This is a genomic window from Luteibacter sp. RCC_6_2 (assembly GCF_041360655.1).
Classification (GTDB): domain Bacteria; phylum Pseudomonadota; class Gammaproteobacteria; order Xanthomonadales; family Rhodanobacteraceae; genus Luteibacter.
Genome location: NZ_JBFUPQ010000005.1, coordinates 115,343 through 230,685, shown reverse-complemented (window position 1 = coordinate 230,685; position 115,343 = coordinate 115,343). Strand labels below are relative to the sequence as shown.

The 115,343-nt window shown below is 65.0% G+C and carries 97 protein-coding genes and 1 tRNA gene (1 of these 98 cut by a window edge); 70 read left to right on the top strand and 28 right to left on the bottom strand.

Annotated elements, in window-relative coordinates:
• The first annotated feature begins 193 nt into the window (after positions 1 to 193).
• From AB6730_RS07310 to AB6730_RS07240, 15 genes are all read left to right on the top strand, one after another.
• A complete protein-coding gene (locus AB6730_RS07310; RefSeq protein ID WP_371022993.1) occupies positions 194 to 550 on the top strand; it encodes an NADH-quinone oxidoreductase subunit A in 357 nt (118 codons plus the stop codon).
• Positions 541 to 1,095: an NADH-quinone oxidoreductase subunit B family protein gene (locus AB6730_RS07305; protein WP_072321341.1), complete on the top strand. Its 555-nt coding sequence runs from the start codon at positions 541 to 543 to the stop codon at positions 1,093 to 1,095. Before AB6730_RS07310 ends, AB6730_RS07305 begins: the two co-directional genes overlap by 10 nt.
• A gap of 13 nt (positions 1,096 to 1,108) precedes the next feature.
• Positions 1,109 to 1,837, top strand: a complete 729-nt coding sequence (locus tag AB6730_RS07300) for an NADH-quinone oxidoreductase subunit C (protein WP_371022992.1) — start codon at positions 1,109 to 1,111, stop codon at positions 1,835 to 1,837.
• Positions 1,838 to 1,864: 27 nt separating this feature from the next.
• Positions 1,865 to 3,094: an NADH-quinone oxidoreductase subunit D gene (locus AB6730_RS07295; protein ID WP_371023071.1), complete on the top strand. Its 1,230-nt coding sequence runs from the start codon at positions 1,865 to 1,867 to the stop codon at positions 3,092 to 3,094.
• Positions 3,095 to 3,115: 21 nt separating this feature from the next.
• Positions 3,116 to 3,643 (top strand): NADH-quinone oxidoreductase subunit NuoE, encoded by a 528-nt coding sequence (nuoE, locus tag AB6730_RS07290; RefSeq protein ID WP_371022991.1) that lies wholly within the window; start codon positions 3,116 to 3,118, stop codon positions 3,641 to 3,643.
• A 10-nt stretch (positions 3,644 to 3,653) separates the two neighbouring features.
• Entirely contained in the window at positions 3,654 to 4,997 is a 1,344-nt protein-coding gene (gene nuoF / locus AB6730_RS07285) for an NADH-quinone oxidoreductase subunit NuoF (protein ID WP_371022990.1), read from the top strand.
• Positions 4,994 to 7,306, top strand: coding sequence for an NADH-quinone oxidoreductase subunit NuoG (gene nuoG / locus AB6730_RS07280; RefSeq protein ID WP_371022989.1), 2,313 nt, complete (start codon positions 4,994 to 4,996; stop codon positions 7,304 to 7,306). Before nuoF ends, nuoG begins: the two co-directional genes overlap by 4 nt.
• A gap of 3 nt (positions 7,307 to 7,309) precedes the next feature.
• On the top strand, positions 7,310 to 8,332 hold the full coding sequence (gene nuoH, locus AB6730_RS07275) for an NADH-quinone oxidoreductase subunit NuoH (RefSeq protein WP_371022988.1): 1,023 nt from the start codon (positions 7,310 to 7,312) through the stop codon (positions 8,330 to 8,332).
• A 5-nt stretch (positions 8,333 to 8,337) separates the two neighbouring features.
• Positions 8,338 to 8,829 (top strand): NADH-quinone oxidoreductase subunit NuoI, encoded by a 492-nt coding sequence (nuoI, locus tag AB6730_RS07270; RefSeq protein WP_306847390.1) that lies wholly within the window; start codon positions 8,338 to 8,340, stop codon positions 8,827 to 8,829.
• A gap of 20 nt (positions 8,830 to 8,849) precedes the next feature.
• Positions 8,850 to 9,503, top strand: coding sequence for an NADH-quinone oxidoreductase subunit J (locus AB6730_RS07265; RefSeq protein WP_371022987.1), 654 nt, complete (start codon positions 8,850 to 8,852; stop codon positions 9,501 to 9,503).
• Entirely contained in the window at positions 9,500 to 9,805 is a 306-nt protein-coding gene (gene nuoK / locus AB6730_RS07260; RefSeq protein ID WP_036112219.1) for an NADH-quinone oxidoreductase subunit NuoK, read from the top strand. Before AB6730_RS07265 ends, nuoK begins: the two co-directional genes overlap by 4 nt.
• A gap of 4 nt (positions 9,806 to 9,809) precedes the next feature.
• The gene (gene nuoL / locus AB6730_RS07255; RefSeq protein WP_371022986.1) at positions 9,810 to 11,867 is read left to right on the top strand and encodes an NADH-quinone oxidoreductase subunit L; all 2,058 of its coding nucleotides are present in this window, start codon (positions 9,810 to 9,812) and stop codon (positions 11,865 to 11,867) included.
• A gap of 14 nt (positions 11,868 to 11,881) precedes the next feature.
• The gene (locus AB6730_RS07250) at positions 11,882 to 13,393 is read left to right on the top strand and encodes an NADH-quinone oxidoreductase subunit M (protein ID WP_371022985.1); all 1,512 of its coding nucleotides are present in this window, start codon (positions 11,882 to 11,884) and stop codon (positions 13,391 to 13,393) included.
• 13 nt (positions 13,394 to 13,406) lie between these two features.
• Positions 13,407 to 14,867, top strand: coding sequence for an NADH-quinone oxidoreductase subunit NuoN (gene nuoN / locus AB6730_RS07245; protein ID WP_371022984.1), 1,461 nt, complete (start codon positions 13,407 to 13,409; stop codon positions 14,865 to 14,867).
• A 273-nt stretch (positions 14,868 to 15,140) separates the two neighbouring features.
• A tRNA-Met gene (locus AB6730_RS07240) sits at positions 15,141 to 15,217 on the top strand.
• Here AB6730_RS07240 and AB6730_RS07235 read toward each other — a convergent pair.
• The 4 genes from AB6730_RS07235 to AB6730_RS07220 all read right to left on the bottom strand — a co-directional run bounded on the left by AB6730_RS07235 (position 15,174) and on the right by AB6730_RS07220 (position 19,920).
• A complete protein-coding gene (locus AB6730_RS07235; RefSeq protein WP_371023070.1) occupies positions 15,174 to 16,718 on the bottom strand; it encodes a recombinase family protein in 1,545 nt (514 codons plus the stop codon). The genes AB6730_RS07240 and AB6730_RS07235 overlap by 44 nt on opposite strands.
• A 168-nt stretch (positions 16,719 to 16,886) precedes the next feature.
• On the bottom strand, positions 16,887 to 19,070 hold the full coding sequence (locus tag AB6730_RS07230; protein ID WP_371022983.1) for a bifunctional DNA primase/polymerase: 2,184 nt from the start codon (positions 19,068 to 19,070) through the stop codon (positions 16,887 to 16,889).
• On the bottom strand, positions 19,067 to 19,678 hold the full coding sequence (locus AB6730_RS07225; RefSeq protein WP_371022982.1) for a hypothetical protein: 612 nt from the start codon (positions 19,676 to 19,678) through the stop codon (positions 19,067 to 19,069). The genes AB6730_RS07230 and AB6730_RS07225 overlap by 4 nt, the downstream gene beginning before the upstream one ends.
• On the bottom strand, positions 19,675 to 19,920 hold the full coding sequence (locus tag AB6730_RS07220) for a helix-turn-helix transcriptional regulator (RefSeq protein ID WP_371022981.1): 246 nt from the start codon (positions 19,918 to 19,920) through the stop codon (positions 19,675 to 19,677). Before AB6730_RS07220 ends, AB6730_RS07225 begins: the two co-directional genes overlap by 4 nt.
• A gap of 810 nt (positions 19,921 to 20,730) precedes the next feature.
• Between AB6730_RS07220 and AB6730_RS07215 the strand changes: the two genes are divergently transcribed.
• The 11 genes from AB6730_RS07215 (at position 20,731) to AB6730_RS07165 (ending at position 29,198) form a co-directional block, all read left to right on the top strand.
• Positions 20,731 to 20,979, top strand: coding sequence for a hypothetical protein (locus tag AB6730_RS07215; protein ID WP_371022980.1), 249 nt, complete (start codon positions 20,731 to 20,733; stop codon positions 20,977 to 20,979).
• The gene (locus AB6730_RS07210) at positions 20,976 to 21,164 is read left to right on the top strand and encodes a helix-turn-helix domain-containing protein (RefSeq protein ID WP_371022979.1); all 189 of its coding nucleotides are present in this window, start codon (positions 20,976 to 20,978) and stop codon (positions 21,162 to 21,164) included. Before AB6730_RS07215 ends, AB6730_RS07210 begins: the two co-directional genes overlap by 4 nt.
• 8 nt (positions 21,165 to 21,172) lie before the next feature.
• Positions 21,173 to 21,358, top strand: coding sequence for a helix-turn-helix domain-containing protein (locus tag AB6730_RS07205; protein WP_371022978.1), 186 nt, complete (start codon positions 21,173 to 21,175; stop codon positions 21,356 to 21,358).
• 176 nt (positions 21,359 to 21,534) lie between these two features.
• Positions 21,535 to 22,080, top strand: a complete 546-nt coding sequence (locus AB6730_RS07200; protein ID WP_371022977.1) for a terminase small subunit — start codon at positions 21,535 to 21,537, stop codon at positions 22,078 to 22,080.
• A 171-nt stretch (positions 22,081 to 22,251) separates the two neighbouring features.
• Positions 22,252 to 22,884, top strand: a complete 633-nt coding sequence (locus tag AB6730_RS07195; RefSeq protein WP_371022976.1) for a hypothetical protein — start codon at positions 22,252 to 22,254, stop codon at positions 22,882 to 22,884.
• Positions 22,881 to 23,504, top strand: coding sequence for a hypothetical protein (locus AB6730_RS07190; RefSeq protein ID WP_371022975.1), 624 nt, complete (start codon positions 22,881 to 22,883; stop codon positions 23,502 to 23,504). The genes AB6730_RS07195 and AB6730_RS07190 overlap by 4 nt, the downstream gene beginning before the upstream one ends.
• A complete protein-coding gene (locus AB6730_RS07185; protein WP_371022974.1) occupies positions 23,501 to 23,830 on the top strand; it encodes a hypothetical protein in 330 nt (109 codons plus the stop codon). Before AB6730_RS07190 ends, AB6730_RS07185 begins: the two co-directional genes overlap by 4 nt.
• 9 nt (positions 23,831 to 23,839) lie before the next feature.
• Positions 23,840 to 25,489 carry a hypothetical protein gene (locus AB6730_RS07180; RefSeq protein WP_371022973.1) on the top strand — a complete coding sequence of 550 codons (1,650 nt, stop codon included), beginning with the start codon at positions 23,840 to 23,842 and terminating at the stop codon, positions 25,487 to 25,489.
• 21 nt (positions 25,490 to 25,510) lie between these two features.
• Positions 25,511 to 25,666: a hypothetical protein gene (locus AB6730_RS07175; RefSeq protein ID WP_371022972.1), complete on the top strand. Its 156-nt coding sequence runs from the start codon at positions 25,511 to 25,513 to the stop codon at positions 25,664 to 25,666.
• Positions 25,666 to 25,911, top strand: a complete 246-nt coding sequence (locus AB6730_RS07170; protein WP_371022971.1) for a hypothetical protein — start codon at positions 25,666 to 25,668, stop codon at positions 25,909 to 25,911. Before AB6730_RS07175 ends, AB6730_RS07170 begins: the two co-directional genes overlap by 1 nt.
• On the top strand, positions 25,908 to 29,198 hold the full coding sequence (locus AB6730_RS07165; protein ID WP_371022970.1) for a hypothetical protein: 3,291 nt from the start codon (positions 25,908 to 25,910) through the stop codon (positions 29,196 to 29,198). Before AB6730_RS07170 ends, AB6730_RS07165 begins: the two co-directional genes overlap by 4 nt.
• 94 nt (positions 29,199 to 29,292) lie before the next feature.
• Here AB6730_RS07165 and AB6730_RS07160 read toward each other — a convergent pair whose 3' ends face one another.
• Together AB6730_RS07160 and AB6730_RS07155 are read right to left on the bottom strand one after the other, a co-directional pair.
• Positions 29,293 to 29,574 carry a hypothetical protein gene (locus tag AB6730_RS07160; RefSeq protein WP_371022969.1) on the bottom strand — a complete coding sequence of 94 codons (282 nt, stop codon included), beginning with the start codon at positions 29,572 to 29,574 and terminating at the stop codon, positions 29,293 to 29,295.
• Positions 29,561 to 30,325 (bottom strand): hypothetical protein, encoded by a 765-nt coding sequence (locus AB6730_RS07155; RefSeq protein ID WP_371022968.1) that lies wholly within the window; start codon positions 30,323 to 30,325, stop codon positions 29,561 to 29,563. Before AB6730_RS07155 ends, AB6730_RS07160 begins: the two co-directional genes overlap by 14 nt.
• Positions 30,326 to 30,996: 671 nt before the next feature.
• Between AB6730_RS07155 and AB6730_RS07150 the strand changes: the two genes are divergently transcribed.
• A complete protein-coding gene (locus tag AB6730_RS07150) occupies positions 30,997 to 31,458 on the top strand; it encodes a YccF domain-containing protein (RefSeq protein WP_371022967.1) in 462 nt (153 codons plus the stop codon).
• 1 nt (position 31,459) lies between these two features.
• Here AB6730_RS07150 and AB6730_RS07145 read toward each other — a convergent pair whose 3' ends face one another.
• Both AB6730_RS07145 and AB6730_RS07140 read right to left on the bottom strand, forming a co-directional pair.
• Positions 31,460 to 32,944, bottom strand: coding sequence for a diguanylate cyclase (locus AB6730_RS07145; protein WP_371022966.1), 1,485 nt, complete (start codon positions 32,942 to 32,944; stop codon positions 31,460 to 31,462).
• A gap of 79 nt (positions 32,945 to 33,023) precedes the next feature.
• Entirely contained in the window at positions 33,024 to 34,871 is a 1,848-nt protein-coding gene (locus AB6730_RS07140) for a beta-galactosidase (RefSeq protein WP_371022965.1), read from the bottom strand.
• A 178-nt stretch (positions 34,872 to 35,049) separates the two neighbouring features.
• Between AB6730_RS07140 and AB6730_RS07135 the strand changes: the two genes are divergently transcribed.
• From AB6730_RS07135 to AB6730_RS07115, 5 genes are all read left to right on the top strand, one after another.
• Positions 35,050 to 35,538: an antitoxin Xre-like helix-turn-helix domain-containing protein gene (locus AB6730_RS07135; protein WP_371022964.1), complete on the top strand. Its 489-nt coding sequence runs from the start codon at positions 35,050 to 35,052 to the stop codon at positions 35,536 to 35,538.
• Positions 35,539 to 35,895: 357 nt separating this feature from the next.
• Complete coding sequence (locus AB6730_RS07130) at positions 35,896 to 38,112, top strand: protease pro-enzyme activation domain-containing protein (RefSeq protein WP_371022963.1); 2,217 nt, start codon at positions 35,896 to 35,898, stop codon at positions 38,110 to 38,112.
• Between the two features lie 193 nt (positions 38,113 to 38,305).
• Positions 38,306 to 38,869, top strand: a complete 564-nt coding sequence (locus tag AB6730_RS07125) for an isochorismatase family protein (protein ID WP_371022962.1) — start codon at positions 38,306 to 38,308, stop codon at positions 38,867 to 38,869.
• Positions 38,870 to 38,907: 38 nt separating this feature from the next.
• Complete coding sequence (locus AB6730_RS07120) at positions 38,908 to 39,867, top strand: GlxA family transcriptional regulator (RefSeq protein WP_371022961.1); 960 nt, start codon at positions 38,908 to 38,910, stop codon at positions 39,865 to 39,867.
• A gap of 58 nt (positions 39,868 to 39,925) precedes the next feature.
• Positions 39,926 to 40,360: a 2'-5' RNA ligase family protein gene (locus tag AB6730_RS07115; protein ID WP_371022960.1), complete on the top strand. Its 435-nt coding sequence runs from the start codon at positions 39,926 to 39,928 to the stop codon at positions 40,358 to 40,360.
• A 12-nt stretch (positions 40,361 to 40,372) separates the two neighbouring features.
• On the opposite strand, the gene AB6730_RS07110 is transcribed toward AB6730_RS07115, so the two are convergent.
• Complete coding sequence (locus AB6730_RS07110) at positions 40,373 to 41,524, bottom strand: GGDEF domain-containing protein (protein ID WP_371022959.1); 1,152 nt, start codon at positions 41,522 to 41,524, stop codon at positions 40,373 to 40,375.
• A gap of 46 nt (positions 41,525 to 41,570) precedes the next feature.
• Positions 41,571 to 42,212 (bottom strand): GIY-YIG nuclease family protein, encoded by a 642-nt coding sequence (locus AB6730_RS07105; protein ID WP_371022958.1) that lies wholly within the window; start codon positions 42,210 to 42,212, stop codon positions 41,571 to 41,573.
• A gap of 329 nt (positions 42,213 to 42,541) precedes the next feature.
• Here AB6730_RS07105 and rimP point away from each other — a divergent pair, with 329 nt between their 5' ends.
• The 14 genes from rimP to gyrA all read left to right on the top strand — a co-directional run bounded on the left by rimP (position 42,542) and on the right by gyrA (position 61,395).
• Positions 42,542 to 43,057, top strand: coding sequence for a ribosome maturation factor RimP (gene rimP / locus AB6730_RS07100; protein WP_371022957.1), 516 nt, complete (start codon positions 42,542 to 42,544; stop codon positions 43,055 to 43,057).
• Between the two features lie 45 nt (positions 43,058 to 43,102).
• Positions 43,103 to 44,617 carry a transcription termination factor NusA gene (gene nusA, locus AB6730_RS07095; protein WP_306847367.1) on the top strand — a complete coding sequence of 505 codons (1,515 nt, stop codon included), beginning with the start codon at positions 43,103 to 43,105 and terminating at the stop codon, positions 44,615 to 44,617.
• Positions 44,618 to 44,750: 133 nt separating this feature from the next.
• Positions 44,751 to 47,639, top strand: coding sequence for a translation initiation factor IF-2 (gene infB, locus AB6730_RS07090; RefSeq protein WP_371022956.1), 2,889 nt, complete (start codon positions 44,751 to 44,753; stop codon positions 47,637 to 47,639).
• Positions 47,640 to 47,716: 77 nt separating this feature from the next.
• Positions 47,717 to 48,097 (top strand): 30S ribosome-binding factor RbfA, encoded by a 381-nt coding sequence (gene rbfA / locus AB6730_RS07085; protein WP_371022955.1) that lies wholly within the window; start codon positions 47,717 to 47,719, stop codon positions 48,095 to 48,097.
• Positions 48,098 to 48,289: 192 nt separating this feature from the next.
• Positions 48,290 to 49,207: a tRNA pseudouridine(55) synthase TruB gene (gene truB / locus AB6730_RS07080; protein ID WP_371022954.1), complete on the top strand. Its 918-nt coding sequence runs from the start codon at positions 48,290 to 48,292 to the stop codon at positions 49,205 to 49,207.
• Positions 49,208 to 49,349: 142 nt separating this feature from the next.
• A complete protein-coding gene (gene rpsO, locus AB6730_RS07075) occupies positions 49,350 to 49,619 on the top strand; it encodes a 30S ribosomal protein S15 (protein WP_371022953.1) in 270 nt (89 codons plus the stop codon).
• A 30-nt stretch (positions 49,620 to 49,649) separates the two neighbouring features.
• Entirely contained in the window at positions 49,650 to 51,755 is a 2,106-nt protein-coding gene (pnp, locus tag AB6730_RS07070; RefSeq protein WP_371022952.1) for a polyribonucleotide nucleotidyltransferase, read from the top strand.
• Positions 51,756 to 52,092: 337 nt separating this feature from the next.
• Entirely contained in the window at positions 52,093 to 54,462 is a 2,370-nt protein-coding gene (gene bglX / locus AB6730_RS07065) for a beta-glucosidase BglX (RefSeq protein WP_371022951.1), read from the top strand.
• 17 nt (positions 54,463 to 54,479) lie between these two features.
• Positions 54,480 to 55,418 (top strand): poly(R)-hydroxyalkanoic acid synthase subunit PhaE, encoded by a 939-nt coding sequence (locus tag AB6730_RS07060; RefSeq protein WP_371022950.1) that lies wholly within the window; start codon positions 54,480 to 54,482, stop codon positions 55,416 to 55,418.
• A 2-nt stretch (positions 55,419 to 55,420) separates the two neighbouring features.
• Positions 55,421 to 56,482 (top strand): class III poly(R)-hydroxyalkanoic acid synthase subunit PhaC, encoded by a 1,062-nt coding sequence (locus AB6730_RS07055; protein ID WP_371023069.1) that lies wholly within the window; start codon positions 55,421 to 55,423, stop codon positions 56,480 to 56,482.
• Positions 56,479 to 56,985, top strand: a complete 507-nt coding sequence (locus AB6730_RS07050) for a DUF2165 family protein (protein WP_371022949.1) — start codon at positions 56,479 to 56,481, stop codon at positions 56,983 to 56,985. Before AB6730_RS07055 ends, AB6730_RS07050 begins: the two co-directional genes overlap by 4 nt.
• 204 nt (positions 56,986 to 57,189) lie before the next feature.
• Positions 57,190 to 58,203, top strand: coding sequence for an S-methyl-5-thioribose-1-phosphate isomerase (gene mtnA, locus AB6730_RS07045; RefSeq protein WP_371022948.1), 1,014 nt, complete (start codon positions 57,190 to 57,192; stop codon positions 58,201 to 58,203).
• Positions 58,200 to 58,613 carry a GtrA family protein gene (locus AB6730_RS07040; RefSeq protein WP_371022947.1) on the top strand — a complete coding sequence of 138 codons (414 nt, stop codon included), beginning with the start codon at positions 58,200 to 58,202 and terminating at the stop codon, positions 58,611 to 58,613. The genes mtnA and AB6730_RS07040 overlap by 4 nt, the downstream gene beginning before the upstream one ends.
• A gap of 139 nt (positions 58,614 to 58,752) precedes the next feature.
• Positions 58,753 to 61,395: a DNA gyrase subunit A gene (gyrA, locus tag AB6730_RS07035; RefSeq protein WP_371022946.1), complete on the top strand. Its 2,643-nt coding sequence runs from the start codon at positions 58,753 to 58,755 to the stop codon at positions 61,393 to 61,395.
• A 331-nt stretch (positions 61,396 to 61,726) separates the two neighbouring features.
• On the opposite strand, the gene AB6730_RS07030 is transcribed toward gyrA, so the two are convergent.
• On the bottom strand, positions 61,727 to 62,209 hold the full coding sequence (locus tag AB6730_RS07030; protein ID WP_371022945.1) for a peroxiredoxin: 483 nt from the start codon (positions 62,207 to 62,209) through the stop codon (positions 61,727 to 61,729).
• Positions 62,210 to 62,365: 156 nt separating this feature from the next.
• Here AB6730_RS07030 and AB6730_RS07025 point away from each other — a divergent pair, with 156 nt between their 5' ends.
• On the top strand, positions 62,366 to 62,818 hold the full coding sequence (locus tag AB6730_RS07025) for an Hsp20/alpha crystallin family protein (protein ID WP_371022944.1): 453 nt from the start codon (positions 62,366 to 62,368) through the stop codon (positions 62,816 to 62,818).
• Positions 62,819 to 62,909: 91 nt separating this feature from the next.
• Complete coding sequence (locus AB6730_RS07020) at positions 62,910 to 63,824, top strand: DnaJ C-terminal domain-containing protein (RefSeq protein ID WP_371022943.1); 915 nt, start codon at positions 62,910 to 62,912, stop codon at positions 63,822 to 63,824.
• 254 nt (positions 63,825 to 64,078) lie between these two features.
• On the opposite strand, the gene pilH is transcribed toward AB6730_RS07020, so the two are convergent.
• The 9 genes from pilH to purB all read right to left on the bottom strand — a co-directional run bounded on the left by pilH (position 64,079) and on the right by purB (position 75,315).
• Positions 64,079 to 64,444, bottom strand: a complete 366-nt coding sequence (gene pilH, locus AB6730_RS07015; RefSeq protein WP_167023678.1) for a twitching motility response regulator PilH — start codon at positions 64,442 to 64,444, stop codon at positions 64,079 to 64,081.
• A 182-nt stretch (positions 64,445 to 64,626) separates the two neighbouring features.
• Entirely contained in the window at positions 64,627 to 65,619 is a 993-nt protein-coding gene (locus AB6730_RS07010) for an acryloyl-CoA reductase (RefSeq protein ID WP_371022942.1), read from the bottom strand.
• Positions 65,620 to 65,643: 24 nt separating this feature from the next.
• Positions 65,644 to 66,246 carry a TIGR00730 family Rossman fold protein gene (locus tag AB6730_RS07005; protein WP_371022941.1) on the bottom strand — a complete coding sequence of 201 codons (603 nt, stop codon included), beginning with the start codon at positions 66,244 to 66,246 and terminating at the stop codon, positions 65,644 to 65,646.
• Between the two features lie 82 nt (positions 66,247 to 66,328).
• Complete coding sequence (gene lpdA, locus AB6730_RS07000) at positions 66,329 to 67,756, bottom strand: dihydrolipoyl dehydrogenase (RefSeq protein WP_371022940.1); 1,428 nt, start codon at positions 67,754 to 67,756, stop codon at positions 66,329 to 66,331.
• A 108-nt stretch (positions 67,757 to 67,864) separates the two neighbouring features.
• Positions 67,865 to 69,073 carry a 2-oxoglutarate dehydrogenase complex dihydrolipoyllysine-residue succinyltransferase gene (gene odhB / locus AB6730_RS06995; protein WP_371022939.1) on the bottom strand — a complete coding sequence of 403 codons (1,209 nt, stop codon included), beginning with the start codon at positions 69,071 to 69,073 and terminating at the stop codon, positions 67,865 to 67,867.
• Positions 69,074 to 69,080: 7 nt separating this feature from the next.
• Positions 69,081 to 71,933, bottom strand: a complete 2,853-nt coding sequence (locus AB6730_RS06990) for a 2-oxoglutarate dehydrogenase E1 component (RefSeq protein WP_371022938.1) — start codon at positions 71,931 to 71,933, stop codon at positions 69,081 to 69,083.
• Positions 71,934 to 72,065: 132 nt separating this feature from the next.
• Entirely contained in the window at positions 72,066 to 72,560 is a 495-nt protein-coding gene (locus AB6730_RS06985; RefSeq protein WP_371022937.1) for a hypothetical protein, read from the bottom strand.
• Positions 72,557 to 73,768 carry a JmjC domain-containing protein gene (locus tag AB6730_RS06980; RefSeq protein WP_371023068.1) on the bottom strand — a complete coding sequence of 404 codons (1,212 nt, stop codon included), beginning with the start codon at positions 73,766 to 73,768 and terminating at the stop codon, positions 72,557 to 72,559. The genes AB6730_RS06985 and AB6730_RS06980 overlap by 4 nt, the downstream gene beginning before the upstream one ends.
• A gap of 179 nt (positions 73,769 to 73,947) precedes the next feature.
• Complete coding sequence (purB, locus tag AB6730_RS06975; protein WP_371022936.1) at positions 73,948 to 75,315, bottom strand: adenylosuccinate lyase; 1,368 nt, start codon at positions 75,313 to 75,315, stop codon at positions 73,948 to 73,950.
• Positions 75,316 to 75,439: 124 nt separating this feature from the next.
• On the opposite strand from purB, the gene AB6730_RS06970 reads away from it, so the two are divergent.
• Positions 75,440 to 76,837 carry a class II fumarate hydratase gene (locus AB6730_RS06970; RefSeq protein ID WP_371022935.1) on the top strand — a complete coding sequence of 466 codons (1,398 nt, stop codon included), beginning with the start codon at positions 75,440 to 75,442 and terminating at the stop codon, positions 76,835 to 76,837.
• Positions 76,838 to 76,848: 11 nt separating this feature from the next.
• Here AB6730_RS06970 and AB6730_RS06965 read toward each other — a convergent pair whose 3' ends face one another.
• The 3 genes from AB6730_RS06965 to AB6730_RS06955 all read right to left on the bottom strand — a co-directional run bounded on the left by AB6730_RS06965 (position 76,849) and on the right by AB6730_RS06955 (position 78,727).
• A complete protein-coding gene (locus AB6730_RS06965) occupies positions 76,849 to 77,742 on the bottom strand; it encodes an RNA polymerase sigma-70 factor (RefSeq protein WP_371022934.1) in 894 nt (297 codons plus the stop codon).
• A gap of 69 nt (positions 77,743 to 77,811) precedes the next feature.
• Complete coding sequence (locus AB6730_RS06960; RefSeq protein WP_371022933.1) at positions 77,812 to 78,216, bottom strand: cupin domain-containing protein; 405 nt, start codon at positions 78,214 to 78,216, stop codon at positions 77,812 to 77,814.
• Between the two features lie 10 nt (positions 78,217 to 78,226).
• Positions 78,227 to 78,727 carry a carboxymuconolactone decarboxylase family protein gene (locus tag AB6730_RS06955; protein ID WP_371022932.1) on the bottom strand — a complete coding sequence of 167 codons (501 nt, stop codon included), beginning with the start codon at positions 78,725 to 78,727 and terminating at the stop codon, positions 78,227 to 78,229.
• A gap of 145 nt (positions 78,728 to 78,872) precedes the next feature.
• Here AB6730_RS06955 and AB6730_RS06950 point away from each other — a divergent pair, with 145 nt between their 5' ends.
• From AB6730_RS06950 to AB6730_RS06925, 6 genes are all read left to right on the top strand, one after another.
• Positions 78,873 to 79,139: a sigma factor-like helix-turn-helix DNA-binding protein gene (locus AB6730_RS06950; protein ID WP_371022931.1), complete on the top strand. Its 267-nt coding sequence runs from the start codon at positions 78,873 to 78,875 to the stop codon at positions 79,137 to 79,139.
• Between the two features lie 10 nt (positions 79,140 to 79,149).
• Positions 79,150 to 80,151, top strand: a complete 1,002-nt coding sequence (locus tag AB6730_RS06945) for a LysR family transcriptional regulator (protein WP_371022930.1) — start codon at positions 79,150 to 79,152, stop codon at positions 80,149 to 80,151.
• A 78-nt stretch (positions 80,152 to 80,229) separates the two neighbouring features.
• Positions 80,230 to 81,006 (top strand): SDR family oxidoreductase, encoded by a 777-nt coding sequence (locus AB6730_RS06940; protein ID WP_371022929.1) that lies wholly within the window; start codon positions 80,230 to 80,232, stop codon positions 81,004 to 81,006.
• A 15-nt stretch (positions 81,007 to 81,021) separates the two neighbouring features.
• Positions 81,022 to 81,516 (top strand): Ohr family peroxiredoxin, encoded by a 495-nt coding sequence (locus tag AB6730_RS06935; protein WP_371022928.1) that lies wholly within the window; start codon positions 81,022 to 81,024, stop codon positions 81,514 to 81,516.
• A 185-nt stretch (positions 81,517 to 81,701) separates the two neighbouring features.
• Positions 81,702 to 82,013, top strand: a complete 312-nt coding sequence (locus tag AB6730_RS06930) for a hypothetical protein (protein ID WP_371022927.1) — start codon at positions 81,702 to 81,704, stop codon at positions 82,011 to 82,013.
• Between the two features lie 4 nt (positions 82,014 to 82,017).
• Entirely contained in the window at positions 82,018 to 83,814 is a 1,797-nt protein-coding gene (locus AB6730_RS06925) for a GGDEF domain-containing protein (RefSeq protein ID WP_371022926.1), read from the top strand.
• 382 nt (positions 83,815 to 84,196) lie between these two features.
• On the opposite strand, the gene ykgO is transcribed toward AB6730_RS06925, so the two are convergent.
• From ykgO to AB6730_RS06905, 4 genes are all read right to left on the bottom strand, one after another.
• Entirely contained in the window at positions 84,197 to 84,322 is a 126-nt protein-coding gene (ykgO, locus tag AB6730_RS06920; RefSeq protein ID WP_029213509.1) for a type B 50S ribosomal protein L36, read from the bottom strand.
• A gap of 88 nt (positions 84,323 to 84,410) precedes the next feature.
• Complete coding sequence (locus AB6730_RS06915; protein WP_371022925.1) at positions 84,411 to 85,325, bottom strand: LysR substrate-binding domain-containing protein; 915 nt, start codon at positions 85,323 to 85,325, stop codon at positions 84,411 to 84,413.
• Between the two features lie 453 nt (positions 85,326 to 85,778).
• Complete coding sequence (locus AB6730_RS06910) at positions 85,779 to 86,414, bottom strand: 3-oxoacid CoA-transferase subunit B (RefSeq protein WP_371022924.1); 636 nt, start codon at positions 86,412 to 86,414, stop codon at positions 85,779 to 85,781.
• 11 nt (positions 86,415 to 86,425) lie between these two features.
• Entirely contained in the window at positions 86,426 to 87,145 is a 720-nt protein-coding gene (locus AB6730_RS06905; protein WP_371022923.1) for a CoA transferase subunit A, read from the bottom strand.
• Between the two features lie 226 nt (positions 87,146 to 87,371).
• Here AB6730_RS06905 and gndA point away from each other — a divergent pair, with 226 nt between their 5' ends.
• Positions 87,372 to 88,784, top strand: coding sequence for an NADP-dependent phosphogluconate dehydrogenase (gene gndA / locus AB6730_RS06900; protein WP_371022922.1), 1,413 nt, complete (start codon positions 87,372 to 87,374; stop codon positions 88,782 to 88,784).
• A 190-nt stretch (positions 88,785 to 88,974) separates the two neighbouring features.
• Positions 88,975 to 91,305, top strand: a complete 2,331-nt coding sequence (gene gspD, locus AB6730_RS06895; RefSeq protein WP_371022921.1) for a type II secretion system secretin GspD — start codon at positions 88,975 to 88,977, stop codon at positions 91,303 to 91,305.
• Between the two features lie 18 nt (positions 91,306 to 91,323).
• Here the strand turns inward: gspD and AB6730_RS06890 are convergent, their stop codons facing one another.
• Complete coding sequence (locus tag AB6730_RS06890; RefSeq protein WP_371022920.1) at positions 91,324 to 91,683, bottom strand: hypothetical protein; 360 nt, start codon at positions 91,681 to 91,683, stop codon at positions 91,324 to 91,326.
• 189 nt (positions 91,684 to 91,872) lie between these two features.
• Between AB6730_RS06890 and AB6730_RS06885 the strand changes: the two genes are divergently transcribed.
• The 13 genes from AB6730_RS06885 to AB6730_RS06825 all read left to right on the top strand — a co-directional run.
• Positions 91,873 to 92,583, top strand: coding sequence for an STN domain-containing protein (locus AB6730_RS06885; RefSeq protein WP_371022919.1), 711 nt, complete (start codon positions 91,873 to 91,875; stop codon positions 92,581 to 92,583).
• A gap of 2 nt (positions 92,584 to 92,585) precedes the next feature.
• Positions 92,586 to 93,122, top strand: a complete 537-nt coding sequence (locus AB6730_RS06880; protein WP_371022918.1) for an RNA polymerase sigma factor — start codon at positions 92,586 to 92,588, stop codon at positions 93,120 to 93,122.
• Positions 93,123 to 93,127: 5 nt separating this feature from the next.
• Positions 93,128 to 94,096 carry a FecR domain-containing protein gene (locus AB6730_RS06875; protein WP_371023067.1) on the top strand — a complete coding sequence of 323 codons (969 nt, stop codon included), beginning with the start codon at positions 93,128 to 93,130 and terminating at the stop codon, positions 94,094 to 94,096.
• A gap of 140 nt (positions 94,097 to 94,236) precedes the next feature.
• The gene (locus AB6730_RS06870) at positions 94,237 to 95,847 is read left to right on the top strand and encodes a ShlB/FhaC/HecB family hemolysin secretion/activation protein (RefSeq protein ID WP_371022917.1); all 1,611 of its coding nucleotides are present in this window, start codon (positions 94,237 to 94,239) and stop codon (positions 95,845 to 95,847) included.
• A gap of 37 nt (positions 95,848 to 95,884) precedes the next feature.
• Positions 95,885 to 97,660 carry a DUF2341 domain-containing protein gene (locus tag AB6730_RS06865; protein WP_371022916.1) on the top strand — a complete coding sequence of 592 codons (1,776 nt, stop codon included), beginning with the start codon at positions 95,885 to 95,887 and terminating at the stop codon, positions 97,658 to 97,660.
• A gap of 10 nt (positions 97,661 to 97,670) precedes the next feature.
• Positions 97,671 to 98,078 (top strand): ExbD/TolR family protein, encoded by a 408-nt coding sequence (locus tag AB6730_RS06860; protein ID WP_371022915.1) that lies wholly within the window; start codon positions 97,671 to 97,673, stop codon positions 98,076 to 98,078.
• Positions 98,079 to 98,082: 4 nt separating this feature from the next.
• Positions 98,083 to 98,766, top strand: a complete 684-nt coding sequence (locus AB6730_RS06855; protein WP_371022914.1) for an energy transducer TonB — start codon at positions 98,083 to 98,085, stop codon at positions 98,764 to 98,766.
• A 29-nt stretch (positions 98,767 to 98,795) separates the two neighbouring features.
• Positions 98,796 to 100,502 carry a putative porin gene (locus AB6730_RS06850; protein ID WP_371022913.1) on the top strand — a complete coding sequence of 569 codons (1,707 nt, stop codon included), beginning with the start codon at positions 98,796 to 98,798 and terminating at the stop codon, positions 100,500 to 100,502.
• 9 nt (positions 100,503 to 100,511) lie between these two features.
• Entirely contained in the window at positions 100,512 to 101,135 is a 624-nt protein-coding gene (locus AB6730_RS06845; protein WP_371022912.1) for a hypothetical protein, read from the top strand.
• Positions 101,136 to 101,156: 21 nt separating this feature from the next.
• Entirely contained in the window at positions 101,157 to 101,633 is a 477-nt protein-coding gene (locus tag AB6730_RS06840; RefSeq protein WP_371022911.1) for a hypothetical protein, read from the top strand.
• Entirely contained in the window at positions 101,630 to 113,689 is a 12,060-nt protein-coding gene (locus tag AB6730_RS06835) for a filamentous haemagglutinin family protein (RefSeq protein ID WP_371022910.1), read from the top strand. The genes AB6730_RS06840 and AB6730_RS06835 overlap by 4 nt, the downstream gene beginning before the upstream one ends.
• A 267-nt stretch (positions 113,690 to 113,956) precedes the next feature.
• On the top strand, positions 113,957 to 115,237 hold the full coding sequence (locus AB6730_RS06830) for a substrate-binding domain-containing protein (RefSeq protein ID WP_371022909.1): 1,281 nt from the start codon (positions 113,957 to 113,959) through the stop codon (positions 115,235 to 115,237).
• Positions 115,238 to 115,329: 92 nt separating this feature from the next.
• Positions 115,330 to 115,343: the 5' end (the start) of a beta-propeller fold lactonase family protein gene (locus AB6730_RS06825; RefSeq protein ID WP_371022908.1), read on the top strand. It continues 994 nt past the right edge of the window; the window shows 14 of its 1,008 coding nt (coding positions 1-14); it begins with the start codon at positions 115,330 to 115,332; its stop codon lies beyond the right edge, outside the window.

Sequence of the window (115,343 nt, the reverse complement as noted above, 5' to 3'; positions counted from 1 at the left end):
CACGCACTGGTACAATAGATCGGTTCCCCAACGTGAGATTGTGGATATCCGGAGTCGTTGGCGCGCCCGCCGCGCCGGCACGGGTCGTTCCGTTTGGATCGATTCGAAAAAAGCTCCGGCGACACTAGCCGGACCGCTCGTCCCCGTCGACGGTCACTGATGCGCCCAGCGAGGCGCGGAGGTACGCAGCATCGTGCTTGCCCAATATTGGCCCGTCCTGTTGTTCATCGCCGTCGCCATCGGCCTTGGCAGCGTCCTTCTGGTGGTCGGCATACTCGCCGGGCCGCGGCGTCCGGAATCGGAGAAGCTGTCGCCCTACGAGTGCGGCTTCGAAGCCTTCGAGGACGCGCGCATGAAGTTCGACGTGCGCTATTACCTCATCGCCATCCTCTTCATCATCTTCGACCTCGAAATCGCCTTCCTTTTTCCGTGGGCGGTGGTGTTCGACAAGATCGGCGCCATCGCGCTGATCGAAATGGCGCTGTTCCTCGCGCTGCTCGTGGTCGGTTTCGCTTACGTCTGGAAGAAGGGAGCGCTCGAATGGGAGTGATGACCAGCATCGACCGGGTGATGCACAACCCGGAACCGCTGAACCTCGTCGACGACATCCTCCGTCCGAACGGCGACGCGCCGGTCGTGAACCGTGGTTTCGGCGTCACCAGCATCGACGCCTTGATGAACTGGGCGCGCACCGGCTCGATGTGGCCGATGACCTTCGGCCTGGCCTGCTGCGCCGTCGAGATGATGCACGCGGGTGCCGCGCGCCTCGACCTCGACCGTTACGGCGTCATCTTCCGTCCCAGCCCGCGCCAGTCCGACGTGATGATCGTCGCCGGCACGCTGGTCAACAAGATGGCCCCGGCGCTGCGCAAGGTCTACGACCAGATGCCCGATCCGAAGTGGGTCATCTCGATGGGCTCCTGCGCCAACGGCGGTGGCTATTACCACTATTCCTATTCGGTCGTGCGTGGCTGCGATCGCATCGTTCCGGTCGATATCTACGTGCCGGGTTGCCCGCCGACGGCCGAAGCGCTGATCCACGGCATCCTGCAGTTGCAGAAGAAGATCCGCCGCACCCACACGATCGCGCGTTAACAGGGCATCGCACATGAGCGTTACTAACGAGACCTCGCTGGTCGAACGGCTCGCCGCGCGCTTCGGCGACATGCTGGCGGTGAAGGTCGAGCGCAACGAGGTCACCGCCGAGGTGGCACCGCGCGACCTCATCTCCGTCGCCACGGCGCTGCGCGACGAGGCCGGCTTCCGTTTCACCACCGTCATCGACGTCTGCGGTGTGGATTACCTCAGCTACGGCCAGACCGAATGGGACACCGACACCGCGCAGGGCGAGAGCTTCTCGCGCGGCGTGGAAGGACAGTCGGCCGGCCGCTTCACCTGGGCCGAGCGTCCGCGTGCCGTCGAGCTGCCGCGCCGCTACGCCGCCGTCATCCACCTGCTGTCGATCGAACTCAACCAGCGCATCCGCCTGCGCGCGTTCTGCGAGGACGACGCGTTTCCCGTCGTGCCGTCGATCACGCCGGTGTGGCCGGGCGCGGACTGGTTCGAGCGCGAGACGTTCGACCTGTTCGGCATCATCTTCGACGGCCATCCCGATCTTCGCCGCATCCTCACCGACTACGGCTTCGTGGGCCATCCGTTCCGCAAGGATTTCCCGCTGATCGGCAATGTCGAGGTCCGCTACGACCCCGAGCAGAAGCGTGTCGTCTACGAACCGGTCTCGATCGAGCCGCGCGTGCTGGTGCCGCGCACGATCCGCAACGACGCCGACCTCGATCAGGCCAGGGCGGAATCCGCCGATCACTGGCGGGAGAATTAAGCCGTGGAAGAAATCCGCAATTACACGATGAACTTCGGCCCGCAGCATCCCGCTGCGCATGGCGTGCTGCGCCTGGTGCTGGAGATGGACGGCGAGACGATCGTCCGTGCCGACCCGCATATCGGCCTGCTGCACCGTGGCACCGAGAAGCTGGCCGAATCCAAGCCGTTCAACCAGTCGATCGGCTACATGGACCGTCTCGACTACGTGTCGATGATGTGCAACGAGCACGCCTACGTGCGCGCCATCGAAAACCTGCTCGGTATCGAGGCGCCGGTCCGCGCGCAGTACATCCGCACGATGTTCGACGAGATCACGCGCATCCTGAACCACCTGATGTGGGTCGGTTCCAACGCGCTCGATCTCGGCGCCATGGCCGTGTTCCTCTACGCGTTCCGCGAGCGTGAGGAACTGATGGACGTCTACGAGGCGGTGTCGGGCGCGCGCATGCACGCCACGTACTACCGCCCCGGCGGCGTCTACCGCGACCTGCCCGAGCAGATGTCGAAGTACCGCGAGTCGCCGTGGCACAAGGGCAGCGATCTCAAGCGCCTGAACGCCTGGCGCGAGGGCTCGATGCTGGATTACCTCACCGAGTTCACCAACGATTTCCCGGCCCGCGTCGACGAATACGAGTCGCTGCTGACCAACAACCGCATCTGGAAGCAGCGCACGGTCGGCATCGGTGTCATCCCGCCCGAGAAGGCCCAGGCCTGGGGCATGACCGGTGCGATGTTGCGTGGCTCGGGCATTGCCTGGGACCTGCGCAAGAAGCAGCCGTACGCGGCCTACGCCGACATGGATTTCGACATCCCGGTGGGCGTCAACGGCGATTGCTACGACCGCTACCTGGTTCGCGTCGAGGAAATGCGCCAGTCGAACAACATCATCAAGCAGTGCGTGGCGTGGCTGAAGGCCAACCCGGGCCCGGTTATGACGCAGAACTACAAGGTCGCGCCGCCCAGTCGTGAAGAAATGAAAAGCGACATGGAAGCGCTCATCCACCACTTCAAGCTCTTCACCGAGGGCTATGGCGTGCCGGCGGGTGAGACCTACGCCGCGGTCGAGGCACCCAAGGGTGAATTCGGCTGCTACCTCGTGTCCGACGGTGCGAACAAGCCTTTCCGCGTGCACCTGCGCGCGCCGGGCTTCGCGCACCTGTCTTCCATGGACGCGATCGTTAGGGGCCACATGCTCGCCGACGTCGTCGCGATGATCGGCACCTACGATCTCGTCTTCGGCGAAGTCGACCGCTAAGTCGACGGAGTGAACTGAATCATGAAAGCCACCGGTCATTTCGAGCAGGTGAAGGACGTCGATCCTCTCGTCGTGCTCAACGATCACACCCGTGCCCATATCGATCACTGGGTGTCGAAGTTCCCGCCGGACCGCAAGCGTTCGGCGCTGATCCAGTCGCTGATGGGCGCGCAGGAACAGAACCAGGGTTACCTCACGGACGAACTGATCACCGCGGTCGCGAAGTACCTCGACCTGCCGGCGATCTGGGCCTACGAAGTGGCGAGCTTCTACTCGATGTTCGAGACCTCGCCCGTCGGCCGCAACAACGTCGCCATCTGCACCAACATCTCCTGCTGGTTGAACGGTGCCGAAGGCCTCGTTCGTCATTGCGAGAAGAAACTCGGCATCAAGACCGGCGAGAGCACGGCCGACGGCCGTATCTATCTCAAGCAGGAAGAGGAATGCCTGGCCGCATGCGCCGGCGCCCCGATGATGGTCGTCAACGGTCACTACCACGAGAAGCTGACGGCCGAATCGGTCGACGCCATTCTCGACGGTCTGAAGTGAGGTAAGGGCAATGGCTAGCAGCACTGGTCCGGTCGGACCCGCACCGCAGGAACACCAGGTCGTCTACACGACCCTGCATTTCGAAAAGCCCTGGGCCCTCGATAGCTACGAGAAGGTCGATGGTTACAAGGCGTGGCGCAAGATCCTGGCAGAGAAGCCCGATCCGGCCGCGCTGATCGAAGAAATCAAGAAGAGCGCGCTGCGCGGTCGCGGCGGCGCCGGCTTCCCCACGGGCCTGAAGTGGTCGTTTATGCCGCGCACGGCGCCCGGCCAGAAGTACATCCTGTGCAACTCCGACGAATCCGAGCCGGGTACCTGCAAGGACCGTGACATCCTGCGCTTCAACCCGCATGCCGTCATCGAAGGCCTGGCGATCGCCTGCTACTGCACCGGTTCCACCGTCGCCTACAACTACCTGCGTGGCGAGTTCCATCACGAGCCGTTCGAACACATCGAAGAGGCGTTGAAGGAAGCCTACGCGGCGGGCCTGCTCGGCAAGGACATCGCCGGTTCGGGCATCGACGTGGATATCTATAACGCCCTCGGCGCCGGCGCCTACATCTGCGGCGAAGAGACCGCGCTGATGGAATCGCTGGAAGGCAAGAAGGGCCAGCCGCGCTTCAAGCCGCCGTTCCCGGCCGGTTTCGGCCTGTACGGCCGTCCGACCACGATCAACAACACCGAAACCTACGCCTCGGTGCCGGCGATCCTGCGCAACGGCGCGGAGTGGTTCCTCAACATCGGCAAGCCGAACAACGGTGGTCCGAAGATCTTCTCGGTGTCCGGCCACGTGGCCAATCCGGGTAACTTCGAGATCAAGCTCGGCACGCCGTTCTCCGAACTTCTGCAGATGGCCGGCGGTATCCGCGGCGGCAAGAAGCTCAAGGCATGCATTCCCGGCGGTTCCTCGATGAAGGTGCTGCCGGCCGAGAAGGTCATGGAATGCACCATGGACTACGACTCGCTGCAGAAGGCGGGGTCGGGCCTGGGTTCGGGCGCCGTGATCGTGATGGACGAGACCACCTGCATGGTCCGCGCCTGCCACCGCATCGCTCGCTTCTACAAGGCCGAGTCGTGTGGCCAGTGCACGCCGTGCCGCGAAGGCACCGGCTGGATGTACCGCGTGCTGTCGCGCATCGTCGAAGGCAAGGGCACGCAGGACGACCTGCATCGCCTGAAGGCCGTCGCCGGCCAGATCGAAGGGCACACCATCTGCGCCTTCGGCGAAGCCGCCGCGTGGCCGGTGCAGGGTTTCCTGTACCACTTCTGGCACGAATTCGAATACTACGTGGAGCATGGCCGTTCGATCGTCGACGGTCCGGCTGACACGGTCACCACTGGAGTCGCTGCATGAGTGCGCAGCCCGTAGCCAATGCCGCGCCGGACCTCGTCAACATCGAGATCGACGGCGTTCCGGTGCAGGTAGCCAAGGGGTCGATGATCATCCAGGCGGCCGATGCCGTCGGTATCCCCATCCCGCGCTTCTGCTATCACCGCAAGCTCGCGATCGCCGCCAACTGCCGCATGTGCCTGGTGGAAATCGAGAAGATGCCGAAGCCGGCGCCGGCCTGCGCCACGCCGGTGGGCGAGGGCATGAAGGTCTTCACGCGTTCGGACAAGGCGCTCAAGTCGCAGCGCAACGTGATGGAGTTCCTGCTCATCAACCATCCGCTCGACTGCCCGATCTGCGACCAGGGCGGCGAGTGCGAACTGCAGGACGTCTCCCTCGGCTACGGCCGCTCGGTGTCGCGCTTCAACGAGCGCAAGCGCACCGTGGCCGACGAGAACCTCGGCCCGCTGATCGCCACCGAGATGACCCGCTGCATCCAGTGCACGCGCTGCGTCCGCTTCACCAGCGAGATCGCCGGCACGTACGAACTCGGCGGCATGAGCCGCGGCGAGAACCTGGAGATCGGCACCTATATCGGCAAGACGATCGAGAGCGAACTGTCGGGCAACATCATCGACGTCTGCCCGGTCGGCGCGCTGACCAATAAGCCGTTCCAGTTCCAGGCGCGCGCCTGGGAACTGATCGCGCGCCCGTCCATCGGTTACCACGATGCGCTGGGCTCGAACCTGTGGATGCACACGCGCCGCGGCGAAGTGCTGCGCAACGTGCCACGCGACAACGAGACGATCAACGAGTGCTGGCTCTCCGACCGTGACCGCTACAGCCACCAGGGCCTGTACGCGGCGGATCGCGTGAAGTCGCCGATGGTCAAGCGCAACGGCCAGTGGTCGGCGACGACGTGGGACGACGCGCTGTCCGTCGCCCGCGAGTCGCTGAAGAGCGTTCCCGGTTCCGACCTCGGCGTGCTCGTGCACGGCGCCACCTCGAACGAGGAAGGCGAGTTGCTCGTCCGCCTCGCCCGCGGCCTGGGCAGCGCCCATGTCGATCACCGCCTGCGCCAGCTCGACTTCGCCGACAACGCCTTCGCCAAGCCGTTCGCCTCGTCCATCGCTTCGTTCGAGAAGGTGAAGGCCGCGCTGCTGGTCGGTTCGGACCTGCGCCACGAAGTGCCGCTGCTCAACCACCGCATCCGCCAGGCGGTGAAGAAGGGCGCCAAGGTGTACGCGGTCAATCCGGCCCACTTCAACTTCAATTACCCGCTGGCCGGCGAGTCCGTCGCCGCGCCGCACGCGCTGGTGAACGAACTGCTGGTGCTGGCCAAGGCCGCCGCCGAGGGTGGCGCCAGCGTGCCGGAGGCGATCGCGCCGGCACTGAACGGCGTGGAGACCACCGACGCGCATCGCGACGCGTTCAAGGCGCTGTCGGACGAAGCCGTGGTGATCCTCGGCCATGCCGCCGCGACGCATCCGGAAGCCTCCTGGCTGCGTGCGATCGCGCGCTTCATCGCGCAGGCCGCGGGTGCCGCGTTCAACGAGATCCCGCTCGCCGCCAACGCGATCGGCCTGTCCTCGGTGGGCGTGCTGCCGACCGCCGGTGGGCTCGATGCGCGCGCCATGCTGGCCCAGCCACGCAAGGGCTACGTGCTCTACAACGTCGAGCCGCCGCACGATTTCGCCGACGGCGCGCTCGCCTTGCAGGCGATGCATTCGGCGCAGACCGTGGTGGCCTTCGCCGCCTACGCCAGCGATGCGCTGAAGGACTCGGCGGACGTCATCCTGCCGATCGGCCTCACGCCGGAAGTCGACGCGAGCCTGGTCAACGTGGAAGGCAACACCCAGACGATGCTCGCCGGCGCCAAGGCACCGGGCGACGCCCGTCCGGGCTGGAAGGTCCTGCGTGCCCTCGGCGGCCTGCTCGGCCTGCCGGGCTTCGAGTTCGACGACCTGGCCGGACTCCGCGACGGGCTCACCGAGCGCGCGTCGGAGGTTCGCCACGCGCTTGCGCCGCGTTCGTCGGGCGTGACTTTCTCGCGCCTGGCCACCACGCCGATCTACCGCGTGGACGCCGTGCTCCGCCGCGCGGGTGCCCTTAACGCGCATCCGCTGAACCGCCCGGCCGCCATCCGCATCAACGCGGACGAGGCCGGCAAGCTGGGCCTGGCCGAGGGGGGCAACGCCCGCATCGGCGATGCCGTGCTGCCGGTGGCGATCGATGCCGCCGTGCCCGCGGGCGCCGCGTGGATCGAAGCCGCGCATTCCGAAACCGCCATGCTGCCCCCGTACGGCGCGGCCATCACTTTGAGCAAGGCATAAACCATGGGTCAGCAACTCTGGGACCACCTGTTGATGCCCGTGCTGTTCATCGTGGCGATCGTCCTGCCGCTGATTATCGCGGTGGCGATGTTCGTCTACTGGGAACGCAAGGTCATCGGTTGGATGCACGTTCGCATGGGGCCGAACAAGGTCGGCCCGCTCGGCCTGCTGCAGGCCTTCGCGGACGTGGTCAAGCTCCTGATCAAGGAAGTGATCCTTCCGACCAACGCGAACAAGTTCCTCTACTACCTGGCACCGATGCTGGCCCTGGTGCCCGCGCTGGCCGCCTGGGCGGTGGTGCCGTTCGGTCCGGAGACCGTGCTCGCCAACGTCAACGCCGGCGTGCTGTACCTGCTCGCGATGACCTCGATGGGCGTGTACGGCATCATCCTGGCCGGCTGGTCGTCGAACTCGCGCTACGCGATGCTCGGCGCCATGCGCGCTGCGGCGCAGGTCATCTCGTACGAACTGGCGATGGGCATGTCCATCGTCTGCGTGCTGGTGCTGACCGGCAGCCTCAACCTCACGGCGATCGTCAACGGGCAGTCGGGCAACTTCTTCGACTGGTACTGGCTGCCGTTGCTGCCGGTGTTCGTCATCTACTTCGTCTCGGGCGTGGCCGAAACCAACCGCGCGCCGTTCGACGTCGCGGAAGGCGAATCGGAAATCGTCGCGGGCTTCCACGTCGAATACTCCGGTTCCGCGTTCGCCATCTTCTTCCTGGCCGAATACGCCAACATGATCCTGGTGAGCTTCCTCACCTCGATCCTGTTCATGGGCGGCTGGCTGTCGCCGTTCCCCGAGTCGTGGGGCGTGGTCGGCCACGGTGGCTTCCACTGGCTGTTCATCAAGGCCTTCATCTTCGCCTTCCTGTTCCTGTGGTTCCGCGCCAGCTTCCCGCGCTACCGCTATGACCAGATCATGCGCCTCGGCTGGAAGGTCTTCATCCCCATCACCATCGTCTGGGTCCTTGTCGCCGGCTGCATGAAGTATTTCGGCTGGGTCCACATCGGCACGGGAGCCTGAAAGCCATGACCCGCGTTACCCACTATTTCAAGAGCCTGCTGCTCATCGAGCTGTTCCAGGGCATGGCGCTGACCATGCGCTACATGTTCAAGCCGAAGTACACGATGCGCTACCCGATGGAGCACATCCCCAAGTCGAACCGCTTCCGCGGCCTGCACGCCTTGCGCCGTTACGCCAACGGTGAAGAGCGCTGCATCGCGTGCAAGCTGTGCGAGGCGGTATGCCCGGCACTGGCGATCACGATCGATTCGGCGCCGCGCGCGGAAGACGGCCAGCGCCGCACCACGCGCTACGACATCGACCTGTTCAAGTGCATCTTCTGTGGTTTCTGCGAAGAGAGCTGCCCGGTGGATTCGATCGTCGAGACGCACGTGCACGAGTATCACTTCGAGCATCGTGGCGAGAACGTGGTGACCAAGGGCCAGCTGCTGGCCATCGGTGACCGTTTCGAGCAGGACATCGCTGCCGCCCGCGCTCAGGACGCGGCTTACCGCTGAGCGCCGAAGAGACCTATGCGATGAATAACGATCTGCTCCAACTCATCTGTTTCTACCTCTTCGCGGCCGTATCTGTCATCGGCGCGCTGATGGTCATCACCGTGAGGAACTCGGTCCACGCCGTGCTCTCGCTGGTGCTGACCTTCTTCAGCATGGCCTGCGTCTGGCTGCTGGCCGAAGCGGAGTTCCTCGCCATCGCCCTCGTCGTGGTCTACGTCGGCGCGGTGATGGTGCTGTTCCTCTTCGTCGTCATGATGCTCGACATCAAGCAGGAGCAGGTCCGCGAGGGCTTCATCCGCTACCTGCCGGTGGGCATCGTCGTGGCCCTGGTCATGCTGGTCGAAATGCTGGCGATGATCGGCGTCAAGGCCATGCACGCCCATACGCTCGGTCCCAACCCGGCCGGTGAGTCGAACGTCGCGTGGCTGGGCCAGGCCCTGTACACCGAGTTCCTGCTGCCGTTCGAGATCGCCGCGCTGATCCTCACCGTGGGTATCGTGGCCGCCGTGGCCCTGACCCTGCGCCAGCGCGCGGGTGTACGCCATCAGACCGCCGCGCAGCAGGTGGCCGTCAACGCCGTCGACCGCGTCCGCGTGGTCAAGGTGGCCAGCGAACAGATGGCTTCCGTCAGCCCGGCCCCGGTCGTCGTGCCGCCGCAGGAGAACACCCCGTGATCACGCTTTCCCATTACATCGTCCTCGGCGCGATCCTCTTCTGTATCGCCGTCGCCGGCTTGTTCATCAACCGCAAGAACGTGATCGTGCTGCTCATGGCGATCGAGTTGATGCTCCTGGCGGTGAACACCAACTTCGTGGCCTTCTCGCGCTTCTTCGGCGACGTGGGCGGCCAGGTGTTCGTGTTCTTCATCCTCACCGTGGCCGCGGCGGAATCCGCCATCGGCCTGGCGATCCTGGTCCTGCTGTTCCGTAACCGCAGCACGATCAATGTCGCCGAAATCGACAGCATGAAGGGTTGATCCGATGAGTCTCTCGCTTTCAATCCTGCTGACGATCGCCCTCGCGCCGCTGGTGGGTTCGATCCTGGCCGGCCTGTTCGGCAAGGTGATCGGCCGGGCAGGGGCGCACACCGCCACGCTGCTCGGCGTGGCGATCGCCTGCGGCCTGTCGTTCTACGTGCTCTACCAGCTGGTCTGGGGCGGCGCGCAGAACTTCAACCAGGACATCTACACCTGGTTCCAGATCGGCCAGTACCACGCCTCGGTGGGCTTCATGGTCGACCGCCTCACCGCCATGATGATGGTGGTGGTGACCTTCGTCTCGCTGCTGGTGCACCTGTACACCATCGGTTACATGGCGGACGACCCGGGCTACCAGCGCTTCTTCAGCTACATTTCCCTGTTCACCTTCTCCATGTTGATGCTCGTCATGAGCAACAACTTCATGCAGCTGTTCTTTGGCTGGGAAGCGGTGGGCCTGGTCTCGTACCTGCTGATCGGCTTCTGGTACAAGCGCCCGACGGCGATCTTCGCCAACCTCAAGGCCTTCCTGGTCAACCGCGTGGGCGACTTCGGTTTCCTGCTCGGCATCTCGGCGATCTTGTATTTCATGGGCACGCTGGACTACCAGACGGCCTTCGACCACGCTCCGGAGCTGGTCGGCAAGACCTTGCAGATCACGCAGAACCACGCGTGGGACGCCGCCACGGTGATCGGCATCCTGCTGTTCATCGGTGCCATGGGCAAGTCGGCCCAGGTGCCGCTGCACGTGTGGCTGCCGGACTCGATGGAAGGCCCCACGCCGATCTCGGCGCTGATCCACGCGGCCACCATGGTGACCGCGGGTATCTTCATGGTCGCCCGCATGTCGCCGCTGTTCGAGCTGACCGACGCCGCGCTGTCCTTCATTCTGGTGATCGGTTCGACCACGGCCCTGTTCACCGGCCTGATCGGTATCGTGCAGAACGACATCAAGCGCGTGATCGCGTACTCGACGCTCTCGCAGCTGGGCTACATGACCGTCGCGCTGGGCGTGTCCGCGTATAGCGGCGCCGTTTTCCACCTGATGACCCACGCCTTCTTCAAGGCGCTGCTGTTCCTCGGCGCCGGCTCGGTCATCATCGGCATGCACCACGAGCAGGACATGCGCTACATGGGCGGCCTGCGCAAGTACATGCCGGTCACCTGGATCACGATGTGGATCGGCTCGCTGGCCCTGGCCGGCACGCCGTTCTTCTCGGGTTTCTATTCGAAGGACGCCATCATCGAGGCCGTCGGCGAGTCGCATCGCTGGGGCGCGGGCTACGCTTACTTCTGCGTGCTGGCCGGCGTGTTCGTCACCTCGCTGTACAGCTTCCGCTTGCTCTACATGACCTTCCACGGCAAGGAGCGCTTCACGGTCGCCCATGGCCACGCCCATCACGATGCGCATGCGTCGCACGACGACGCGCATGGCGATACGCACAAGGAAGACCCGCATCACGAGCCAGGCATCCTGGAACATGCGCCGCACGAATCGCCGTGGGTCGTCACCGTGCCGCTCGTGCTGCTGGCCATCCCCTCGATCCTGATCGGCTTCTTCACCGTCGGCCCGATGCTGTTCGGCGACTGGTTCGGCAAGGCGATCCACGTGAACGAGGCGAACAACGTCCTCGGCGAACTCGCGCATGAATTCCACGGCGCGCTGAACATGGCGTTCCACGGTTTCACGGCCGCGCCGTTCTGGCTGGCCTTCGCGGGCTTCGCCGTGGCCACCTACGTCTACCTGTTCAACCCGTCCGTCGCCGACAAGGCGAAGAGCGCGCTGAAGCCGGTGTACGAGCTGCTCAACCACAAGTACTGGATCGATGAACTCTACTTCGCGGTGTTCGCGAAGGGTGGCGTGAAGCTGGGTGAAGGCCTGTCGAAGGTGGGCGATGCCGCCATCATCGACGGCGCCATCGTGAACGGCTCGGCCGGCCTCGTGCAGCGCATCGCCAGCGGCACCCGCCGCCTGCAATCCGGATTCCTCTTCCACTACGCGTTCGCCATGATCCTCGGTCTTATCCTGCTCCTCGGCGGGTACTGGCTGATCGGGCAATAAGGGAAACGAGCTCTATGTCGAATCACTTGCTCAGCCTGCTGATCTGGCTCCCGGTCGTCGGCGCCATCCCGGTGCTGCTGGCCGGCTCCGGTCGCCCAGGCCTCGCCCGCTGGATCTCGCTGCTGGTCGCGGTCGCCACCTTCGCCGCCAGCCTGGCCCTCCTGCCTGCCTACGATGCCTCCACGGGTACCCTCCAGCTCGGCGAATCGATGAGCTGGATTCCGTCGCTGGGCATCAACTACTCGCTGGCGGTCGACGGTATCTCCGTCGCCCTGATCATCCTCACCACCTTCGTCCAGATCCTCGTGATCGTGGGTGCGTGGGAGATCATCCAGAACAAGCCGCACCAGTACATGGCGGCGATGCTGATCCTCGAAGGCATGATGATCGGCGTGTTCTGCGCCACGGACGCGTTGCTGTTCTACGTGTTCTTCGAGGCCATGCTGATCCCGATGTTCGTCCTCATCGGTATCTGGGGTGGCCCGCGCCGCGTCTACGCCACGCTGAAGTTCTTCATCTACACGTTCTTCGGCTCGATCTTCATGTTGATCGGCCTGATCTACCTGTATCACAAGACCGGCGGCAGCTTCGCCATCGCCGACATGGCCAACGTCCACCTGACGATGACCGAGCAGAGCTGGCTGTTCTTCGCCTTCCTGCTGGGCTTCGCGATCAAGGTGCCTATGGTGCCGGTGCACACCTGGTTGCCGGATGCCCACGTGGAAGCGCCTACCGGCGGTTCGGTGGTGCTGGCGGCGGTGATGCTGAAGATCGGCGGCTACGGTTTCCTCCGCTTCAGCCTGCCGATCACGCCGGACGCCTCGCATCACTTCGCCTGGCTGGTCATCGTGCTCAGCCTCATCGCGGTCTGCTACATCGGTTACGTGGCGCTGGTCCAGCAGGACATGAAGAAACTGGTGGCGTATTCGTCCATCGCGCACATGGGCTTCGTCACCCTGGGCATCTTCATCGCCTTCCTGCTGGTTCGCGAGACGAACAACCCCGAGGCCGCGCGCCTGGGCATGCAGGGCGCGATGGTGCAGATGATCTCGCACGGCTTCATCTCCGGCGCGATGTTCAGCTGCATCGGCGTGCTCTACGACCGCATGCACACGCGCCAGATCAAGGACTACGGCGGCGTCATCAACGTGATGCCGATCTTCGCCCCGTTCTACGTGCTGTTCGCCATGGCCAACAGCGGCCTGCCGGGCACCAGCGGCTTCGTCGGCGAGTTCATGGTCATCCTGGCTTCGTTCAGCGCCAATCCCTGGATCGCGTTGTTCGCCGCGTTCACCCTGATCATCGGCGCCGCGTACACGCTGTGGATGGTCAAGCGCGTGCTCTGGGGCGATGTCACGAACAAGCACGTCGCGGAACTGACGGACGTCAACGGTCGCGAGATCTTCATGCTGAGCGCGTTCGCCGCCGGTGTGCTGATCCTCGGCATCTGGCCGGAGCCGCTGGTCCACCTGATGGATGCCTCGGTCGCTCGTATCGTCGAGCAACTGGCCATCACCAAAGTCTGAGCGGGAACTATCCATGCCGAGTATCAACGACATCCTGATCCTGCTTCCCGAGGTCTACCTCGTGGTCGCGGCTTGCGTGCTGCTCCTTCTGGACGCGTACCTCAAGCCGGGCCAGAAGGGCACGGTCCATTGGCTTTCCATCCTGGTCCTGCTGATCGGCGCCTACCTCGTCGTCAGCGGCCAGCCCGCGTCGCCGGTCACGGCCTTCAGCGGCATGTTCGTCCGCGACGGCGTGGCCGAGGTCCTGAAGCTGTTCTCGCTGCTGATCACGGCGGTGATCTTCGTCTACGCGCGTCCCTACCTGAAGGAAAGGGCGATTCCGTTCGGCGAGTTCTACACGCTGACGATCTTCGCCACCGTCGGCATCATGTTCCTGGTGTCGGCCGGTAGCCTGGTCACCGTCTACCTCGGCCTCGAACTGCTGACGTTGTCGTCCTACGCGCTGGTGGCGTTGAACCGCGATTCGCAGCTTTCCTCGGAAGCGGCGATCAAGTATTTCGTCCTGGGCGCGCTGGCCTCGGGCATGCTGCTGTACGGCATGTCCATGGTTTACGGCGCCACGCACAGCCTCGACCTGCACACGATCCATGCGGCCATCGTCGGCACGGAGTGGAAGACCCTGCTGCTGTTCGGCCTGGTCTTCATGATCGTCGGCATCGGCTTCAAGCTGGGCGCCGCTCCGTTCCATATGTGGATTCCGGACGTCTACCAGGGCTCGCCGACGGCCGTGACCGTGTTCATCGGTTCGGCGCAGAAGCTGGCCGCGTTCGGCATGGCCTATCGCCTGCTGTCCACGGGCATGGGCGATGCCGCGGGTGGCGCGACCGGCCTGGCCTCGCAGTGGCAGCTGATGCTCGCCGTACTGGCGGTGCTTTCGCTGGCGATCGGTAACCTCGTCGCCATCGTGCAGACCAACCTCAAGCGCCTGCTGGCTTATTCGACCATCTCGCACATGGGCTACCTGCTGCTCGGCCTGGTGAACGCCGGTCCGGAAGGCTATTCCGCATCGATGTTCTACGCGGTGAGCTACGCACTGACCAGCGCCGCGGCCTTCGGCATGATCCTCGTGCTGTCGCGCTCGGGCTTCGAGTGCGAAGAGATCGACGACCTGCGCGGCCTCAACCAGCGTTCGCCGTGGTTCGCCTTCCTGATGCTGCTGGTGATGTTCTCGCTGGCCGGCGTGCCGCCGTTGTTCGGCTTCTTCGGCAAGCTGCTGGTGCTGAAGGCGGCCGTCGACGCGGGCATGCTCTGGCTCGCCCTGGTGGGTGCGGTCTTCGCGATCATCGGCCTGTACTACTACCTGCGCGTGGTGAAGGTCATGTACTTCGACCAGCCCGCCGAAGGCACCGACGTCCGCGCCACCGCCGACGCACCGGCCCGCTGGGTGCTGTCGATCAACGCGCTCGCGCTGCTGGTCCTCGGCTTCACCTGGGCACCGCTGCTGGCATGGTGCCAGCGAGCCTTCGCCGGCTGATCCCGCGGGGCAGGGGAAAGATCGAAGGGCGCCGATAACCCGGCGCCCTTTCTTTTTTGTGGAGGCAGGAGGCTTTGGTGGGAGCCGACCCTGTCGGCGATGCCGCAGGAGCTGTTGTGGGAGCCGACCTTGTCGGCGATGGGTGCTTGCCGAAACTTGGCCCGCTGCCGCGGGATCGCCGACAAGGTCGGCTCCCACAGAACCTTTTTTCACACGAACGTAAGAAAAGGGCTTGCAAGAATCCGGCCACATCCATATACTTGCTGACTCTGATGCGGGGTGGAGCAGTCTGGCAGCTCGTCGGGCTCATAACCCGAAGGTCGTAGGTTCGAATCCTACCCCCGCTACCAGGTTTATCTGAGACGGCGTGATCTTTCCAAGGATCGCGCCGTTTTCTTTTGTGACGTGCACGGATTCGCCGATCAACTCGATCAGAGCCTCCCGTGCCAGGCGCGCGTCGCCGCCGTCCGCTAGATCGGTTGCAAGCCGGCGCCAAGTCTCCCGCGCACGCGGCAATATCTGCGTTGGCTGGAACGCCGTAACGGTCGCGAGGTCAGCGCGTGCTACCTCGACTTCCCTTTCCGCCCGGACAAGTTCTTCTCGTGTGCTCTGGGTGAGAACCCCGGCTTTTATCGCGGCCATGATGTTCGCCTGAATCTTTTCGACCTCAGCGAGCCGACGCTTCGCGCCCTCGGTATCCGGCGCCGCCCGCTTTAGCTCGGCGATGACCGCCGCGGCGAATCGCTTGTACGCTTCCTCGGTAAGCAGCTCCGCTTGCACGGCGGCTAACAGGGCGCGTTCTGCAGGCTCACGTGGCACTTTGAGCGTGCTTGAGCATGCCGAGGCCCCTCGGTCCTTGGCAACCGAGCAGCCGTAGCGGTAGCGGTCCACGATAACCATCGGGGCACCGCACTGCCCGCAGCGTAGGATGCCGCTAAGCAAGTGGCGCATAGGGCGGCCCGGCCCTCCTTGCCGCATCCCAGGCTTAGGTCCGCGGGGAGCTGCTCGAGACGCACGAGCTTGGGCGGCGTCCCAAATAGCGGAATCGACGATCGCCAGGTCGGGGCGTTCCGTGATTACCCATTCCGTCTCGGGGCGAGACTGGCGCAAGCGGCGGCCACTGTCGGGGTGCTTCACGAAGTGGCTGCGGTTCCATATCTGTCGGCCTGCGTAGATGGGGTTCGCGAGGATGCCTATGCCGCGCTTTCGGTCGGGGAAGACAGCCGACACGTACCAGTCGCCGCCGCGGGAGGAGGGGATCTTGTCGCGGTTGAGCCCGGTGACGATCTCCCGCGGGCTGGCGCCCGCGATGTACTCGGCGTATATGCGGCGGACGACGGCTGCCTGGTCCTCGTCAATCGCCCTTTGGCCCACGGCGGTGACCCGATAACCGTACGGCAGGCCGCCCGCGCTCGCGCCCGAGAGCGCGCGCCCCGTGAGCCCGCGGTGGACCTTGTCGGCGAGATCGTCCAGGTACATTTCCGACATCAGTCCGCGCAGGCCGACGTCAGCCTTGTGGGACTTCCGCTGCGTGTCTACGCCATCGCTTACGCCGATTAGCCTGACGCCCGCGAAGGTTAGGCGCCGGATGGTCATGGTCAGCTCGGCACTGTCCCGGCCGAACCGGGAGAGATCGTCGACCAGCAGCACGTCGAAGCGGTGGGCATCGGCCAGCAGGCGCTGGTAGGCCTCCCGATCAAGCCGCGCGCCACTGACCGCGGCGTCTGTGTAGACGACTGGTTCGGGCCAGCCCATGCGCGCGCAATAGGCTCGGCAGTTGCGCAACTGGTCTTCCAGGCTAGCATCGCGCTGGTTATCGCTGCTGTAGCGGGCGTAGGCGGCTGTCTTCATCGAGCGGACTCTAGGAGGCGAAGCGTGGTGACAACAAGAGAGGACGATTTGTCACCACCTCCCCGAAAGCCCGCCGGGCCTCGGCTTGCGCTGTCAGATAATCCTGTACGGCACGCCGGGCAAGCGCTTCGATCAAGGCGACGAGGGCAGGACAAAGGGGGGCGGCCATCAGCTGTCACCCCAAAGCAGCCCGGGGGTGCCGTGGAAGTCCTCGAAGGCTTTACGCACATCAGCGAGCGGCGGGAAAATCCGGGCCCTCGGCCGACCTTCTCCCGCAAGGCGCACTTTGGGAAACTCCCCCTTGATGATTTCAGTGAGCACCTGCCAGAACTTCGACTCCTGCACCGGACGGTATTCCCGCATTTCCTTCGCGTAGGTGCTGTACGCAATGTAGGCTTCTGAGTTCTGTACGCGAACAGGCTCGTCATCCCAGCTGTGACCGGCAAGCCATCCGTTGCACAGGGCAGAGTAAAGCCAGCGCGACGGCCCCTTCAGACTGGATATTTTCTGATCAGCCGTGGCGGCGGTTTGCGGGAACTTGACCGGGCGAAACTCAGAAATATCCCTGCGCAGAAGGTCGTGCAGCATTCCCGCCGTACCCCCGGCCTCCCTCATCTGGGCGAAGATCGGATCGAAATAGAGGGCGTCGTTCTTATACCTGTCTGACACGTCGATTACGCAGTATCGGCGCTGGTCGTGTGATGCCGGCACGATCCAGTCATCGTTACTAGCCATGATGACGTGCGCACAGTTGCGAATCTGGACGGCATCGAAACCCTTTGCTTCCATGAGGAAGGTTTCTTCGGTCAGCATGGCCTTTAGTGCTGGCTCAGCTTCGCGATCACCCACGAAGAAGGCTTCATCCGCATAGACCAGCACTTTGCACGCTAGATGGCTATTGAATTTGCCGGTCAAGTGATCGCCCTTTTGCAAGGGCAAATAGTGCTCGCCGAACATATCGCCCAGAATCTTGGCGAACACACCCTTGCCCGATCCCTGTCGACCGCGCAGGATGATCGCGACGCCCGGCGGCTGATGCGGCTTCTGAACTAGGTGCGCGAGCCAGTTCATTACGTACTCGTCGACGGCGGAATCACCGCCGCAGACGTTGTCCCGGATGTGCGTCCGGAATAGGGACCAGTCGCCCGGTTCATCTCGAACTGCGAAACCGCCCCAGAGGTTTAGCACGCCGTCGGCAACAGACTGCCCCGGCGCAAATTCGAGTCCACGATTGTACTCACGGCGTAGCGGCCACTCCTTCCACTCCTTGGAGAGAGGCTTGCCGTCGAGCTTTTTCGACTGCAAGGCCAGCTCGAAACTCCCCGCCTTCATTGGGAAATAGCAGTGTTGGCCGTTGTCCTGCACTTGCTCACGGTAAATGTTCACCTGGCCGCGGTGGCTGACGAGTGCGTAGTGGCGATTGAGTTCGTGGAGCGGGGGGAGCTTCCGCGCGTCGTCATGGGAATCATCGATCTCAACGGGTTCAAACTGTGCTTCCGGCGCTTTACAGCCGTGTTCGTTATGACCGTGTCGGTATGCATTTCCGACGATCGTCTCGAGCTCCTCGACAGTCCAGCCGCAGCCGTCGTGCCACTCCTCGGTCATCAGCTCGGCCGCGACCTCCGGCGTCACGCCGAGATCCTTGAGCTCGGCCGCGACAAAGAATGTCGTGTTGTTGCCGCCAGCGCCGCTAATGGCCTCGGGGGCTTCGAAACGCAGCCAATCTCTGGCGCGTTTGCGCGCTCGGTCGACGTCGACTCGAGGATTTACCCCGCGGTATTTTGACCTTGCACGCACTTCGCCGCACTTGGCGACGATCCATTCTGGCGCGATCTGCGGCCGGCTAGGACGATCCACGAAGTACTTGCCCGCAAAGGTGCCGGTGGCTTCATCCTCAACTGTTACCGAGCCTGGCGCGACGATGTACCCTCCATGACTTCGGATGTCAATGGATGGTCCCAGGACGTCAACGCCTTGGCGGACAGGACGATCAACGCGATAAACCAGGTGACGACCACCGGACGGCGTGACGCATTCGAGAGTGTTCGGGAAATCGAACCCGTCCAGCTCCAAGGCCAGGACAGAGTGGTTGCCGTGCTTGGCCCTCTTGCCGAATCGCTCCGGCTTAATGTCCACGTCAACCACGATGAGCGCGGCATCGTCGCCGTACTTGCCTGTGAAAATGCCCCAATTGCAGCCAGCATGCTGGGCGGCCCAGCGCTTGATCTTCGCAGGATCGCGTGACGCCAGCCGTTGCCACGCGCGGATGGCTGGCGTCTTGGCGCCCGGGGAAAGCGGAAACATGTGAAAACCCTGACGTGCGAGCGCAAGGACGTCGCTGATGTCCGTCATTCCTGTTCCACTCCTCGATACTGCACTGTGATTTCCACCCAATCGCCGAACTCGAAACCGCGCATGCCGTCGAGCCAGGTGACGTTCTCCTTCCCGTTGGGCCAATCTTCCCTGGCCTCGGCCCGATCGCACGCCCGGACTGCGTAAGCGTCTTCGCGAATCAATTGGCGGCGGCGTTGCGCGAGCTGCTGGCGAAGCTCGCCAAGATCGTACGCGTCGTACTCGCGATAATAGGATTCGTCAGCATTGAGGCCGTGATGCTCGCAGGCTTCAACGAGACGACTGAAGTTCGACTTTCGCGAGAGGGATTGAGGTTCGACGATCTCAATGAAATACCGAAGGTCACAGTCTTCGCGTTCCTCCGTCATGCAGAAGATACGGTGGCCTTCCGGCATGCATTCTTGCTTGCCGCTCTTGGTGACGTATTCACGTGGGAGTAGATCGAGCCGCACGCCGGCGCGCCCGTCCGGTTCCTCGAGCACGTCAAAGAACAGGCGGACCGCGTAGAGCATGCCGGGCTTATCTGATATGCGAGTCGGGCCGCCGTCGCTCCAAGCGTGGACGCCGGGTGCGGCCTCAATCAGTCGAGCCAGCAGGACCGTGCTCATTCGCGCACCTCGGCGGGAGGCGTGTTCCGGGAAGCGATGCGCTTGTTAAGGTATTCCACGAGCTCGCCGTGGAGCCAAGCGCAGGTCCTCGAGGAGAGCATAAAGCGCCTCGGGAACTCGCCACGGCGCTCAAGATCGAGAATGTGCCAGCGGCTGAAGGGGATTCCGTAATCCCGCTTAAGTGCTGGGAACGTGACCGGGCGGTCGAACTGCACGAGGGAGGGCGGAGCTTGGTGGGTCATGGTCGGCACCTTGAGTGGGGCAGGTGACCGATTGATCCAGGCGGGGAACGCCTCGATCAATCGGCCGAAGGAGAAACAAACCAACGATCACCCCGTCCGGACATCGAACGGGACAACGGTTTGCTGTTTGGATATCTCAGTCGGTTAACGATTGATCGAGGCGACTACTGCTTCGACTTAGGAGGCGGTGACCCCGCGGGCCGCACGATTAAAGCCTCGGTCGTTCAGCAGACACCCGCGAGTAGAAAAGAAGATGGCCGCGGGGCCGGATAGCGAGGACATTATATCACCAGTTCCCGCGTTCACCACCCAAAAACGCGGGGTGTATCCGGGAATAGACGTCCACACGCAGGCTAGGTATGCGTCAACCCGGCGGGTTGGGAGTCCGGCCACCCGTGGACGGGTGGGACTTCGAACGATCCCGCGTCCCGTTGTGCCGCAAGGGCTGGCCGGGAGGTCCAGGGGGGCCGCCGTGTTTTGGCATTCGCCGCAGCAGTGTTGGCCGGCAGTCTCCGCAAGGTCCTCGCTCAAGCCAGCGCAGAGTGAGTCCGGCTTTCATCCCATAACTTTATTTTAGGGTGGACCTCCTGGACCTCCTGGACTAAGTGTTGTGCGCCAATGGGTCTAGCCAGTCCACTCTATACGCCTCGGTCCACGCACATCCGGACCCCCATCTAACGAGGTGAGAAAATGTCACCGGAAAGGCTTTTAAGGAAGGCGTTTTGTTGATATTTCAGGGGGCTTGTGGTCACCGGGATGTCAACACTAGCTTGTACCTGCGGACCACTCCGCGTACCGAGGGATACCGTCATGTACACGCTCACCATCAACCTCACTAAAACGCTAGTCGCTGATTGGGCATTCTCCAATCAGAGTGATTTCGAACGCGCAGGTACTGCCGCGCGCGTCGCCCTTACCGCCCGTCCAATGGTCGACGTCGGCGATCTCCAGGCGCTGATGGACGCGACGCTCGCTCCCTTCGACGAGGAGCCGGCAGCTGGCGAAATCACTTTCGACCTACACGGCCTTCCCGTAATGGCTTCTGCGGTAGCTGTATGAGCAAGGAGCTTTACTACACCACCAAGGAAGCGGCGGCGATGCTGAAGCTGTCGCCGCACACCCTGGAGAAATGGCGCAACCTGCGGCAAGGCCCGACCTTCCTTAAGTTCGGCTCGCGCGTGTTGTACTCGTCGGAGGCGTTGTCGGCCTTCGCGGCGGCCAACACGATCAGGTGTGTGTCGTGAGTGCAGTCATGTATTACAACACCAAAGAGGTCGCCGACATGCTCCGGATCTCGCCACGCACCTTAGAGAACTGGCGGAATCTTCGGCAAGGGCCGGCGTTCACCAAGTTCGGCAGCCGCGTGCTGTACTCGTCGGAAGCACTTGCCGAGTACACGGCAAAGCACACGATCGGCGCAACGCGGGCGCGATATTAAAAACGGTGCGGATACCCAGCTAACTACCGACCCCTCGTGCGCGCACGAGGGCTTCGGTGCGCACGGCGATCGAAGCATGATGCCTTAAAAAGCCTGTATAATCATAGTCATACCGACATGTACCGACCTGCAAGTATCGGTGGTTATCGGTGAGTAACCAAGGTTATTGGGTGACTATGCCGCGTGATTTGAACCCCAAGCAGCGCAAATTTATTGCCGCACTCGTGTCCGGGAAGCCTGGAACCGAGGCGGCCATCGCGGCTGGATACCCCGCAAGGTCCGCGAAGCACGCCGCCTACCAGCTCACCCACGAGAACCAGGCGGTGCGCGCCGAGCTACAGCGCATCGCTGCAGCGTTGTGCCAGGAAGCCGATTACGGGGCGCGTACAGCAGTTGTGGAGCTTGACGCAAAGATTGTGGCGGCTGAGGGCGTAAAGCAGTTCGGCGCGGTGGCTAAGTTCCTCGAGCTGAAGATGCGTGTGTTCGGCCTACTGCGCGACAAGCTGGACATCACCGTGGAGCGCGTGGACATCAATGGTGCGCTCACCGATGCACGCAATCGCGTCTCGCAGCGACCCATGCGCGACCTACCCATCACGATCGAAGCCGATGCCGTTGGCGCACAAGCGCTGCGCATCGTTGGGCCCATTGATAACAAATCAATCGACCCTTCCGGGCACACGTATCAAGGCCCTTTCGGCGCGTTGAACATGAACGAGTGACGCAGTTTTTCCGCAGTCGTGGGTCCCCTTTTCGGGAGGGGGAGGGGTGCCAGGCGGGGGTGGGGTCGGCGATTGGCCGCGCCTGTTCCACCCGGGGCCAGCTCAGAAACAAACGCTGAAATTTTTTGAATTGAATTTTCCAGATCGCGGGCCTTGCCAACGGAGCCACACATGTTCGAAAGCCTGACCAATTCCTCGAAGACCCTTCCCGACGCGCTGCGGGCAAAGCTCGCAACGCTGACCGAGGAGGAAGACAAGCTGACCCGCGAGTATCAGGATCTCGCCGTGGCCGCTGCCGATGGCTCGCGCCCGCAGTCCGACGCCGACAAGGCTCACGCGGCGCTAGTGAAACACCGTGACGTCGTGCAGCGCGCCGAGCTGGCGTTGGACGGCATCCTGCGCCGCGACGCCAAGGCTCAAGAAGACCTGGCACGTGGTGTCGCGGACACAGCCTGGCGCCACTGTATCGAAGCCTCCAAGGCGCGCGAGTCGGTGGCTCTCAAGCTCGAGAACAAGCTCGCCGAACTCGGCCCGCTCTATGCGCAGCTGTGCGCCGCGACCGCGGAAGTATGCCGCCTGATCCCGCCCGGGTACCCGCGGCACGATACCGCCGCGGCGTTCGCGATCGGCGAGAAGGTCGCTGCCGACCTCGTGAAACACGGATATTCCCGCAACGGCCTCCCCGGCGGCCCGCCCCTGACGTATAGCGAAAGCCCGATCACCATCGGGAAGCGCTATGCAGATTCGACTGCCTGCATTATCCAGGCGCGTGACACCGTGCTTGTTACCGGTGGCAACGCATGAGCGAGCAGGCGTACGCCTCCACCGAAAGCATCATGGCGGAGGCCCTGGCCGCCAAAGGTGTTCCCGTTACCCCCGATGCTCCGGCGAATACCAGCGGCCTGATGGGCGCGCCGGCCCCGACTGAAGCGGAAGGAATGGTCCGCAGCGGCGCATACAGCAGCTCTCTTACCGAGGACATCATGGCATCGGCGCTGGCTGACGCCGGAAAACTGCCGTCGACGGACGGCGCAACGGAAGCGACGCCTTCGCCGATCGAGGTGAACCCGGGACGCACCGCGCAGGAAGCCGAGGCCTTCGCCGTTGGGGCTGGCATTGAACCGGGCCTCGCCAAGTTCTACAGCGGGCGCATTGAGAAAGCACTCCGCGAGCCGGCGATGGCACCCGATGCGCAACGCCAAGCAACGGCAGACACGCACGCCGCCATGGTGCGTGAATTCGGGGACGACGCCGAAGGATATGGCCGCGTGGCGCGCCGCGAGTTCGCCCTCCTCGCCCGTGACCACCCGAACCTGCCGGCGATTCTCGAGCGGACGAACCTGGGCAACGACATGCACCTCATCAAATCGCTGATCGCGCGCGCCGCCGATCGCGAGCTGAAGGCGCGGGGGTACAAGAAATGAGCGGCTACGATCGTCGATCCAACGGCGAGCGTATCGCCACCTTCGCCGCCGTGCGCGCGAGCCTGACACCGCTCGGGTACCAACGCGTCTCAATCGGCACTGGCGCGCCCTCCGGCCTGACGCCACCTGTCGGAGCACGCCTCGCGACCATCCAAGCCGAGGGCGCAAATATTCGCTATCGCGACTTTGGCGGCGCGCCCACCGCATCTATCGGCATGAGGCTCCTGAGCACCAGCACAACTCAGGAATACGTCGGAACGCTATCCGCCGTGCAGTTCATCGCGGAAGGCGCTGGCGCGTTCCTCAACATCGCGTACTACGGCTAAGGACTACTCATGACCGTCAACACCACTACGTCCACCGCCAGTTACGCAGGGAATGGAGCCACCCAGGTGTTCCCAATCCCGTTCTATTTCCTCCTAGACACGGATCTGAAGGTTTCCTACAAAGTCGCGGCGACGGGCGTGACATCAGTTCTCACCTTGAACTCACAGTACACCGTCAGCGGCGCGGGCAACCAGCTTGGCGGCACGCTCAACATGAGCACGCCCCCTGCGAGCGATGACCAGCTGTACATCGAGCGAAACCTCGCATTCATCCAGCAAACCGCATATCCCGAGAACAACCGATTTCCCTCGGCGAGCCACGAGAAAGCACTCGATCGCAACGCGATGGGGTTGCAGCAGTTGGACACGAGGCTCGGCCGCGCGCTCGTGCGAGACGCGCTGGGCATCTCATTCGACCTTGCGGGAAACCGGCTCGTCAACGCTGGCGCGGCAGTAAACGGGACAGACATGCCTACCCTCGACCAAGTGTCGACGATCGCCGCGGGCGTGTCGTCCGGGCTGGCCCCGGACGCACTGGTCACGAAAACGAATCTCGCGAGCACGTCCCCGGGGACAGGTGCCGCCTTGATCGGGTGGCCGGCCGGATACGGTGTCAGCCAGGCACCCACCAATCAATTCTTCGCGCAAAACGGCGCCGGAATTCATCGCTTCAACGACCGAGTGTTAATTGCGGGTGCGACGAAGGTCGACGGCCGGTTCCCGCAGGTGAGCAACGACTGGTTTTCCGACTTCCAGAACGCGAATGGCTACACGGGTGCGACACTCAACGGCAACCTGGTCGTCCTGAATAATGACAACTCTAACGCGGGCATTTCGTTCATCACTGGCGCCCGCAGCAAGAACTTCACCAACGCCGGAACCTCGGCCATCGGTGGGTTCTCTATTGCGGTCAACGATAATCCGACGCTGTCGACCCTCGCCTGGGGCCATTACGTCGAAGCCCACCGCATGGGTGCCAACAACTCGGGCACCTACGGCATCGAAATTGATGTGCGTACGCTGGCCTCCGATCTTGCCTCGCCCAATCCCTACCAGCAGCCGATCGTAAACGGCCTTCAGATCGCATGCGGCGCCGAGATGCCAGCTGCCGGACAGTTTGATGCTGGCGCGGCGATCAACATTCAATCGAACCCCAAGTCGTTCAAACTCGGCCTGAACTTCGGTGCGACCTCCATCGTCGGCACCAACGGAGTGACCGGAGCGGGCACGGCCATCGCCTTCGCACGCGGGCATCGGATGGTTTGGTACAACTCCGCTGGCAACATCACCTCAGTGATCGACGGAAGCGTGTCTACGGCTTCGCTGGGCACGCAGCTGCGCTTTACGGACAGCGGCGCCTCCCTCGCGGACGTCAACGGAAATCCCATCATCCAGGCCGGCTCGGGCGTCAGCGCGACGGCGAACTTTCTGTATGTCCTCGGGAGCACTTCGGGTCAGGGCAAGGTGCAGCTCTCCGGCGCTGGCTCCGATACGAATATCGACATCAAGCTCACGCCGAAAGGTACGGGCCGTGTGCAATTCGATTACGCCGTCGCAACTGCGACAACGCCATCGGCTTTCTCGGCGACGCGAATTTTGGCAATCAAGGATTCGAGCGGCAACCAATTTTACGTTCCCTGCGCCACCTCCGGCTGGTAAGCCGATCACCAAGGAGTCCCAATGACCTTCGACAAGCCCGAACACCAAGACATCGTCGCGCAGCTGATTCAGCACGCGTCATTTCCCGGACACGTCATCGAACTGGCGGTCGAGCTGAAAGCGGCCGTCACTAACGCGAACATTTCGGGGTCCACCGACCTGTCGGGTCGTCAGTGATGGAGGTCGACGCGGTGGAAGTCAGCTCAGTCTCTCATCCTTCTCGGCTCGCGACGTCGCTCGGCGATCGTCTCGACCAGCTCGAGCGCAAAGTGGGTGACGCTCGCCGGAGCATCGGGATGCTTCGCCTCGCGACATCGAACGGCGCGGATTTCGCCCTTGCGGAAGTCCGGCGCGCACTCTCGAAGTTGGCCGACCTCGCTGACGATGTGTATCGCTTCGCCCGCACCGGCGGTGCCGCATGAAGCCGGCATGCGCGCAGGCGATTGAACAGGCCCTTGGCCGTAAGCCGACCAAGGGTGAATTGGATTCTATTGAGACGCGGATTTTCTCGTCTATGCAGGAATTGCAGGCTAAGGACCCCGGCCGCTGGCGCATGCTGTCTCGCGATCAGCGCCTGCAGGAGGGCGCCAAGCTCGCCCGACAGAAGACGCTGGAGGACGTGACGCGCGCTCAGTCGAACACGATCCGGGACATGGAGATCAAGGCCGACCAATTGCGCCGGCTGGAATCGTTCAAGCCCGGAACCGGCAAGGGGGAGGGACAACTCGCGGCATTGCGTCAGCGCGCGGTGTACGACGCGGAGGCGCGCGGAGGCGACCTCTCCGTGGAGACGAAGCGTAAGGCGGTATTCCGCGACCTCGTGCGCCGTCTGGAAGACATCGGCGGTCGCGGCAAGTTTTGGGGCATGGTGCAAGATCCGTTGGAACAGCGCGACCTGATGAAGGCGATCCGTGACGAACCGACAGGCAAGCCGCAGGTCGACCAGGCGGGAGCCACGGTGCGCAAAGTGCTGGACGAAGCGCTGCAGCAGATGCAGGATGCTGGCATCAACATCAACCGCCTGGATGACTGGCATACGCCGCAGCCGTGGGCGTGGGAAAAGGTAGGCGCTGACCGCGAGCAGTTCGTCAAAGACGCCCTGGACGCGATCGATCCTGACCGCTATATCAATCAGGATGGCTCGCCGATGGCGGCCGCCGAGCGCGAGAAGCTGGTCCGCGCCTCGGCTGAAACCCTCGGTACGAACGGCGCCAATAAGCGCGCCGAGAAGCAAGGCACCGGGTTCTCCGGCACAGTAGGCGGCAGCCGAAATGCTCCGCGCCAGCTGTTCTTCAAAAGCGCCGAAGCCTATTCGTCGATGATGGATAAGTACGGTTCGGCCGATAACGTGCACGCCATGCTGCTGCATCACCTCAACGGTGTGTCTCGCGACATTGCGGCGGTGCGCTCGTTCGGTCGGGACGCCGACAACTTCTTCCCCCAAATGGTCGAGAAGGCGTTCGCCAATGATGCCAAGGCCGTGAAGGGCGCGACGCCGGAGAAGCGCGAGAAGGCGCTACAGAAGCTGGAGAAACTGAAGAAGCGCACCCTCAAGGAATGGCAGGCCATGCGCCAGCCCGACCATCCAGGCTCGATGCCCGGCTGGGTGAAGGTGTCGCAGGCGATTCGCGGGTTGGCGGGCTCGACTCTGTTGGGCTCATCTACCTTGTCCGCGATCCCCGATTTGCAGATGGCGGTGGGCTACAGCCGGCTGCAAGGCGTGGCCCGGTCCAAGGTGCTCGGCAATATCGGTGAGGGCCTGAACCCGGCAAATCGCAAGACAATTTCCCGCCTCGGCATCGTGGTCGACGGGCTGGAGTCGGCAGCCAACCGCTTCGGCAGCGAGGAACTGGGACCGCACGGCATCCGGTTCCTGAACCACGTTGTGCACGTCGGCTCCGGCCTGCGAATGTGGGACCGTGGCATGGCGCACGGCGTCAGCGCCAGCATCATGGACATGCTGGGCGATCACGTCAGTAAGACCGACTACGCGGCGCTGGACCCGAAGACCGCGCAATACGTGCAGAAGCGCGGCATCACATCCGACATCTGGAACACCTGGAAGCTGGCCGACCTCGACACCGGGGAAAGTGGCAACCACACGATGCTGACGCCAGATGCGATTTACGACATCCCCGACGCGAAGCTTCGATCCCTGGCCGAGCAGCGCACCAGCGGCATCAACAAGCAGTTCGAGGCCGATGCCGCCGCGCGCGACGCCCGTACCCAGCAGGAAATCGAATGGGTGCGGGGCAAGACGGAGAAGTTCGACGCCCTGAAACAGAAGACCAAAGAAACGTTAGATGCCATGAAGGCGCGCGCGTCGGTGAAGGACGGCCACGCGCAGGGCGTCCTCGATGCTCGAGCTGAACAGGTTCGGGCACAGGTAGCCCGCGCTGAGGTGCACACGGACATCGCGCGTTACCTGTCGACGGCGGATACGCAGATCCGCGCCCGGGACTTTCTCGAAGCGGTGCAGGAAGGTGCCGACATTGAGCGCGGCGTCATCAAGCAGCGAACGCACCCAGATCGCAAGTCAGATTCCGTCGTCGAGAACTTTGCTGCGACACCAGGCGTCGGCGAGAAAATGGACCGTCTCGTCCAGCGGTATGGCCGCGGCGTGGCGGACAAGGCCGAAGCCCTCGGCCGCCGGCAGGCTGCGGCTGAGGCTCGGATCGAAGCGGCACAGAAGACCGCAGACCTCGCCGCAAAGGAACGCCAAGGGGCTATCGACGATAAGTCCAAGACGTTTGCCAAGCGCCTGGACGATCACCTCACGGCGCTGGACGAATTCAGCGTGCAGATGCGTGAGAACGCCGGCAAGCGCCGCGAGTTGAACGATGCGTTTCAAGATCGCTATGGACAGGAAGTGCAGCGCGAGATCCGCAACCTCCGCGCCGAAGCTGCCCAGCACCTGATCGGCACGGCGCTGCACGAGGTGCAGGCTGGCGCCCGCGGCGGCGCTGGCGCGACCGTGGCGGATCAGGTAGGCATGGGGCTCGACCCGAGCGACCGCGGCACCCTGCGCCACGAGTTGTTCTCGTGGCTCCTGTTCCTGAAGCAGACGCCGCTGGGCATCTTCAAGACCCACATGTTCGACGTGCCGCGCGGTCTGGACGACTGGAAATCAGCAATGGCCTACCGGGCCAAGTTCATGGCGGGCTCGGCGGCGTTGGGCGCGCTGTCCCTGGAAGTGAAGAACATCGTCAACGGACAAGACCCCGAGGACCTGGTGACCCGCAAGGGGCTGGGCAAGATCCTCGTGGCGTCCGGCGGCCTGGGTATGTACGGCGATTTCATGTTCGGCGACAAGGGCGATCACCAGAACGGCGCACTCGCCAAGCTGCTTGGGCCGGGCGCGACGATGATCGAAGACGCGATAAATATCTTCCACAATGGCATCTCGACCGCATCCGGTGCGGCCGGCCTGGAAGCGGAGCCGGGCGAGCAGACCGTACGTCCTGACCAGTTCGGTGCCCAGGGCCTGCGTTTCACCCGGAACTACATGGCCCCCTTGACGCGCATCTGGTACGCCAAGGCCGCATTCAACCACCTCGTCTATAACAACATCATGGAAAATCTATCGCCCGGTTATCGCGATCGCGTGCAGCAGCGCATGGCTCAGCGGAACCAGTCGAGTTGGTGGAGTCCCACCGAGAATACCCCCGGCCGTGCGCCTGATTTCTCCGCGGTGTTCGGCGGTCAGTAGCCCTGAAGGCCTACTGATCGCAGTTCCGCCCCCGTGGCCGGTCATCCTCGGGAGCGTTGGCGGCGTCGGCATTCTTGGAGCCGGCGCCGCCTTTTTACAGTGGGTCGAATCCGATTTTGTCGAGTTCGCCCGCCACCCTAAGCATGCCCACGCCGTATCCGTCTCGCGGGGTACTGCCCATCGGCCCCAGGCGGTCCATTGTGTAGGCGGCGGCCAGGACAACGTCCAGGTATCCAGCTGCGTCGGCCTTCGCGACGATCAGCTGGACACGGAACCGAGCCTCGTCGAAGTCGCCGGCGAGCGCGGCTTCGTTCATAGCGGCCGAGTCGCGCACGATTTCGGCAACAGTAAGGATCGTTTCATCACGATTCCTCATCTGATTTCGTAATCATTGTTCGTAGTGCGTCGACATTAAACTTTGCTGCATCTACAAGGGCGTTGTGCATTGTCAAGAATGCAGCAGAATCGAATTTGTGGCCGAGTTCCTCTCGCATGGCCCCTATCACTTCCGTCCAGCAGCCCCCCGAGCTTTGCAGCTTTTTCATTAAAGATTCGCCGGCGAGCAATACCAGTTCTCGTACCTTCAAACGCCCAGTTTGCGCTTTGTCAACAAAATGCTGTCGCTGCCCCTCTTGAAACTTGAGATTGTTCGAAAGGACTTCCCATCGCCGCGCATCATTCGTACCTTCCACGTTGTAGCGAGTGCGCTCAGCCAGGATAGCGTCGATTTCCGGATTGATTCGCGCGAGCATCATCTCGGCTGCCATGATCTGTGCCTCCCAGGGCGTCATGGCCATCCGGTAGGACATGGCCTCTGCTTGTGTCTTGCTCAGCAACTCACCCATGTTCATGATGGCCTTGGAGAGACGCGAGCCAGCCACTACGTGTGCCTTCACCGGCGCGTCCGCCGTCTCTACGAATTGGGCAGTTGCCTCGTGCATCGGGACGTTCGGGTCAATGAAGGTCGCGATTACGCGGATGCCTTTCGAGAAGGCAACGGCGACGTCCATGTAAATATCGCGCTTCGTCTGAAGCCAATGCATGCGACGACTGACAATGTATGCACCAAAGCCCGCAATAATTGCCGCTATGAGCGTACCGAGGAAAGGTACATAAATCGCTTGCATTGAGTCAGTACCTCTGCCAGCCATTCGTCGGGTCGTACGATGGCCGGACCCTCGACGTGAGGATGCCAATCCAACCAGAGCGGGCATCGCCGGGCAAGGTCTCGGCTAACACACCCGAGTATTCGAAAGCCCTCCACGTCGCCATGTCACCACTGGAGAGCGGGCTTCCAAGATCGGAGAGAATCACGGCGAAAGCGGTGAAAGGACCGTCTTCGTCGGCGATCAGGACCTTGTAGAAACGCTCTTGCGCTTCGTCTCCGGGTTCAACGATCAGCGCTAGATGCTGGGTTCCCACCTGTACGCGGGTACCGGTGTACTTGCACTCCATTTCGAAAGCAGCTTTATTCGAGCGGAAATGCAGGGGACCTCCTGCGGAGGATAGTTCAGCCTTTTTGCCGAATATGTGCCGTAGCATAAACTTTGCCCCTGACAGTAGTAGGGGGCAGGGTAAAAGAGTTTGCGACCGGCAGCTACGAATTGGGCGCCCCGTCGAGAGGAATACGTAGTGATTCTGTCAGATAAAGCCCGAATCCTACCCCCGCTACCAGTTTTCCAAAGGCGCGAACTCCGGTTCGCGCCTTTTCTTTTGCTTGTTCGTCTAGGTATTCCGACACTTATCCCACCGGCTTTTCGCGATTACGTTTCACACCAAGTCACCAAAGGAGCAAGGCATGAGAGCGATAGGAAACGTGTTGTGGTTCGTGATGGGCGGGTTCGTCATGGGCCTGGGATGGTGGGTGGCGGGGATTCTCTGCTTCCTGACCATCGTCGGTATCCCGTGGGGCCGCGCTTGCTTCGTGATCGGGCAGTTCGCCTTCCTGCCGTTCGGCCGTGAAGCGATCAGCCGCCGCGAGCTTTCGGGACGCGGCGACATCGGTACGAGCGGCCTCGGCACGATCGGCAATATCGTCTGGTTCGTCTTCGCCGGCATCTGGCTGGCTATCGGCCACGTGTGTTCGGCGATCGCCTGCTTCGTGACGATCATCGGCATTCCCTTCGGCATCCAGCACCTCAAGTTGGCCGGCATCGCGCTGGCACCGATCGGCAAGACCATCGTCAGCAAGGAAGTGGCGGAAGCCTCGCGCCGCATGGGCGCGGAAGCGGCCGTGTTGAAGGCTCGCGGAGCGATCTGATTCAGCCGGGTTCGAGGGCTTCGCTACCCGAGACGTAGCGGTTACGTCCGGAACCCTTCGCGGCATACAGGGCCTGGTCCGCCTCGCGTACCAGGTTCTGCACACCTGGTGGCCATCCCGTTGCCACCCCGATACTGACCGTCACCCGGCCGTCGATGCCATGCGCGTGCTCGAGTTGGGCGTCGTAGATGGCGCGATTCATCCGGCGTGCGACGACTTGTGCTCCGAGCCGGTCGGCACCTGGCAGCAGGGCGACGAATTCCTCGCCGCCATAACGGGCGATGAAATCCGTTGGGCGCCTCAGCGTACCGGCGAGCAGGCGCGCCACGGCGCGGAGCGCCACATCCCCCTCGGGGTGACCACGCGTGTCGTTGAACGTCTTGAACAGATCCACGTCGATCATCAGCGCGCTCACTGGCTTGCCTTCTCGTGCCGCTTCCTTCGTGCGCTCGACGAAGGCCTGATCGAAGGCGCGACGGTTGGGAATGCCGGTCAATTCGTCCAGTAGCGATACGCGTTCCACCGCTGCCAGGGCTTCGGACAACATGTCGCGTGTGCGCGCAAACCAGAACTGGGTCTGCGTCACGCGGACGACATAGGCAAGCATCGCCAACGCAAGCACGACGCGGCCGAATGTTCCCTGGGTCTCTCTGATGCCGAGGCTCAGCGCGAAGATCGCCGCGAGCAGCAGGCCCGGCGCGAGACTCATCGACAACTGACGTGCCCAGCGGTGTCGCGTCGGTTCGAAGGGGCGGCCATGGCGCTGCGCATGCAACAGGCAGACGAGCGCCATGAAGGGTACGGTGGGCAACACGTCCGCCAGTTGCTGGAAGACGGGAAGGTTGGGATGGAGCTCGTCGTGGTTATGGATGCCGGCGGCGAGCGCATAGAGAGCCAGGAAGACCGTGGTCAGCCTGAAGAATCGGTGCTCCCGCTCCTCCGTGGCCGTCAGGCTGCGAACCAGGAAGGTGAGAAACAGGAAGACGTTTTCGACGTCGAAGGCGATGACCACCCAGACCATGTCTTCGTTCTTGAGGAAACCATTGGCATCGCGCAGGTCACGCACACCCAGGTAGCAGAGGATGACCAGCAGGACGAGCAATGAGCCGTCGACGATCCTCCGTGAGAGCATGGACGGTTCGTCGCGGGTCGAGACGGCGGCATAGAGCAAAGGCACGCCGTAACTGACGAACAGTACGTACGTGGATATCAGGTTTTCGTCGGTTCCCGAGCGGGCGATGGCATAGGCCATGCCTACGAACCAGCAGGCCAGGCCCAGGGCCAGGCAAACCATGGTACGACGCTCGTAGGTAGGTACACGCAGGCAGACGAGTGCGGCCAGGCATGCCGCGCCGGATGCGAACAGCATGAGGTAGTAGGCGAGCTCCGGCAGTTCGCGCCCGGCGAGTGCCGGGACGACGATCTGCGCGACGGGCAGCGCGAAGCAGGCCGCCATGTAACCGAGATAACGCCCCGCCTTCTCCATGCCGCGCTTCCTCCCCCGAAAGCCATGCGTGCCGAGGCCATCCTGCCACGCCTGGAGTACGGCGGCTATGTCATTCCGGTCACTTCGGGGCGCTGCCGAAAGCAGGGTCCGCGAGCCCGGCGATCGCATGCGTGCCCCCGGGCTGCATCTCGAGGACGACGATGTCGTTGCGTCCTTCGTGCAGCCATGACGGTGGCACGTAGAGCGTCTGCTGGGGCCCGATGTTCCAGAAACGCCCGAGGTGATGTCCGTTCACCCAGGCGTTGCCCTTGTTCCAGCCGCGCATGTCGAGGAAGGTGCCCGCGACCTTGCTTACGTTGAAGCTGCCGTGCCAGAACGCGGGCCCTTGCGACGGCGTGCCTGCCTTGAACGTCAGGCCCGAGAGATCCTCGAGGGGCAGGGGATAGACGGTCCAGTTCGTGAGGTCGTTTCCGGCGACCTGCACGGACAAGGTGATGCCCTTGTAGTCCTCTTCCATGCCGGTGCCGATGTTGATCCGGCCCATGTTCTCCACGACGAGGTCGAGGGTGTCGCCGGTCTTCAGGTCCACGGGCAATTCGTGTTCGAGCTTGCGCCGGTCGAGCGTGCCGGTGGGGCGGCCATCGACCAGGATCGTCGCATAGTCGTGCACGTCGTTGACGTCGAGCTTGCCCTTGGCGTCGGCATCGAGCTTCTTGCGATAGAGGATCAGGCCATAGTCCTGGCCATAGGTTTCCATGCCGTGCGGCGTCAGGCTCGTTTGTGCCTTCGACAACAGGGGCAGGGCGTCGAGCAGGCTCACCGATTCGTTCAACTCGAAGCGAGGAATGGCGACGGTCGGCGACGACGGGGGTACCTTGGGCAACGACTCGCCCTTGGGAAGGTGGGCGGCGATGACCTTGCGCAGCGCCTGGTATTTGGGCGTGATCCGGCCGGCTTCGTCGATCGGCGAATCGTAGTCGTAGCTGGTGGTGACGGGCAGGTACTTGCCGTCCTCGTTGTTCGCGCCGTTCATCCAGCCGAAGTTCGTGCCGCCATCGACCATGTAGAGGTTGAACGAGATGCCGTGATCGAGCATCCAGCCGACGGCACCGGCCACTTCGTTGGCCGTGCGCGTGTTGTGCGGCTCGCTCCAGCGGTCGTACCAACCACTCCAGTACTCGCCGGCCATCCTGGGCATGCCTTGCATGAGAGGCTCGGAACGATGGAACGCGCGTTCGGTCTTCGCCGCGTCGCCGGTGAAGTTGATGACCGATAGCATGCCGGGCAACGTTCCCCGCGCCATCCAGGTGGGGCCCGGACCATTCGACATGAATAGCGGCAGGTCGAAACCGGCATCGATCATCTGCCGGCGGATCGCTTCCATGTAGTCGCGATCGTTACCGACGTAACCGTATTCGTTCTCCACCTGCATCATGAGGATAGGGCCGCCATGGGTGCTCATCAGCGGCGCGAGTTCCTTCCCAAGGCGCTTGAACCATGCCGCGCTCGCCTGCAGGAAGCGCGGGTCCAGGGAGCGGACACGCAGCCCCGGTGTTCGCAGCAACCAGGCGGGGAATCCACCGAACTCCCATTCCGCACATACGAAGGGACCGGGGCGCACGATCACGTTGAGCCCTTCTTCCTGCGCGGTACGCACGAAGGCCGCGATGTCGTTGTCGCCGCTGAAATTGAACTTGCCCGGCTCCGGCTCGCTGGCGTTCCAGAACGCATAGGTGGTGATGGTGTTCAGACCCATCGCCCGCGCCTTGCGCAGGCGGTCGCGCCATTCGGTGTGGGGAATGCGCGGGTAATGCATCTCGCCGGAGCGGATGACGTAGGGCTTGCCATCGAGCAGGAAGTGGTCGCCTTCGATGGCGAAATGCGGCGGCGTGGCGGCCAGGGCGGAGGAGGACAGGGCCGCCGAAGCGACGAGGCAGGTCGAGAGGAACAGGCTCAGACGCTTCACGGAGGGCCTCCATCTTGGGAATCGCCCGACGTTACACAGCACGTCGTTCCCGCGGCAAGGGACGGGGTCACATTCCCGATGGGGGCCTTGAGCAAGGTTCGTTCGGTCGTCCGCAATTCTCACGAGTCCCCTCACGCGGTGTGCCACCGTGTGCCTCGTGGGTTCAACGGAGAAGGCGATGATGGGTACCAGGGAAGGCAACGAGCTGGTGAAGGCTTTTTGCCTCGACGTGGCGTGTGCGGCGCCCATGGAGCGGATCGACCGGGTACGCCGCGGTATCGCACCGGTGTGGGTGAGCCGCCTGGCCAGGGCCATGCGTATCGCGGACGAGCATCTCGTGCTGTACCTCGGCCTGGATCGACGGGCGATGGCAAGGCGGATGGCCGGGGGCGAGCGCCTTGATCCTCACGACTCCGAAGCCATCGTGGCGACGGCGAAACTCCTGGGCGATACCTTCGTGGCGCTGGCCGCGGGTGGCCAGGCCGTGCAGGAAGTCCACATCGCCCGGCAACTCGGCATGTGGTTGCGCACCCCCACGCCGGACCTGGATCACCAGGCGCCGATCCAGTACCTCGACGTGACCGAGGGGCGTGAGCTGGTCGCCCGCTTGTGGATCGGGCGCTACACCTCCGCCGGCCATGGCAAGTCCGTCGAGCCGGCGGCCTGACGATTTTTTCCGCAGCAAATTACGAACAGCCGCCGCTAGGACGGGCAGGTCGTCGCGCATGCACCCGACGTGTCGTGGCCTCGTTTCTCATCCCATTCTGTGGGTCACGTCACGGACAGGCCTGTCCGTGACGCCTGCCGGGGCGCGTGGAAAGCCTGACGAAAGCTCCTTCACCCCATTGCTCGACCCCGCAGGGGGAGTAACGGGCGGGACGGTGGGGGAATTCGCGATTTCCTGCGATGCACGCAGCAGGGGTCCGTCGGACCGGCGGGGAAGGTGCCGCTTAGCCATAACGCCAGCAGTGTCAGGGCTTCCGCCATGGCGGAAGCAATCTACGGGCTAATGGAAGGATCAATCATGAAGATCGATGCATTTGCTTCAGGGATCACGCGCAAGACGGTACTGACGATGGCGATCGCGCTGGCGATGTCGTCCCTTTCCGCGCATGCGGAGGACGCGTGGGTATCCACGCATACGAGGGCGGCGATGCTGCCGGCGGCGGCGTCATCGACGGCGGCCACCGGTTACTCACTCAACATGACGGGGTCTCCGCATATCGATGGCGCGGCGGTGACGGCGATGGCGGCCGACCAGCCGTTGCACGTCACGGTCAGCCTCAAGTTGCGTAATCCCGATCAGCTGCAGACTTTCCTGGCCGGCGTCACCACGCCGGGCAACCCGCTGTATGGCAAGTTCCTCACGCCGGATCAGTTCAAGGCGCGTTTCGCGCCGACCCAGGCGCAGGTCGACGCGGTCGTCGCGCACCTGCGGCAGGCCGGCTTCACCAACATCGATGTCGCCCCCAACAACCTGCTGGTCTCCGCCGACGGCACCGCGGGTACGGCGGCCAATGGCTTCCATACGTCGATCAAGCGCTTCAACGCGAAAGGACGTGAGTTCTTCGCCAACGACACACCCGCGCTGGTTCCCGCCGCGCTCGGCGATTCGGTCGATGCCGTGCTGGGCTTGCAGAACGTGTCGGTCAAACACACGCTGCACCACGTGTACAAGCCCGAGAACGTGACGGTGCCCGGACCGGCAACCAGCACGCTGGCCACCGCGGCCGTCACTTCCCACAACCCGCAGGACTTCGCCGCCATCTACGGCGGTTCCAGCGTGCCGGCGGCGACCAACACCGCCGTGGGCATCATCACCTGGGGTTCGATCACGCAGACGGTCGCCGATCTCAACAGCTTCACGTCCAGTGCTGGCCTCGCCACGGTGAACTCCACCATCACCAAGGTCGGCAGCGGCACGTTCGCCAACGATCCCGATTCGAACGGCGAATGGTCGCTCGACAGCCAGGACATCGTCGGCATCGCCGGTGGCGTGAAACAGTTGATCTTCTATACCTCGGCCAACGGTGACTCGAGTTCCAGCGGCATCACGAACGCGGGCATCACGGCGACGTTCAACCGTGCCGTGACCGACAACATCGCGAAGCTGATCAACGTCTCGCTCGGCGAAGACGAAACGGCCGCGGAGCAATCGGGTACGCAGGCCGCCGACGATGCCATCTTCCAGCAGGCCGTGGCACAGGGGCAGACGTTCTCGGTGGCGGCCGGCGATGCGGGCGTATACCAGTGGTCGTCCGACCCCGTGTCGGGTTCCCCGGGTTACGTGGCCAATTCCGCGGGCACCGTGAAGATCGACCTCACCCATTACTCGGTGAGCGAGCCGGCCAGTTCGCCCTATGTGATCCAGGTGGGCGGCACGCAGCTGTCCACCAGCGGCACGACGTGGAGCGGCGAAACGGTGTGGAACGAAGGCCTGTCCGCCATCGCGCCGAGCCAGGGCGACAACAACCAGCGCCTGTGGGCGACCGGTGGTGGCACCAGCCTGTTCGAGACGGCGCCGTCGTGGCAGTCCTCGGTCACCAGCTCGACCAAGCGTGTCGGTCCCGACATATCGTTCGACGCGGCGTCGTCCTCCGGTGCGTTGATCGTCGTGAACGGGTCGACGGAGCAGGTGGGCGGCACCAGCCTTGCCTCGCCGTTGTTCGTCGGTGCGTTCGCGCGCATCGAATCGGTGGCGAACAACGCCATCGGCTTCCCGGCCTCGAAGTTCTACCAGGCCTTCCCGACGCAGACCTCGTTGTTGCACGACGTGACTTCCGGTAACAACGGCTACCAGAGCCATGGTTATACCGCGGCCACCGGCTTCGACGAGGCGACCGGCTTCGGCAGCTTCGACATCGGCAAGCTGAACACCTACGCCCAGGCCAATTGGGTGAGCGGTGGCGGGACGACTCCGCCGCCCACCAACGTGTTGCAGAACGGCGTGGCGGTGACGGGCCTGGCGGCGGCGCAGAACGGCAAGCTCAACTTCACCGTGGCGATTCCCTCGGGCGCGACCAACCTGAAGATCGCGATCTCGGGCGGCACGGGCGACGCCGACCTGTACGTGAAGTTCGGCTCGGCACCCACCACGTCGAGCTACAACTGCCGCCCGTACGTCACGGGCAACACGGAAAGCTGCTCGTTCGCCTCGCCGCAAACCGGCACCTACTACGTGATGCTCAACGGCTACGCCGCGTTCTCGGGCGTGACGTTGAAGGCGACGTGGACGAACTGATCGACGTGTAGTCGACGCTGTGAAGCAGGCGCCCGCTCGAAAGAGCGGGCGCTTTTTTGTGGAGGGTTTTCTTCGCCGCTTCCCACCCGGTTACCTGGTATGGCGTGAATTGTCCGGTGCGTGTCCGCGCTTGGCCTGTCGGGCTGGTTCGGCGGAGCGGAAACTGGCGTTCTCTTCCCGAAGGAATGCCGCCATGTCCGTTACCGACGCCGCCTTGATCGTCATCGACGCGCAGGAGTCCTTTCGACAGCGCCCGTACTGGCGCGATGAGGATGTAGCTGATTATATTGAGAGGCAACAGGCCCTCGTCGATGGGGCGAAGCGAAATGGGATTCCCGTCGTGCAGATTTTCCATGTGGAAGAGAGCGGGGTGTTTTCCGAAGCGTCGGGTTTCGTGACCACCCTGGCGCCGCTTCGTGTCCAGGCCGACGCCACGTTCCGCAAGCGCCGCCACAGCGCGTTGGTGGGTTCGGGCCTCGATGTGTGGCTGACGATGCACGGTATCCGGCGAGTGATCGTTTCCGGCGTGCGCACCGAACAATGCTGCGAGACCACTACCCGTCATGCTTCCGACCTCGGTTACGACGTCGACTACGTGGGTGAAGCGACGCTCACGTTTCCGATGGTCGACGTGGAGGGTCGCGAGTGGAGCGCGGCGGAGATCCGGGCTCGTACGGAACTGGTGCTTGCCGATCGGTTCGCCCGGATCGCCACGGTGGACGAGGCGTTGGCGGGGCCGCCGCGTGTGATGTCCTGATGCCGAAGGCTTCGCCGCGATCGATACCGGTTTACGTGGTGGTCCCGCCACGAGTGCTGTTGCTCGATGTCGCGGGACCGATCGAAGTGTTGCGCAGGGCGAATGTGGAACAGGCGCTCGTTCGCTTCGATGTCGTCTACCTCGGCCCGATGCGAAAGGTCGGCAGTTCGGTCGGCCTGGACGTCGCGGGAATCTTGCCCTTGCCCGCTCGCATTCCGGAAGGAGCCATCATCCTGGTTCCTGGGGCGGCCGATGTTCCGCTGGGTATGGCCCGGACGACGGCGGCCGAGGACGATGCGGGTGAGGTCGCGATCGTCGCCTGGCTGCGCAAGGTGGTGCGACCGGGCATGCGCGTGATCTCGATCTGTTCCGGCGCCTTGCTGGTCGCCCGCGCGGGCTTGCTCGACGGCTACGAGTGCACGACGCATCACGGCTGCACCGCGCAACTGACGCGGGCCGCGCCGGCCGCACGGGTGCGGGAGAACCGTCTGTATGTAGAGGATGGCGAGCGTCTCACCAGCGCGGGGATCACAGCGGGGGTCGACCTCATGTTGCATCTGGTGGCCACTCTCGTGGGGCCGCCGGTGGCGCTCGCCGTCGCCCGTTTCCTGGTGGTCTATCTGCGCAGGGCGGGTGGCGATCCCCAGCTGTCGCCGTGGTTGGAGGGACGCAATCATATGCATGCCGCGGTCCATCGCGCGCAGGACGCGGTGGCGGCCGATCCGGCACGTGACTGGTCGGTCGGCTCGCTGGCGCGCGTGGCGGCGTCGAGTCCGCGAAACCTCTCGCGTCTTTTCAACGAACACACGGGCATGAGCGTCACCGACTACGTGAACCGCATGCGGGTCGCCCTTGCCCGCGAGTTGCTCACGGGGTCGCGCCTGGATGTCGAGACCGTGGCGGAGCGTTCCGGTTTCGGCTCGTCCCGTCAGTTGCGTCGCGCATGGGCGCGCGTGAACGACCTGCCGCCAAGCCGGATGCGCGAGGCCGAGGTATAAAATGCATCCATGAGCCGCACCTTGCTTGCGCTGATGGTCCCTGAGGCCGAACCCCTGGTTGGCGACCTGCGCGCACATCACGCTCGTCTATCCGTTTGTCGATAGCGAGGCCATCGATGAAGTGGCGATCGAACGGTTGCACGAGGTGGCGCGAGCCCATGCTCCGCCCTCGTTCCGCCTGGACTCGGTGCAGGCGTTTCCCTCCACCGTCTGGCTGAAACCATCGCCCGGCGATGCCATCGTGGCGCTTGCCGCGGCCCTGGAGACCGCATTTCCCGAGCGGCCGCGCGACGGCAGGGCGTTTCCCGACTATGTGCCGCATCTGTCGGTGGCCAGGAATGTTCGCGGCGACCGTGCCGTCATCGTGACGACCTTGGAAGACCGTTTGCATGCGAGCGGGCCGATTCCATGCACGTGCCACCACGTCCACGTCATGGAGCGTGCCGCGCGTGCATGGCGCAGTTTGCTGTCGGTTCCCCTCGGACCATCCTGACCGCCGCTGCGGTCACGCCATCTCGACGCGGTTGCGGCCGGCGTTCTTCGCCCGGTAAAGCGCTTCGTCCGCCGCCTGGATCAACTGGTGCACGCGCGTGTCGCTGGAGGCGCACACGCCCACGCTGGTGGTGAAGGCGATGCTTGCATCGAAGTATGGCGCGGGGGCATCGGCCACGCGCAGCCGTAGCGTTTCGGCGAGGCCGGCGGCGTCACCGGGATCCATGCCGGGAACCAGCAGCAGGAACTCCTCGCCGCCGTAGCGCGAGAAAAGCGCATGCGCGGGCAGCCCACCCGAGCGGATGATCTCGGCGAAATGCTTCAGCACCGCGTCGCCGCCGGCGTGGCCCCAGTGGTCGTTGATGGCCTTGAAGTTGTCCAGGTCGAAAAGCAGTGCGGCATTCGGATAGCCCCGGGCCGATTCCAGTTGCCGGCTGGATTCCTTGAGCAGGGCGGAGCGATTCAGCAGCCCGGTCAGTCCATCGACCTCCGCGGCGCGGCGCAGGTCGTGGACCAGACGCTGGGCCAGCATCAAGGTGAACCCGGTGCTGAGCAGGAAGGTGCAGAGGATGCCGAAGAGGTAGTTCGAGGTGGTCAGCACGGTCGCGAGGAGGGCGTGGGAATCCATGTCCGGGTGCAATGAAACCGCACCGCGTGCCAGGTAGAAGAGCGAATCGATGATGAAGATCATCGCGGTGAACGCCGCGCTGGTACGCAATTCCCGCGGCGCGCGGAAGAGCAGCAGCCAGACCATCCATGCATCCCATACGATGCTCTTGGCACCGAACACAGCCGCCTCCACCGCCTGTGGCGGGGGTGCCAGGAGGAAGCCGACCTGGACAGCCAGGAAGAGGAGGATGACCAGTGCCGGCCAGCGCCAGCGCAGCGGCTGCCCGATATGAATGGCTATGCCAAGCACCATCGCACCGTTGGCAAGGGCGATCAGGACACTGCCGACGATGGCGGACAGGAAGGTCGACTTCTCGTCGTAGCCCTCGGCAAGGCCCGCCGCGGTGAGCATCCAGAAAGCCGCTGCCCAGATATGTAGCGCGAGCATCCCGCGCAGCACCAGGCTGAGCAGGGTGAAACTCAATGCGATGGTCACCCCCACCGCCAAGCCGATGACGCCCAGTGTGTGGACGTCCAGCCCCGATACGTCGTCCATCCCCGATCCCCCGTTCACCCCGCGGCCATTCTAGGCCCAGAAGGCGTCAGCCGCTGTCGTCCCCGAAGAGGCGCCGGTGCTCGCCGTGGTCGTACCAGTGGTTCACGGACGCCGGGACCAGCGAGCGCATGTCGATCCCGGCCGCCTCGAACATGGCCCAGGTATCCAGCAAGGCTTGGCGGAGGCGTACCGCACCCGGATCGCCCGGGGCATTGTGACGGGCCCAGTCGAGCATATCGACGATGCGCAGCGACCAGTCGTGGAGCAGGTCCGCGCGGGTCATGAGATGGGCGCGAAGCCAGGGCCGCAGGCCTTCCTGCAACGCCAGGCCTTCCTCCGTCGCGATGCGCCGTAGCAGGCCGGCCACCTCGGGGTGGGCTCCCCGATACCACTCCGTATGTCCGCCCGCCGTGGCCGGCACCACCAGCGGGGCCATGGCGTGATAGTCCGTGAAGGCATCGATCAGGCTGCGCTCGATCCGCCGCGCGGCTGCGACACGCTCGGTATCCACCAGCAGGCCCCGGTCGAGGTCGAAGAACTCGAAGAAGCGCCGGTGCAGGGTGCTGAACCGGGTGAAGGGATCGCGCGAGAAGCCCAGCTTGAGCAGGTCCTCGTCTCGGCACGGGACCACATAGACGTAGGCGCGGCCTCGGGAGGCGAATCGGGGGTAGGGCGGTTCATCCGTCATCGTGAAAGTATCCCCGGAAGAGGGGTAGGCCAACTTGCATGAACGGACAAAAATGCGATAGAATTCGTGAATCTTAAGTGGCGTTGACGGCGGTTTCGGCCTTTCGTCGAGCGACGCTTCAAGGAACTTTCTTTTTACAAGAAAGCCTCCTCGTGAGGCTTTTTTGTTGGGCGCAAGGAGGCTCCCTGCGACACACTGTGAGCGCCGTCAGGGCATCGCGGAGGGCGCTGGAGGAGAGTGTCGGGATACATCGGCGACGAAAGGAATGGGCCGTTCGCGCCCTTTTTTTGTTTCTGGCGACCGGAAAAACCGCAAAAACCGCAGGTAACGTGGATACCAACGCACTTTCACAGCGATTCTCGGACATCGTGGCCGATCTCGGTCTAGAGGTCCTCGGCATCGAATTCATCCCGTCCGGCGGGCAGAGCACCCTGCGCGTCTATCTCGACGTGCCCGGTGGCGAGCGCGAGGTCACCGTGGAGGACTGCGAGGCCGCGAGCCGCGAGTTCTCGGCCTTCCTGGACGTTGAAGATCCGATCCCCGGCAACTATGTACTGGAGGTCTCCTCCCCTGGCATCGACCGCCCCCTGTTCACGGCCGGGCAGTTCGCCCGCGTGGCCGGCCAGGAGGTCAAGGTGCTGCTGAAGGCCCCGATCGAGGGGCGTCGGCGACTCAAGGGCAACGTCGTTGAAGTAAACGGCGAGCAGATTGTGGTCGAGGGCGAGGCCGGCAGATTCGAATTCGAGCATGCGGACGTCGAAAGCGCCCGCGTGGTTCCCGACTGGGTGGCCCTCGGCTATGCGCCGCAGCCGAAGCCCACGCCGGGCGGAAAGAAACCCAAATAACGAAACGACGGGGTGCCGCGGGGCATCCTTACGGGAGTAGCGGCAATGAGCAAAGAACTTTTGCTGGTAGTTGACGCGGTCGCCAACGAAAAGGGCGTACCGCGCGAAGTCATTTTCGAAGCCATGGAAGCGGCGCTGGCCTCGGCTGCCAAGAAGCGCTACCCCGATGAGGATCCCGACATCCGCGTCGAGATCGATCGCAACACGGGCGACTACGAGACCTTCCGTCGCTGGGAGATCATCGCGGACGACGGCGAGATGGAGGACCCGTCCTTCCAGATCCGCCTGATGGACGCGCAGGACGAGGCGGGCGAAGACGAAGTGGCCGAGGTCGGTGGCTGGATCGAGCACCAGATCGAGAACGCCGAGTTCGGCCGCATCGCGGCCCAGGCGGCCAAGCAGGTGATCGTGCAGCGCGTCCGCGAAGCCGAGCGGCAGCAGGTGGTCGACGCCTTCGCCGACCGCGTGGGCGAGCTGGTCACGGGTATCGTCAAGCGCGTCGAGCGCGGCAACGTCTACCTCGACCTGGGCAGCAACGCCGAGGCGTTCATCCCGCGCGACAAGACCATTCCCCGTGAGTCGGCCCGCGTGGGCGACCGCGTGCGTGGTTACCTCTATGAAGTGAAGTCGGAAATCCGCGGTCCGCAGCTGTTCGTTTCGCGCAGCGCGCCGGAATTCATGATCGAACTGTTCAAGCTCGAAGTGCCGGAAGTCGGCCAGGGGCTGGTGGAAATCAAGGGCTGCGCCCGCGATCCGGGCGATCGCGCCAAGATCGCCGTGGTGGCGCACGACAGCCGTACCGATCCCATCGGTGCGTGCATCGGCATGCGTGGTTCGCGCGTGCAGGCCGTGTCGAACGAACTCAATGGCGAGCGCGTCGACATCATCCTGTGGCACGAGAACCAGGCCCAGTACGTCATCAACGCGATGGCGCCGGCCGAAGTGCAGTCGATCATCATGGATGAAGAGAAGCACTCGATGGACATCGCGGTGGCCGAGGACAAGCTGTCCCAGGCGATCGGCCGCGGTGGCCAGAACGTGCGCCTCGCCAGCAAGCTCACCGGCTGGCAGCTCAACGTGATGACGCAGGACCAAGTCACCGCCAAGAGCGAGGCCGAGCAGGCCGCCGCCCTGGCGCTGTTCCAGGACAAGTTGGAAGTGGACGAGGAAATCGCCAGCATCCTTGTGCAGGAAGGCTTCTCGTCCGTGGAAGAAATCGCGTACGTGCCGAGTGCCGAGTTGCTGGCGGTCGAAGGTTTCGACGAGGACATCGTCGAGGAACTTCGCGCCCGTGCTCGCGACGCCCTGCTGACCGAGGCGCTCGCCGCCGAGGAAGGCGTGGAGGAAAACGCTCCGTCCGAGGAACTGCTCGGAATGGACGGCATGGACGAAGCGACCGCCTTCGCGCTGGCGGATCGTGGTGTGAAGACGCTCGACGACCTGGGCGACCTCGCCGTCGACGAGCTCATCGATATCGAAGGCATGACCGAGGAGCGCGCATCGCAGCTGATCATGGCTGCGCGCGCACCGATGATCGCCCGCCTGGAGAAAGGTGGCTGAGCGCGAGACCGGAAGCGTCCTGGACGGGCGCCTCGAGGGAGGCCATGAGGTCTCCCGCCATGGATGGAGGCAGCCGTACGGGTCATCGTCGGCACGTAGGGTTACGCGCGGGAACGGCGGAGAATAAATAACGATGTCGGACGTCACTATCAAACAACTCGCCCAGCAACTGGGTTTGCCGGTCGACAAGCTGCTTGGGCAGCTTGGCGAAGCCGGAATGAAATTCTCCGATGCGGAGCAAGTCATCAGCAGCACTGAAAAGTTCAAGCTGCTTGGCTTCCTGCGTCGCACGCATGGCAAGAACGACGCCGCTCCTGAAGCGGACGAGTCGGCGCCGCGCCAGATCACGCTCAAGCGCCGCACCGTTGGCGAGCTGAAAGTGAACTCCGGCACGGGCCGTGGCGCTGGTGCCGCCAAGACGGTCAACGTCGAGGTCCGCACCAAGCGCACGTACGTCAAGCGCAGCGCGATCGCGGAAGATGCCGCGCACGAGCCGGAGCGCGAGGAAGCCGCGCGCAAGCTGGCCGAGTCGCACGCCCAGCGCGAGCACGAGGAATCGGCCCGCCGCGAGGAAGCCGAGCGCCGTGAACAGGCCGAGGCGGCCCGTCGCGAAGCCGAGGCCGAAGCGCGTCGCCAGGAAGAGGCCGCCGCGGAAGCGCGTCGCCATGCCGAGGCCGAACAGGCCGCGGCGGAACGTGCACGCGCCGAGCAGGCGCAGGCCCCCGCGGACGCTCCGGCGGCGGTCGAGGCATCCACGCCGGCACCGGCAGTCGCCGCGTCCGGCAACGACGATGGCGTGACCCACCAGACCGGCAAGCTCGATACGCGCTCGCTCGGCATGATCCTGCCGCGCATCCACGAGCCGCGTAAGCGCGAGCGCGTGATCGCCAAGCCGGCACCCGCTCCGGTTCCGCCGCCGGCACCCGCGCCGGCCCCGGCACCCGCACCGGCTCCGGCCGCCGCGCGTCCCGCGGCGTCCGCGCCCGCTTCCCGCCCGGCACCGGGCGCGGTCGCTGCCGCCAACGATTCGCGCGGCAACGCGCGTCCGAAGCAGGGCGGCGGTGGTGGCGGCGGTGGCCGCGATCGCGAGGCGGGTGGCAAGCGTTTTGCCGCCGGCGAACTGCACCTCTCCGACGCCGATCGCGCGCGCCGTTCCAGTGGCAACCGCCGTGGCGGCAAGGCCAAGGGCCGTGCCGAGGCACCGCGTGGCGGCGCTTCGTCGGGCGGTCCGCACGGCTTCACGCGGCCGACCGTCGCCGTGGTTCGTGACGTGGTGATCGGCGATAACAACCTCGTCGCCGAACTGGCGCAGAAGATGGCCGTGAAGGGCGCCGAGGTCGTCAAGGCGCTGTTCAAGATGGGCGTCATGGCGACCATCAACCAGACGATCGATCACGACACCGCGGCGCTCGTCGTCGAGGAACTGGGCCACAACCCGGTCCGCGCGACCGAGAACGACGCGGAAGCCGCGCTGGCCTCGCACACCCAGAGCGTCGAGCTCGAGGGCGAGAAGGTCACGCGTCCGCCGGTGGTCACGATCATGGGTCACGTCGACCATGGCAAGACCTCGCTGCTGGATTACATCCGCCGAACCAAGGTCGCCTCGGGCGAAGCTGGTGGCATCACGCAGCACATCGGCGCGTACCATGTCGAAACCAGCCGCGGCGTGATCACCTTCCTCGACACCCCGGGCCATGCCGCGTTCACCTCGATGCGCGCACGCGGTGCGCAGTCCACGGATATCGTGGTGCTCGTGGTCGCCGCGGACGACGGCGTCATGCCGCAGACGCAGGAAGCCGTACGTCACGCGCGCGCCGCCAAGGTGCCGTTGATCGTCGCGGTCAACAAGATGGACAAGTCCGACGCCAATCCGGACAACGTGAAGCAAGGCCTCGCGAACCTCGAAGTCATCCCGGAAGAGTGGGGCGGCGACACGCCGTTCGTGCCGCTTTCGGCGAAGACCGGCGACGGTGTCGAAGCGCTGCTCGACGCGATCTCGATCCAGGCGGAGATCATGGAACTCAAGGCGGTGGCCGATGGCCGTGCCTCGGGTGTCGTGATCGAATCCAGCCTCGACCGTGGCCGCGGTCCGGTGGCGACGGTGCTGGTCCAGCAGGGCACGCTGAAGAAGGGCGATTTCGTCGTCTGCGGTATCGAATACGGCCGCATGCGTGCGCTCGTGGACGAGACCGGCAAGCAGGTGAACGAGGCCGGCCCGTCGATTCCCGTGCAGGTGCTGGGCTTGTCCGGCGTGCCGGAGTCGGGTGACGACTTCGTCGCGGTCGAGGACGAGCGCCTCGCCCGCCAGGTGGCCGCCGAGCGTCAGCAGAAGCGTCGCGAGAACCGCCTCGTTTCGAAGTCGAACCGTCTCGAAGACATCATGGCCCAGATGGGCCAGGGCGAAGGCCAGCAGACCCTCAACATCCTGGTCAAGGCCGATGTGCAGGGTTCGGTCGAAGCGCTGCGCGATTCGCTCACCCAGATCGGCAACGACCTGGTGAAGGTGAACGTGATCTCGTCCGGCGTGGGCGGCATCACCGAGTCGGAAGCCACGCTGGCGGCGGCCTCCAAGGCGCTGATCATCGGCTTCAACGTCCGTGCCGACGCGTCGGCACGCAAGGTGATCGACACCAACGGCCTCGATGTCCGTTACTTCTCGATCATCTACGACGTCATCGACCAGGTGAAGCAGGCGGCATCGGGTCTTCTCGGCGTGGAAATCCGCGAAGAGATCATCGGTATCGCGCAGGTCCGCGACGTGTTCCGTTCGTCGAAGTTCGGCGCGGTGGCGGGTTGCATGGTCACCGAGGGCTTCGTCAAGCGGTCCAAGCCGATCCGCGTGCTGCGCGACAACGTCGTCGTGTTCCAGGGCGAGCTGGAGTCGCTCCGCCGCTTCAAGGAACTGGTGGACGAGGTTCGCAACGGCATGGAATGCGGTATCGCCGTGAAGCAGTACAACGACGTGAAGGTCGGCGACCAGATCGAGTGCTTCGAGCGCATCGAAGTCGCCCGCACGCTGTAACCGCGGGCAATGCGCCTCCCCGGCATGCGCCGGGGAGGCTTTATTCGTTATTGCACCCCTAAAAACTGGAGGCGGATATGCCGTCCCGTGATTTCAAGCGCACCGACCGCGTCTCCGCCGAACTCCGGCGCGAGATCGGCCTCCTGGTGCATGCCGCGGTACGCGATCACGCGTTGCCGTCGGTCAGCGTGTCCGACGTGGAAGTGACCAGGGACCTGGATTGGGCCACGGTGTGGGTCACCGCGCTGATGCCCGAGCAGTCGGTCGTCGCGGTCAAGGCATTGAAGGAACTGGCCCCGGAATTCCGCCGCGCGCTGTCGCGTTCCATGCGCCTTCGCCGCGTGCCCGAGTTGAAGTTCAAGTACGACGAATCCGTGGACACCGGCGAGCGGATCGAGCGCCTGTTGCGCGAGAACCCGGTTCCCCCGGCCGAACCCGAATCGTCGGACGAAAGCTGAGTGGTCTTAAGAGACCTGAAGTGGTCTTAAGAGACCGGAGCCATGGGCTCCTGTGGGAGCCGCTTCAGCGGCGATAGGGTGCTCGCGACAAGATTGCCCGCTGCCACGGGATCGCCGGCATAGCCGGCTCCCACAAGAGCATCGCCGACAAGGTCGGCTCCACCTGGGCACCGCCCCCTGTTTCCGATACCCATGAACCGCCGAACCTTCCGCGACATCCACGGCATCCTCCTGCTCGACAAGCCGCTGGGCCTGAGTTCCAACCAGGCCTTGCAGACGGCACGACGGCTCGTGGGCGCGGCCAAGGGCGGACATACGGGCAGCCTCGATCCGCTGGCGACGGGGTTGTTGCCGCTCTGCTTCGGCGAGGCCACCAAGATCGCCGGCTGGCTGCTGGGTTCACGCAAGGCCTATGAAGCCGAGGTGCGCCTGGGCGTCACCACCACCACGGCCGACCTGGAAGGCGAGATGGTCGAGACGCGTCCGGTCCCGTCACTGGACGACGCCACCATCGAGGCCGCCCTGGCGCCTCTGCGCGGCCACATCGTCCAGGTCCCGCCCGCCTATTCGGCGATCAAGCAGGATGGCGTGCCGCTGTATGTCCGTGCCCGCCGCGGCGAGGCCGTGGACGTGCCCGCCCGTGAAGTCGATGTCTACCGACTGGAGGTGCTGGACCGCGAGGGCGACACCGTGCGCCTGTTCGTCGAGTGTGGCTCGGGCACCTACGTGCGCAGCCTGGCGGTCGACTTCGGCGCGAACCTGGGGTGCGGTGCCCACCTGACCGGCCTGCGCCGGCTCTGGGTCGAACCCTTCATGGCGCCCGCCATGGTCACGCTCGAGCAGTTGCACGAGGCCGCCGAGACGGGTCCGGACCAGCTCGAGGCCTGCCTCCTGCCCGTGGAAGCGGGCCTGGCCCATATCCCCCGGGTGGATCTCGATCCGGACCAGACCCGGGTGCTGGGATTCGGCCAGCCCGTGCCGCTGGGGCAGGGCGCGGTCCCGGGCCGGTGCGGGGTCCGGGGTGCCGACGGGCGCCTGATGGCCTTGGGAGAGGTCGGTGAAGACGGTATCCTTCGCGTCCTCAGGGGATTCAACCTGCCGCCCGTCTGACCGGGCTTGTTGCCACTACGCGCAGGACGTTACAATTACGTGCTCGTTTAACGGCTTTCATCAAAAGCGAGGCTTGCGCAACTTCATCGGTAGTCGTTGAGGTTGCGCAAGTCTCGCACCCGCTTTTAAGGAATCGATACACATGTCGCTCACCGTCGAACAGACCAGCCAGATCATCAAGGACTACGGTCGCAAGGAAAACGACACCGGCTCGACCGAAGTCCAGGTCGCGCTGCTGTCCGCGAACATCACCGCGCTGCAGGATCACTTCCAGGCGCACAAGCAGGACCACCACTCGCGTCGCGGCCTGATCAGCATGGTCAACCGTCGCAAGAAGCTCCTGCAGTACCTCAAGGGGAATGACCTCGCTCGCTACCAGACCCTGATCGAACGCCTCGGCCTGCGCCGCTAAACCACCGGAACAGGACGAGGAGAGATCGAAGTGGCGAAAGTAACCAAGTCATTCCAGTACGGTAGTCACGAAGTCACACTGGAGACGGGCGAAATCGCCCGGCAGGCCTCCGGTGCGGTCATGGTCAGCATGGGCGGCACGGTCGTCCTGGTGACGGTCGTCGCGGCCCCCAAGGCACGCGAGGGCCAGGACTTCTTCCCCCTCACGGTCGACTACATGGAGAAGTTCTACTCCGCGGGTCGCATCCCGGGTGGCTTCTTCAAGCGTGAAGGCCGTCCGACCGAGAAGGAGACGCTGACCTCGCGCCTCATCGATCGTCCGCTCCGTCCGCTGTTCCCGGAAGAGTTCCGCAACGAGATCCAGGTCATCGCACAGGTCGTGTCGCTGAACCCGGAAGTCGACGGTGACATCCCGGCACTGATCGGCGCCTCGGCCGCCATGACGCTCGCCGGCGTGCCCTTCAAGGGCCCGATCGGCGCTGCCCGCGTCGGTTACGCCAACGGTCAGTACATCCTGAACCCGACGGCCGCCCAGCTGAAGACCTCCGACCTCGACCTCGTCGTCGCCGGTACGGCCAAGGCCGTGCTGATGGTGGAATCGGAAGCCAAGCTGCTCAGCGAAGACGTCATGCTCGGCGCGGTGGTCTTCGGCCACCAGCAGATGCAGGCCGCCATCGACACGATCAACGCCTTCGTCGCCGAAGCCGGCGCCAAGTCGTTCAAGTGGGAAGCCCCGGCCGCCAAGACGGCGCTGTACGACGCGGTCAAGGCCGTTGTCGGCAACCGTTTCGCCGAAGCCTTCCAGATCCGCGACAAGCTGGCTCGCCGCGACGTCATCAGCGCGCTGAAGACCGAGGTGAAGGCCGCGCTCGCCGCCCAGTCCGAAGCCAACGGCTGGACCGATGGCGACATCGGCGCCGCCTTCGGTGAGGTCGAGTACCGCACCCTGCGCGACGGCGTGCTGTCCACCAAGGTCCGCATCGACGGCCGCCAGCTCGACGACATCCGCCCGATCTCGGTGCGCGTCGGCGTCCTGCCGCGCACGCACGGCTCGGCGTTGTTCACCCGCGGCGAGACGCAGGCCCTGGTCGTCGCCACGCTCGGCACCACCCGCGACTCGCAGATCATCGACGCGCCGGAAGGCGAGTGGAAGGACACGTTCCTCTTCCACTACAACTTCCCTCCGTTCTCGGTCGGCGAAACCGGTCGCGTCGGCAGCCCGAAGCGTCGCGAGATCGGCCACGGCCGCCTCGCCAAGCGCGGCGTGCAGGCCGTCAAGCCGACGATTGAAGAGTTCCCGTACGTCGTTCGCGTCGTCTCGGAAATCACCGAGTCGAACGGTTCCTCGTCGATGGCCTCGGTCTGCGGTTCCTCGCTGGCCATGATGGACGCGGGTGTCCCGCTGAAGTCGCCGGTCGCCGGTATCGCGATGGGCCTGGTGAAGGAAGGCGACGATTTTGTCGTGCTCTCCGACATCCTGGGTGACGAAGACCACCTCGGCGACATGGACTTCAAGGTGGCCGGTACCGCCGATGGCGTGTCCGCGCTGCAGATGGACATCAAGATCGAAGGCATCACCGAAGAGATCATGCGCACGGCGCTGGCCCAGGCCAAGCGCGGTCGCGTGCACATCCTCGGTGAGATGGCCAAGGTGATGAGCACGGCCCGTTCGGAAATGAGCGAGTTCGCGCCGCGCCTGCTGACGATCAAGATCCACCCGGACAAGATCCGCGAAGTGATCGGCAAGGGTGGCGCCACCATCCGTTCGATCACCGAAGAGACCGGCACCACCATCGACATCACCGACGATGGCAATGTCGTGATCGCGTCGGTCAACCGCGAAGCCGCCGAAGCCGCGCGCAAGCGCATCGAGCAGATCGTGTCCGACGTCGAGCCGGGCCGCATCTACGAAGGCAAGGTCGCCAAGCTGATGGACTTCGGCGCGTTCGTCACGATCATGCCGGGCAAGGATGGTCTGGTCCACGTGTCGCAGATCTCCAGCGAGCGCGTCGAGAAGGTGTCCGACAAGCTCAAGGAAGGCGACCTGGTCAAGGTCAAGGTCCTGGAAGTCGACAAGCAGGGCCGTATCCGCCTGTCGATGAAGGCCGTCACCGAAGACGAAAACGTCACCGGCTGATCCCCGGCTTTCGCGTTGAACAAGAAACCCGGCATCGCGAGATGCCGGGTTTTTTTGTGTGGTATCGGGTGGCTCGGCTTCGCCATCGTGTTGGTTCTTTGCGTCGAGGAAGGGGGAGCCGTGGGCTGCCATTCTCGTCGCTAAGTCCTCGTCCTGCCTTCGCCTCCCTGCGGAATCGCTCCGAGAACGACAGCCCACGGCTCCCCTCCGACCGCACGGCGACTTGAGTGAGAGCAATGCGAAGGCGATCCAGCAAGGTTTACCTAGGCTGCCGCAAACGTTTACATTCCGGAGTCATCCTGTCGTCCTCAGCTGGCGACGCCTCCCCGGAGAATGCATGAGCTTCCGACCCCGTTCCCGTCTGTCCACGCGCATGCTCTTGCTCGGTGCGTCGCTCGCCCTGGCCGGTGCCGCGTGCGCCACGTCGGCGGGTGATGCCGCCGTCGTTCCCGCGTCTAACGCGCAGCTGGTTTCGCCGGAGATCGAGCGGAAGGTGGACGCGCTGCTGGCGCGGATGACCCTGGCCGAGAAGATCGGCCAACTCGTGCAGTACGGCGCGAGCGGTGCGGCCACGCCTGCCGACGGCAATGCGGTTGCCGTCAATCCGGAGACGCTTACACAGGTCGACGCGATGGCGTTGGCGCGGAAGGGCGAGTTGGGTTCGATGCTCAACGTCGTCGGTGCCGCGAAGACCCGGCCGTTCCAGGAAGCGGCGCTTGGTAGCCGCCTGGGTATTCCCCTGCTGTTCGGTGCCGACATCATCCACGGATACCGCACCATCTATCCCGTCCCGCTGGGCCTCTCCGCGACGTGGGACCCGGCGCTGGTGCAGGAGCTTTCGCACATGGCCGCCGTGGAGGCGACGACCGGCGGCGTGAAGTGGTTCTACTCGCCGATGGTCGACATCTCGCGTGATGCGCGGTGGGGGCGTTCGACCGAAGGCGCGGGAGAAGATGCCTATCTCGGCGCGGCCATGGCGCGCGCCTACATTCGTGGATACCAGGGAACGAGCCTCGCGGACCCGGAAAGCGTGGCGGCATCGGTCAAGCATTTCGCGGCGTATGGCGCGGCCGAGGCAGGTCGCGAGTACAACACGACGGACATGTCGGACGTCCGTTTGCGCCAGGTGTACCTGCCGCCGTACCGGGCGGCTGTCGAAGCCGGCGCGGCGACGATGATGAGCGCGTTCAACGCGCTCAATGGCGTGCCCGCCACCGCCAGTCCATATCTGATGACGGACATCCTGCGCAAGGAGTGGGGCTTCGACGGTTTCGTGGTGAGCGACTTCACCGCCGTGATGGAGTTGACCCATCATGGCATCGCGCTGGACGCCGCCACGGCGACACGAAAAGCACTGGAGGCTGGCGTGGAGGTGGACATGATGAGTCACTTCTACGATACGCAGATTCCGAAGCTGCTGGAGGAAGGCAAGCTGTCGATGGCGACCGTGGATGAAGCGGTACGGCGGGTGCTGCGGGTGAAATTCGCGCTGGGATTGTTCGAGCACCCCTATGCTCGTGGCACCGAGGTGGTGCAGGCCGTCGACGCGCATCGTCCCCTCGTGCGGCGCGCCGCCGAAGAATCCTTCGTGCTGCTCAAAAATGGCGGACAGGGCACGGCGCCGGTGCTGCCACTCGACCGTCGCATGAAGACGCTGGCACTGATCGGCCCGCTCGCCGATGCGGCCAGCGAGATGCAGGGCGCCTGGGGTGGCGCCCAACACTTCCCCGACGTGGTCACGCTGCGCGGCGGGCTGGCGGCGCGCATGAAAAAACAAGGCGGGGAGCTGCTGTACGCGAAGGGCACCGACATCGAAACGGATTCCGAAGCGGGCTTCGCCGAGGCCATGGACGCGGCGGCCAAGGCCGATGTGGTGGTGATGGCGCTGGGCGAATCGTCGCGCATGAGTGGCGAGGCCGGTTCGCGCGCGCACCTGGATCTTCCCGGCAACCAGCAGGCCTTGCTCCAGCGGATCGTCGCGACCGGTAAGCCGGTGGTGCTGCTGGTGTTCTCAGGCCGTCCCCTGGTGCTCGATTGGGCCGATCGCAACGTCCCCGCGATCATGGCCATGTGGTTTCCCGGCACGGAAGCCGGCAACGCGGTGGCGGACGTGCTGTTCGGTGACGTCGCCCCCAGCGGCAAGCTGACGATGAGTTTCCCCCGCGCGGTCGGCCAGGAGCCGCTCTACTACAACCAGTTCCCGACCGGCCGCCCGCCGGGCGATGCGGATCTCTCGAAGCCGCCATCGCGTGGCACGGCGTTCATCTCGCGCTACATCGACGTGCCCAACGACGCGCTGTATGCCTTCGGCCATGGCTTGTCCTACACCACATTCGGCTATTCGGACGTGCAGGTGTCCCGTAACCGCGTGCCGCTGGCGGAAGCGAACCGCAAAGGCGCGAAGGACCTGGTCACCGTGACCGCCACGGTGAAGAACACCGGGCGCCGCGCCGGCACCGAGGTAGTGCAACTCTACGTACGCAACCTGGGTGCGAGCGTCGAGCAGCCGGTTCGCAGCCTGCAGGGGTTCCAGCGCGTGGCCTTGAAGCCGGGTGAGTCGAGGCGCGTGATCTTCCAGCTCGGCTTTCCGGAACTGTCGTTCTGGAACGCGAAAAGCGAGGAGGTGGTCGAACCGGCACGGTACACCGTCTGGGTCGGCGGCAGTTCGAAGGCCGGCCAGCAGGCGGCGTTCGAGATCGCGCCCTGACGGCGTACCATACGCGCATGGCAGATAAACCGACCGATTTCATCGAACAGTACCAGGCCTTCGTCCGCCAGGGCGTCGAGGCCTGGGCGAAACAGCTCGATCCGAAGGCCGCTCCCGCGGAGAGTTCGCCGGTGACCGATGTCATGGGGCGGCTGTTCGCCGGCCTTGGCGGGTTCGGCGATTGGATGCGATCCATCGCCGGTGGCGAAACGCCTGGTGCGGGCTTCTCCGGCGGCATGCCGCCGTTCGGGCATGGGCCTGGCGTGCCTCCCGACTTCGACGAGTGGGCGCGGGTCGCCAACGATACGCTGTCGATGCCGGCCTTCGGCCTGACCCGCGAACAGCAGGAAGAGCAGCAGGCGCTTCTTCGCGCATGGATCGACTACGCCGGGCACTACCAGCGTTACCAGGCGCTGCTGCAAGGCGTGCACGAGCGGGCGAACGCGGCGCTGCGTGAACAGGCGCCGCCCACGGACGCCGACTCCATGCGTTCGGTCTACGACCGCTGGGTGAACCTCGCCGAGGAAAGCTATGCCGAGGCCGCACTGTCGGAGGAGTTTCGCGAGGTTTATGCCGCGCTGGTGAACGCGCAGATGCGCCTGCGGATGCTCCAGCAGCGGCAGGTCGAGCGGATGGCCGTGCAGGCGGGCATGCCCACGCGCAAGGAAGTGGACAGCCTGGGCGAGCGCCTGCAGGCCGCTCGCCGCGACCTGCGTCATCTGCAGGGCCTGGCCGCCGAGGTCGCCGCCCTGAAGGACGAGGTGGTCAAACTTCGTGGCGCCGGGGTGGACGTAAAGACGGCCGGACCGAACCGCGTGAAAAAGAAACCCGCGGCGACGGCGAAGAAGGTGGCCGCGGCCGCGAATCGCGCCGGCGGCATGAAGGCCGTGGCGAAGACGAAGCCTACCTCGACGCCGGGCAAGCGCGCCGCGACGACCAAGGGCCGGGCACGATGAACATGCCTCCGTTCCCGTTCGACCCGGAACGGGCCCACGCCGAAGTCGAGGCGTTCCGGCGCAAGCTCGAGGCCGGACTGGAGACACTCAAGCGAGTCGGTCCGATTGAGCTCGGCATCACGCCGCGCGAGGCGGTCTACACCGAAGACAAGCTGACACTCTGGCATTTCAAGGGCGAGAAAACGCCTACGGCGAAGGTCCCCTTGTTGATCTGCTATGCGCTGGTCAACACGCCGTGGATGATCGACCTGCAGGAAGACCGGTCGATGGTGCGCAACCTGCTCGAACAGGGCGAGGACGTCTACCTGGTCGATTGGGGTTATCCCGATGGTGCGGACCGCTGGCTGACGCTGGAAGACTATATCGACGGCTACCTCGACCGTTGCATGGACGTGGTGCGTGAACGCCACGGCCTGGATGCCGTGAACCTGCTCGGCATCTGCCAGGGCGGCGTGTTCTCGCTCTGCTACGCGGCGCTGCATCCGGAGAAGGTGCGCAACCTCGTCACCATGGTGACGCCGGTGGATTTCCACACCCCCGACAACATGCTTTCGCACTGGGCGCGCAACGTGGACATCGACCTGTTCGTCGACGCCACCGGCAACGTACCTGCCGACGTCATGAACTTCGCGTATCTCACGTTGAAGCCGCTGCGCCTGAACCAGCAGAAGTACATCGGCCTGGTCGACATCCTCGACAACCCGAAGGAAGTGGAGAACTTCCTGCGCATGGAGAAGTGGATCTTCGATTCACCCGACCAGGCGGGCGAGGCGTTCCGGGAGTTCGCCCGCGACTTCTTCCAGAAGAACCTGCTGATCAAGGGCGAGGCACGCATCGGCGCACGCCGGGTGGACCTCAAGAACATCACCCAGCCGGTGCTGAACATCTACGCGGAGCAGGATCACCTGGTTCCGCCCGCGGCGTCGGCTCCCTTGGGCAAGGCCGTGAGTAGCGACGACTACACCGCGCTGGCTTTCCAGGGTGGGCATATCGGCATCTACGTCTCCGGACGTGCGCAGAAACAGGTGCCGCCGGCGATCCACGCATGGCTTGCCGATCGATGACGGTTCGGCTGGCGAAGATCCTGCTCACCCTGGCGCTCGCTGCCTTCGCCTTCGTGGTGACCTACGACAACCTGGTCGACTACGGTTCGAATTTCGCCTTCGTGCGGCATGTGTTGTCGATGGACACCACATTCCCGGGGAACGCGCTGATGGGGCGTGCCATCACCACTCCGGCCCTGTGGCATGTCGGCTATGGGCTGATCATCGCGGCCGAGGGCGTGACGTGCGTGCTGTTGTCGCTGGGCGCGGTGACGCTCTGGCGTGCCCGGCGCGCGAGTGGCGTGCGGTTCGATGCGGCCAAGCGTTGGGTTGTCGCTGGCTGCGCGCTGGGCTTCCTCGTCTGGTTCTTCGGCTTCATGGTCGTCGGCGGCGAGTGGTTCGCCATGTGGCAGTCGAAGGTCTGGAACGGGCAGGAGGGGGCGTTCCGGTTTTACATGGCGTTGCTGGGTGTGTTGATCTTCGTGAACCAGCGTGACGGCGACCTGGAAGAGCATCGCCGCTGAAGCGGCTTCCCACCCGGGCGGAGAGCATCGCCGCTGAAGCGGCTTCCCACCCGGTCGAAATGCGTCGCCGCTGAAGCGGCTCCCACAATGGGTGTGGGAGCTGCTTCTGGTGTGGGAGCCGCTTCAGCGGCGATGGGTGCCTGGTGGAGCCGACCCTGTCGGCGATAGCTCTCCCACAGTCACACCCCATGCGATAATCCCCGCATGAACTCCCACGCCTCCCACGATTCCATCCGTGCCGTGCAGTGGCACGGCGACCGCCTGCGCCTGCTCGACCAGCGCCGTCTCCCCGCCGAGGAGACCTGGTTCGATTGCACCACCTCCGACGATGTCACGCGTGCGATCCGCGACCTCGCGGTGCGCGGTGCGCCGGCCATCGGCATCGCGGCGGCCTGGGGCGTGGTGCTCGCGGCGAAGGCCGGCGTGGACCTGCCCGTGGCCATGTCCACGCTGCGTGCGGCGCGTCCCACCGCGGTGAACCTGATGTGGGCGCTGGATCGCATGAACCTGCGCATCCTCGAAGGCGCCGATGCCGCCGCGCTCGAACGCGAAGCGCAGGCGATCCAGGAGGAAGACCTCGCCGCCAACCAGCACATGGGGCAGTTGGGCGCCGCCTTGATCGAGACGGGCTCGCACGTTCTCACGCATTGCAATACCGGCTCGCTCGCCACGGCCGGCTACGGCACGGCGCTGGGTGTGATCCGCGCCGGCGTCGCCTCGGGACACATCGAGCAGGTATATGCCGGGGAAACGCGCCCCTGGCAGCAGGGCGCGCGGCTCACGATGTGGGAACTGGTGCGCGACGGCATTCCGGCGAAGCTCATCGCCGACTCGGCGGCCTCGCACCTGATGAAGGACGGCAAGGTGAAGTGGGTGATCGTCGGCGCCGACCGCATCGCCGCCAACGGCGACACCGCGAACAAGATCGGTACCTACCAGCTCGCCATCGCCGCGCGGCACCATGGCGTGAAGTTCATGGTCGTCGCGCCGTCCACCACGGTGGACATGGCGACCGCGACGGGTGCCGACATCGAGATCGAATTGCGCGACGCCGCGGAATTGTTGTCGGTATCGGGTACGCGCACGGTGATCGACGGCGCGGACGCCTGGAATCCCGTCTTCGACGTGACACCGGCGGACTTGATCGACGCGATCGTGACCGAGCGTGGCGTGATCCTCCGTCCCGACGAAGAGCAGATGCGGATTCTTTTTCCGTGACACGGCTGCGCCGCGAGGTCGCGCTGTTCGCGGTCGGCGGCATCCTCGGGCTGGCCGTCGACGCCGGCATCGCGCAATCGCTCGTTGGCCTGGCGGGATGGAACGTCTACACCGCGCGTGTCGTTTCCTTCCTCAGCGCCGCCACCGTGACCTGGTGGTGGAACCGCACGCACACCTTCGCCCACCGCGATTCCGGTCGCGGCCACCGCGCCGAATGGCTGCACTGGATGGGGCTGATGGCGCTCGGCGCGGTGATCAACAACGGCCTCTACGTGCTGGCCTTCAAGGTGTTTCCCGCCTTGCACGCGTGGCCCGCGGTGGCCGTGGCGATGGGCTCGGCGGCGGGTGCCATCGCCAATTTCCTGCTGGCCCGCGCGGTGCTTTTCCGTACCGCCAAGACGTCGATATAAGTCATTGAATCTGCGTGGTTTTTTGCTGTCATTTCCACGCCCGATGTGATATGATTCCCGGGTTGAGCCGACGGCATCGCGCGAGCGCGATACATAGGGCCGGCGGGGGTATTTTCACGGACATCCAGGAAGCCGATTGATGGCAGAACTCGCCAAAGAAGTCATCCGCGTCAACATCGAAGACGAGATGCGCCAGAGCTATCTCGACTACGCGATGAGCGTCATCGTGGGGCGTGCGCTACCCGATGTTCGCGACGGCCTGAAGCCGGTGCATCGCCGCGTGCTGTTCGCGATGAACGAACTGGGCAATGCCTGGAACAAGCCGTACAAGAAGTCGGCCCGCGTGGTCGGTGACGTGATCGGTAAGTACCATCCGCATGGCGATGCGTCGGTCTACGACACCATCGTCCGCATGGCGCAGCCGTTCTCGCTGCGCTACATGCTGGTCGACGGCCAGGGCAACTTCGGTTCGGTCGACGGCGACAACGCGGCGGCCATGCGATACACCGAGGTGCGCATGGCGCGCCTCACGCACGAGTTGATGGCGGACATCGACAAGGAAACCGTCGACTTCGGTCCCAACTACGACGAAAGCGAGCACGAGCCGCTGGTCCTGCCGACCCGCGTGCCGAACCTGCTCGTCAACGGTTCCGCCGGCATCGCCGTGGGTATGGCGACCAACATCCCGCCGCACAACATGACCGAGGTCATCAACGCCACGCTGGCGCTGATCGAGGATGCCTCGCTCGGCGTCGATGATCTGATGACGTATATCCCGGGTCCGGATTTCCCGACCGCGGGCATCATCAACGGTTCATCGGGCATCGTCGAGGCCTATCGCACCGGCCGCGGCCGTATCCTCGTCCGCGCGCGGACCGAGATCGAGACCGAGGCCAACGGCCGCGAGACGATCCTGATCCACGAGCTGCCGTACCAGGTGAACAAGGCCCGCCTGATCGAGAAGATCGCCGAGCTGGTCAAGGAAAAGAAGCTCGAGGGCATCAGCGAACTGCGCGACGAGTCCGACAAGGACGGCATGCGCGTCGTGATCGAGATCCGTCGCGACGCGATGGCCGACGTGGTGCTGAACAACCTGTTCCAGCAGACCCAGTTGCAGGTCACCTTCGGCATCAACATGGTGGCCTTGCTCGATGGCCAGCCGAAGCTGCTGAACCTCAAGGACATTCTCGAGGCCTTCATCCGCCACCGTCGCGAGGTGGTCACCCGCCGCACCATCTTCGAGCTGCGCAAGGCACGCCAGCGCGCGCATATCCTCGAAGGCCTCACGGTCGCGCTCGCCAACATCGACGAGATGATCGAGCTGATCCGCACCTCCGCGTCCTCGGCCGAGGCGCGCGAGCGCATGGTCGCGCGCCGCTGGGAGCCGGGCCTGGTGAAGGCCTTGCTCGCCGCCACCGGCTCGGCCGCGTCGCGTCCGGAAGACATGGACCCGCGCGATGGCCTCCGCGAAGATGGCTACCAGCTGTCCGAAGCGCAGGCGACCGAGATCCTGCAGATGCGCCTGCACCGCCTCACGGGGTTGGAGCAGGAGAAGCTCTCCGACGAATACCGCGAGATCCTCGATACGATCCGCGGTCTCATCGAGATCCTCGAGAACCCGAACCGCCTGCTCGAAGTCATCCGCGAGGAACTCGAACAGATCCGTACCGACTACGGCGACGCACGGCGCACCGAGATCCAGCATTCGCAGGAAGACCTCAACGTCCTCGACCTCATCGCGCCGGAAGACGTGGTGGTCACGCTCTCGCACACCGGCTACATCAAGCGTCAGCCGGCCAGCCTCTACCGCGCGCAGAAGCGCGGTGGCAAGGGCCGTTCGGCGTCGGCGTTGAAGGACGAAGACGTCGTGCAGCAGCTGTGGGTGGTGAACACCCACGACACGCTGCTCACCTTCACCAGCACCGGCCGCGTCTACTGGCTCAAGGTCTACCAGATGCCGGAGGCGGGTCCGGGTGCACGTGGCAAGCCCATCGTCAACCTGTTGCCGCTGGGCGAGGGCGAGAAGGTGCAGGCGCTGCTGCCGGTACGCGATTACGATCCGACCTGCTTCGTGTTCTTCGCCACCCGCAAGGGCACGGTGAAGAAGACGCCGCTGACCGAGTTCGCCTTCCAGCTGCAGAAGGGCAAGGCGGCCATCAACCTCGACGAGGGCGATGCGCTGGTCGACGTGGCGATGACCGCCGGCGAGAGCGACGTGCTGCTGTTCGCCTCGAACGGCAAGTCGGTGCGCTTCGATGAAGGCAGCGTACGCTCCATGGGCCGTACGGCCACCGGCGTGCGCGGCATGCGTCTTGCCGAGGATGCCGAAGTGGTGTCGCTGATCGTGGCGGCGGGCGAGGGCGATATCCTCACGGCCACCGCGCGCGGCTACGGCAAGCGCACGGCACTCGCGGAATTCCCGAAGAAGGGCCGCGGCACGCAGGGCGTCATCGCCATCCAGTGCTCCGAGCGCAACGGCAACCTTGTCGCCGCCGAGCAGGTCACGGAAACGCAGCAGCTGATGCTCATCTCCGACCAGGGCACCCTGGTGCGCACGCGTGTCTCCGAGGTGTCCCAGCTCAGCCGTAACACGCAGGGCGTCACCCTGATCAAGCTGCCGAAGGACGAGACGCTGATCGGTGTCGTCCGCCTGGAGGCCGAGGAAGAGATCGAAGGTGAAGGCGAAGGCGAGACGCCCGATGGCGAAGCCGCCGCCGATATGCCGCCGATCGAGAGCGGTCCCACGGGGGACGGCGATCCAGCCGAGTCTGGCGAAGCGTAAAAAAGAAAAACCCGCGGCGACGCGGGTTTTTCTTTGCGCTCACCGTTCCGTTCGTGCGTGCCATGCCGAGTGCCGAAACCGGGTGGGAAGCGGACTGGTCCGCGAGTCCTCGAACTATCCGGTGGCGAAAGAGGCTTTGCCGTGATCGGGCGAGGCTTTCCACCGCTCGCCCGAATGCGACGCATCGCCTCGTTCGCTCGAAACAGGTTGACGGTTCGCGGACGAGTCCGCTTCCCACCACGGTGGGGAGTTCCCACCACGGTGAGGAGTTCCCACCACGGTGAGGAAGTCCCACACCGGTGAGGATATCCTGCACCGGGCGGCGGCGATGTCAGGCGTCGATGGCTTCCAGTATCGCCTCGGCCGTCGACACGCGGAACTCGCCCGGTGCCTCGACCTGGATCGCCTTCACCACGCCATCTTCGGCATATAGCGCGAAGCGCTTGGCGCGAATGCCCATGCCATTCTTCGTCCCGTCGAGCTCCAGTCCCAATGCCTTGGCGAAGGTAGCGTTACCATCCGCCAGCATCAGGAGCTCCTTGGGCACGCCCTGCGACTCACCCCAGGCATGCATCACGAAGGCGTCGTTCACCGACATGCAGGCGACCTTGATCCCCCGCTGCCGGAAATCATCCATGTGCTGCACGAAGCCCGGCAGGTGCTTGTTTGAGCAGGTGGGCGTGAAGGCACCCGGCACGGCGAAAAGCACGACCTTGCCTACGCCGAGAACGTCGGTGCTGGTCACGGTCTTGATGCCATCTTCGTAGATGGCGAGGGTCGCTTCCGGAAGTCGTTCGCCGACTGCGATGGTCATGGGACTGCCTCCTCGTGGAAAACGCCGAGTGTACGTCAAGGCTCGTAGAGCTGAAGAAACGGCAACCGGTATGGCCTCGCTCTTGAATTGTCCGTGGCCGGTCATATCTTTCACGTCAGACGGCCACGGGGCCGAAACTTCTTTGGAGTCAAACAGATGAACCAGCTTCGTCAGGTATCGTTTCGCCGTGCGCCGGTGTTCGGCAGCGATGTCCGCAATGTGTTCGAGCACTTCTTCGGCGGCGACATCGCCGTGCCGGCCAGCACCGTTTCCAGTGCCTGGGCGCCGCGCGTGGACATCCGTGAAGAGAACGGACGTTTCCTGATCCTGGCCGATGTGCCGGGCGTGGACCTGGCCGACATCGAGATCCAGATGGAAAAGAACGTGCTCAGCATCAAGGGTGAGCGGAAGCCGTTTGCCAGCGAGACCGAGGGCAAGTTCAGCCGCGTGGAACGCGCGGCCGGTGCGTTCAAGCGTAGCTTCACGTTGCCCGAGAGCGCCGATGCCGACGGGATCACCGCGTCGGGTGCCCATGGCGTGCTCGAGATCGCGATTCCGAAAAAGGCGCAGAGCGCACCGCGCCGTATCGCCATTAACGCTGCGGGCTAAAACGGCCTAAGCTTAGCTGTCTGGCCCGCGGCGGACCCTGTCCGCCGCGGGTGCTTCGTTTTTGGTTTTCGACACAAGCCCGGGAGAGCCTGTGGAGTTCAAGGATTATTACGAGACACTAGGGGTCAAGCCCGACGCGACCGACGCGGAGATCAAGGCCGCGTACCGGAAGCTTGCCCGCAAGTACCATCCCGACAAGAACAAGGAAGCCGGTGCCGAAGAGAAGTTCAAGGCGGTCAACGAGGCCAACGAGGCCCTGAAAGACCCCGAGAAGCGCCGCGCCTACGACCAGTTCCGCGCTGGCGGCTACCGCCAGGGCGAGCAGTTCCGTCCGCCGCCGGGTTGGGGCCAGCAGGGCAACGGCTTCGATTTCGGTGACATGGGTGGCCGCGGTGGCGGCGATTTCAGCGACTTCTTCGAGAGCCTGTTCGGTGGCGGCGGCCGTGCCCGCGGCCAGCAGCCGCAGGCGCGTCGCGGGCGGGATATCCAGGCCAGGATCGAGACCGACCTGCAGACGGCCTACAACGGCGGCAAGACGCGCGTGGTGCTGAACGATTCCTCGGGCGGCGAACGCGTGCTCGAGGTGAAGATTCCCGCCGGCATCACGTCCGGACAGACGATCCGGCTTGCCGGGCAGGGACATGCCGGCTCGTCCGGTGGTCCCTCGGGCGACCTGTTGCTCGAGATCGCCATCCGGGACGATGCGCGCTTTCGGCTGGACGGACGCACGGTGACCCATGTGCTGCCGATCACGCCCTGGGAAGCCGCGCTCGGGGCCACGGTGCCCGTGCCGACGCTCGGTGGGCATGTCGACCTGCGTATTCCGGCGGGCTCGCAATCGGGGCGGAAGCTGCGGCTGAAGGGGCGTGGCCTGCCGGGTTCGGAACCGGGCGACCAGATCGTCGTGCTGGAGATCCGCGTGCCGGTGCCCGAGACCCACGAGGAGCAGGCGGCGTACGCGGAGTTCAAGGATGCGTTCGCGGGGTTCGATCCGCGGCGGGGGTGAGGGCTGGAGGCGGTGGGAGGTCAGGGAGAATCTGGCCGCGCTGCGCGCGGATCGCCGCTGAAGCGGCTCCCACCCAGCCGCGGCATTTCCCATGGCCACGGTACTTGCCATCCTGCCGAAGCACTCTGTGGGAGCCGCTTCAGCGGCGATCTCCTCAGCGCTTCGGTGGGAGCCGACCCTGTCGGCGATGGCCTCGCCCCAGGGCCTGAAGACCCTCGGCCCGGCAAGTATTCCTCGCCCCGGCAGATAGTTCCTCAGCCCGGCAGGTGTTCCTTCAACGCCGCGACCAGTTCCTCTTCCTTGATCGGCTTGACCACATAGGCCTTCGCGCCCTGGCGCAGGCCCCACACCTTGTCCGTGTCCTGGTCCTTCGTGGTCACCAGGATGATCGGGATGTGCTTGGTGGTTTCTTCCTTGCTGATCGTGCGCGTGGCCTGGAACCCGTTGAGATTCGGCATCACCACGTCCATCAGGATGAGGTCGGGGATCTCGCGCTTGGCCACCTCGACGCCCTGGGCGCCGTCTTCGGCGGTGATGGCCTCATGGCCCAGTTTCTCGACGATGCGCTTGATGCCAAGCAACTGAGACGGCGAATCGTCGACGATCAGGATACGAGCCATTCACTTTCCCCCGGGCCGATGCCCGATGTGTTCTCTTTGGTGACGCCGGCCATCCCGGCTGGCGTCTCGGACCCGCGGTGACGAGAAAACGTCACGCGTGGCGCCTCTGGCGAGGGGTCATTCTACCGGCCGCCGCGCGGGTATCAATGGTGGGAAGCACAGATGGCGGTCCCAGCAGGCTTTTACGAGCCGATACGGACGACGGTACGGCCGAACGATCCGCCTTCGAGCATCGTGCCGAAGACGCTGGCCACGTCTTCCAGTGCCACTTCCTTCGTGCAGATCGCGTCGAGGTGACGTGGCCTCCACTCGCCGGAGAGGCGCTTCCACACCTCGTCGCGAACGTCGCGCGCGGTGCCTGCCGAAGCCACGCCGAGCACGCTCACGCCGCGGATGATGAAGGGCATCACCGAGGTCGACAACTCCGGACTCCCCGCCAGACCGCAGATGGCGGCGTTGCCGTAGGGGGCGATCAGCGGCAGGAAACCCGCCAGCGTCTTGCCGCCGACGTTGTCGAGCATGCCGCCGTATGTCGCGGAATCCATCGGCTTGCCGCTGAAAGCGAGCTGGTGGCGATCCACGCATTCGCTGGCGCCGAGCATGCGCAGGAAGTCGAAGCGGTCGGCCTTGCCGCTGATGGCATGCACTTCGTAGCCGGCGCGGCTGAAGATGTCGATGCCGAGCATGCCCACGCCACCCGTGGCACCGGTGATGGCGATCGGGCCGAGCGCGGGTGTCTGGCGGTTGTCGGTCATGCGCAGCAGGGCCAGCGCGGCGGTGAAGCCGGCCGTGCCGATGATCATCGCTTCGCGCGTACTCAGCGAGGCAGGCAGGGCGACCGTCCATTCGGCGGGCAGGCGCACGTATTCGCCGTAGCCGCCGTCGCGGGTCTCGGAGAGGCCGCTCCCGGTGGCGAGCACCTTGTCGCCTTCCTTGAAGGCCGGACTGGTCGACGCGACCACGGTGCCAGCCACGTCGATGCCGCCGTTCAAGGGGAAGGTCCGCAGGATCTTGCCCTTGCCGGTGCCGGCCAACGCATCCTTGTAGTTCACGGACGACCATTCGGCCTTGACCAGGACCTCGCCCGGGGCGAGGGCGTCGGTGTCCATGGTCTCGATGCCGGCGTGATAGCCGGCGTCGTCCTGGCGGATACGGAACGCGCGGAAATTCGTCATGCGTGTGTCCTTGGGCGGAAGCGATCAGTCGATGCTATCGACAGACGTACCCGTGATCCACTTCGGCGTGTAAGTGGATTCGTAGTGTTTCATCCAGTCGAACAACTGGTCGATGTCGTCGCCGAACCACACCTGCTCGCGCTGGTTCTGCTTCACGAAGCCTTCGGCGACCATGTGGTCCATGCTCGCGGACAGGCCGCGGTAGAAGCCGCGCACGTCGAGGAAGGCGCAGGGATAGCTGTGCAGGCCTAGCTGCGCCCAGGTGAGCATCTCGAACATCTCGTCCATCGTGCCGAAGCCGCCGGGCAGGGCCACGAACGCATCGGCGATCTCGTACATGCGTGTCTTGCGCTGGTGCATGGTCTCGACGACCTGCAGTTCCGACAGTCCGGTATGGGCGACTTCCTTCTCGACCAGCTGGCGTGGGATGACGCCGATGACACGTCCGCCGGCGGCGAGCGTGGCATCGGCGACGGTGCCCATCAGCCCGACCTTGCCGCCGCCGTAGACCAGCGCGATGCCTTCTTTCGCCAGCCGCGTGCCAAAGGCCCTGGCGGCTTCGGTGTATTCCGGATGCGAACCGCTGCTGGAGCCGCAGTAGACGCAAAGGGATGTGATCTCACGCATGTTCAAGTTCTCCACGTTCCCCGAAACGACGAAGCCCGCCCATGCGTTGCGGCAGGGGCGGGCTCCGGTGACACAGGGACGATCAGTTGCCCTTGTGGATGGCGCGCTTGTCGACCGAGAGTGCCGCCTCGTGCACCACTTCCGACAGCGCCGGGTGGGCATGGACGATGCGGGCGAGGTCTTCCGACGAGCCCTTGAACTCCATCGCCACGACGCACTCGTGGATCAGCTCGGAAACGACCGGGCCGACCATGTGCACGCCGAGGATGCGATCGGTTTCGGCGTGGGCGATCATCTTCACCTGGCCGATGCCTTCGTTCATCGCCACGGCACGGCCGTTGGCGGCGAACGGGAAGGAGCCCGTGCGGTACGGAACGCCTTCTTCCTTCAGCTGCTCTTCGGTCTTGCCGACCCAGGCGATTTCCGGCTCGGTGTAGATGACCCAGGGCACGGTGTCGAGGTTGACGTGGCCCGGCTTGCCGGCGATCAACTCGGCGACCATGACGCCTTCCTCGGAACCCTTGTGCGCGAGCATCGGGCCACGCACGGCGTCGCCGATCGCCCAGACGCCATCGACGCCGGTGTGGTTGTGCTCGTCGACGACGATGCGGCCGCGCTCGTCGAGCTTCACGCCCGTGTCGTCGGCCAGCAGGCCCGCGGTGTAGGCGCGGCGGCCCACGGCCACCAGCAGCTTGTCGACGACCAGCGACTGCGCGTTGCCATCCTTGTCGGTGTAGCCGACATGGACTTCGTCGCCCTTGACCTCGGCGGAGGTGACCTTGGCGTTGACCTTGATGTCGAGGCCCTGCTTGGCGAACTCGCGGGCGGCCAGCTTGGCGATGTCCTGGTCGGCCACGGCGAGGAACTTCGGCAGCGCTTCCAGCACCGTCACGTCGGAACCGAGGCGCTTCCACACGCTGCCGAGCTCGAGGCCGATCACGCCGGCGCCGATCACGCCCATGCGCTTGGGCACCTCGGTGAGGTCGAGCGCGCCGGTGTTGTCGATGATGTGCTTGCCGTCGAACTTCGCGAACGGCAGTTCGATGGGCACCGAGCCCGAGGCGAGGATGACGTTGGTCGCCGAGATGGTCTGGACGCTGCCGTCGTTGCCCGTGACTTCGACCTGGTTGCCCTTGAGCAGCTTGCCCTTGCCGAAGTACGAGGTGACCTTGTTCGCCTTGAACAGCATCGTCACGCCGCCGGTGAACTGCTTGACGATCTTGTCCTTGCGGCCGATGAACGTGCCGATGTCGATCTTCGGGTTCTCGGCGGTGATGCCGTGATCCTTGAAGTTGTGCGTGAGGTTGTGGAACTGCTTGGAGGAATCCAGTAGCGCCTTGGACGGGATGCAGCCCACGTTGAGGCAGGTGCCGCCGAGGGCGGCCTTGCCGTCCTTGCCGACGAAGGCGTCGACCACGGCGGTCTTCAGGCCCAGCTGCGCGGCGCGGATCGCGGCCACATAGCCCGCGGGGCCGGCACCGATGACGATGACGTCGAACTTGTCGCTCATTGCTTAGCTCCGGATGTCACTGCGGTATCTGCTACCGCCAATATGGGGGCGGAACATGAAAACGGGAGTCTTTCGACTCCCGCCTTCACGTTTCGGCTCAACCGGCCATCACAGGCCGAGCAGCATCCGCTGCGGGTTTTCGAGCTGGTTCTTGATGTCGACGAGGAACAGCACGGCGTCGCGGCCGTCGATGATGCGGTGGTCGTACGACAGCGCGATGTACATCATCGGGGCGGCGATCACCTGGCCGTTCTCGACCACCGGGCGCTCCTTGATCGTGTGCATGCCGAGGATGGCGCTCTGCGGCGGGTTCACGATCGGGGTGGAGAGCAGCGAACCGAAGGTGCCGCCGTTGGTGATGGTGAAGGTGCCGCCCTGGAGGTCGTCCAGGCCGAGCTTGCCGTCACGCGCCTTCTTGGCGTAACCGATGATGCCCTTCTCGACGTCGGCGAAGGACATGTCCTGCACGTCGCGCAGCACCGGCGTGACCAGGCCCTTGTCGGTCGACACGGCGATCGAGATGTCCTGGTAGCCGTGATAGATGATGTCGTTGCCGTCGACCGAGGCGTTGACCACCGGGTAGCGCTTGAGCGCTTCGGTCGCCGCCTTGACGAAGAAGCTCATGAAGCCGAGCTTGACGCCGTTGGCCTTCTCGAACTGCTCGCCCAGGGACTTGCGCAGCTTCACCACCTCGGCGAGGTTCACCTCGTTGAACGAGGTGAGCATCGCGATGGAGTTCTTCGACTGCATCAGGCGCTCGGCGATGCGGGTGCGGATGCGGGTCATCGGCACGCGCTCTTCCGGGCGGCTGCCCGGGGTCGGCTTGGCGGCCGGAGCGGCAGGTGCGGCCGGAGCGGAACCGCCCTTGCCGGCGTTGACCAGGTCTTCCTTCGTCACGCGGCCATCGCGGCCGGTGCCGGCGACCTTGGACGGGTCGATGTTTTCCTCGACGGCGACGCGGCGGCCGGCCGGGGACAATTCATCGACGCCCTTGGGCGCGGCAGGTGCGTCGGCCTTGGTGGCCTTCGGCGCTTCGGCGGCGGCGGGCGCGGCGGCCGGGGCAGGCGCGGCAGCGGCGGCGCCTTCCTCGATCACGGCGATCACCTGGCTGCTGGTGACCGTGGAGCCTTCCTCGAACTTGATTTCCTTCAACACGCCGTCGACCGGCGCCGGGACTTCGAGGACGACCTTGTCGGTCTCGAGGTCGAGCAGGTTCTCGTCGCGCTTGACCGCATCACCGGCTTTCTTGTGCCAGGTGGCGATGAGCGCGTCGGAGACCGACTCGGGCAGGACCGGGACTTTGACTTCGATGGACATGCTTGTCTTACTCCGCTGCGTGATCGGTGCCGACGGGCGCGACCAGCGCCTGTTCGACGAGCGCCGTCTGTTCGGCGACATGGGTGTTGAGGTGACCCGCGGCCGGTGCCGGCGAACGAGCGCGTCCCGCATAGGACAGGCTGTGCTTCGGCCCCACGCTGGCCTGCAGGTGGTGACGGATCTGGAACCAGGCGCCCTGGTTCATCGGTTCTTCCTGGCACCACACCACTTCCTTGGCGGAAGGGTACTTTTCCAGTTCGGCCGAGACTTCCGGGCGCGGGAACGGGTAGAGCTGCTCGACGCGCACGATGGCGACGTCGGTGAGCTGGCGCTTCTCCGCGTCTTCGAGCAGGTCGTAGTAGACCTTGCCCGAGCAGAGCACCACGCGCTTGACCTTCTTCGCCTGCAGGTCGCGATGCTCGCCGATCACCAGCTGGAACTTGCCGTTGGCCAGTTCGTCGAGCGAGGACACGGCCAGCTTGTGGCGCAGCAGCGACTTCGGCGTCATCACGATCAGCGGCTTGCGCACCGGGCGCACCTGCTGGCGGCGGATCATGTGGAAGGCCTGGGCCGGCGTGGTGGGCACGCAGACCTGCATGTTGTCCAGCGCGCACAGCTGCAGGAAGCGCTCCAGGCGGGCGGAGGAATGCTCCGGGCCCTGGCCTTCGTAGCCGTGCGGGAGGAACAGCGCGAGGCCGCAGAGGCGGTCCCACTTGGCCTCGCCCGAGCTGATGAACTGGTCGATCACGACCTGGGCGCCGTTGGCGAAATCGCCGAACTGGCCTTCCCAGATGGTGAGCTGGTCCGGCGAGGTGGTGGCTTCGCCGTACTCGAAGGCCATCACGGCTTCTTCGGACAGGAGCGAGTCGATGACCTCGACGCGGGCGTCCGCACGCACCCTGGACAGGGGCATGTAGGTGTCGTCGCTCTTCTGGTCGTGCAGGACCGCATGGCGATGGAAGAACGTGCCGCGGCCGGCGTCCTGGCCGACCACGCGGAGGTCGTTGCCCTCGGCGATGAGCGTGCCGTAGGCGAGGTTCTCCGCGAAGCCCCAGTCGCCCGGGAGTTCGCCGGCGGCCATCTTGCGGCGGTCTTCGTAGATCTTGGCGACGCGCGGGTGCAGCGTGACATCCGACGGAACGTCGAGGATGACGTCGAGCACCTTGCCCAACTGGTCGCGCGACACGCCCGTGTCCACTTCCATCGACAGCTTGTTCTTCTGGAAACGGGTCCAGTCGACCGGGATGTCGCGGGTGGGGTTGGGGTCGATCGCGATCAGCGGCTCGCCCTTTTCGAGGCGGGCGCGGTAATCGTCGAGCATCTTCTGGCCGTCGTCGGCGCCGATGGCCGATTCCTTCACCAGTTGCTGCGCGTAGAGGTCGCGCGTGGTGGGACGCTTGCGGATGACCTGGTACATCAGCGGCTGCGTCGCGGCCGGCTCATCGGCCTCGTTATGGCCGTGGCGGCGGTAGCAGACGAGGTCGATGACCACGTCCTTCTTGAACTGCTTGCGGAACTCGTAGGCCAGGCGGGTGACCTGGATCACGGCTTCCGGGTCGTCGCCGTTCACGTGGAACACCGGCGCGTTGACCATCTTGGCCAGATCGGTGCAGTACAGCGTGGAACGGGCGTCTTCGCGCTTGGACGTGGTGAAGCCGACCTGGTTGTTGACCACGATGTGCAGCGTGCCGCCGATGGCGAAGCCACGGGCCTGCGACATCTGCATGAGTTCCATGTTGACGCCCTGGCCCGCGAAGGCGGCGTCGCCATGGATCAGCACCGCGATCGACTTGTCGCGGGCGGTGTCGCGGCGGCGCGACTGGCGCGCGTGCACGGAACCGGCGACCACCGGGTTGACGATTTCCAGGTGCGACGGGTTGAAGGCCAGCGCGACGTGCACGCCGCCATTCGGCGTCTTGACGTCGGCCGAGAAGCCCATGTGGTACTTCACGTCACCCGAGTGGATCGGGCTGTCGTCGTGCTCGAACTTGCCTTCGAACTCGTTGAAGAGCTGCGAGGGCGCCTTGCCGAGGATGTTCACCAGCACGTTCAGGCGGCCGCGGTGGGCCATGCCGATGACGAGTTCCTTCACGCCGTTGTCGCCGGCCGCGCGGACCACGTCGTCGACCATCGGGATGAGGCTGTCGCCGCCTTCGAGCGAGAAGCGCTTCTGGCCGACGTACTTGGTGTGCAGGTAGCGCTCCAGGCCCTCGGCGGCGGTAAGCGCCTCGAGGACGCGGACCTTGGCGGCCTTCTGCAAGCCCGCGGACCCGGCGGCCTTTTCCAGCCGCGAATAGATCCAGGCGCGCTGGTCGTAGTCGGAGATGTACATGAACTCGGCACCGATGGTGCCGGTGTAGATGTGCTTCAGCTTCGCGAGGAGGTCGCGCAGCTTCATGCGCTGGCCACCGCCGGCGAAGGTGCCCGCGTCGAACTCGGTGTCGAGGTCGGCGTCGGAGAGGCCGTGGAAGGCGAGGCCGAGGTCGGGGGTGTCGATGTCCGGGACGGTCAGGCCGAGCGGATCGAGCTGGGCGGCGATGTGGCCGCGCGAACGGTAGGCCGTGAGCAGGCGGAGGACACCGGCCTGTTTCTGGGCGTAGGCGTTGTCGGCGGAGCCGGCAGCGGGCGCGGCGGCCGCGGTGCGGCGCTGCTTCTGTGCCGCCTCGATGCGGGCGATGGCACCGGAATGGGCGACATCACCGGCCTCGCGGCCCTTGAAGGATTTGAAATACCCGTCCCATTCGGCCGGGACGGAGCCGGGATCGGCTAGCCAGGCTTCGTAGACTTGCTCTACGTAATCGGCGTTGCCGCCGGCGAGTTGGGAGGATTCGGAAAACTCGCGGATCAGGTTTGCGCTCACGTCACCACCGGCACACACGAAAAGGACGGGCTGCCGCGCGGCATGTGGGGAGCGCCTGCGGCATAAGAATCCGTTAATTATAGCCCCGTGCTGCTGCGCTGCGCCAACCCATTCATGCGCTTCCGGCGAAGCTCAGATTCCGAGTGGTCTTATCTGCCATGCGGGCTCGGCCCGCTCCCAGACTTCGTCGAAATAAGCCGTCAGGCGAGAGGTCTCACCTGGTTCGTCGAGGTCACCCCGGGCCTCGAAGCGCCCGGCCACGGGCCTGAACAGAAAGCCACCGGTGTGATCGGTGGTGAAGGCCGATCCGTAGCGAAGATGGGCTTCCTCGGTGGGAACGCGGACACCGATCGCCGTGGGAAGGCGCTGGGCGAGGGCGAGCAGGCGGTGGCCGTCGCGATGACCACGTTCGGCATCGTGGGTGAGGATGCGGATCTGCGCCTGCCGGCCGCTGGTGGCGATCCGGCGCAACTCGGCATGCACGGCGTCACTGTCGAGCACGCCGGGTTCCAACAGGGGCAGGTAGATCGAGACCCGGTGGCGTGCGCCCGCCAGCAGGCGCAGGTGGGCGGCTTCGAGACCGGCACGGTCTTCCGCCGCCAGGATCGAGTCCGCCCTGCCGTTCACCGGCGCCGGCCCTTGCGCACGCCGAGCTGTCCATCGTTGACGAGCGTAAGCAGCACCTGCTTTTCCACCGCCGAAGGACGGCGGTCGAAGGCGAGTTCGCGCTCGGCGGCCAGGCGCTCGGCCAGCGCCGCCGGGCATTCGTAGGCGTTGCCGCTGACGAAGAGGGTGGCCTCCTTCTTCCCCTTGACCCAGGCGATCCGGGCGTAGGGATGGCGGACCAGGGTCGCTCCGCCGTCGAGGGCCTTGTCGAACGCGGCCTCGGTAGTGGCCTTCGGCGGCGCGGCGGCGACCTGGGCGTTGCGATAGCGGGTGATGAAACGGCCGAACCAGTCGGCCAGCAGGTCGCGGTCGAGTGCCGCCGCGAAGGGCAGGGCCTGGCGCAGGCGGTTCAGGGCCGCCGTGTCGATATCGCCAGCGCGTTTCGCCGGGACGAGGTCGGGGTCGGCATAGCGCAGTTCCTCGGGCATCCGCTCGGCGAGGAAGTCGGCGAGGTCGCCGGTCAGTTCGGCCTGCGAGGGCGCGCGCATGCCGATCGAGATCGTCATGCAGTTGCCGATCGCCACGCCGTCGTGGGGCACGCCGGGCGGCAGGTAGAGCATGTCGCCGGGGCCGAGCAGCCACTCGTGGGTCGGCTCGAAGACCTGCAACTGCTTCAGTTCCACGTCGTTGCGGAAGTCGAGCGGCGCGTCCGGATCGTCGCTGATCGCCCAGTGGCGCTCGCCGATGCCTTGCAGCAGGAAGACGTCGTACTGGTCGACATGGGCGCCCACGCCGCCGCCATCCTCGGCATAGGAAATCATGATGTCGTCGAGGCGCCAGCTCGGCAGGAAGGTGAAGTGGTCGAGCAGGGCGGCCACGTCGGCGTCCCACTTGTCGACGTCCTGCACCAGCAAGGTCCAGTCGCGCTTCGGGGTCTTGCCGAACTCGGCCTCCTCGAACGGTCCGTTCTTCACCGTCCAGCGATCGCGCTTTTCATCGTGGATGATGAGACGGGCGAGCGCGCCTTCCTCGCAGGCGAGGCCGGCGAGGTCGTCGGGCTCGATCGGCGCCTGGAAATCCGGGAAGGCGTTGCGGATGAGCAGCGGGCGCTTCTGCCAGTAATCGCGCAGGAACTGCGTGGCGCTCATGCCCAGCGGCTGGCTGGCGCTACCGCGCACTTCGATCGGGAGGGGCTTACGGGTGGGGTTCTGGATGGCCATGCGCGGCATTGTAATGGCTGCAAGCCATGCCTTGGTGGGAGCGATGCCCTGGTGGGAGCCGACCTTGTCGGCGATCCCGCGGCAGCGGGCCAGGCCGAGGCGAGCACCCATCGCCGCTGAAGCGGCTTCCCACCGAAGCAGACTCCCACCAAGGCACGGGATCGCCGGCAGGGTCGGCTCCTATCGGATCAGATCGCGCGGGCGAGCTTGTCGGCCAGGCCGATGTACGAGGCGGGGGTCAGTTCGGTCAGGGCCTTCTTCGCGTCGGCCGGGAGGTCGAGGCCATCGATGAAGGCGCGCATCGAGTCCTTCGTGATGCCCTGGCCGCGGGTCAGCGCCTTGAGCTGCTCGTAAGGCTCCGGCAAGCCGAAGCGGCGCATCACCGTCTGCACGGCTTCGGCGAGCACTTCCCAGCTGGCGTCGAGGTCGGCGGCGATGCGCTCGGCGTTGACGTTGAGCTTGCCCAGGCCCTTCATCAGCGATTCCAGCGCGACCAGCGAATGGCCGAAGGCGGTGCCCAGGGCGCGCAGCACGGTGGAGTCGGTGAGGTCGCGCTGCCAGCGGCTAATCGGCAGCTTCTCGGCGAAGTGTCCGAGCAGGGCGTTGGCGAGGCCGAAGTTGCCTTCGGCGTTCTCGAAGTCGATCGGGTTGACCTTGTGTGGCATGGTCGAGGAGCCGACTTCACCGGCTTTCAGCGCCTGGCGGAAATAGCCCAGCGAAATGTAGCCCCAGACGTCGCGGGCGAGGTCGATGAGGATGATGTTGATCCGGCGCAGCACGTCGGCGAACTCGGCGATGCCGTCGTGTGGCTCGATCTGCGTGGTGTACGGATTGAAGACCAGGCCCAGGCCGTCGACGAAGCCGGCCGCCAGCGCGGGCCAGTCCACGCCGGGATAGGAGATGACGTGCGCGTTGTAGTTGCCCACCGCGCCGTTGATCTTGCCCGGGACCTCGATGGCGACCAGCTGGCGGCGCTGGCGCTCCAGTCGGGCGACCACGTTGGCGATCTCCTTGCCCATGGTGCTGGGCGAGGCGGTCTGGCCGTGCGTGCGCGAGAGCAGCGACAGGCCCGCATGCTCGTGGGCGAGGGCGCGCAGCGTCGCGATGACCTGGTCCAACGCGGGAAGCAGCACCGATTCGCGCGCGTCGCGCAGCATCAGCGAATAGGCGAGGTTGTTGATGTCTTCACTGGTGCAGGCGAAGTGGACGAATTCCTTGGCCTGGGCGAGGGTGGGATCGTTGCCGATCTTTTCCTTGATGAAGTATTCGACCGCCTTGACGTCGTGGTTCGTGGTCGCCTCGATCGCCTTGATCCGCTCGCCGTCTTCCGCCGAGAAGCCGTCGGCGATGGCGAGCAGGCGCGTGACCGCCTCGGCGGGAAAGGCCGGGAGCTCGACGATGCCGGGGTGCGCGGCGAGGGCAAGCAACCAATGGATCTCCACGTGTACCCGTCGATGCATCAGCCCGAACTCGCTGAAGATCGGGCGCAGCGAACCCACTTTCGCGGCGTAGCGGCCGTCCAGGGGCGAGAGGGCGGTCAGCGTGGCGTGGGACATGGTCGTTCCTGGAGGCGTGGCGGGTGCAGCCCGCGATTATAGCGCCCCATCGCCGACAGGGTCGGCTCCCCCCGGGGCCGCGAGGGCGGGTACTGTATGTAAATCCCCCACCCGGAGTTCCCGCATGAGCAAGTTCCGCACAGAACGCGACAGCATGGGCGAGTTGAAGGTACCGGCGAAGGCGCTCTATGGGGCGCAGACCCAGCGCGCGGTCGATAACTTCCCCATCTCCGGCCTGACCATGCCGCGTGAGTTCATCCGGGCGCTCGGCCTCATCAAGGCGGCCGCGGCCGAAGCCAATGTCAAGCTCGGCCACCTGGACAAGGCCTCGGCCAAGGCCATCCGCGCGGCAGCCGAAAAGGTCGCCGCCGGCGAGGTCGACGAGCACTTCCCCATCGACGTCTTCCAGACCGGCTCGGGCACCAGTTCCAACATGAACGCCAACGAGGTGATCGCGCACCTCGCCGAGGCCGCGGGCAGCAAGGTGCACCCGAACGACCATGTGAACGCCGGCCAGAGTTCGAACGACGTGATCCCCACGGCGATCCTGGTGAGCGCGACGCTGGCCACCAGCGAAAAGCTGCTGCCGGCCCTCAAGCACCTGCGCAAGACGATCGACGTCCGTGGCAGGGAATTGAAGAAGGTCGTCAAGACGGGCCGCACCCACCTGATGGACGCGATGCCGATCACCTTCGGCCAGGAACTGTCCGGCTGGTCGGCGCAAGTCGGCGACGCGGCCGAACGCATCACGGACACGCTCAAGCGCACCCGGCGGTTGCCCCAGGGGGGCAGCGCCGTGGGCACGGGCATCAATGCCGACCCGAAGTTCGGCCCCACGGTCGCGGCCGAACTGTCGAAGCTGACGGGAGTGAAGTTCGAATCGGCGGATAACTATTTCGCGGGGATGGCGGCGCAGGACGCGCCGGTTGAACTCTCCGGCCAGCTACGCGCGCTCGCGGTCGGCGTGATGAAGATCGCCAACGACCTGCGCTGGATGAATTCCGGTCCGTTGGCGGGCCTGGGCGAGATCGAGCTGCCGGCGTTGCAACCGGGGTCGTCGATCATGCCGGGCAAGGTCAACCCGGTGATTCCCGAGGCGGCCGCCATGGTCGCCGCGCAGGTCATCGGCAACGACGCGACGATCGCCGTGGCGGGGCAGTCGGGCAATTTCCAGCTCAACGTGATGCTGCCCGTGATCGCGTACAACCTGTTGCAGTCGATCGAGATCCTCGCCAACGTCGTCACGCTGCTCGCGGACAAGGCGATCGCCGGTTTCAAGGTCAACGAGGAACATATCCGCGAGGCGCTGGACAAGAACCCGATCCTCGTCACCGCCCTCAATCCGGTGATCGGTTACGAGAAGGGCGCGGCCACCGCGAAGCAGGCATACAAGGAGAAGCGTCCCATCATGGACGTGGCGCTGGAAACCACGGGCTTGTCCAGGGCCGAGCTGGCGAAGCTGCTCGACCCCGCGGCGTTGACCAAGGGCGGCATCCACGGCGGTGGCGGTGGCGGCGGCTGAGTCCGGGTCGCCTAGGCGGCGAATCCCTGCAGGCCCTGCTCGATTCGCCGCAGTTTGTCCGGGTTCCGCTGCACGTGGATGCTCAGGATCTTCTCGCCATCCGTCACGAAGGTCTGCACGGACTCCAGCTGGCCTTCGATGTAACGCAGGAAAGCCCATTCGCCGTTGATGCGCGTCAGCCGTACTTCCACGGCGGCGCCGTAACGCAGGTACGAGGCATAGAAGAGCTGCGCGATGCGTTGGCCGCCGAGCATGGGCTTGGGGAAGCTGGTGACCTTGCCGCCACCGTCGCCGGTGAGGTCGGCATCCACGGCGAGCATGGAGCGGATGGCCGGGAAGTCGCCGTTCGCCAACGCCTCCGCGAAGCGCCGCATGAGCGCCAGGTGCGCCTCGCGCGGAGCCGCGTGGCGGGGGCGCTCGTCGCGTAGCTGGTCTTTGGCGCGATGCACGAGCTGGCGGCACGCGGCCTCGCTCTTGCCGATGGTGTCCGCGATCTCGGCGTAATCGATATCGAAGACCTCGCGAAGCAGGAAGGCGGCGCGGGCTTCGGGAGATAGCCGCTCAAGCAGCAGCAGGAACGCGACGGACACGTCGCCCGCCAGTTCCTGCACGTCCTCGGGCGAGGCGCCATGGTCGGTGAGGACGGGCTCGGGCAGCCAGATGCCGACGTATTCCTCGCGCCGGACCTTCGCCGCCCTGAGCCGGTCGATCGCGCGACGCGTCGTGGCGGCGACCAGCCACGCCTCCGCGTTCTCGATAGCCGTGTGCTCGGCGGCGTTCCAGCTGAGCCAGATGTCCTGCACCACGTCCTCGGACTCCGCCACCGAACCGAGCATGCGGTAAGCGATCCCGTGCAGGCGAGGCCGCAAGGCGGAGAAGGTGGCCGTGGCTTCGTTCATACCCATGGAGACGATCTTGCCAGTTCCCCTGTGACAGGTCCTTGCAAAATCGTCTCACATGGTGGTTTTTTCGTCTCAGTGGACGAGGGTCAGCACCGGGTTCTTCTTGTCCTTCAGCAGGAACACGACGAACTTGGCCGGCGCGGTCTTGCTGGCGTTGCGACCGATCGTGTGCACGTCGTCCGGGCCCTCATAGAACGTCTGCCCGGCCTTGAGCGTCTGTTCGGGCTGCCCGCGCACGCCCATCACGATGCTTCCTTCCAGCACATAGACGATCGCGTGGGCATCGTGGCGATGCACCGGGTCGACGGCACCGGGCGGGTAATCGACGTTGATCAGGGTGATCTCCTTGCCGGGGTAGTCCTTCAGGGCCTTGGTCATGAGATCGGAGACGGTGGCGTGGGGTGCCCCGGCATCCTGGGCGAGTGCGAGGCCGGGCGAAAGGGCCAGCAAGAAGGCGAGTGTCTTCGAGATACGCATGGCAGGTTCCTCAGGCGGCGGTGGCGACGGGCTCGGAAAGACCGGCCTTGTCGAGGCCCCAGGCCTTGTCCATGGTGCCGGGGACGTTGCGGAAGGCCACGTTCATGCGGTTCCACGCATTGATGGCGGCGACGACGAAGGTCAGGTCGGAGACTTCTTTCTCGGAGAGCTGGCCGCGGACGCGCTCGTAAAGGTCGTCCGGCACGCCTTGCGCCGGGATCTGCGTGAGCGCTTCCGTCCAGGCCAGGCTGGCGCGCTCGCGCGGCGAGAACAGGTTCGATTCGCGCCAGATGGCGATGTGGTGCAGGCGCAGCGGACGCTCGCCGTGGATGACCGCCTGCTTGACGTGCATGTCGACGCAGAACGCGCAGCCATTGATCTGCGAGGCGCGAATGTGGACCAGGTGGCGGATCGACTCTTCGATCGCGCACTTGGCCTCCGCCATGCTGACTTCCATGAGCTTCTTGGTCAGCTCGGGCGATTGCTGCTGGTAATCGAGACGCTGGGTCATGGTGGTTCCTCGTTCGGGAGTGATTACCCGCCGTAGCCTAGGTCCGCGTAACAGACGGCCGGTAGATCCGTATGCGGGATCACCGTGTTGTGCGGCGTGCACCAATCGCATGTCACAAACCGCGGGATGCCCTCGTCTATGAGATATGGACCCGATCACTCGCACTTATGAATGGCTGCGCAGACAGCTGTCGACACGACATACGGTCGATGCCGTGTGGGCGGGATTCCTGGATGCGCTCGACGAGCTGCCGGCAGAGGCCCGGGTCGCCTTCCTGATGAGTGACATCTTCGATGCGAGCATCGACGAGGTGGCCATGCTGCTGCGCAAGGACGCGGCGGCATGCCATGCCCTGGTCGAGTTGGCTCGCGCACACATACAAGCGGCCGGCCCACGCCGCGCCGTGGAATGAGGACCTGCCCATGACTCACTGTTTATCGTCGCCGGTGGAAACCGTCGATACCCTCGCCACCTCGTTCTCCGCCAGTTATGCCGGCGTGATCGCCTTTATCGCCGTGGTGTCCGAGGGCAGCTTCGCCAGGGCGGCGGATCGCCTCGGCATCGGTCGCTCCGCCGTGAGTCGCAGCGTGCAGAAGCTCGAACAGCAAGTGGGCGCGCGGCTGTTTTCCCGAACCACGCGCAGCACCGCGCTCACGCGGGAAGGCGAGATCTTCTTCGAGAACTGCCATCCCGGCGTGGAACGCATCGCCCAGGCGCTGGACGACATGCGCGAGCTTCGGGACGGGCCTCCGCGCGGACGCCTGTGCATCGGCGCGCCCGTCGGTTTTGGCCGCAATGTGGTGGCTCCGCTGTTGAAACGATTCCGCGACACCTTTCCGGAGATCGCGGTCGACCTCGTCCTGGACGACCACCCCGTCGATTTCACCGCCGACCGCGTGGACGTGTCATTCCGCAACGGACGGCTGGAGGACAGCCAGGTCGTCGCCCGGCAGGTCGTTCCCATGCAGACGTTCGTGTGCGCCACGCCGGACTACCTGCTTGCCCATGGCGCCATCGAGAAGATCGAGGATCTCGCCGCGCATCGCGCCATCCATTTCCGGCTGGCTTCGGGCCGCGTCGACGAATGGGAATTCAAGGTCGACGGCAGGCCCTACAAGACCTTGCCGCCGGCGATGGACGCCTTCAACGACCCCGACCTGGTGTTGCAGGCGGTGCTGGATGGCCGGGGGATCGCCCAACTCGCGGGGTACCAGGTATGCGCGCACCTCCGGGCCGGGCGCCTCGTCGCTTGCCTGCCGCAGTACGCACCCGACGACCGCGGCCATTACATCTGTTACCAGAGCCGGCAGCAGTTGCCTTCGCGTATCCGCGTATTCATCGACTTCATGGTTCCCGCCATCCGCGCGCTGGACCTGGAGTGCGGCAGCACCCTGCCGATTGGTGCATCGACGGCAACATCGTGATCCCGCGCGCGGTCCTACCGGTGCCCACGCCCGCCTCCTACGATCCAGTCACGTCCAAAGCAAGATAGGTATCCCATCATGAAATTCCTGGTCATCGGCGGCTCCGGCCTCATCGGCAGCAAGGTCGTGCAGCGCCTGCGCGCAAAGGGTCACGAGGCGATCGCCGCATCGCCCTCGTCAGGCGTGAACACGCTCACCGGCGAAGGACTGGACGAGGCCATGGCCGGTGTCGACACGGTCATCGACCTGGCCAATTCCCCCTCGTTCGAAGACAAGGCGGTACTGGATTTCTTCCAGACCTCCGGTCGCAACCTCGTCGCGGCGGAGCGGCGCGCGGGCATCGCCCACCACGTGGCCTTGTCGATCGTCGGAACCGACCGCGTCGCGGCCGCCGGCAGCGGCTACATGCGCGCGAAGGTCGCGCAGGAGACGATCGTCCGCGAATCGGGCGTGCCGTACACCATCATCCATTCCACGCAGTTCTTCGAGTTCCTGGCCGGCATCGCGAAGTCGGCCGCCGGCGGCGACACCATCACCTTGTCGACGGGCTACATCCAGCCGATCGCCTCGGACGACGTGGCCGATGCCGTGGTGAGGACCGTGCTGGGCAAGCCCGTCAACGGTGTGGTCGAGATCGCGGGGCCCGACAAGGTGCGCATGTCCGACCTCGTCGGCCGGTTCCTGTCGATCATCAACGATCCGCACCACGTGGTCGGCGACGCCAAGGCCCCGTATTTCGGTGCCGTGCTGGCCGACGACAGCTTGTTGCCGGGGCCCGACGCGACGCTGGGCAAGATCGATTTCCATGCCTGGCTGAAGTCGTCCCAGTACGCCAGCTTCGCTTCCGCGGCCTGACTCGACGGGTCCATCGTGAAACCGACGCCACCACCGGTCTCGTTCCTCGACCGGTACGACGGAGACGAATTCGCTCCGTTGTACACGGGTACCGTCACGGTGACCGGCGGCGAGGCGGCGCATGGCCGCGCTTCGGGTGCCGCCCGCTCCAACGACGGCAATCTCGACGTGTCCCTGCGCCTGCCCCCGGAGATGGGCGGTCCCGGGGGAGGAAGCAATCCGGAACAGCTGTTCGCGGCGGGATTCGCCGCCTGCTTCCATGGGGCGCTCTGCCTGCTGGCGATGCGTGAGCGCATCGCCGTTCCCGCCGACGCGGCGGTGACCGCCGCCGTGACCTTCGGCCGCGACCCGGCCGACGGGTTGTTCACGCTCGTCGCCCACATACGTATCGCCTTGCCTGGCGTGGCGCGTCACATCGCGGAGGCCCTGGTCCGCAATACCGAACGCTTGTGTCCCTACGCGAAGATGGCGCGGCAGGGTATCGAGTGCATCGTGCAGTTGGCGGACTGATCGCGCGAAAACATTGCCTGTCACGCCAGGTATCTGATCCTGCGTCACATTTCCTTTGGTCCAAGCCAGGTGGCCTACTACTCCGCCGTGGCGCATGGGGCTATGATCCGATCCGCGAGTGACCTCGAGGGGAGGATCGCCGTGAGGGCCGGGGGTGACATTCCCTGGGCCGGGGAACGGGAAGCATGGGGAAGGTCATCGAGTTTCTCGCGCGCGTCGGAGGCGACGCGTCGTTGCGGCACGCGTCGACGGACACCGTCGATGCCGCCTTGCGGGAGGCCGGTGTCGACGACGATGATCTTCGTGATGCGTTCAGTGCGAAGGATGGCGATGCCGTTCGGTTGCTGCTCGGCCAGCGCGCGTATTTTTCGACGCAGATGCCGATAGCCCCCGAGCACGAGGAACAGGAGGATCCGCTCGATGGCGAGGATGAGGATGGAGACGGCGAGCCGGACGATACGGTCGCATACATGCCGCCCACGGGCACGCACCGCTGAGACCGTGAAGCGCCTGCGGCATGCGTTCGCGACACTGGCGGCTTGTCTGCTGGTGTTCGTCGCGGTGGTGCACGCGGCACCGGAGAATGCCGGAAATCCCTCGTCAGCCGAGGCGATCCTCGCGCGCGCCGATACGATCAAGGCCACCGATTTCGTCGCGTTCGGCCACCTGATCGACGATCTCACGCGATTCGAAGCGAAACTCGCGCCTGCAGAGCGGTGGAAACTGCGTTTCCTTCAAGGCTGGCGGGCCACCTGGATAGGCGATTACGAAGCCGGCCGGAAGGCGCTGGAGGATGTGGCGGACAACGCCAACGACAACGTCTTGCGGCTGCGCGCGACCGCGACCCTGATCAACCTGCTCGGCATCGGCCACCGTTACCAGGACGCCTTCATGCGGCTGAACCAGTTGCAGGAGTTGATGCCGTCCATCCGCGACCGGAAAGCACGTTTCCAGGGCCTGGGCGAGGCGTCGCAGTTGCTCAGCTCCGCCGGCCAGTTCGAGCAGGCCGAGGCGTATGCCCGGGAAATGATGGAGAACCCGCCGCCGGGCGAGACGATCTGCAAGGGGGCGCAGCACCTGCTGCGCGCGCGTCGTGAGGCCAACCGGCTGGAGACGCTGGACCCGATGTACCTGCGCGCGATCGAAACCTGCGACGCGGCGGGCGACGATGTATTCGCCGACAGCATGCGCTCGGACATCGCGGCATTCCATCTCGCCCATGGGCGTCCCGCCGAGGCGGTGAAGATACTCGCGGAAACACGCGACCGGGCGCGCTCGCTGAATTATCCGGCGTTGCTGGCGGAATACGATGCGACCCTCGCGCAGGCGTACCTCAAGCTGGGCGACCTGGCCAACGCGCGCCGCTTCGGCCTGTCCGCCGTGGCCGGTTCGATCCGCGACGAATTCACCGATCCGCGCCGCGTGGGCTACGGCGTGCTTTACCAGGTGGAGCAACAATTAGGCAACGCGGCCGCGGCCCTGGCGTACCACGAGAAGTTCATGGTCGCCGACAAGGCCTACCTGGACGACGTGGGCGCGCGCAGCCTGGCTTTCCAGATCGTCGACCAGCAGTTGCTCGCGCGCAAAGCCGAGGTCGAGGCGCTGAACAAGCAGAACGAGATCCTCCGCTTGACGGGAGCGCTCGACCGCAAGGAAGTCGAGACGGGCCGCCTGTATATCTTCGTCCTGCTTGCCGGGCTGGCCGCCATCGCCTGGCTGGTGCTCTGGTTGCGCCGCTCGCAGTTGCGTTTCATGAAACTGGCGCGCCGCGACGGCCTCACCGGTATCTGCAACCGCGAGCATTTCGTCGAACAGGCCGAGCGCGTGCTGGCCTACGGCGCGCGCTCGGATCGCGGCGCGTGCCTGATCCTTTTCGACCTCGACCACTTCAAGAACGTCAACGATACCTATGGTCATGCCGTGGGTGACGAGGTGCTGAAGCGCGCGGTGGACGTCTGCCGCCGGGCCTTGCATGCCTGCGATGTATTCGGCCGCCTGGGTGGCGAGGAGTTCGCGGTACTGTTGCCCGATTGCAGCCCAGCGCAGGCGCGTGCACGCGCGGAGCAGCTGCGGCTATCGATCGCGGCGACGTCGGCCACGCAGATCCGTCCGAACATGGTGGTGACGGCGAGCTTCGGCATCGGCGGCACGATGCAGTGCGGCTTCGAGTTGCATCGCCTGCTGGTGGTGGCCGATGCGGCACTTTACCGAGCCAAGCGGGCAGGCCGGAACTGCGTCTTCATGGGAGACACCGGCGACATCCCCGACTCACCGTACTTGAGCGAGGCGCGCGGCTAGGGCGATCCGCCCGGTAGAAAAAACTCATCCGGTAGAAAACCCCACCCAGTAGAAGAACCCTGGTGGGAGCCGACTTGTCGGCGATCCCGCGGCAGCGGGCCAGGGTGAGGCCAGCCCTATCGCCGCTGAAGCGGCTCCCACAACAGCATCGGGTAGACCGGTCAGGAACAGACCGGTAGGAACAGACCGGTAGGAACAGCAGACCTGTGGGAGCCGACCTTGTCGGCGATCCCGCGGCAGCGGGCCAGATCTCGGCAAGCACCCATCGTCGCTGAAGCGGCTCCCACAGGTCTGCTCCTGCGGCCAGATTCCTGCCACCTGGGTCCAAAACAAAAAAAAGGCCGCTTTCGCGGCCTTTCTTTCTAAACCCGTCGCAGCTGGATCAGCGCTGACGAGCCTTGAAACGGGGGTTGCTCTTGCAGATCACGAACACTTTGCCGCGACGGCGAACGACTTTGCAGTCACGGTGACGCGACTTCGCGGACTTCAAAGAGGAAAGCACCTTCACGGCCAGCTCCTGAAACTTTACGGACAAGGAAAAACGGGATTGTAACGATCCGGCCTTCGTTACGCAAGCGCCGGGAAGCATTCGTCTTTCAGCCGAGCCCCAGCTTCGCCCGGGCCTCGCGGACGGTGCGCAGGAAACTCTCCAGCACCGGGGACGTATTGTCCACGCGCGACGCCACTGCGAGCAACAGGTAGGCCTCCGGATCGTCAACGGGAACGAAGCTGACGCCATCCAGGTGGACCGCGCGTAGCGAGGCCGGAACCAGGGCCACGCCGAGCCCCGCGGCCACGAGCGGCAGCAACGAAGGGATCTGCTGCGCTTCCTGGCGGACGTTGGGGCGGAAGCCTGCCTTGTTGGCGAGCAGGGTCAGCCGGTCGGTCAGGGTCGTGGCCTGCGCGCGTGGCGGGGCGACGAATCGCTCCCCGGCCAGGGCCTCCATGCGCAAGCTGGGCTGCTTCGACAGCCGGTGACGGGCGGGAAGGGCGATCACCAGCGGCTCGTGATCGATCACCTCCACGTTCAGCTGGCGGGCGTTCGCGACGCCCTCGGGGTGCGCCCGCAGCAGGCCCACGTCGATCTGGCCGGAAAGGAGGGCATCGTATTGGGCGCCAGTGAGCATCTCGCCGAGGTGCAGGCTCACTCCCGCCGCCGCGTGCGAAAAGCGCAGCAAGGTTTCCGGCAGGGCGGGATGGAAGGACACGGAAACCGCATAAGCCAGCCGGAGCTGACCCGTGAAGCCGGCGGCGGCCTCCGCCACGACCGTCCGCGCGCTTTCCGCCCGTGCGAGGATCGCCTTGGCCTCGACCAGGAAGATCCGGCCGGGCTCCGTCAGAGCGACGCGGCGCCGGTTGCGGTCGAGCAGGCGCACACCTAAATCGGCTTCAAGTGACTGGATCTGCTGGGAAAGCGGCGGCTGGGAAATGTGCAGGCGCTGCGCGGCCTGGGTGAAGCTGAGGGTCTCAGCCACCTCGACGAAATAGCGCAGTTGGCGCAGGTCGAACATAGTCGTTTTTCGAATAAGTGGGCGCTGAAAGATATATTGGCCGGAATTTCCTAGGAAATCTATGATTCGTCTCGGCCTACCACCAACCCCTCCCCCTGGGTCGGTAGGTCCCTCGCCTCGCAGCGACGCTAATTACCGGCATCTGGCCTACCTCCCCCCCGAGGCCCATGCTGAGGCGTCTCCTGCGGGGCGACTTTCTTTGTGGCGTTTGGAAAGTGGTGTGGGTGTTCGGAAGTAGGGGACGCCTATCGCCGACAAGTCGGCTCCCACAAAGTACCAGGCCAGTCCCCATCGATACGGACCAGCCCACCAGCTTCGTGGGGTCAGCCCCATCAGCTGTGGGTCAGCCCCACCAGCTTGGGCCAGTCCCACCAGCTTGGCATTGCCCGGTGGGAGCCGACCCTGTCGGCGATGCTCTCGCCTTCTGTGGGAGCCGACTTGTCGGCGATGCCCTCAGAGCTTCGAAACGAACCCACACCCCGTGCCGGCCTTGATCGCCGCCTCGTCCACGCCGGGCGCCATCTCGATCAGTTCCAGCCCGCCAGGCGTCACGTCGAACACCGCCAGGTCGGTGATGATCCGGTCGACCACGCCCTTGCCGGTCAGCGGCAGGGTGCATTCGGTGAGGATCTTCGGCGAACCGTCTTTCGCGGTGTGTTCCATCACCACGACGACGCGCTTCACGCCGGCGACGAGATCCATGGCGCCGCCCATGCCCTTGACCATCTTGCCGGGCACCATCCAGTTGGCGATGTCGCCCTCGCAGGTCACCTGCATGGCACCGAGGATGGAGATATCCACGTGGCCGCCGCGAATCATCGCGAACGAATCCGCGCTGGAGAAGAACGACGAGCCGGCGCGGGCGGTCACCGTCTGCTTGCCGGCGTTGATGAGGTCGGCGTCCACCTCGTCCTCGGTGGGGAAGGGGCCGATGCCGAGCAGGCCATTTTCGGATTGCAGCCAGACATCGACGCCGTCGGGCAGGTGGTTGGCCACCAGCGTGGGCAAGCCGATGCCGAGGTTCACGTAATCGCCGTCGGAGAGTTCCAGGGCGGCGCGCTGCGCCATCTGTTCACGGGTCCAGGCCATGGTCTTCTCCTTCAGGCGCGCACGGTGCGCTGTTCGATGCGCTTGGACGGCGCGGGATTGTGCACGATGCGGTCGACATAGATGCCCGGCGTGTGGACCTGGTCCGGGTCGAGTTCGCCCACTTCCACCATGATCTCCACTTCGGCGATGCAGACCTTGCCGGCGGTGGCGACCATGGGATTGAAGTTGCGTGCGGTCTTGCGATAGACGAGGTTGCCAGACGGGTCGGCCTTCCACGCCTTGACCAGCGCCACGTCGGCGACGATCGAGCGTTCCATCACGTACATGTTGCCGTCGAACTCGCGCACTTCCTTGCCTTCGGCGACCTGGGTGCCGTAGCCGGTGCGGGTGAAGAAGGCGGGGATGCCCGCGCCACCGGCACGCAGCTTCTCGGCGAGCGTGCCCTGCGGGGTGAACTCCACTTCGAGCTCGCCGGCCAGGAACTGCCGCTCGAACTCTTTGTTCTCGCCGACATAGGACGAAACCATCTTGCGGATCTGGCGGGTCTGCAACAGCAGGCCCAGGCCCACGCCGTCGATGCCGGCGTTATTGGAGACCGCGGTGAGGCCGGTGACGCCGGAATCGCGCAGCGCCTCGATCAGGAGTTCGGGAATACCGCAGAGGCCGAAACCGCCCACGGCGACGGTCTGTCCGTCGGCGACCAGACCGGCCAGTGCCTCACGGGCGGAGGCGACACGTTTGTCGCGCGAGTGCGACTTCACCTGGTTCATGCGTCATCGATTCCATCCGGACGGTCCCGCCGCCGGTTCGCCGCCCATGATAGCCGAGCGCCGCGCCCGCCCGTGGTTGCCCTTTGGTCCAATCCCGCCGGGCCTTCAGGCCGGTCTTCATTCCCTACACCCGTTTCTTGCAAGCATTGGCACCGTGTACGGGGCTTTGATCGGAAGTCGTTCATCCTCATGTCCCTCGAAGCCCAGCGCGCCCGGAGAAGCCAACGTGAGCAAACAGAAGATCGGTGTCATCGGCATGGCCGTGATGGGCCGCAACCTCGCCTGGAACATCGAGAGCCGCGGCCATGCGGTATCCATCTTCAACCGGAGCAAGGAAAAGACCGACGAGGTCATGGCCCAGAGCCAGGGAAAGAAGCTGGTGCCCAGCTACACCCTGGAGGATTTCGTCGACTCGCTCGAAAAACCGCGCCGCATCCTGCTCATGGTGCAGGCGGGCAAGGGCACCGACGCCGTGATCGAGCAACTACGCCCCTTGCTGGACAAGGGCGACATCCTCATCGACGGCGGCAACACGTACTACAAGGACACCGTGCGCCGGGGCGACGAACTGGCCAAGGACGGATTGCATTTCATCGGCACGGGCGTCTCGGGTGGCGAGGAGGGTGCCTTGAAGGGTCCGTCGATCATGCCCGGCGGCCCACGCGATGCCTATGATCTGGTCGCTCCCATCCTGACCGAGATAGCGGCCAAGGCGCCCGACGGCGAACCGTGCGTGGTTTATATCGGCCCGGGCGGGGCGGGTCACTACGTGAAAATGGTGCACAACGGCATCGAGTACGGCGACATGCAGCTCATCGCGGAAAGCTATGCCGTGCTGAAGCATGTCGTGGGCCTGTCGAACGAGGAACTGGCCGACGTCTACCGTGAATGGAACGAAGGGGAACTCGACAGTTTCCTCATCGAGATCACCTCGAAGATCTTCCGCAGGAAGGACGACAAGAGCGGCAAGATGCTGGTGGACGTGATCCTCGACCGTGCCGCGCAGAAAGGCACGGGCAAGTGGACCAGCCAGAGCGCGCTCGACCTCGGCGTCCCGCTCACCCTGATCACCGAGTCGGTGTTCGCCCGCGTCCTGTCGTCCATGAAGGACGAGCGGGTCGAAGCCAGCAAGCGGTTGGCCGGCCCGAAAGCCGAGGCGTTCAACGGCGATCGCAAGGCCTTCGTCGAGTCGGTGCGGCGCGCCCTGTACATGAGCAAGATCATCTCCTACGCCCAGGGTTTCGCCCAACTGCGCGCGGCCTCGGACGAGAACCAATGGAACCTCGACTACGGCGCGATCGCGAAGATCTTCCGTGCCGGCTGCATCATCCGCGCCCGCTTCCTGCAGAAGATCACCGATGCCTACCGGGCGGACGGCGCGGTGAAGAACCTCCTGCTCGATCCGTACTTCCGCGACATCGCCCAGGAGTACCAGGCGGCCTTGCGCGAGGTCGTGGGCGAGGCGGTGCGCGTGGGTGTGCCGGTGCCCGGCTTCTCCGCGGCCATCGCCTACTACGACAGTTATCGGGCGGAGACGCTTCCGGCCAACCTGATTCAGGCGCAGCGCGACTATTTCGGGGCGCACACCTTCGAACGCCTGGATGAGAAAGGCAGCTTCCACGCCGAATGGGTGGAATGACGGACTGAAGGGCCATCCGGCCCTCGCCGGGCCGGAGCGACCTTCGGCGGACGCCGACGGCGCGGACCTGTGACGCAGGCCCGCCGCCGGGTGCTGGCGCTGTAGGAACCCTCCCTTTAGAGTTGTCGGATCGGCAGCACACCAGGCGTCGGTGTATCGTGCCGTGTCCAACGAGGGAGTACGTTGTTTCATGCTGAGAAGTTCCCTGATCGGCGCCACGGCGCTGGCGGTAGCGCTTGCCGGATGCTCGACGCTGCCGCAACCGCGCGACGATGGATCGCTCCAGCGGGAAGCGCTGGCCGGCACGGAGAAGCCGGTACCCAAGCCGTTGTCGGTAGGCACCGCCAATCCTCCCGTTCCGGCGGCCACGCAGCCCGACATCACCACGGGCACGGGGGAATTCGTGAAGGCCGTGGGCTTGCCCAAGCCGAAGCCGGTGACGGCGGGTGCGGGCACGGTGACCTTCAATTTCGAGAACCAGCCGGTCGAGTCGGTGGTGAAGGCCATCCTCGGCGACCTGCTGCACGAGAACTATTCGATCGTGCCGGGCGTGCAGGGCAACGTCTCCTTCTCCACCTCGCAGCCGGTGTCGAGTGAGCAGGCCTTGCCGATCCTGGAGACGCTGTTGTCCTGGACGGGCAATGCCCTGGTCCGAAGCGGCGACCGCTACGTGGTCATGCCCGCGAAGGATGCCGTGGCGGGCAACCTCGTGCCGAGCATGGGCGCGACCGCGCCGCCGGGCGGCCTGCAGGCGCGCCTGTTTCCCTTGCGCTTCATCTCGGCCACCGAGATGCAGAAACTGATCAAGCCGTTCGCGCGCCCGGACGCCACCTTGCTGGCCGACCCCACGCGCAACGTGCTGGTGATGGCCGGCACGCCGAGCGAACTGGAGAACTACCAGCGCACCGTGCAGACCTTCGACGTCGACTGGCTGCGTGGCATGTCGGTGGGTGTGTTCAGCCTGCAACGCGCGGAAGTGAAGGACCTCACGCCGACGCTCGACAAGCTGTTCGGCGAGAAGGGCAACACGCCCATGGCGGGCATGCTTCGCTTCATTCCCATCGAACGTACCAATTCCCTCGTGGTGATCAGCCCCCAGCCCGTGTACCTGGACGAGGTGAGGAGCTGGATCGATCGCATCGATCGGGGCGGCGGCAACGAGCCACAGCTTTATGTGTACGACGTGCGCAATGTGCAGGCCGCCGATCTCGCCGATTACCTCTCGGATATCTATGGCGGCGGCTCCAGCGGTGGCGGTTCGAGCGATCGCGGCGGCAAGGTCGGGCCGGGCCTCAGTTCCGGCACCCTCGGCGGCGACAGCGACCTCGGCAATCGTGGCGGTTCGGGCCTCGGCAGCACGACGGGTGGCTTCGGCAACAGCTCGTCGTCGAATTCAGGCCTGCTCAACACCACGAACAACAACAGCGGCCTCAACGGCTCGTCCTCCGGCATGAGTGGCGGTTCCTCGTTCGGCTCGGGCGGTGGCTTCGCCGGCAGCGGGTTCGGTGACGACGACACCTCGTCGCGTCGCCAGCGCAACGGGCCGGTCACGACGGACGAAGGTGTGCGCATCACCTCGGTGGATGCGAACAACCAATTGATGGTGCGTTGCCGGCCGTCGCAGTGGACGGAGATCGAGCAGGCGATCAAGCGCCTGGATGCCGTGCCGCTGCAGGTGCAGATCGAGACCCGCATCCTCGAAGTCGCCTTGACCGGTGATTTCCAGTTCGGCGTGCAGTGGTACCTGGAAGGATTGGTCGGTGGCACCAATGGTTCCGTAGGACAGCCGGGCAACAAGCAGCAGTGGGCACTGGGTAATGGCGGCAACGTCTACAATCCCAACACGGACAGCTTCTTCTACTCGTTCGTCAACAACAACCTCGCGGTTGCGTTGCGTGCGATGGAAACCAGCGGCAACACGAAGACCTTGTCGGCTCCGTCGCTGGTGGTACTCAACAACCAGAAGGCGCACATCCAGGTCGGCGACCAGATTCCCATCACGCAGACCTTCGTCAACACCAGCGCCAACACGGACAACACGATCGGCCAGGTGGAATACAAGGACACCGGCGTGATCCTCAACGTGCGTCCGCGCGTGAATCCCGGCGGCCTGGTGTACATGAACATCAACCAGGTGGTGAGCGCGCCGGGCCAGAAGGACGCCACCACGGGCAACTTCCCGATCCAGCAGCGCGAGGTCGCCACCCAGGTGGCGGTGCAGAGCGGGCAGACCGTGTTGCTCGGCGGCCTCATCAAGCAGCAGGAAGGCGTGACCGACACCGGCATTCCGGGCCTGAACCGCATACCCATTTTCGGCCGCTTGTTCGGGTCCACCACCCGTGGCCGCGATCGCACCGAACTGATCGTGCTGATCACGCCGCGCGTCATCAGCAACGGTGAGGAAGCCAAGCAGGTGACGGACGAGTACCAGCGGAAGTTCGAATCGCTGCGTCCCGTGCGCGCCGATGCCAAGCTGGGCAGTGGCGAACCCGCCACGGTCCTGCCGCTGGGCAAGCCCTGAGACGACCCCTCGGCCCGGCTAACGTGCCGGGCCGACCAGCGGCGCGGGATAGGTGAGCTTCGGCCGGTATGGCTGCACCGACACGCCCAGGTTCGGTCCCATGCGATGTTGCAGGCCGGCGGCGTTGTAGAGGCCCAGCGTGTTGGTGGGCCGTCGGTCCACCCCGGCATCGATGACGGGTGTGCTTGCCGGCACGGTGTCCGCCGCCATCAGGCGGTTCAGGCAGGCATAGGAAAGTCCCGTCGACGCCGTGGCGGCAGGCTCCACGCAGCCGGCGTTCGCCGCGGCGTGCACGCCCGGCAGGTCCACGACCGATTGCGCCATCGCGCAAGTCGCCGCGACGGCGAGGCCCATGGCGAGTACTTGCCGAATACGCATGATAATTCCCTCCGTCTGGCCGTCCGCACCAGATAGCACGTAACCGGTTGCACCGGTAGGCGAATCGGACGGTGTCACGCGACGGTCATTAATCCTGTCACTGAAATAGCGTCGTTGTGTCATTTGGCGCGCCTAGCCTTCACCCGAAGACGAGTTCCCGTCCCGTCCGCTCATGCGTGAGGAATGACCGTGACACGCAGCGTCCTCGCGCTTGTCGCGTGCATGGCCCTGCTTGCGTCGCCATGGTCGGCGTCGCAGGTGCGCACCAACGCGGGACAGCCACAGGGGTCGGAAGGAACGCATGCGCCCACGCGGTTCGACATCGACGCTCAAGCGCTCGCCACCGCGTTACGCGCTTTCAGCGAGACCACGGGTATCGCCGTGCTGTTCGACGACGGCCTCGTCGCGGGCAAGCAATCGCAGGGTCTCCACGGCATGGCCGCGCCGCGCGACGCGTTGCGTATCCTGCTCGTGGGCACGGAACTCGGGGCGCACTTTTCCTCGATGAACGCCTTCACCGTCACCGCATCCAGCCAAGTGCCGACCGACGACGGTGTCGCACCACGTTTCGATGCCGCCCCCGTTGGCGACATGCTCGACGAACGCGCCGCACGTGCCGTGCAAGTGTCGGTGGAGCGCGCCCTGTGTGAACACGAGGACACGCGGCCCGGCGGGTTCCGGCTGGCCGTGCAGGTGTGGATCGGCAATGACGGTAGCGTGACCGACGTGGCGGCCTTGGCCGCTTCCGACGATCCGCGACGTGACGACCGGGTGCTCGCCACCCTTCGTTCATTGCGCCTGCCGGCGGATGTCCATCGATCCAGCCCCGTGACGGTCTTGCTGACACCCTCGGTGCGCGTCGACGACGCGTGCCGGTCCCATCGTTCGAGGGAGGGCTGAGCATGGAGACCTCGCTGCTAGGGCTGTTCCTCGACAACTACGAGGACTTCCGCCGCCGTCTGCGCCGCCGCCTGCGCTCCGACGACCTGGTCGACGACGTGCTCCAGGAAACCTACCTGCGCGTGGAGCGGCTCGATCCCAACGTGGAGCGCGCGACGCATCCCACCGGTTACCTGTTCCGCATGGCGCTGAACATGGCCGCCGATCACCACCGTTCCTCCAGCCGCCTGCTGACGGGCGAGGAGGTCGACGAGCTGATACACGGCGTGGACGATTCACTCGACCCACCGACCGTGCTCGCCTCGCGGCAGGACCTCGCCGCCCTCGGCGAGGCGCTGGACATGCTCACACGCCGCCAGCGCGAGATCCTCATCGCGGCACGGGTCGACGAGCAGCCGCAGGCGGACATCGCGGCCCGCCATGGCATCTCGGTGCGCATGGTGGGCAAGGAATTGAAGAAGGCACTTGAGACCTGTGCCACAAAAGTGGGACGCAAGTCCGTTCAACGGTTCGGTCCGGGCGCCGGAGATCCGTCTTGAGCGATATGGGAACGACCAGCATCCATGAAAGCGAGCGCCAGGCCCGGGCCTGGCTCGTCCACCTGACGTCCGGAACGGCCACGCGTGAAGACGGCGAGGCGTTCAGGCGCTGGTGCCTCGCGAACGAGCAGCATGCGGCCGCCTTCGCCCGCACGCGGCGCATGTGGGAAGACCTGGGGCCCGCCATCGCGCAACGTGCGGAGCGCATGGATCGAGGCCAGCCACCGGCGCCTCGCCATGGCGTGCGCATGAGCCGCCGGATGTTCCTCGCCACGGCGGTCAGCGCATCGGTCGCCGCCGTGCTGATCGGGCGCTACGGCACGGACCTCATGCCCGGCGCGGCGGATGGCTCGCGGCTGCGCACGGCGGTCGGCGAGCAGCGCAGCGTCGAGATAGTGCAGGGCGTCACGGTGGAAATGAACACGGCAACCGATATCGGGCTGCGCGGCAGTGGCAAGGCCGTCACGGGCATGCGCCTGCGCAGTGGCGAGGCCGTGGTCCGCGTCGACGCTTCGCGCACGTCGCCTTTCATCGTCGAGCTGGCGGATGCGACGCTGACCTCCGCGCCGGGCACGTCGTTCGCCGTGCGCTGCATCGACCGCGAAGCGGCGGTGACGTGCCTCGACGGGCATGCGGTGCTCACGCTGGGCGCGGCGAGGACCGAAGTGAAGCCGGCCCAGCAAGTGGCCTTCGACGAGCGCGGCCTCGCACCCGCCGTCGCCGTGAATCCGGACACCGCGCTGGCCTGGCGCCAGCGCGTGCTGATCTACGACAACCAGCCATTGGCCGATGTCGTCGCGGACATCAATCGCTATCGTCCTGGCCGCATCGTCATCACCGACCATGCGCTCGGCGAGCGGCGCGTGCATGCGCGCTTCACGCTCGACCAGATGGCCGACGTGGCCACGCTCATCCAGGACGCCTACGGCGCGCATGCGACGCACCTTCCCGGCGGTTGGGTGTTGCTGAGCTGAGCACGTTCACGGGCCGGCATCGCCGGCTCATGAATTTTTCGTGACAGCGGTTCAGTGCCACGACAGCCCACGCGTCTTGTGGGCAAACGGGAACATCAGGGGAAAGTCCGCGTGGCTACACGAGCAGTACGGGTGAACGCATGATGCGTATCGCGAGCCCTTGGCGCGCCAATGCGTTCGCACTGGCCATCTCGCTGGGATTGGCGATGGACGCGGGCGCCCAGGATGCGCCCACCTCGTTCGACGTCAACGAATACGTCGTCGACGGCAACACCACGCTACAGCCGTTGGACATCGAGACGGCGGTCTATCCGTTCCTGGGCCCCGGCAAGTCGATGAACGACGTCGGCGCCGCGCGGGATGCCTTGCAGAAGGCTTACCAGGCCCACGGTTACCAGTCGGTCGTGGTCGACCTCCCGCCCCAGCAGGTGAAGGGCGGCGTGATTCGCTTCCAGGTGACCGAGAACGCGATCGGCCGCGTGCGTGTCGAAGGCGCGACCTATCGTTCGCCCAAGGACATCCGCGACGCCGTGCCTGCCTTGCGCGAGGGCGAGGTGCCGAACTTCACCCAGGCCCAGCAGCAGCTCACCGACGTCAACCGTCGCGGCGGAAGCCAGGTGGTGCCCGTGCTCACGCCCGGCAAGCTGCCGCAGACGATGGACGTGACCCTCAAGGTCACCGACAGCTCGCCGTGGCACGCCAGCCTTGAGGTGAACAACGACCACAGCGTCAACACGCCGGAGCTGCGTACCGTCGCCAGCGTGCGTGACGACAACCTGTTCCAGGAAGGGCACGCCGCGTCGCTGACCTATATCGTCGCGCCGCAGGACCGCAACGCGGCCGAGGTATGGGCCGGCTCCTATCTGGTTCCGCTCGGTGGCGACTGGAGCGTGCTGGCCTCGGGCTACAAGTCCAACAGCAATGCCAATGCCGTCGGTGGCACGACCGTGCTGGGCAAGGGCAACGCGGTGGGCTTCAGTTTCATTCGCACGTTGCCGACGCACGGCGAATACTCGCAGTCGCTGTCGATGGGCCTCACCCGCAAGCACTTCGACCAGAACATCAGCCTCGCAGGCCAGACCTCGAAGGCACCGATCACGTACATCCCGCTCAACGTCACGTACCAGGGCCAGTCGATCGGCGAGACCTCGATCAGCACCGTCGCGATCGGCGGCACCCTCGGTTTCCGCGCCGGTGGCAGCAACGCGGCGGAGTTCGACAACCAGCGCTACAAGGCGCGGGCCAATTTCTTCTACATGAAGTTCGACGGTGGGCACACGCGGAATTTCGCCAACGGTTTCGCGCTTGCCGGCCGTCTCGGCATGCAGCTGTCGAATTCGTCGCTGATATCCAGCGAGCAGTACGCGGCGGGTGGGCAGAGCAGCGTACGCGGTTACCTGGAAGCTGAGCAGACCGCCGACCACGGCGTCACCGGTTCCGTCGAACTGCGCACGCCGTCGATCGCCGCGCACCTCGGCGCATGGGTGAACGACTGGCGCTTCCACGCCTTCGTCGATGCGGCGCACCTCGTGCTGATGAACGCGCTGCCCAGTCTCGTCGACCCTGCCAACCCGGCGGCCGGCAGCACGCGTGTGACCAGCTACGACCTTTCCAGCGCCGGCCTCGGCACACGCTTCCAGATATTCAACATCGCCACCGGTGCGTTCGAGATCGCCTATCCGTTCAAGGACGGGCAGGCGACCCGCGCGCACGACACTCGCATCCATTTCTCACTCAAAGCGGATCTCTGACCGGCAGGTCGGACCACAGACATCCAGGGGTATCACCGTGACTCGACTCTTGTTCCTGACCTGCTTGCTCCTTCTCGGCTGGGTGCCGGCCGCTTACGCCGATGCGTCCTGGTGGAACCAGGACTTCGCCTTCCGCAAGGCGATCACCATCGACACGACCGCCAAGGGCGGCAACGTGACGACCACTGCCGGCCGTACGCCGCTGCTGGTGCGCCTGCACTCGGGTAACTTCACTTTCGACGGTGTGTCCGAGACCGGCGCCGACGTGCGTTTCATCGCGGCCGACGACAAGACCCCGCTGAACTACCAGGTCGAGAGTTTCGATCCGGTGCTGGGCGTGGCCCTGGTCTGGGTGGACGTGCCGCAGCTCGGCGCGGACAGCCAGCAACAGATCTGGATGTACTACGGCAATCCGAAGGCCCAGGGCGCCGAGAAGGCCGGCGCGGTGTTCGACGCCGATTACGCCGCCGTCTACCACTTCGAGGATGCCGCGGGTACGCCGCCGCAGGATGCCACCGCCTACGCGAACAATGCCGTGGGCAACGACATCCTCACCGCCGACGGCATCATCGGCAAGGCCGCGCGTTTCGACGGTTCGAAGGTCGTCACCCTGCCGGGCAGTGTCTCGATGAACGTTGCCGAGGGCGGCAGCTTCACGTTCAGCGCCTGGATCAAGCCCGATGCACAGGCCGCTGGCCGCAGCCTGATCTATGCACGCCGCCAGGGCGAGCAGAAGCTGCTGGTCGGGCTCGACAATGGCGTGCCCTTCGTCCAGGTGAACGACGCCACGAGTGCCGCGGGCGAAGTGCTCAAGACCGCCGCGTGGACGCATGTCGCCGTGACCGCCACGGGCAACGACGTCGAGCTGTACGTGGACGGCAAGCCTTACGCGAAGCTGGAAACGAAGCTCCCCGCGATGACCAGCCAGGCAACCCTCGGCGGTGACACCGCGGGCCAGGCGGAGTCCTTCGTGCCGTTCGCCGGACTGATGGATGAAGTGCGCCTCTCGCGGATCGCCCGTCCCGCCGTCGCCATCGCGGTCGATGCGCAGACCCAGGGTGCCGAGTCGAAGTTGCTCGCTTACGGCGCCGACGAGAAGCAGTCGGGCGTGGGCTTCGGCTACTTCGGCATCATCGTGAAATCGGTGACCGCCGATGCCTGGGTGGTGATCGGCATCCTGCTCGTCATGGCGGCGATCTCCTGGGTGGTGATGTGGCAGCGTGCGGCTTACGTCAACAAGGTGACCCGCGCCAACGAGGATTTCCTCGACGCCTTCCGCCAGCAGGGCCGTAACATCCTCGCGCTGTCGCGCGATGCCACCGCATCGCGGTTGCAGGATGCCTCGCTCTATCGCCTTTACAAGGTGGGTGCCGCCGAAGTGTGGAACCGTCGCGACGAGGACGGCCATGACCACATCGCGTCGGAATCCATCGAGGCGATTCGCGCCACCATGGATTCGGTGCTGGTCCGCGAGAACCAGGCGCTGTCGCGGTCGATGGTGCTGCTCACCATCGCGATCTCCGGCGGCCCCTTCCTCGGCCTGCTCGGCACCGTGGTCGGTGTGATGATCACGTTCGCGGCGATCGCCGCGGCGGGCGACGTCAACGTCAACGCTATCGCACCCGGCATCGCCGCGGCGCTGCTCGCGACGGTGGCCGGCCTGTTCGTCGCGATCCCGGCACTGTTCGGCTACAACTACCTGCTGATCCGCAACAAGAACGTCACCGCGAACATGCAGGTGTTCGTGGACGAGTTCGTGACGCGCCTCGCCGAGCAGCAGCGCGTCAACCAACCGGCGGCCGTCGCGGCCTGAGGATCGGATCATGCGCGCGCAAGACGACGACAAGCCGTATGACGACATCAACATCACGCCGATGCTCGACCTGGCGTACGTGTTGCTCGTCATCTTCATCATCATGACCACCGCGTCGGTACAGGGCATCAAGGTGAACCTGCCCAAGGCCAGCGCGGCGGTGAGCATGGCCAAGCCACAGACCAAGGCCATCACCATTTCAGACACGGGCCAGATCTTCCTCGACGCCTACCCGGTGACGATCGACGAACTGGAACAGCGCCTGCGTTCGCTGAAGGCGATCACGCCGGATTTCCCGGTGGTGGTGAAGGGCGATGCCACGGTCCAGTACCAGAAGGTGATGGACATCCTCGACCTGCTGCGTCGCGTGGACCTGCCGCAGGTCGGCCTGGTCACCGGCAAGTCGCCGAAGGGATGAGCGCGTGACCTCGTCCCCATCAAATCGTCGCCAACGCCGCCGCTGGATCGGTCCCGCGGTCGGCGTGGTGGCCATCCTTCTGCTCGGCGCGCTGGTCTGGCATTTCGCCTCCAGCAGCGTCGGCGTGCGGCGCGAGGCGCCGCGCATCGCCACGATCACGCCCTTGCCCCCGCCGCCACCGCCGCCGAAGGAAAAGCCGCCGGAACCGAAGAAGGTCGAGGACGAGATGAAGCCCGTCGACGACAAGCCGCAGGACCAGCCGGAGAAACCGGTGGATGCGCCCAAGCCGAGCGACGACGTCGCGAAGAACGTGACGATCAATGGCGATGCCCAGGCCGGCACCGACGCCTTCAACATCGGTGCGGGCGACGGCGGCGGCATGGTCGGCTCCGGTGGCGGCACCGGTACGGGCACCGGCAGCTACGACCAGTACCTGGGCTACGCGATCCAGCAGGCGGTGCAGCGCGACGAGCGGGTCAACCGCCTCGTCTTCGACGTGCGCGCCGATATCTGGCTCGACGCCGGCGGGCGCCTCACCCGCGCTGAACTGGTCGGTTCCAGCGGCAACACGAAAACGGACGAGGCCTTGCTCGACGCCTTGCGCGCGATGCCGCGCATCGACGTGGCGCCGCCGTCGTCCCTGCATTTCCCCTTGCGCGTGGCCATTCGCGGGAAGCGTCCCGCATGAGCACCGTCAATACCACCCGGAGAGTTCGCATGATCATCGGAAAGGCCCGCCACCGCCCCGCGCGCGCCATCTTGGCCGCCGCCATCGGCCTGGCGATCTTCGCAGGCTCGGCGCATGCGCAGAGCGCGCCCTCGGACAACGCCACGATCAACCTCGTCCGCCTGCTGGTGAAGCGTGGCGTGCTGACGCAGTCGGACGCGGACGGCCTCATCGCCCAGGCGAACGCGGAAGCCGCGCAAGCGCAGAAGTTGGCGGGAACGGCCAATGCCGCGCCGGCCACGCCGGGGCAGGTGCGCGTCACCTATGTGCCGGAAGTGGTGCGCAACCAGATCAAGGACGAGCTGCGCCAGGAAGTGGTCGCGCAGGCGAAGACGGAGCATTGGGCCGAGCCGGGCAAGCTGCCGGAATGGCTCGACCGGATCAGCTGGTCCGGCGATATGCGCGTGCGCGACGAGTTCCATTACTACGACAAGGGCAACGCCTATCCGGTGGTGGACTTCGCACAACTGAACCGTACCGGTCCTTACGACCTCAATGGCGCCAACCCGCCGCCGCTGCTCAACACCCGGGAGAACCGTACCAACTCGCTGCGCATTCGCGCACGGCTGGGCGTGAACGTGGACCTGGGTAACGACGTGACCGCGGGCATCCGCATCGGGACGGGCAACGACAACAATCCGGTGTCCACCACGCAGACCCTTGGCGGTGGCCTCGCCAAGAAGGACTTGTGGCTCGACCAGGCGTGGCTGGCGTGGAAGCCGACCGACTGGGCGCAGGTGATCGGCGGGCGCATGCCCAACCCGTTCATGAGCACCGACCTGGTCTATTCCAACGACCTGAACTTCGACGGCATCGTCGGCAAGTTCAATGTCCCGGTGACCGACGAGATCGGCGCCTTCGCCAATGTCGGCATGTTCCCGATCGAATACCAGGCCGACGACTTCCCCTCGCAGCAGGGCATCAAGAACGCGAGCCGCGACAAGTGGATGACGGGTGCGCAACTGGGCGGCACGTGGCGATTCAACGAGGATACGCAGTGGAAGCTGGCGCTGGCCTACTACCGCTTCGACCACATGCGCGGCGAATTGTCGTCGCCATGTTCGATCTACCTCGGCGTGAACTTCTGCGACACCGACGCCACGCGCTCGGCCTTCATGCAGAAGGGCAACTCCCTGTTCCTGATCCGCGACATCGTGCCGGACCCGAACTCGCCCAGCAGCTATGCACAGCCGCAGTTCGTGGGCCTGGTTTACGACTATCACGTGGCCGACGTGAACACGCAGCTGGACATGAAGGTGGCCGACACGCCGCTGCGTCTCGAGGCCGACTACATCCGCAACATGGCCTATCACCGCGCGGACGCGTTCCGCTCCGACGTGGGCCTGAATCGCCTGGTCAACAATTTCGGCGCGGGCGACTTCAGTGAGAACACCTACAAGAGCGGTCCGGTCGGCTGGATGGTTCGGGCCACGCTCGGCGACGTGAACCCGCACGCGGCCGGCGAATGGAACGTGGCCCTGGCCTATAAGTACCTGCAGCCGGACGCCACCCTCGACGGCCTCACCGATACGGACTTCCACCTCGGTGGCACCAATGCCAAGGGCTTCATCCTCGGCGGCAGTTATGGCATCTCGCCGTACGCCTGGCTGAGCGCGCGTTACTTCAACGCGAAGGAAGTCTTCGGGCCGCCACTGTCGATCGACGTCTTCCAGCTCGAAATGAATGCCCGGTTCTAAGGAGGCGACATGAAACGCACCCTCATCGCCATCGCATTATTCGCCGTGCTTCCGCAGGCGATCGCACAGACCGCCAGCCTCGAAAGCCGCATGCGCGACCAGTTGCGCGAGACGCGCACGCAATTGCAGGAGCTCCAGGCACAGCAGTCGCAGTGGGCCGCGGAGAAGGCCGCGCTGGAGAAGGAACGCGACGACGCGAAGAAGGAAGCCGAGACGGCACGCGCGGCGAAAGCATCGTCGGCTGTTTCGCCGGAAGCCAGCCGTACGCTGGCTGCGGAGCGTCAGCGTCGCGAGGCTGCGGAGGCCAGCCTGCAACGTGGCAAGGCAGACATGGATTCGTCCGCGGTCGCGCTGCGCACGGCGGAAGCCGAGCGCGCGCGGCTTGCCAAGGAACTCGATGCGACGAAGGGCCAGGTGGATGCCTGCACCGCGCGCAACGTACAGATGTACCGCGTGGGCCAGGAAGTGATCGCTGCCTACGAGAACATCGACATGGGCGACATCGTCGGTTCACGCCAGCCGTTCGCCGCGAAGTCACGGGTGAAGCTGGAAGCGGCGGCACAGTCGTTCGGCGACCGGCTCTACGAGCAGCGTTTCGATCCCCGTGCCGGCCAGGCATCGGCGGCGCAATGACACCGCATCGCGAGGCAGTCCATGTATCCCGATCATGAGCTTTCGCCGCTGCCCGAATACCGCGCGCCACGGCCGCGGCCGTCACGTGCCCGCGCGGAAGTGGATGCGCGGACCTGTGGCATGAGCTGCATGCACGCGCTGGCCGAAATGCTGCGGCAGCTGTACGCGGCCCGACAGGGCAGGGCGGCGGACGTGCTGATGGATCGTTGCTCTCGCGAGGCGCTGGAAAAACTGCTGCGTGAATCTTCCGCCTTCCTCGGATCGCGCGTGCGTTACGCGGTGGAAGACCGGCTGCGTCACCGCAAGCCGCAACTGGACGACACCGCGCTGCCGACGATCCGCGCGATCGCCAGCGTGCTCAACGCGTGGTTGCACGACGGACGCCGCCTGGCGATCCGGTCGGTGCTGCGCGAACTCAGTGACGAGGAGCTGAAAGAGCTCGCCGCACTGCCTGAACTCAATGATGAAGTGGCGACGATGACCGGTGATTTCTCATGATCGTTCGTACGAAGACTCCCAGCGACACCCGTCACCCGAACCCGGTCAAGCCACGCCCGGCCTTGCGCCGGCGGGCGATGTGCCAGTTCATCGCCTTGGCCTTGTTCGGTGGCGCCGCGCATGCGGCGACACCGCCCGCGTTCAGCCCCGGGTGGTTCGCCACCAAGCAGCCGGGTGCCACGCAGCCGGCCGCGCCTTCGCAGGGCGGTGGCGCGGCGGGTAACGGGAGCAACGTCTTCACGCCCGGCAACGTGATGTTGCAGCAACGCGTGCAGCAGTCGATCGCGAACCTCGACGCCGCCGCGCAGGCGGTGGCCGCGCAGATGAGCGCGCAGAAGAGCGCCCAGGCCGCGGCCCAGGCGCTGGCCTCGAACATCCCCGACGGCCTGGGCAAGGGTGGCCTGCAGGTCGACAGCCACGCCGGCACGGACCCCACGCTGTGGCAGAACGCCAACGCGCCGACGCAGTCCGTCGCGAGCGGCCAGACCACGGTGCAGATCAAGCAGAACGCCCCCAAGGCCATCATGACCTGGGAGACGTTCAACGTCGGCCGCCATACGACGGTGCATTTCGACCAGACGGGCGGTACGCGGACGGATGGCAGCAACCAGTGGATCGCGCTGAACCGCGTCAACGACCCGTCGGGGAAGCCGAGCGAGATTCTCGGGCAGATCAAGGCGGAGGGCACGGTTTACCTGCTCAACCGCAATGGCATGATCTTCGGCGGCGGTGCGCAGGTGGATACGCATTCGTTGATCGCCAGTTCGTTGGATTTGTTCAGTACCGATGTCAAGAAAAGCAATGCGTTCTTTTTGAAGAGTGGCATTGGCGCTACGCAGGATAACGAGAACATCCTCGGTCTCGATGGAGGAATCGCGGGTTTCCTGGTGAGTGGGGCAGTGGACGGCCACAACGAAGACCACCGTGGTGGGATTGCGGTCGAGGCGGGCGCGTCTGTCAGTGCGACGAAAGACGGCTTCGTTATCCTCGCCGCCACGGGCATCCAGCAGGATGGCCGGATAACGGCGGACGATGGGCAGGTGATCCTCGCCGCGGCGCCGGCGCTTGTCGCGACGTCGAACTCGACGGGGGCGCTTGCCGTGGGAGCTAGTGGCGCGTCTTTCGCGCCGCTGTTCGATCCCCATATGGAAGTGGTCAATACAGGCCTCGTCCAGGCCCGGCGAGGGAGCATCCAGTGGATCGGCGATGCGATGGAGCAGACGGGTGTGGTGGTGAGTTCCACCAGCCTCAGCCATCCGGGAAGTATTTCCTTCAACCGCGTGACCGGAGCCGCGAAACCCATCGTCTTTAGTGGTCGATCGGTCACCACGGTCCTCCCCGAAAAAGATGGAGAAACCACGACGTCATCGCCATCGGCGGACGCGGCCTTCGTGACCAGCCGGGTGGATGTCGGGCTCGATGCCGTCATGCAGAGTGGCGCCTTGATGGAAGTGCCGGCAGGGCACGTGACGTTCTCGCGCGACGCCTATATCGACGACGGTGCGACCATCGACGTCTCGGGACTTGCCAACGTCACCCTGCCGATGTCCGCGCTGCTGGTGACCATTCCGCGTATCGGCCTGAACGAACTGGCCAACTCGCCGCTGCTTCGGAACAGCTTTCTCTATACGGCGAAGAACGTGGCGGTCGACACGTCGCGCAGCGGCACGCGCCCGGACGGCCTGGATTGGGTGGGAAGTCCGGTACTGAACGTGGCCGGTTACGTCAGCAATGTGCCGCGTGACATCCAGCAGCTGATGATCAATGCGGGCACCATCGGCTTCCAGAACAATGCCGTCATTCGCACGGGCGCACAGCTTCGGCTGGAAGGCGGCTTCATCAACTACCTGCCTGGCTACGTCCAGACGCCGCGGCTGCAAGGTGCCAACGGGCTCATTTACGACATCGCCGCCGCCGATCCCGACGTGCAGTACGCGGGGTTCGCGGGTGTCTACGACAGCGAGCACGCCCGTTGGGGCGTGACCGAGTCCTTCGTGTCCAGCCCGTTACTGGCGAACATGAAGCGCTGGGACCCAGGCTTCATCAAGGGAGGAGACGCGGGCACGCTCTCCTTTGGACTGAGCGCGGATGACGGACGCGCTTACCAGTTCATCATCGATGGCGATGTCAGCGCGCACGCGTACGCCGGGCGTGAGCAGGTCGCCGCTGGCATCGAACCGCTGGCGGGTACGCTCGACATCCGGCCGCGCGACCTCGCCTCGGTGGGCGACAGCGTCAACATCGGTCAGTCGGTGTCAGTCAATTACCTCATCGAAGACCGGAGGCAGCCGATCCAGACCTTCGTTCCCGACTTCGACGAAAACAGCGCGCTTCCTGCACGCGACGGTGATTCCACCGATCCGGACAACCCGTCCTATTGGCTCCGACTTTCGACCGCGATGATCGACAACGCGGGCTTCCGCCGTCTGAAGCTGAGTACGCCGGGTGCGGTGCTGTTGAAGGAAGGTTCCACCTTGCATCTCGCCGATGGTGGTGAGGTCGATATCGCCGGTACGAGCGTCGATATACAGGGAGCCATCGTCACCCACGGTGGCAGCATCACCCTGGGGTCGCGCGGGCAGGCGGGAATCAAGGCGGATAACCTTCCCACCTTCATCGCCGTGGAAAGTGGCGGGCGGCTGGACACTAGCGGACTCTGGGTGAACGATACGGGTCGCCCTGCCGATGGAATCGAGGGCCGGGCGTTCATCGACGGCGGCTCGGTGACGTTGTCTGGCTGGAAGGGCGGAGAGCCATCCACGGATGTCACTCCGGACATCACGATGGAACGCGGCAGCGTCATCGACGTCTCGGGCGGTGGGTATGTCGGTGTCGACGGTCGCCTTGCCATGGACGGTGACCTGCCTGCCGGACGGGGCGGTGACGTCACGGTGGCGACGCATACCGATGACGGCATGAACAAGTACGGCATCACGGGGGCGCCCGCCGATCTGTTGGGCGGCACTATCTCGCTCGACGGAACCCTCGTTGGCGGCGGATTCTCCGGCGGCGGGACGCTCACTTTGCACGCGCCTCGAATCCAGGTGGGCGGCACACCGGAAGAGAACGGCGGAGCGTGGACGTTGTATCTCGACCCGGCGTTCTTCCGTGGACAGGGTTTCTCGGGTTACAACCTCGTTGCCGACACGGATGTCATCGTCGCGCCAGGTACTTCTTTGGACGTGCGACCCACCTTCATGGTGGCCGACCGATCCGCGCTTCTCGCCCTTGGTAGCCGGACATCCCTGCTGCGATCAGGAGGCGACGGGGCGGTCGGCATCGGTGACGTCGGTGCTTACGACAACTATCTGCACCGGCAGGACGGCGATGGCATTTCGCTTCAGGCCGGCCTCTACCAGCTGTGGCAGGCCCCGGCCGCCGGTAGCGACAGGAAGTACGCGGCCTACACCGGCTCCGTCATCATCGGAGAGGGCGCACGAGTCGACGTCGGTGCCGGCGATACCATCGCACTAAGCGGCGTCGGCAAGGTGGTCGTCGACGGTACGCTGGCTGCCAGGGGTGGCGACATTCTGCTGCACAATCTGGGCAACGGCGCGCACGTGCTTTCGGAAGGACGTGGCGTGTGGCTCGGCGCCGATAGCGTCATCGACGCGAGTGGTATATCGCTGCTGGACCCAGCCGCGCCAGCCTTGCCCAGGCAGGGCGCCACGCCGGCCGAGCAGCGAACCGGCGTCGTGCTTGGCGGCGGCGACATCGAAGTCCAGTCGGACGCCTATGTTGTCGCGGAGCGCGGTGCGGCCGTTGATTTTTCGGGCGCCAGCGATAACTTCGACCTGCCCTCCGATGGACGGCGCGATGGCGTGGTGTCGACGGTATACCAGGCGACGCCGGTGTGGAGCGACGGTGGATCGTTCAACCTCGAAGCGGCGCGGGGTCTTTTCTTCGACGCTTCGATCGACGGACACGGCGGTGGGGACGCGGCCCGAGGCGGCCGGTTCAGTTTCGCGGCGCGCTACCCGGCGGAGTTCGCACCGGGACAGAACGTCCCTCTGTTCATTCAACAAAGCGGCTGGTTCGCTCCCGTCGACGCCGATCCATTGGCCGTGAAGGATCCAGGCGCGCCAGATGGCGGCAACCTGCGCTTCGCCATCGACAGGCTCGAAGGTGCTGGGCTCGACGATGTGCTGATCGGCCGTTCGTTCGTCGACCACGACGCGACGGTGAAGCCGGCGAGCGTGGTTTTCGCGGGCGATGTCACCCTTCAGACAGCTCGTAGCATCCAAGTGCAGGCAAGCACGTTGACGAGCGCCGGGGTGGATGTCCGGGTCGTACCTTCCGCCGCCACGGCCATCGGCGACGGCGGCGACGTGATCCTCTCGGCGCCGTACGTGTCGCTTCTCGGTGCAGAGACTATCGACAGGCCGAGCGCGGCCACCGGCGATGGACAACTGACCGTCAATGCGGACTTCATCGATATCGGCGGGCGTATCTCACTCTCCGGAATCGGGAACGCGTCGTTCAACTCCGGCGGCGACGTTCGTTTCATCAATCCGCTCTCGGGTACCGGAACGGGCTGGCTCTACAGCACCGGCGACATGGACTTCACCGGCACGCGTGTCTATCCCGCCACCGATTACCATTTCCTCGTCGATGCGACCAACTCGTCCGCGAAGACGACCATCACATTCCATCAGGCATCACAGCGCGATGGCACGACGCCGCTTTCCGCCGGCGGCGTACTTGCGGTGGGAGCCGACACCATCGAACAGCAGGGGACGCTGTGGGTTCCCTCCGGATCGCTGGCGTTGGGCACGGACGATCCCGCTGCGACGCTTGCCGCGCTCGGACTCGACGCTTCGATTCCGCTCGGCGTGACCGGGCAGGTCCACCTCGCCCCGGGCAGCGTGACGTCCGTATCGCTCGACGGCGCCGTCGTGCCGTATGGCAGCACCGTCGATGGCAAGGACTGGCATTACGACGTTCCGAACGCGCTCGCGGCCCGATTGCTCACCGCGCCGCCAGAGAAGTCCATCTCCATCGCCGGCGACAATGTGGCGGTCGACGGCGGAGCGCGTGTGGACCTGTCGGGCGGCGGTCATGTGCAGGCCAGTGAATGGGTGCCGGGTACCGGTGGTTCGCGGGACGTGCTTTCGCAGTACCAGACGGATTTCAGCCAGTCCACGCAGGGCACCCAGGTTCCGCTGTACAGCGATGGCCGTGCCGTCTACGCCATCGTTCCCGGTTATCACGCGCCCTTGTCGGCGCGCGACCTCGCGCTCGAGAATGGAACGGGCGCGGGTCCGGCCGTGGGGCAGGGCGTCTATCTTTCCGGCGTGCCCGGCCTGCCGGACGGCGTCTACACCTTGCTCCCGGCCCGTTATGCGACCTTGCCCGGCGCGTTTCGCGTCGTGCAGAACACGGGCGTCACCGATCCCGTCATCGGGCGCGCGGCGACGGCACCCGACGGCACCGTGGTCGCGTCGGGCTATTTCACCGATACGCTCACCGGGGCGCATGACGCACGTTCGAGCAGCTTCCAGGTGCAGTCTGCGAAGGTCTGGGGCCAGTACTCGGAATACTCACTGACGTCGGCCGACACCTTCTTCGCCGACGCCGCCACACGTGCGGGCGATGTCGCGCCGCAACTCGGCGCGGATGCGGGGCGCCTGACACTGGCGGCGACATCGTCTCTGACCCTGGGGGCCACGCTGGACGCGGCACCCGCGACGGGCGGTCGCGGTTCCCAGGTGGACATCGCAGGGGATGCCATTCAGGTCGTCGGCGGCGCAGGTGTTGCCCGCGACGGCTATCTGCATGTCGATGCCGACGACTTGTCCCAACTGGGAGCGGGTAGCCTGCTGATCGGCGGCAAGCGCAGCCGTGAGGCCGATGGCGACCGGGTGTCCGTCATCGCGAGCGATGTGCTTCTTTCCAACGACGCGGCGCATGCATTGCAGGGTTCGGAGGTCATTCTCACCGCGACGGACAACGTGACGCTCGATGCGGGAAGTTCACTTCGGGCCAATGCATCGACGGGCGCGCCGTCTCCCGTGCTCCTGATCGGCAATCTGGCGGCCAGCGGTTCCACGGCGACGAGCGGCGATGGCGCCCTGGTGCGCGTGTCCGGAACGGATGCCGCCCCGATCGTCCGGCGCAATGTCACCGGGGTCGATGGTGCGGCGGGTGCGCCGGGTGGCAACCTGACGATAGGCGATGGCGCGTCGCTGGTATCGGGACAGTCGATCAGCATGGATGCGACCGGTCTCACATCGATCGCGGACGATGCGTCCCTGAGTGCGCCGTCCATCGACGTGACGGCCGGGCGTATCGCGCTTTCGGGTCGTGACCCATCCACGCAGGACCAGGCAGGCCGTCTCCTCATCGGCCCGCATATCCTCGCGCAGCTCGCCGGTACCGAGATGACGGTGCTGCGCGGCCGGTCGGGCATCGACCTCGTCGGCGATGTCGCTCTCAGTGTTTCGCATGCTTTGACCCTGAGTACGCCGGAAATCGTCAGTGACGGTGGACAGGCCGTCCTCGGTGCCGACAGCATCGTGCTGGAAAACGATACGGGCGTGATTCCAGGAACCGTCGGGGCGGGCGGTGGCCATCTGCGCATCGACGCAGGCGATCTTCATACGGGTAACGGCGACCTCGCACTCGGTGGATTGGCCGATATCGACGTTCATGCCAGCCGTGGCATGTTCGCCTCGGGCACGGGCACCCTGAACCTGGGTGCGGCTGATTTCGCAGCCGCCACTCCATTGGTGTCGGTGGACAACGGCGTCGACGCGCATTGGATCGGCCAGGGGGTATTCCAGCTGACGGGACCCGCCCAGGGTGACGTTGGCGGCGCCGATGCGGCCGCAGGCAGGCTGGACATCGAAGCGGCCGCGATCGACGTGGGCACGCGTGTGGCGGCACGCGGCGGTAAGCTCAGCCTCCACGCCACCACGGGCGATATTCATGTGAATGACGGAGGGGTCATCGACCTTTCCGGCCTGTCGTTGCCATTCAACGACACGACGGTGAACGTACCGGGCGGGTCGCTCGCGGTCCGTGCGGATCAGGGCGATATCCGGGTGGGCACGGGTGCGAATATCGACCTGCGCGGCGGCACCAAGGGCGGCAACGGAGGCCGGCTCGACCTTCGCGCGGAGTCCGGGATGGTCGATCTCTCGGGTGGCCTGCAGGGTGGCGCCGCGTCCGGTTACCTGGGTGCCACGTTGTCCATCGATTCCGCCGGTGCGTTCGACCTGGGCGCGCTGGCCGGCGCGATGGCCGCCGGTGCAGTGGATGGCGGCGTATCGGTGCACACGCGTGAGGGCGATCTCGCGCTCGCTGCGGGACAGACGCTCCGTGCCCACCTCGTCGACCTTACGGCCGACGGGGGTAGTATCGGCATCGGTGGAACCATCGATGCATCGGGTACGTTCGGCGGGTCCGTCGATCTCTTCGGCGCACGTGGCGTGGATATCGACGGTGTCCTCGACACGCATGCCTCGGCGCAAGGGCGCCATGGTGGCGATATTCAGATCGGTACATCCGGTACCGGTAACGGAACGCTGAATGGCCAATATGGTTATCAAAACGTCGACGTGGCCAATGCCGGCCATATCCGAATCGGTGCCGGTGCGCGTATCGAGCAAGGTGGCGATACGGCGAACGGCCGTCTCTATCTGCGAGCACCTCTCCTGTCCAACGGCGACACGCCAGTAGATATCGCAGCAGGTGCAAGTTTCGCCCACACGCGCGATACGACGCTGGAGGTCTATGCCACCTGGGATGAGCACGATGCGGTAGTCGATCCCACGAAGCACTTCGATGGCCTGGTCGACCCGTCGGGCTGGTTCCGTCTCGATCCGGCTACCGGAAAGGCGGTACTGGTGGACGGCGTCTTTACGGATAGTAATGGCGGCGCGGTAGCGGGTCCCGATCCGTCCGACTTCACACAGGTCATGGATTTCCTCTCGCGTTATACCTTCACGCCCGCCGCCATCGATACGGATCACGCCACCTTCTACGGCTACGCCGGCGGTGACGAAGCGCAGGGCGCGGGTACCCTCATGGGGTTCGTCCAGTCTCCTGGCTTTACCTTCGAACCGCGTCTCTCCGCTGCGCCCGGATTGCATGTCAGGCCAGGCATCGAATTGCGCGCTGGTGACGACAACGGAAGTGCAGGAACCATCGACGTGCTCACGCCGTGGAACCTGGGTGCGGGCAAGCGCGATGCCAATGGCAACCTCGACCTCGTCTATCGTTACCAGGGACAGGCGCCAGTTCTGAGCCTGCGTGCCGCGGGCGATGTGAATGTTTATGCCAGTGTCACCGATGGGTTCTTCCAGGACGGCAATGCCGGTGGTGGTGCCGGCGCGACGCCTGACAAAGAGGACTGGGCGGCGGCAAGTGCGGCGTGGACGACGGTACTCGACTTGGGTAACGGCATCGATGGAACGCCCAACGCCTTCGACGGAAGCCCCCTGGCCACGCCACCCGTGGAACTTACCTCGGGCGATCCGGAAGCGATTGCTGAGTACTACGGGCAGTACGTGGCATATGCGACCTATCTGTCCTCTGCGATTCCCGGCTTCGATCCGTATCATCCGGCGGACGTCATCCTTACCGGTCTCGGTTACGGCATCCTCGTGCCGGTGGCGAATCCACCCGCGCCACCAGCACTACCCGCTAACATGAACAGTTACGTGGGCTACTTGGCTGCGTACAAGGCGTACCTCCCGCAAGCGATCACCGCTTCGGATTATCTCGGCTCGCTAGGCGTACCCGAAAATTTCCAAGGGCTGGTTGCTCCGCCGACGACGCTGGATCCGATCAATACGAGCGCACCGGTAGACAACAGCCCTTCGCCTCATGCCGTAGGCACCAACCCACTGCCCTTGCTCAGTGCGAGTCTTACCGGTGGATCGAGCAGCTCGTATCGCTTCGTCGCGGGCGCCGACTTCGGTTCGTCGGATCCGCTGGCAACGATGGGGGGTGCTGCCGCGAACCTGCATCTCGGCGGCCACACCGAGTACCACGATCCGATCACCGGCCGGGTACTCGCCGCACCCACGCTGGTCCGCACAGGTACCGGCGATATCGACATCGTCGCGGCGGGCGATGTTCGCTGGGACGACGCGAAGGCCCCAGCCGCCGTTTACACGGCGGGCGAGGCTGCCGACGGCACACAGACCGACACCGGTGCGTCCCTTCTCCGGCCTTCACTCGATGGCAACCTCATCGATTCCGCGACACCCGAGCTCGTGCTTTCCGGCGCGGTCAATCCAGTCAACGCGGGTCGTATCGGTCTACGCGCGGGCGGTGACATCGTCGGTTTACAGGATACGGTCGACGTCGACGGATCGCTAACAGGAACCGTGGGTGCGTCCACCGCACAGTATTGGTGGCCGTGGATGCAGACGACGAACTCCGAGACACGATCGTCGATCAACTTCGGTGCGTTCGACCAAGGAGTCATGAGTGCGGGCGGTAATGTCGATGTCTCGGCCGGCGGTGACATCCGCCAGCTCTCGGTGTCTTTGCCCACCACCTGGACGATCACAACAGCCGGTGACGGTAGCCGTTCGTTGCAAACCCACGGTGGCGGCGACCTTGCCGTTCACGCGGGCGGCGACATCCTCAGCGGCAGCTATTTCGTCGCCAAGGGGCAGGGCAGCATCCAGGCCGATGGCCGCATCGGTACCGACTTTTCAGTGAACTACACGGCGCCGGATGGCAGCCGCAGCACGATGCCCGTATCCACGCTCATCGCCTTGCAGGACAGTCAATTGGACGTGCAGGCAGGCGGCTCGGTCAGCCTGGGTGGGATATTCAATCCTTCCTGGCTCGACTCATCTGCGGTGAACGAACTGGCGCCGGCGCACCATGCGGACGGCCAGTCGTATTCAGGTTCGTCCAGGATCGACGTCAGTGCCTATGGCGGCGACCTCACCTATGGGGATCTCACGGCACCCTTGCAGTTGATGGCGGCCGGCATAAGTAGCCTCAACAGCTCGACAGCAGATACGGCTGGCGATGTCCTTCCGGCGACGGTAAATCTGGTCGCAGCGAATGGCAGCCTCGATCTCAAGGCATCGGGTGAGCTTTTCCCTTCCATGGATGGCAATCTCGGTCTCCTCGCAAAGGATTCGATACGTGTGGACCTTCCCGCTACGGGACTCGGATGGCGTTACTCGTGGGGCCTCATCGACGCTCCTCTGTCGTCCATGGCATCGCCGCTGAACCTGGCGCCTCTGGTGGACGCAAGCACATCGACGGCAGCGCAGGCGCGGGCGAATGGATATCTTGGCGTCGAGTTGTTGGGCTCGCCGGAAACCCAGAGCTACATCCATGCCGCGCAACCCTGGCACGCCGACGACACACAGCCGGTTCGGATGTATGCATTGGAGGGCGACATCGTCAATGGCGTCGGCGGCGGTCTTGGCGGCGTCCTCCTCTCAACCTCGAAAACAACGCGTATCCACGCGGGGCGTGACATCGTCGATCTGGCGTATCTCGGCCAACAACTCAGGGGATCCGATATTTCGACGATCGAGGCCGGCCGCGATATTTACGATAGCCCGCTCACGGCCGCACCCGGCATCAACTATTCACCTGCGGCGGTCGTGCCTTCGCTTGTCCAGGCGGGGCCGGGTTACTTGTACGTGGAAGCTGGACGCGATCTTGGCCGGCTCGCATCACAAACCGAGTATTACGGCTTGCCGACCTTTGTGCAGAATCAGTACAAGAAGATACCGGTACCGTCATCGAACACCATAACGACTGGCATCGACAGCGTCGGAAGCGTTTTCAACGGCAGCCTCCCAGGCGCGGGATCGTCGATCATCGTTTCTTATGGCGTGGCCAACGGCATGGATCAGGCCGGATTCATCGCTCGCTATATCGATCCGGCGGTGTCGAAACCCGTGGGTCTGGACGACGGGTCGAAGTCCCTGGTTTCCTTCGTGGAAAACTACAACGCAGTTCTTCCGACCTCTGGTGGCTACACCGTGGACCAGGCATGGCAGCGATTCCAGCAGTTGCCGGAAGAGGCGAAGGCCATCTTCGTCCAGCAGACACTCTTCCGTGTGCTTACGCAGGTCGGCAAGGACTATGGCGACGATGGAAGCTCGTTCGCCGGCATGTATTCGCGTGGCTACGACGCGCTCAATACCTTGTTCCCAGCCTCGCTGGGCTATACGGCCAATGGTACGGAAGGTGGAACGAACGGTGCGTCGAAGACGATTTCAACCGGTGACCTCGATATCCGTGGAAGCACGATTCAGACACAACGCGGTGGAGACATCTCGATCGTGGCCCCGGGTGGGCAGGCTCTGCTCGGAAGCGCATCGGCGCCGCCAGTCGTGGTGGACCCGAACGGCAAGGTACTGGCCGGCCCGAATACACAAGGCATCCTGACCCTGCAGCAAGGCGACATCTCGATCTTCACCGATCGCAGCACGCTCCTTGCGCAAAGCCGCATCTTCACCGAGCAGGGTGGCGACGTGGTGATGTGGAGTTCGAACGGCGACATCAATGCGGGCAAGGGCGCCAAGACCAATAGCGAGATTCCGCCGGTCCGTTACCTCTGCACGGTGGATGCGTGGTGCCTGCAGGACCCGTCGGGACAGGTGGCCGGTGCCGGTATCGCGACGTTGCAGACCGTCCCGGACGCGCCCGAAGGTTCGGTCTACCTGATGGCGCCACGCGGCACGGTGGATGCCGGTGATGCGGGTATCCGCGTATCGGGCAATCTCGTGATCGCCGCGGCACACGTGGCCAATGCCGATAACGTGCAGGTGAAGGGCGATTCGGTCGGGTTGCCCGTCGTGCAGAGTGTCAACGTCGGCGCGCTGAACGCGGCCAGTTCGGCGGCCAGTGCCGCGACGAAGGCCGCCGAGGACGTGGCACGTCAGCAACAAGCCGAATCGCGCGACCGCCTCCCATCGATCATTTCCGTGCAGGTGATCGGTGCGAACAGCGGGGCAAGCGTGTCGCCTGTCGGTGGTAATGGTTACGACCCCGACAGTCCCGTGCAGGTCGTGCGTAAAGGTGCCGGAGATGGCCTCACCGATGGCGAGCGAAGCCGCTTGCGATAACGAACATGCGCGTGGGGCGACAGTTGTCACCCACGCGCCTTTATCGCTGTCATTGTCATCTCACTTGTCATTATCCAAACGTTGAAGAAGACGTTAACGCTGTCATCGTGTTGGCATGTATCGCGACATCGCCACGTCATTACAGGGACAACTCCCCACCCAATAATCGATATGCCTCCACATGGAGGTTCATCGACTAGGGGTAATACCATGTTCAAGCGTAATGCTAAGGGGAACACCCGCACCAAGCTTGTTACGGGCGCCGTCATGCTGGTCCTCGGCCTTTCGGCCGCTGGCACGGCGATGAGCACGGACACCTTCGGCGGCGGCGCGACATTGCCGGCCGGTGGTTACGTCGGCTTCAATTTCCTCAATCCCGCTGTTAAGCAGTCGGCCAACACCGCGTTCCCGACCTCGGGCGCCGCCGCTGTCAGCAGCACCTCGCTGTTCGGTGCCTGGGCCGCGCGTACTGGCAATAAGGTGTCGTACTGCCAGACCGGTAGCGGTAACGGCAAGAAGATCTTCGACAACTCCGACGGCACGAACCACCTCACGGCCATCGGTGCGTGCGACGGTACGACCATCGGTTTCGGCGCGCCTTCCAGCATCCTCGTGAATCCGCACTTCGCGGGTAGCGATGCTCCGATGTCCGCCACCGAGTACAACTGGTTCGACGTCACGGGTGGCAAGAAGACGCAGTATGGCGAGCCGGTGCAGTTCCCGGCGGTGGCTGGCTCGATCGCGGTGATCTATCGCAAGGACAGCCTGTCGACCCCGCTGAACCTCACCTCCGCGCAGGTCTGCGGCGTGTTCAACGGTTCGATCACGCAGTGGTCGGCGCTGACGGGCAATGCGAGCGACACGACGACGATCAAGGTCGCGTTCCGTTCCGACGGCAGCGGCACCAGCTTCTCGCTGGCCAACCACATGGCCGCCGCCTGCGCCGGCACGGCCTCGCAGCACTTCATCGTCGACCAGTCGTTCGCCACGGCGATCAGCCAGTACAAGCCGACCATCCCGTCGGGTTGGGTGGGCGCCAGCGGCAACCCGGCCGTCGTCGCTGCTGTCGAGAGTGCCGATGGCACGATCGGCTACGCCGAATCAGCCAACCTCAAGGCGGCCGCTTCCACCGTGCCGCACGTCAAGTACGCCACGGTCGGCGGCAAGGACCCGTATGCCGACTTCCCGGCTTCGCTGGCCGTCCTGGTCAGCTCGGATCGCGTCCTCAGCGGCGTGAACGCCACCACCGGCCGCCCGGTGACGGCTGCGCTTACCCCGTTCGGCCAGACCGGTTGCATGCTCCTGGTCGACCCGGCCGGCTACGCCAACATCACCTCGCGCTACCCGATCATGGCCGTGTCGTACCTGATCGCCAACAACAAGGGCAACACCTCGACCGACGTCGGCGCCGTGCGCGGCCTCATCGGTTCGGCGTATGCCGACCACACCACGGACGGCGTGACCACCATCGGCGCGAACACGGGCTACTCGTTCCTGTCGTCGACCGCGCTGACCCAGGCCAAGGTCGATTCCTGCGTCAACATCTGATCAGTCACTGGCGGTTTTTCAAGGATGAAACGGGGAAGGGGTCTTCGGACCCCTTCCTTATGACGCCTATAAATCCACTACCGAGGTATCCCATGACGACCGGACG

Bases quoted from the DNA above. Each gene is read 5' to 3' on its own strand.
- AB6730_RS07305 (WP_072321341.1), top strand. From the start codon at position 541: ATGGGAGTGATGACCAGCATCGACCGGGTGATGCACAACCCGGAACCG.
- AB6730_RS07300 (WP_371022992.1), top strand. From the start codon at position 1,109: ATGAGCGTTACTAACGAGACCTCGCTGGTCGAACGGCTCGCCGCGCGC.
- AB6730_RS07295 (WP_371023071.1), top strand. From the start codon at position 1,865: ATGAACTTCGGCCCGCAGCATCCCGCTGCGCATGGCGTGCTGCGCCTG.
- nuoE (WP_371022991.1), top strand. From the start codon at position 3,116: ATGAAAGCCACCGGTCATTTCGAGCAGGTGAAGGACGTCGATCCTCTC.
- nuoF (WP_371022990.1), top strand. From the start codon at position 3,654: ATGGCTAGCAGCACTGGTCCGGTCGGACCCGCACCGCAGGAACACCAG.
- nuoG (WP_371022989.1), top strand. From the start codon at position 4,994: ATGAGTGCGCAGCCCGTAGCCAATGCCGCGCCGGACCTCGTCAACATC.
- nuoH (WP_371022988.1), top strand. From the start codon at position 7,310: ATGGGTCAGCAACTCTGGGACCACCTGTTGATGCCCGTGCTGTTCATC.
- nuoI (WP_306847390.1), top strand. From the start codon at position 8,338: ATGACCCGCGTTACCCACTATTTCAAGAGCCTGCTGCTCATCGAGCTG.
- AB6730_RS07265 (WP_371022987.1), top strand. From the start codon at position 8,850: ATGAATAACGATCTGCTCCAACTCATCTGTTTCTACCTCTTCGCGGCC.
- nuoL (WP_371022986.1), top strand. From the start codon at position 9,810: ATGAGTCTCTCGCTTTCAATCCTGCTGACGATCGCCCTCGCGCCGCTG.
- AB6730_RS07250 (WP_371022985.1), top strand. From the start codon at position 11,882: ATGTCGAATCACTTGCTCAGCCTGCTGATCTGGCTCCCGGTCGTCGGC.
- nuoN (WP_371022984.1), top strand. From the start codon at position 13,407: ATGCCGAGTATCAACGACATCCTGATCCTGCTTCCCGAGGTCTACCTC.
- AB6730_RS07235 (WP_371023070.1), bottom strand. From the start codon at position 16,718: ATGAAGACAGCCGCCTACGCCCGCTACAGCAGCGATAACCAGCGCGAT.
- AB6730_RS07230 (WP_371022983.1), bottom strand. From the start codon at position 19,070: ATGACGGACATCAGCGACGTCCTTGCGCTCGCACGTCAGGGTTTTCAC.
- AB6730_RS07225 (WP_371022982.1), bottom strand. From the start codon at position 19,678: ATGAGCACGGTCCTGCTGGCTCGACTGATTGAGGCCGCACCCGGCGTC.
- AB6730_RS07220 (WP_371022981.1), bottom strand. From the start codon at position 19,920: ATGACCCACCAAGCTCCGCCCTCCCTCGTGCAGTTCGACCGCCCGGTC.
- AB6730_RS07215 (WP_371022980.1), top strand. From the start codon at position 20,731: ATGTACACGCTCACCATCAACCTCACTAAAACGCTAGTCGCTGATTGG.
- AB6730_RS07210 (WP_371022979.1), top strand. From the start codon at position 20,976: ATGAGCAAGGAGCTTTACTACACCACCAAGGAAGCGGCGGCGATGCTG.
- AB6730_RS07205 (WP_371022978.1), top strand. From the start codon at position 21,173: ATGTATTACAACACCAAAGAGGTCGCCGACATGCTCCGGATCTCGCCA.
- AB6730_RS07200 (WP_371022977.1), top strand. From the start codon at position 21,535: ATGCCGCGTGATTTGAACCCCAAGCAGCGCAAATTTATTGCCGCACTC.
- AB6730_RS07195 (WP_371022976.1), top strand. From the start codon at position 22,252: ATGTTCGAAAGCCTGACCAATTCCTCGAAGACCCTTCCCGACGCGCTG.
- AB6730_RS07190 (WP_371022975.1), top strand. From the start codon at position 22,881: ATGAGCGAGCAGGCGTACGCCTCCACCGAAAGCATCATGGCGGAGGCC.
- AB6730_RS07185 (WP_371022974.1), top strand. From the start codon at position 23,501: ATGAGCGGCTACGATCGTCGATCCAACGGCGAGCGTATCGCCACCTTC.
- AB6730_RS07180 (WP_371022973.1), top strand. From the start codon at position 23,840: ATGACCGTCAACACCACTACGTCCACCGCCAGTTACGCAGGGAATGGA.
- AB6730_RS07175 (WP_371022972.1), top strand. From the start codon at position 25,511: ATGACCTTCGACAAGCCCGAACACCAAGACATCGTCGCGCAGCTGATT.
- AB6730_RS07170 (WP_371022971.1), top strand. From the start codon at position 25,666: ATGGAGGTCGACGCGGTGGAAGTCAGCTCAGTCTCTCATCCTTCTCGG.
- AB6730_RS07165 (WP_371022970.1), top strand. From the start codon at position 25,908: ATGAAGCCGGCATGCGCGCAGGCGATTGAACAGGCCCTTGGCCGTAAG.
- AB6730_RS07160 (WP_371022969.1), bottom strand. From the start codon at position 29,574: ATGAGGAATCGTGATGAAACGATCCTTACTGTTGCCGAAATCGTGCGC.
- AB6730_RS07155 (WP_371022968.1), bottom strand. From the start codon at position 30,325: ATGCAAGCGATTTATGTACCTTTCCTCGGTACGCTCATAGCGGCAATT.
- AB6730_RS07150 (WP_371022967.1), top strand. From the start codon at position 30,997: ATGAGAGCGATAGGAAACGTGTTGTGGTTCGTGATGGGCGGGTTCGTC.
- AB6730_RS07145 (WP_371022966.1), bottom strand. From the start codon at position 32,944: ATGGAGAAGGCGGGGCGTTATCTCGGTTACATGGCGGCCTGCTTCGCG.
- AB6730_RS07135 (WP_371022964.1), top strand. From the start codon at position 35,050: ATGATGGGTACCAGGGAAGGCAACGAGCTGGTGAAGGCTTTTTGCCTC.
- AB6730_RS07130 (WP_371022963.1), top strand. From the start codon at position 35,896: ATGAAGATCGATGCATTTGCTTCAGGGATCACGCGCAAGACGGTACTG.
- AB6730_RS07125 (WP_371022962.1), top strand. From the start codon at position 38,306: ATGTCCGTTACCGACGCCGCCTTGATCGTCATCGACGCGCAGGAGTCC.
- AB6730_RS07110 (WP_371022959.1), bottom strand. From the start codon at position 41,524: ATGGACGACGTATCGGGGCTGGACGTCCACACACTGGGCGTCATCGGC.
- AB6730_RS07105 (WP_371022958.1), bottom strand. From the start codon at position 42,212: ATGACGGATGAACCGCCCTACCCCCGATTCGCCTCCCGAGGCCGCGCC.
- nusA (WP_306847367.1), top strand. From the start codon at position 43,103: ATGAGCAAAGAACTTTTGCTGGTAGTTGACGCGGTCGCCAACGAAAAG.
- infB (WP_371022956.1), top strand. From the start codon at position 44,751: ATGTCGGACGTCACTATCAAACAACTCGCCCAGCAACTGGGTTTGCCG.
- rbfA (WP_371022955.1), top strand. From the start codon at position 47,717: ATGCCGTCCCGTGATTTCAAGCGCACCGACCGCGTCTCCGCCGAACTC.
- truB (WP_371022954.1), top strand. From the start codon at position 48,290: ATGAACCGCCGAACCTTCCGCGACATCCACGGCATCCTCCTGCTCGAC.
- rpsO (WP_371022953.1), top strand. From the start codon at position 49,350: ATGTCGCTCACCGTCGAACAGACCAGCCAGATCATCAAGGACTACGGT.
- bglX (WP_371022951.1), top strand. From the start codon at position 52,093: ATGAGCTTCCGACCCCGTTCCCGTCTGTCCACGCGCATGCTCTTGCTC.
- AB6730_RS07060 (WP_371022950.1), top strand. From the start codon at position 54,480: ATGGCAGATAAACCGACCGATTTCATCGAACAGTACCAGGCCTTCGTC.
- AB6730_RS07055 (WP_371023069.1), top strand. From the start codon at position 55,421: ATGCCTCCGTTCCCGTTCGACCCGGAACGGGCCCACGCCGAAGTCGAG.
- AB6730_RS07050 (WP_371022949.1), top strand. From the start codon at position 56,479: ATGACGGTTCGGCTGGCGAAGATCCTGCTCACCCTGGCGCTCGCTGCC.
- mtnA (WP_371022948.1), top strand. From the start codon at position 57,190: ATGAACTCCCACGCCTCCCACGATTCCATCCGTGCCGTGCAGTGGCAC.
- gyrA (WP_371022946.1), top strand. From the start codon at position 58,753: ATGGCAGAACTCGCCAAAGAAGTCATCCGCGTCAACATCGAAGACGAG.
- AB6730_RS07030 (WP_371022945.1), bottom strand. From the start codon at position 62,209: ATGACCATCGCAGTCGGCGAACGACTTCCGGAAGCGACCCTCGCCATC.
- AB6730_RS07025 (WP_371022944.1), top strand. From the start codon at position 62,366: ATGAACCAGCTTCGTCAGGTATCGTTTCGCCGTGCGCCGGTGTTCGGC.
- pilH (WP_167023678.1), bottom strand. From the start codon at position 64,444: ATGGCTCGTATCCTGATCGTCGACGATTCGCCGTCTCAGTTGCTTGGC.
- AB6730_RS07010 (WP_371022942.1), bottom strand. From the start codon at position 65,619: ATGACGAATTTCCGCGCGTTCCGTATCCGCCAGGACGACGCCGGCTAT.
- AB6730_RS07005 (WP_371022941.1), bottom strand. From the start codon at position 66,246: ATGCGTGAGATCACATCCCTTTGCGTCTACTGCGGCTCCAGCAGCGGT.
- lpdA (WP_371022940.1), bottom strand. From the start codon at position 67,756: ATGAGCGACAAGTTCGACGTCATCGTCATCGGTGCCGGCCCCGCGGGC.
- odhB (WP_371022939.1), bottom strand. From the start codon at position 69,073: ATGTCCATCGAAGTCAAAGTCCCGGTCCTGCCCGAGTCGGTCTCCGAC.
- AB6730_RS06980 (WP_371023068.1), bottom strand. From the start codon at position 73,768: ATGCCGCGCATGGCCATCCAGAACCCCACCCGTAAGCCCCTCCCGATC.
- purB (WP_371022936.1), bottom strand. From the start codon at position 75,315: ATGTCCCACGCCACGCTGACCGCCCTCTCGCCCCTGGACGGCCGCTAC.
- AB6730_RS06970 (WP_371022935.1), top strand. From the start codon at position 75,440: ATGAGCAAGTTCCGCACAGAACGCGACAGCATGGGCGAGTTGAAGGTA.
- AB6730_RS06965 (WP_371022934.1), bottom strand. From the start codon at position 77,742: ATGGGTATGAACGAAGCCACGGCCACCTTCTCCGCCTTGCGGCCTCGC.
- AB6730_RS06960 (WP_371022933.1), bottom strand. From the start codon at position 78,216: ATGCGTATCTCGAAGACACTCGCCTTCTTGCTGGCCCTTTCGCCCGGC.
- AB6730_RS06955 (WP_371022932.1), bottom strand. From the start codon at position 78,727: ATGACCCAGCGTCTCGATTACCAGCAGCAATCGCCCGAGCTGACCAAG.
- AB6730_RS06950 (WP_371022931.1), top strand. From the start codon at position 78,873: ATGGACCCGATCACTCGCACTTATGAATGGCTGCGCAGACAGCTGTCG.
- AB6730_RS06945 (WP_371022930.1), top strand. From the start codon at position 79,150: ATGACTCACTGTTTATCGTCGCCGGTGGAAACCGTCGATACCCTCGCC.
- AB6730_RS06940 (WP_371022929.1), top strand. From the start codon at position 80,230: ATGAAATTCCTGGTCATCGGCGGCTCCGGCCTCATCGGCAGCAAGGTC.
- AB6730_RS06930 (WP_371022927.1), top strand. From the start codon at position 81,702: ATGGGGAAGGTCATCGAGTTTCTCGCGCGCGTCGGAGGCGACGCGTCG.
- AB6730_RS06915 (WP_371022925.1), bottom strand. From the start codon at position 85,325: ATGTTCGACCTGCGCCAACTGCGCTATTTCGTCGAGGTGGCTGAGACC.
- AB6730_RS06910 (WP_371022924.1), bottom strand. From the start codon at position 86,414: ATGGCCTGGACCCGTGAACAGATGGCGCAGCGCGCCGCCCTGGAACTC.
- AB6730_RS06905 (WP_371022923.1), bottom strand. From the start codon at position 87,145: ATGAACCAGGTGAAGTCGCACTCGCGCGACAAACGTGTCGCCTCCGCC.
- gspD (WP_371022921.1), top strand. From the start codon at position 88,975: ATGCTGAGAAGTTCCCTGATCGGCGCCACGGCGCTGGCGGTAGCGCTT.
- AB6730_RS06890 (WP_371022920.1), bottom strand. From the start codon at position 91,683: ATGCGTATTCGGCAAGTACTCGCCATGGGCCTCGCCGTCGCGGCGACT.
- AB6730_RS06880 (WP_371022918.1), top strand. From the start codon at position 92,586: ATGGAGACCTCGCTGCTAGGGCTGTTCCTCGACAACTACGAGGACTTC.
- AB6730_RS06875 (WP_371023067.1), top strand. From the start codon at position 93,128: ATGGGAACGACCAGCATCCATGAAAGCGAGCGCCAGGCCCGGGCCTGG.
- AB6730_RS06870 (WP_371022917.1), top strand. From the start codon at position 94,237: ATGATGCGTATCGCGAGCCCTTGGCGCGCCAATGCGTTCGCACTGGCC.
- AB6730_RS06860 (WP_371022915.1), top strand. From the start codon at position 97,671: ATGCGCGCGCAAGACGACGACAAGCCGTATGACGACATCAACATCACG.
- AB6730_RS06850 (WP_371022913.1), top strand. From the start codon at position 98,796: ATGATCATCGGAAAGGCCCGCCACCGCCCCGCGCGCGCCATCTTGGCC.
- AB6730_RS06845 (WP_371022912.1), top strand. From the start codon at position 100,512: ATGAAACGCACCCTCATCGCCATCGCATTATTCGCCGTGCTTCCGCAG.
- AB6730_RS06840 (WP_371022911.1), top strand. From the start codon at position 101,157: ATGTATCCCGATCATGAGCTTTCGCCGCTGCCCGAATACCGCGCGCCA.
- AB6730_RS06835 (WP_371022910.1), top strand. From the start codon at position 101,630: ATGATCGTTCGTACGAAGACTCCCAGCGACACCCGTCACCCGAACCCG.
- AB6730_RS06830 (WP_371022909.1), top strand. From the start codon at position 113,957: ATGCTGGTCCTCGGCCTTTCGGCCGCTGGCACGGCGATGAGCACGGAC.